Source organism: Citrobacter koseri ATCC BAA-895 (assembly GCF_000018045.1).
Taxonomy (GTDB): Bacteria; Pseudomonadota; Gammaproteobacteria; order Enterobacterales; family Enterobacteriaceae; genus Citrobacter_B; species Citrobacter_B koseri.
In genome coordinates this window covers 1841872-1954987 of record NC_009792.1, presented here as the reverse complement: position 1 = coordinate 1954987, position 113116 = coordinate 1841872, and the positions used below count along the sequence as shown (strand labels likewise).

General features: G+C 53.9%; 116 protein-coding genes, 2 tRNA genes and 1 other RNA gene (1 of these 119 cut by a window edge). 72 read left to right on the top strand and 47 right to left on the bottom strand.

Annotated features, from left to right (window positions below; translation table 11 throughout):
* The 3 genes from pqiB to rmf all read left to right on the top strand — a co-directional run.
* Positions 1–633, top strand: the final stretch of a protein-coding gene (gene pqiB / locus CKO_RS08975; protein WP_024130470.1) for an intermembrane transport protein PqiB. It extends 1008 nt beyond the left edge of the window; 633 of the gene's 1641 nt are visible here — the last part of the coding sequence; its start codon lies beyond the left edge, outside the window; the stop codon is at positions 631–633.
* Complete coding sequence (pqiC, locus tag CKO_RS08970; protein WP_012132972.1) at positions 630–1193, top strand: membrane integrity-associated transporter subunit PqiC; 564 nt, start codon at positions 630–632, stop codon at positions 1191–1193. Before pqiB ends, pqiC begins: the two co-directional genes overlap by 4 nt.
* Positions 1194–1449: 256 nt before the next feature.
* Entirely contained in the window at positions 1450–1617 is a 168-nt protein-coding gene (gene rmf, locus CKO_RS08965; RefSeq protein WP_012905338.1) for a ribosome modulation factor, read from the top strand.
* A 142-nt stretch (positions 1618–1759) separates the two neighbouring features.
* Here rmf and fabA read toward each other — a convergent pair whose 3' ends face one another.
* Positions 1760–2278, bottom strand: a complete 519-nt coding sequence (gene fabA / locus CKO_RS08960) for a bifunctional 3-hydroxydecanoyl-ACP dehydratase/trans-2-decenoyl-ACP isomerase (protein WP_012132970.1) — start codon at positions 2276–2278, stop codon at positions 1760–1762.
* Positions 2279–2346: 68 nt separating this feature from the next.
* Positions 2347–4107 (bottom strand): AAA family ATPase, encoded by a 1761-nt coding sequence (locus tag CKO_RS08955; protein WP_012132969.1) that lies wholly within the window; start codon positions 4105–4107, stop codon positions 2347–2349.
* A 185-nt stretch (positions 4108–4292) separates the two neighbouring features.
* Here CKO_RS08955 and matP point away from each other — a divergent pair, with 185 nt between their 5' ends.
* Positions 4293–4745 (top strand): macrodomain Ter protein MatP, encoded by a 453-nt coding sequence (gene matP, locus CKO_RS08950; protein WP_012132968.1) that lies wholly within the window; start codon positions 4293–4295, stop codon positions 4743–4745.
* A 74-nt stretch (positions 4746–4819) separates the two neighbouring features.
* On the opposite strand, the gene ompA is transcribed toward matP, so the two are convergent.
* Positions 4820–5866 carry a porin OmpA gene (ompA, locus tag CKO_RS08945; protein WP_048902434.1) on the bottom strand — a complete coding sequence of 349 codons (1047 nt, stop codon included), beginning with the start codon at positions 5864–5866 and terminating at the stop codon, positions 4820–4822.
* A 355-nt stretch (positions 5867–6221) separates the two neighbouring features.
* A complete protein-coding gene (gene sulA, locus CKO_RS08940) occupies positions 6222–6731 on the bottom strand; it encodes an SOS-induced cell division inhibitor SulA (protein WP_012132966.1) in 510 nt (169 codons plus the stop codon).
* Between the two features lie 216 nt (positions 6732–6947).
* On the opposite strand from sulA, the gene CKO_RS08935 reads away from it, so the two are divergent.
* On the top strand, positions 6948–7571 hold the full coding sequence (locus tag CKO_RS08935; RefSeq protein WP_012132965.1) for a TfoX/Sxy family DNA transformation protein: 624 nt from the start codon (positions 6948–6950) through the stop codon (positions 7569–7571).
* On the opposite strand, the gene yccS is transcribed toward CKO_RS08935, so the two are convergent.
* Together yccS and CKO_RS08925 are read right to left on the bottom strand one after the other, a co-directional pair.
* Positions 7540–9687, bottom strand: a complete 2148-nt coding sequence (yccS, locus tag CKO_RS08930; protein WP_024130467.1) for a YccS family putative transporter — start codon at positions 9685–9687, stop codon at positions 7540–7542. The two genes, CKO_RS08935 and yccS, sit on opposite strands and share 32 nt — an antisense overlap.
* An 18-nt stretch (positions 9688–9705) precedes the next feature.
* Positions 9706–10152 (bottom strand): YccF domain-containing protein, encoded by a 447-nt coding sequence (locus CKO_RS08925; RefSeq protein ID WP_012132963.1) that lies wholly within the window; start codon positions 10150–10152, stop codon positions 9706–9708.
* A 123-nt stretch (positions 10153–10275) separates the two neighbouring features.
* Between CKO_RS08925 and helD the strand changes: the two genes are divergently transcribed.
* Positions 10276–12330 (top strand): DNA helicase IV, encoded by a 2055-nt coding sequence (gene helD, locus CKO_RS08920; RefSeq protein ID WP_012132961.1) that lies wholly within the window; start codon positions 10276–10278, stop codon positions 12328–12330.
* 31 nt (positions 12331–12361) lie between these two features.
* On the opposite strand, the gene mgsA is transcribed toward helD, so the two are convergent.
* Both mgsA and CKO_RS08910 read right to left on the bottom strand, forming a co-directional pair.
* Positions 12362–12820, bottom strand: a complete 459-nt coding sequence (gene mgsA, locus CKO_RS08915) for a methylglyoxal synthase (protein ID WP_012132960.1) — start codon at positions 12818–12820, stop codon at positions 12362–12364.
* Between the two features lie 115 nt (positions 12821–12935).
* Complete coding sequence (locus CKO_RS08910; RefSeq protein ID WP_012132958.1) at positions 12936–13598, bottom strand: DUF2057 family protein; 663 nt, start codon at positions 13596–13598, stop codon at positions 12936–12938.
* A gap of 173 nt (positions 13599–13771) precedes the next feature.
* Here CKO_RS08910 and CKO_RS08905 point away from each other — a divergent pair, with 173 nt between their 5' ends.
* Positions 13772–14185, top strand: a complete 414-nt coding sequence (locus tag CKO_RS08905; protein WP_024130466.1) for a CoA-binding protein — start codon at positions 13772–13774, stop codon at positions 14183–14185.
* Between the two features lie 60 nt (positions 14186–14245).
* Here CKO_RS08905 and hspQ read toward each other — a convergent pair whose 3' ends face one another.
* Positions 14246–14563 carry a heat shock protein HspQ gene (gene hspQ / locus CKO_RS08900; RefSeq protein WP_012132956.1) on the bottom strand — a complete coding sequence of 106 codons (318 nt, stop codon included), beginning with the start codon at positions 14561–14563 and terminating at the stop codon, positions 14246–14248.
* A gap of 57 nt (positions 14564–14620) precedes the next feature.
* On the bottom strand, positions 14621–15811 hold the full coding sequence (rlmI, locus tag CKO_RS08895) for a 23S rRNA (cytosine(1962)-C(5))-methyltransferase RlmI (protein ID WP_048902395.1): 1191 nt from the start codon (positions 15809–15811) through the stop codon (positions 14621–14623).
* 94 nt (positions 15812–15905) lie between these two features.
* On the opposite strand from rlmI, the gene yccX reads away from it, so the two are divergent.
* On the top strand, positions 15906–16187 hold the full coding sequence (gene yccX, locus CKO_RS08890) for an acylphosphatase (RefSeq protein WP_012132954.1): 282 nt from the start codon (positions 15906–15908) through the stop codon (positions 16185–16187).
* Here yccX and tusE read toward each other — a convergent pair.
* Positions 16184–16513: a sulfurtransferase TusE gene (tusE, locus tag CKO_RS08885; RefSeq protein WP_012132953.1), complete on the bottom strand. Its 330-nt coding sequence runs from the start codon at positions 16511–16513 to the stop codon at positions 16184–16186. The genes yccX and tusE overlap by 4 nt on opposite strands.
* Before the next feature lie 90 nt (positions 16514–16603).
* On the bottom strand, positions 16604–17263 hold the full coding sequence (gene yccA / locus CKO_RS08880) for an FtsH protease modulator YccA (RefSeq protein ID WP_012132952.1): 660 nt from the start codon (positions 17261–17263) through the stop codon (positions 16604–16606).
* A gap of 370 nt (positions 17264–17633) precedes the next feature.
* Here yccA and CKO_RS08875 point away from each other — a divergent pair.
* A tRNA-Ser gene (locus CKO_RS08875) sits at positions 17634–17721 on the top strand.
* Positions 17722–17857: 136 nt separating this feature from the next.
* Here the strand turns inward: CKO_RS08875 and pgtP are convergent.
* Positions 17858–19249, bottom strand: a complete 1392-nt coding sequence (gene pgtP / locus CKO_RS08870; protein ID WP_024130464.1) for a phosphoglycerate transporter PgtP — start codon at positions 19247–19249, stop codon at positions 17858–17860.
* A gap of 394 nt (positions 19250–19643) precedes the next feature.
* Here pgtP and pgtC point away from each other — a divergent pair, with 394 nt between their 5' ends.
* The 7 genes from pgtC (at position 19644) to CKO_RS08830 (ending at position 28768) form a co-directional block, all read left to right on the top strand.
* Positions 19644–20876, top strand: coding sequence for a phosphoglycerate transport regulator PgtC (gene pgtC, locus CKO_RS08865; RefSeq protein WP_172773953.1), 1233 nt, complete (start codon positions 19644–19646; stop codon positions 20874–20876).
* Positions 20877–20887: 11 nt separating this feature from the next.
* Positions 20888–22882, top strand: a complete 1995-nt coding sequence (pgtB, locus tag CKO_RS08860) for a two-component system sensor histidine kinase PgtB (RefSeq protein ID WP_373886590.1) — start codon at positions 20888–20890, stop codon at positions 22880–22882.
* Positions 22872–24119: a two-component system response regulator PgtA gene (gene pgtA, locus CKO_RS08855; RefSeq protein ID WP_012132946.1), complete on the top strand. Its 1248-nt coding sequence runs from the start codon at positions 22872–22874 to the stop codon at positions 24117–24119. Before pgtB ends, pgtA begins: the two co-directional genes overlap by 11 nt.
* A gap of 125 nt (positions 24120–24244) precedes the next feature.
* Positions 24245–24685: a DUF2946 domain-containing protein gene (locus CKO_RS22420; RefSeq protein WP_071818863.1), complete on the top strand. Its 441-nt coding sequence runs from the start codon at positions 24245–24247 to the stop codon at positions 24683–24685.
* An 85-nt stretch (positions 24686–24770) separates the two neighbouring features.
* On the top strand, positions 24771–26825 hold the full coding sequence (locus tag CKO_RS08840; protein WP_012132943.1) for a TonB-dependent copper receptor: 2055 nt from the start codon (positions 24771–24773) through the stop codon (positions 26823–26825).
* Positions 26826–26989: 164 nt separating this feature from the next.
* Positions 26990–27568: a PhoP regulatory network YrbL family protein gene (locus tag CKO_RS08835; protein ID WP_012132942.1), complete on the top strand. Its 579-nt coding sequence runs from the start codon at positions 26990–26992 to the stop codon at positions 27566–27568.
* Between the two features lie 93 nt (positions 27569–27661).
* Complete coding sequence (locus tag CKO_RS08830) at positions 27662–28768, top strand: acyltransferase family protein (protein WP_012132941.1); 1107 nt, start codon at positions 27662–27664, stop codon at positions 28766–28768.
* A gap of 55 nt (positions 28769–28823) precedes the next feature.
* Here the strand turns inward: CKO_RS08830 and CKO_RS08825 are convergent, their stop codons facing one another.
* Genes CKO_RS08825 through CKO_RS08815 form a run of 3 tightly spaced genes read right to left on the bottom strand, consistent with a single transcriptional unit; the run spans position 28824 to position 31533 of the window.
* The gene (locus tag CKO_RS08825) at positions 28824–29690 is read right to left on the bottom strand and encodes an ABC transporter permease (protein ID WP_012132940.1); all 867 of its coding nucleotides are present in this window, start codon (positions 29688–29690) and stop codon (positions 28824–28826) included.
* A complete protein-coding gene (locus tag CKO_RS08820; RefSeq protein WP_012132939.1) occupies positions 29662–30504 on the bottom strand; it encodes an ABC transporter ATP-binding protein in 843 nt (280 codons plus the stop codon). Before CKO_RS08820 ends, CKO_RS08825 begins: the two co-directional genes overlap by 29 nt.
* Positions 30505–30525: 21 nt before the next feature.
* A complete protein-coding gene (locus CKO_RS08815) occupies positions 30526–31533 on the bottom strand; it encodes an ABC transporter substrate-binding protein (protein WP_012132938.1) in 1008 nt (335 codons plus the stop codon).
* Positions 31534–31775: 242 nt separating this feature from the next.
* Between CKO_RS08815 and CKO_RS08810 the strand changes: the two genes are divergently transcribed.
* From CKO_RS08810 to CKO_RS08785, 6 genes are all read left to right on the top strand, one after another.
* Positions 31776–32798, top strand: a complete 1023-nt coding sequence (locus tag CKO_RS08810) for a malate/lactate/ureidoglycolate dehydrogenase (protein WP_024130460.1) — start codon at positions 31776–31778, stop codon at positions 32796–32798.
* Positions 32799–33051: 253 nt separating this feature from the next.
* Positions 33052–34065, top strand: a complete 1014-nt coding sequence (gene cuyA / locus CKO_RS08805; protein ID WP_012132934.1) for a D-cysteate sulfo-lyase — start codon at positions 33052–33054, stop codon at positions 34063–34065.
* Entirely contained in the window at positions 34062–34781 is a 720-nt protein-coding gene (gene cuyB, locus CKO_RS08800) for a cysteate racemase (protein ID WP_012132933.1), read from the top strand. Before cuyA ends, cuyB begins: the two co-directional genes overlap by 4 nt.
* Before the next feature lie 28 nt (positions 34782–34809).
* Positions 34810–35817 carry a taurine ABC transporter substrate-binding protein gene (locus tag CKO_RS08795; protein WP_012132932.1) on the top strand — a complete coding sequence of 336 codons (1008 nt, stop codon included), beginning with the start codon at positions 34810–34812 and terminating at the stop codon, positions 35815–35817.
* Positions 35814–36584, top strand: coding sequence for an ABC transporter permease (locus tag CKO_RS08790; protein ID WP_012132931.1), 771 nt, complete (start codon positions 35814–35816; stop codon positions 36582–36584). The genes CKO_RS08795 and CKO_RS08790 overlap by 4 nt, the downstream gene beginning before the upstream one ends.
* Positions 36584–37360 (top strand): ABC transporter ATP-binding protein, encoded by a 777-nt coding sequence (locus tag CKO_RS08785; protein ID WP_012132930.1) that lies wholly within the window; start codon positions 36584–36586, stop codon positions 37358–37360. The genes CKO_RS08790 and CKO_RS08785 overlap by 1 nt, the downstream gene beginning before the upstream one ends.
* Before the next feature lie 33 nt (positions 37361–37393).
* Here the strand turns inward: CKO_RS08785 and CKO_RS08780 are convergent, their stop codons facing one another.
* Positions 37394–38500: a 4Fe-4S binding protein gene (locus CKO_RS08780; RefSeq protein WP_012132929.1), complete on the bottom strand. Its 1107-nt coding sequence runs from the start codon at positions 38498–38500 to the stop codon at positions 37394–37396.
* Positions 38501–38728: 228 nt separating this feature from the next.
* Here CKO_RS08780 and CKO_RS08775 point away from each other — a divergent pair, with 228 nt between their 5' ends.
* On the top strand, positions 38729–39034 hold the full coding sequence (locus tag CKO_RS08775) for a type II toxin-antitoxin system RelE/ParE family toxin (RefSeq protein WP_012132927.1): 306 nt from the start codon (positions 38729–38731) through the stop codon (positions 39032–39034).
* 87 nt (positions 39035–39121) lie between these two features.
* A complete protein-coding gene (locus CKO_RS08770; RefSeq protein WP_012132926.1) occupies positions 39122–39463 on the top strand; it encodes a HigA family addiction module antitoxin in 342 nt (113 codons plus the stop codon).
* A 139-nt stretch (positions 39464–39602) separates the two neighbouring features.
* Here the strand turns inward: CKO_RS08770 and cbpM are convergent, their stop codons facing one another.
* Together cbpM and cbpA are read right to left on the bottom strand one after the other, a co-directional pair.
* Positions 39603–39908, bottom strand: coding sequence for a chaperone modulator CbpM (cbpM, locus tag CKO_RS08765; protein WP_012132924.1), 306 nt, complete (start codon positions 39906–39908; stop codon positions 39603–39605).
* Complete coding sequence (cbpA, locus tag CKO_RS08760) at positions 39908–40828, bottom strand: curved DNA-binding protein (protein ID WP_012132923.1); 921 nt, start codon at positions 40826–40828, stop codon at positions 39908–39910. Before cbpA ends, cbpM begins: the two co-directional genes overlap by 1 nt.
* Before the next feature lie 229 nt (positions 40829–41057).
* Here cbpA and CKO_RS08755 point away from each other — a divergent pair, with 229 nt between their 5' ends.
* The 14 genes from CKO_RS08755 (at position 41058) to agp (ending at position 55210) form a co-directional block, all read left to right on the top strand.
* Entirely contained in the window at positions 41058–41423 is a 366-nt protein-coding gene (locus CKO_RS08755) for a hypothetical protein (RefSeq protein ID WP_012132921.1), read from the top strand.
* Positions 41424–41471: 48 nt separating this feature from the next.
* Positions 41472–43358, top strand: coding sequence for a cytochrome c biogenesis protein CcdA (locus tag CKO_RS08750; protein ID WP_012132919.1), 1887 nt, complete (start codon positions 41472–41474; stop codon positions 43356–43358).
* Positions 43355–43978 carry a DsbA family protein gene (locus CKO_RS08745; protein WP_012132918.1) on the top strand — a complete coding sequence of 208 codons (624 nt, stop codon included), beginning with the start codon at positions 43355–43357 and terminating at the stop codon, positions 43976–43978. The genes CKO_RS08750 and CKO_RS08745 overlap by 4 nt, the downstream gene beginning before the upstream one ends.
* A complete protein-coding gene (locus tag CKO_RS08740; protein WP_012132917.1) occupies positions 43968–44474 on the top strand; it encodes a protein disulfide oxidoreductase in 507 nt (168 codons plus the stop codon). Before CKO_RS08745 ends, CKO_RS08740 begins: the two co-directional genes overlap by 11 nt.
* 236 nt (positions 44475–44710) lie before the next feature.
* A complete protein-coding gene (locus CKO_RS08735; RefSeq protein WP_012132916.1) occupies positions 44711–45472 on the top strand; it encodes a Na(+)-translocating NADH-quinone reductase subunit C in 762 nt (253 codons plus the stop codon).
* Positions 45473–45821: 349 nt separating this feature from the next.
* Positions 45822–47708: an FTR1 family iron permease gene (locus CKO_RS08730; RefSeq protein WP_012132915.1), complete on the top strand. Its 1887-nt coding sequence runs from the start codon at positions 45822–45824 to the stop codon at positions 47706–47708.
* 40 nt (positions 47709–47748) lie between these two features.
* Positions 47749–48276, top strand: a complete 528-nt coding sequence (locus CKO_RS08725) for an iron transporter (RefSeq protein WP_012132914.1) — start codon at positions 47749–47751, stop codon at positions 48274–48276.
* 103 nt (positions 48277–48379) lie between these two features.
* The gene (locus CKO_RS08720; protein ID WP_000119836.1) at positions 48380–49759 is read left to right on the top strand and encodes a Fe-S-containing protein; all 1380 of its coding nucleotides are present in this window, start codon (positions 48380–48382) and stop codon (positions 49757–49759) included.
* Between the two features lie 2 nt (positions 49760–49761).
* Positions 49762–51045 (top strand): ABC transporter permease, encoded by a 1284-nt coding sequence (locus tag CKO_RS08715; protein WP_012132913.1) that lies wholly within the window; start codon positions 49762–49764, stop codon positions 51043–51045.
* The gene (locus CKO_RS08710) at positions 51035–52165 is read left to right on the top strand and encodes an ABC transporter permease (protein WP_012132912.1); all 1131 of its coding nucleotides are present in this window, start codon (positions 51035–51037) and stop codon (positions 52163–52165) included. The genes CKO_RS08715 and CKO_RS08710 overlap by 11 nt, the downstream gene beginning before the upstream one ends.
* Positions 52166–52169: 4 nt before the next feature.
* Positions 52170–52865 carry an ABC transporter ATP-binding protein gene (locus CKO_RS08705; RefSeq protein WP_000117262.1) on the top strand — a complete coding sequence of 232 codons (696 nt, stop codon included), beginning with the start codon at positions 52170–52172 and terminating at the stop codon, positions 52863–52865.
* Positions 52852–53337 carry a TlpA family protein disulfide reductase gene (locus tag CKO_RS08700; protein WP_012132911.1) on the top strand — a complete coding sequence of 162 codons (486 nt, stop codon included), beginning with the start codon at positions 52852–52854 and terminating at the stop codon, positions 53335–53337. Before CKO_RS08705 ends, CKO_RS08700 begins: the two co-directional genes overlap by 14 nt.
* Positions 53338–53361: 24 nt before the next feature.
* The gene (locus CKO_RS08695) at positions 53362–53847 is read left to right on the top strand and encodes a hypothetical protein (protein WP_000874189.1); all 486 of its coding nucleotides are present in this window, start codon (positions 53362–53364) and stop codon (positions 53845–53847) included.
* Positions 53848–53968: 121 nt separating this feature from the next.
* Positions 53969–55210, top strand: a complete 1242-nt coding sequence (gene agp / locus CKO_RS08690) for a bifunctional glucose-1-phosphatase/inositol phosphatase (RefSeq protein WP_012132910.1) — start codon at positions 53969–53971, stop codon at positions 55208–55210.
* 36 nt (positions 55211–55246) lie between these two features.
* Here the strand turns inward: agp and CKO_RS08685 are convergent, their stop codons facing one another.
* Positions 55247–55474 carry a YccJ family protein gene (locus tag CKO_RS08685; protein WP_012132909.1) on the bottom strand — a complete coding sequence of 76 codons (228 nt, stop codon included), beginning with the start codon at positions 55472–55474 and terminating at the stop codon, positions 55247–55249.
* 20 nt (positions 55475–55494) lie between these two features.
* Positions 55495–56091 carry an NAD(P)H:quinone oxidoreductase gene (gene wrbA / locus CKO_RS08680; protein WP_012132908.1) on the bottom strand — a complete coding sequence of 199 codons (597 nt, stop codon included), beginning with the start codon at positions 56089–56091 and terminating at the stop codon, positions 55495–55497.
* Positions 56092–56476: 385 nt separating this feature from the next.
* Between wrbA and CKO_RS08675 the strand changes: the two genes are divergently transcribed.
* Complete coding sequence (locus CKO_RS08675) at positions 56477–56650, top strand: con-10 family general stress protein (RefSeq protein WP_012132907.1); 174 nt, start codon at positions 56477–56479, stop codon at positions 56648–56650.
* Positions 56651–56851: 201 nt separating this feature from the next.
* Positions 56852–57490 carry an HTH-type transcriptional regulator RutR gene (gene rutR / locus CKO_RS08670; protein WP_012132906.1) on the top strand — a complete coding sequence of 213 codons (639 nt, stop codon included), beginning with the start codon at positions 56852–56854 and terminating at the stop codon, positions 57488–57490.
* Here the strand turns inward: rutR and CKO_RS08665 are convergent.
* Positions 57487–57882 carry a lysozyme inhibitor LprI family protein gene (locus CKO_RS08665; RefSeq protein ID WP_012132905.1) on the bottom strand — a complete coding sequence of 132 codons (396 nt, stop codon included), beginning with the start codon at positions 57880–57882 and terminating at the stop codon, positions 57487–57489. The two genes, rutR and CKO_RS08665, sit on opposite strands and share 4 nt — an antisense overlap.
* A gap of 127 nt (positions 57883–58009) precedes the next feature.
* Positions 58010–61972 (bottom strand): trifunctional transcriptional regulator/proline dehydrogenase/L-glutamate gamma-semialdehyde dehydrogenase, encoded by a 3963-nt coding sequence (putA, locus tag CKO_RS08660; protein WP_012132904.1) that lies wholly within the window; start codon positions 61970–61972, stop codon positions 58010–58012.
* Here putA and CKO_RS08655 point away from each other — a divergent pair.
* The 3 genes from CKO_RS08655 (at position 61971) to phoH (ending at position 65254) form a co-directional block, all read left to right on the top strand.
* Positions 61971–62237 carry a hypothetical protein gene (locus tag CKO_RS08655; protein WP_134863686.1) on the top strand — a complete coding sequence of 89 codons (267 nt, stop codon included), beginning with the start codon at positions 61971–61973 and terminating at the stop codon, positions 62235–62237. The genes putA and CKO_RS08655 overlap by 2 nt on opposite strands.
* A gap of 157 nt (positions 62238–62394) precedes the next feature.
* Positions 62395–63903 (top strand): sodium/proline symporter PutP, encoded by a 1509-nt coding sequence (gene putP / locus CKO_RS08650; protein WP_024130454.1) that lies wholly within the window; start codon positions 62395–62397, stop codon positions 63901–63903.
* 562 nt (positions 63904–64465) lie between these two features.
* A complete protein-coding gene (phoH, locus tag CKO_RS08640) occupies positions 64466–65254 on the top strand; it encodes a phosphate starvation-inducible protein PhoH (RefSeq protein WP_012132901.1) in 789 nt (262 codons plus the stop codon).
* A gap of 286 nt (positions 65255–65540) precedes the next feature.
* Here the strand turns inward: phoH and CKO_RS22410 are convergent.
* Both CKO_RS22410 and CKO_RS08635 read right to left on the bottom strand, forming a co-directional pair.
* A non-coding RNA gene (locus CKO_RS22410) (RtT sRNA) lies at positions 65541–65679 on the bottom strand.
* Positions 65680–65724: 45 nt separating this feature from the next.
* Positions 65725–65812 (bottom strand) — tRNA-Ser (locus tag CKO_RS08635).
* A 235-nt stretch (positions 65813–66047) separates the two neighbouring features.
* Here CKO_RS08635 and ghrA point away from each other — a divergent pair.
* The 4 genes from ghrA (at position 66048) to CKO_RS08615 (ending at position 68972) form a co-directional block, all read left to right on the top strand.
* Positions 66048–66986 (top strand): glyoxylate/hydroxypyruvate reductase GhrA, encoded by a 939-nt coding sequence (gene ghrA, locus CKO_RS08630; protein ID WP_012132898.1) that lies wholly within the window; start codon positions 66048–66050, stop codon positions 66984–66986.
* 86 nt (positions 66987–67072) lie between these two features.
* Positions 67073–67810, top strand: a complete 738-nt coding sequence (locus CKO_RS08625; RefSeq protein ID WP_012132897.1) for a phosphatase — start codon at positions 67073–67075, stop codon at positions 67808–67810.
* Positions 67811–67833: 23 nt separating this feature from the next.
* Complete coding sequence (locus tag CKO_RS08620; protein WP_012132896.1) at positions 67834–68388, top strand: TorD/DmsD family molecular chaperone; 555 nt, start codon at positions 67834–67836, stop codon at positions 68386–68388.
* Between the two features lie 101 nt (positions 68389–68489).
* A complete protein-coding gene (locus CKO_RS08615; protein ID WP_024130453.1) occupies positions 68490–68972 on the top strand; it encodes a DUF1097 domain-containing protein in 483 nt (160 codons plus the stop codon).
* 117 nt (positions 68973–69089) lie between these two features.
* On the opposite strand, the gene csgG is transcribed toward CKO_RS08615, so the two are convergent.
* Genes csgG through csgD form a run of 4 tightly spaced genes read right to left on the bottom strand, consistent with a single transcriptional unit; the run spans position 69090 to position 71442 of the window.
* Positions 69090–69923, bottom strand: coding sequence for a curli production assembly/transport protein CsgG (csgG, locus tag CKO_RS08610; protein WP_024130452.1), 834 nt, complete (start codon positions 69921–69923; stop codon positions 69090–69092).
* A 26-nt stretch (positions 69924–69949) separates the two neighbouring features.
* Positions 69950–70366: a curli production assembly/transport protein CsgF gene (csgF, locus tag CKO_RS08605; protein WP_012132893.1), complete on the bottom strand. Its 417-nt coding sequence runs from the start codon at positions 70364–70366 to the stop codon at positions 69950–69952.
* 25 nt (positions 70367–70391) lie between these two features.
* Positions 70392–70787: a curli production assembly/transport protein CsgE gene (gene csgE / locus CKO_RS08600; RefSeq protein ID WP_012132892.1), complete on the bottom strand. Its 396-nt coding sequence runs from the start codon at positions 70785–70787 to the stop codon at positions 70392–70394.
* 4 nt (positions 70788–70791) lie between these two features.
* Positions 70792–71442 (bottom strand): biofilm master transcriptional regulator CsgD, encoded by a 651-nt coding sequence (gene csgD, locus CKO_RS08595; protein WP_012132891.1) that lies wholly within the window; start codon positions 71440–71442, stop codon positions 70792–70794.
* Positions 71443–72211: 769 nt separating this feature from the next.
* On the opposite strand from csgD, the gene csgB reads away from it, so the two are divergent.
* The 6 genes from csgB to CKO_RS08565 all read left to right on the top strand — a co-directional run bounded on the left by csgB (position 72212) and on the right by CKO_RS08565 (position 76090).
* Complete coding sequence (gene csgB / locus CKO_RS08590) at positions 72212–72667, top strand: curli minor subunit CsgB (RefSeq protein WP_024130451.1); 456 nt, start codon at positions 72212–72214, stop codon at positions 72665–72667.
* Positions 72668–72707: 40 nt separating this feature from the next.
* Positions 72708–73163 (top strand): curli major subunit CsgA, encoded by a 456-nt coding sequence (gene csgA, locus CKO_RS08585; RefSeq protein WP_024130450.1) that lies wholly within the window; start codon positions 72708–72710, stop codon positions 73161–73163.
* Between the two features lie 60 nt (positions 73164–73223).
* Entirely contained in the window at positions 73224–73556 is a 333-nt protein-coding gene (csgC, locus tag CKO_RS08580; RefSeq protein ID WP_024130449.1) for a curli assembly chaperone CsgC, read from the top strand.
* Positions 73557–73712: 156 nt separating this feature from the next.
* Complete coding sequence (locus CKO_RS08575; RefSeq protein WP_012132885.1) at positions 73713–74036, top strand: type 1 fimbrial protein; 324 nt, start codon at positions 73713–73715, stop codon at positions 74034–74036.
* 97 nt (positions 74037–74133) lie between these two features.
* On the top strand, positions 74134–74667 hold the full coding sequence (gene ymdB, locus CKO_RS08570) for an O-acetyl-ADP-ribose deacetylase (RefSeq protein WP_012132884.1): 534 nt from the start codon (positions 74134–74136) through the stop codon (positions 74665–74667).
* Positions 74660–76090: a phospholipase D family protein gene (locus CKO_RS08565; RefSeq protein WP_012132883.1), complete on the top strand. Its 1431-nt coding sequence runs from the start codon at positions 74660–74662 to the stop codon at positions 76088–76090. Before ymdB ends, CKO_RS08565 begins: the two co-directional genes overlap by 8 nt.
* 18 nt (positions 76091–76108) lie before the next feature.
* Here the strand turns inward: CKO_RS08565 and mdoC are convergent, their stop codons facing one another.
* A complete protein-coding gene (gene mdoC, locus CKO_RS08560) occupies positions 76109–77269 on the bottom strand; it encodes a glucans biosynthesis protein MdoC (RefSeq protein WP_012132882.1) in 1161 nt (386 codons plus the stop codon).
* A gap of 271 nt (positions 77270–77540) precedes the next feature.
* On the opposite strand from mdoC, the gene mdoG reads away from it, so the two are divergent.
* From mdoG to CKO_RS08545, 3 genes are all read left to right on the top strand, one after another.
* On the top strand, positions 77541–79076 hold the full coding sequence (gene mdoG, locus CKO_RS08555) for a glucans biosynthesis protein MdoG (RefSeq protein ID WP_077956924.1): 1536 nt from the start codon (positions 77541–77543) through the stop codon (positions 79074–79076).
* Complete coding sequence (mdoH, locus tag CKO_RS08550; RefSeq protein WP_012132880.1) at positions 79069–81597, top strand: glucans biosynthesis glucosyltransferase MdoH; 2529 nt, start codon at positions 79069–79071, stop codon at positions 81595–81597. The genes mdoG and mdoH overlap by 8 nt, the downstream gene beginning before the upstream one ends.
* Positions 81598–81721: 124 nt before the next feature.
* Positions 81722–81949 carry a YceK/YidQ family lipoprotein gene (locus CKO_RS08545; protein ID WP_024130446.1) on the top strand — a complete coding sequence of 76 codons (228 nt, stop codon included), beginning with the start codon at positions 81722–81724 and terminating at the stop codon, positions 81947–81949.
* On the opposite strand, the gene CKO_RS08540 is transcribed toward CKO_RS08545, so the two are convergent.
* The 3 genes from CKO_RS08540 to CKO_RS08530 form a co-directional block, all read right to left on the bottom strand.
* On the bottom strand, positions 81950–82324 hold the full coding sequence (locus CKO_RS08540) for a MysB family protein (protein ID WP_012132878.1): 375 nt from the start codon (positions 82322–82324) through the stop codon (positions 81950–81952).
* Between the two features lie 81 nt (positions 82325–82405).
* On the bottom strand, positions 82406–83626 hold the full coding sequence (gene mdtG / locus CKO_RS08535; RefSeq protein WP_012132877.1) for a multidrug efflux MFS transporter MdtG: 1221 nt from the start codon (positions 83624–83626) through the stop codon (positions 82406–82408).
* Between the two features lie 163 nt (positions 83627–83789).
* Positions 83790–84710: a Kdo(2)-lipid IV(A) acyltransferase gene (locus tag CKO_RS08530; protein WP_012132874.1), complete on the bottom strand. Its 921-nt coding sequence runs from the start codon at positions 84708–84710 to the stop codon at positions 83790–83792.
* A gap of 218 nt (positions 84711–84928) precedes the next feature.
* Here CKO_RS08530 and trhO point away from each other — a divergent pair, with 218 nt between their 5' ends.
* Positions 84929–85981 carry an oxygen-dependent tRNA uridine(34) hydroxylase TrhO gene (gene trhO, locus CKO_RS08525; protein ID WP_012132873.1) on the top strand — a complete coding sequence of 351 codons (1053 nt, stop codon included), beginning with the start codon at positions 84929–84931 and terminating at the stop codon, positions 85979–85981.
* Positions 85982–86216: 235 nt separating this feature from the next.
* Here the strand turns inward: trhO and CKO_RS08520 are convergent, their stop codons facing one another.
* The 10 genes from CKO_RS08520 to mdtH form a co-directional block, all read right to left on the bottom strand.
* On the bottom strand, positions 86217–86792 hold the full coding sequence (locus CKO_RS08520) for a YceI family protein (protein WP_012132872.1): 576 nt from the start codon (positions 86790–86792) through the stop codon (positions 86217–86219).
* Positions 86789–87361 carry a cytochrome b gene (locus tag CKO_RS08515; protein ID WP_012132871.1) on the bottom strand — a complete coding sequence of 191 codons (573 nt, stop codon included), beginning with the start codon at positions 87359–87361 and terminating at the stop codon, positions 86789–86791. Before CKO_RS08515 ends, CKO_RS08520 begins: the two co-directional genes overlap by 4 nt.
* Before the next feature lie 262 nt (positions 87362–87623).
* The gene (locus tag CKO_RS08510; protein WP_047457560.1) at positions 87624–87737 is read right to left on the bottom strand and encodes a YceO family protein; all 114 of its coding nucleotides are present in this window, start codon (positions 87735–87737) and stop codon (positions 87624–87626) included.
* A 50-nt stretch (positions 87738–87787) separates the two neighbouring features.
* Positions 87788–88906: an N-methyl-L-tryptophan oxidase gene (gene solA / locus CKO_RS08505; RefSeq protein ID WP_012132868.1), complete on the bottom strand. Its 1119-nt coding sequence runs from the start codon at positions 88904–88906 to the stop codon at positions 87788–87790.
* A gap of 194 nt (positions 88907–89100) precedes the next feature.
* Positions 89101–89355 carry a biofilm formation regulator BssS gene (gene bssS, locus CKO_RS08500; protein WP_012132867.1) on the bottom strand — a complete coding sequence of 85 codons (255 nt, stop codon included), beginning with the start codon at positions 89353–89355 and terminating at the stop codon, positions 89101–89103.
* A gap of 290 nt (positions 89356–89645) precedes the next feature.
* Entirely contained in the window at positions 89646–89891 is a 246-nt protein-coding gene (gene dinI / locus CKO_RS08495) for a DNA damage-inducible protein I (protein ID WP_012132864.1), read from the bottom strand.
* Between the two features lie 78 nt (positions 89892–89969).
* Complete coding sequence (pyrC, locus tag CKO_RS08490) at positions 89970–91013, bottom strand: dihydroorotase (protein ID WP_012132863.1); 1044 nt, start codon at positions 91011–91013, stop codon at positions 89970–89972.
* Positions 91014–91117: 104 nt separating this feature from the next.
* Positions 91118–91678, bottom strand: coding sequence for a lipoprotein (locus CKO_RS08485; protein WP_024130445.1), 561 nt, complete (start codon positions 91676–91678; stop codon positions 91118–91120).
* Positions 91679–91800: 122 nt separating this feature from the next.
* Positions 91801–92448, bottom strand: a complete 648-nt coding sequence (grxB, locus tag CKO_RS08480) for a glutaredoxin 2 (protein ID WP_024130444.1) — start codon at positions 92446–92448, stop codon at positions 91801–91803.
* A gap of 63 nt (positions 92449–92511) precedes the next feature.
* On the bottom strand, positions 92512–93720 hold the full coding sequence (gene mdtH, locus CKO_RS08475; protein ID WP_012132860.1) for a multidrug efflux MFS transporter MdtH: 1209 nt from the start codon (positions 93718–93720) through the stop codon (positions 92512–92514).
* Between the two features lie 360 nt (positions 93721–94080).
* Here mdtH and rimJ point away from each other — a divergent pair, with 360 nt between their 5' ends.
* The 4 genes from rimJ (at position 94081) to murJ (ending at position 98024) form a co-directional block, all read left to right on the top strand.
* Positions 94081–94665, top strand: a complete 585-nt coding sequence (gene rimJ, locus CKO_RS08470) for a ribosomal protein S5-alanine N-acetyltransferase (protein WP_024130443.1) — start codon at positions 94081–94083, stop codon at positions 94663–94665.
* A gap of 10 nt (positions 94666–94675) precedes the next feature.
* Positions 94676–95323 (top strand): YceH family protein, encoded by a 648-nt coding sequence (locus CKO_RS08465; protein ID WP_012132857.1) that lies wholly within the window; start codon positions 94676–94678, stop codon positions 95321–95323.
* A 1-nt stretch (position 95324) separates the two neighbouring features.
* The gene (locus CKO_RS08460) at positions 95325–96248 is read left to right on the top strand and encodes a Gfo/Idh/MocA family protein (RefSeq protein WP_012132856.1); all 924 of its coding nucleotides are present in this window, start codon (positions 95325–95327) and stop codon (positions 96246–96248) included.
* A 240-nt stretch (positions 96249–96488) separates the two neighbouring features.
* Complete coding sequence (murJ, locus tag CKO_RS08455; RefSeq protein WP_024130442.1) at positions 96489–98024, top strand: murein biosynthesis integral membrane protein MurJ; 1536 nt, start codon at positions 96489–96491, stop codon at positions 98022–98024.
* Between the two features lie 102 nt (positions 98025–98126).
* Here murJ and flgN read toward each other — a convergent pair whose 3' ends face one another.
* The 3 genes from flgN to flgA form a co-directional block, all read right to left on the bottom strand.
* The gene (flgN, locus tag CKO_RS08450; protein WP_012132851.1) at positions 98127–98549 is read right to left on the bottom strand and encodes a flagella biosynthesis chaperone FlgN; all 423 of its coding nucleotides are present in this window, start codon (positions 98547–98549) and stop codon (positions 98127–98129) included.
* Positions 98550–98553: 4 nt separating this feature from the next.
* A complete protein-coding gene (flgM, locus tag CKO_RS08445; RefSeq protein WP_012132850.1) occupies positions 98554–98847 on the bottom strand; it encodes a flagellar biosynthesis anti-sigma factor FlgM in 294 nt (97 codons plus the stop codon).
* A gap of 92 nt (positions 98848–98939) precedes the next feature.
* Positions 98940–99599: a flagellar basal body P-ring formation chaperone FlgA gene (gene flgA, locus CKO_RS08440; protein ID WP_012132849.1), complete on the bottom strand. Its 660-nt coding sequence runs from the start codon at positions 99597–99599 to the stop codon at positions 98940–98942.
* 157 nt (positions 99600–99756) lie between these two features.
* Between flgA and flgB the strand changes: the two genes are divergently transcribed.
* The 11 genes from flgB (at position 99757) to flgL (ending at position 109576) form a co-directional block, all read left to right on the top strand.
* Positions 99757–100173, top strand: coding sequence for a flagellar basal body rod protein FlgB (gene flgB / locus CKO_RS08435; RefSeq protein WP_012132848.1), 417 nt, complete (start codon positions 99757–99759; stop codon positions 100171–100173).
* A 3-nt stretch (positions 100174–100176) separates the two neighbouring features.
* A complete protein-coding gene (gene flgC, locus CKO_RS08430) occupies positions 100177–100581 on the top strand; it encodes a flagellar basal body rod protein FlgC (RefSeq protein WP_012132847.1) in 405 nt (134 codons plus the stop codon).
* 11 nt (positions 100582–100592) lie between these two features.
* Positions 100593–101291 carry a flagellar hook assembly protein FlgD gene (flgD, locus tag CKO_RS08425; protein WP_012132846.1) on the top strand — a complete coding sequence of 233 codons (699 nt, stop codon included), beginning with the start codon at positions 100593–100595 and terminating at the stop codon, positions 101289–101291.
* Between the two features lie 26 nt (positions 101292–101317).
* Positions 101318–102523 (top strand): flagellar hook protein FlgE, encoded by a 1206-nt coding sequence (gene flgE, locus CKO_RS08420; protein ID WP_012132845.1) that lies wholly within the window; start codon positions 101318–101320, stop codon positions 102521–102523.
* A 20-nt stretch (positions 102524–102543) separates the two neighbouring features.
* Complete coding sequence (flgF, locus tag CKO_RS08415) at positions 102544–103299, top strand: flagellar basal-body rod protein FlgF (RefSeq protein WP_012132844.1); 756 nt, start codon at positions 102544–102546, stop codon at positions 103297–103299.
* Positions 103300–103312: 13 nt separating this feature from the next.
* Positions 103313–104095, top strand: a complete 783-nt coding sequence (gene flgG, locus CKO_RS08410; RefSeq protein ID WP_012132843.1) for a flagellar basal-body rod protein FlgG — start codon at positions 103313–103315, stop codon at positions 104093–104095.
* Positions 104096–104149: 54 nt separating this feature from the next.
* Complete coding sequence (gene flgH / locus CKO_RS08405) at positions 104150–104848, top strand: flagellar basal body L-ring protein FlgH (protein ID WP_024130441.1); 699 nt, start codon at positions 104150–104152, stop codon at positions 104846–104848.
* Positions 104849–104860: 12 nt separating this feature from the next.
* Positions 104861–105958, top strand: coding sequence for a flagellar basal body P-ring protein FlgI (locus CKO_RS08400; protein WP_012132841.1), 1098 nt, complete (start codon positions 104861–104863; stop codon positions 105956–105958).
* Entirely contained in the window at positions 105958–106908 is a 951-nt protein-coding gene (gene flgJ, locus CKO_RS08395; RefSeq protein ID WP_012132840.1) for a flagellar assembly peptidoglycan hydrolase FlgJ, read from the top strand. The genes CKO_RS08400 and flgJ overlap by 1 nt, the downstream gene beginning before the upstream one ends.
* A 64-nt stretch (positions 106909–106972) precedes the next feature.
* On the top strand, positions 106973–108607 hold the full coding sequence (flgK, locus tag CKO_RS08390; protein ID WP_012132839.1) for a flagellar hook-associated protein FlgK: 1635 nt from the start codon (positions 106973–106975) through the stop codon (positions 108605–108607).
* A 15-nt stretch (positions 108608–108622) separates the two neighbouring features.
* Positions 108623–109576: a flagellar hook-associated protein FlgL gene (gene flgL / locus CKO_RS08385; RefSeq protein ID WP_012132838.1), complete on the top strand. Its 954-nt coding sequence runs from the start codon at positions 108623–108625 to the stop codon at positions 109574–109576.
* Between the two features lie 163 nt (positions 109577–109739).
* Here the strand turns inward: flgL and rne are convergent, their stop codons facing one another.
* Positions 109740–112937 (bottom strand): ribonuclease E, encoded by a 3198-nt coding sequence (gene rne / locus CKO_RS08380; protein ID WP_012132837.1) that lies wholly within the window; start codon positions 112935–112937, stop codon positions 109740–109742.
* Between the last annotated feature and the right edge of the window lie 179 nt (positions 112938–113116).

The window sequence follows — 113116 nt, the reverse complement described above, 5'->3', positions numbered from 1 at the left end:
GTGCTGGTACGCATTGAACCGGAACGCCTGAAAGCACAATTGGGCGAAGAGACGGATGTCGGCGCGCATTTGGCCGAACTGCTCAAACGCGGCCTGCGCGGTTCACTGAAAACGGGCAATCTGGTGACCGGCGCGCTGTATGTTGATCTGGACTTCTATCCGAAAGAGCCGCCAATTACGGGCATTCATGAGTTTAATGGTTATCAGATCATCCCGACGGTAAGCGGTGGTCTGGCGCAAATCCAGCAGCGTCTGATGGAAGCGCTGGATAAAATTAATAACCTGCCGCTGAATCCGATGATTCAACAGGCGACCAATACGCTGTCGGAAAGCCAGCGGACGATGAAGCATCTGCAAACCACGCTGGATAATATGAACAAGATTACCTCCAGCCAGTCGATGCAGCAGCTTCCGGCGGATATGCAGAACACCTTGCGCGAACTGAACCGCAGCATGCAGGGCTTCCAGCCAGGCTCCGCGGCGTATAACAAGATGGTGGTGGATATGCAGCGTCTTGATCAGGTTCTCCGTGAACTGCAACCGGTATTGAAAACGCTGAACGAAAAGAGCAACGCGCTGGTATTTGAAGCGAAGGACAAGAAAGATCCAGAGCCGAAGAGGGCGAAACAATGAAAAAGTGGCTAGTGGTGATGATGGCGTTCTGGTTAACGTCATGTAGCAGTAGCGGAGAAAACAAGAGCTACTACCAGCTACCCGTCGCGCAAGGGGGCGTACAGAGTACGGCAAGCCAGGGAAACCGCTTATTGTGGGTGGAACAGGTTTCGGTGCCGGACTACCTGGCGGGCAACGGCGTGGTGTATCAAACCAGTGATGTGCAGTACGTGATTGCGAGTAACAATCTTTGGGCCAGCCCGCTGGACCAGCAGTTGCGCAATACGCTGGTGGCGAATCTGAGCGCCCAGCTTCCGGGCTGGGTGGTTGCCTCACAGCCGCTGGGCAGCGTGCAGGATACGCTTAACGTGACGGTGACGGGATTTCATGGCCGTTACGATGGCAAAGTTATCGTAAGCGGGGAGTGGCTACTGAACCATCAGGGGCAGTTGATTAAGCGCCCATTCCACATCGAAACCGCGCAGCAGCAGGACGGGTATGACGAAATGGTCAAGGTGCTGGCAGCCGCCTGGAATCAGGAAGCCGCCGCTATCGCTCAGGCGCTGAAGCAAATACCATAAGTTAAAAATATTGTAAATTTAACCGCTTTCGGCACGTCGCCGGGGGCGGTTTTTTTGTTTTTCTGCCCGGTGAAAATAGCTGTTCTGGCTCACAATTTTTGTACAAATGATTTATTGAGTAGCTCACAAATATGACAATGGCGTGAATTTTGCGCATTGACGGGACAACTTTTTCGCGGTATTCGTTTACTGTGATTGCACATTTCGTAATCACTGTTTTCTTTTCCACCAGACATGAAGATGAGGGAAACGAGGCATGAAGAGACAAAAACGAGATCGCCTGGAACGGGCACATCAACGTGGATATCAGGCCGGCATTGCCGGACGCTCAAAAGAAATGTGTCCCTATCAGACGCTGAATCAGAGGTCGCACTGGCTGGGAGGTTGGCGAGAAGCCATGGCGGACAGGGTAGTAATGGCCTGATTCTGTCTCTTTAGAAAAAAGAAACCTCCGCAGTGCGGAGGTTTCGCCTTTTTACAGGCAGGTCAGATAACGTGGTTATGCTGCCATCCGGCAATGACGCCGCGCTTGTGGCAACGCTTATCAGACCTGGAGATGTCCGCGATCAGAACGCTGACGTGTCCTGGAACAGACCTACTTTCAGGTCGTTGGCGGTGTAGATCAGACGGCCATCAACCAGAACTTCGCCATCCGCCAGACCCATGATCAGACGACGGTTAACGATACGTTTGAAGTGAATACGGTAGGTCACTTTCTTCGCGCTTGGCAGAACCTGACCGGTAAATTTCACTTCACCTACGCCCAGCGCACGGCCTTTACCTTCGCCGCCCAGCCAGCCGAGATAGAATCCAACCAACTGCCACATTGCGTCCAGACCCAGGCAGCCCGGCATAACCGGATCGCCGATAAAGTGGCATCCGAAGAACCAGAGATCTGGATTGATATCCAGCTCAGCTTCAACATAACCTTTGTCGAAGTTACCGCCAGTCTCTGTCATTTTGATGACACGGTCCATCATCAGCATGTTTGGTGCCGGCAGTTGTGGGCCTTTAGCGCCAAACAGTTCACCGCGACCAGAGGCAAGAAGGTCTTCTTTTGTATAGGATTCGCGTTTATCTACCATGTTCTCTGTAAGCCTTATTTTATTGAAGCACGCAGGATAGCTAACACGTGTACGCTGAACAAGTCCGATCAGTTCGGTATAAACCAGTTTAGCCAACGTAGCGGCCAGGGAAAACGATGACGTCCTTCCTGTTGTGTAGCCTGGGCAATACGTTCCTGGATGGTCTGCATCAATGTTGTCTGACCTTCGCCATCCCACACCAGATTAAGCAGAAGCGGCAGTGCGTCTGTTACGTCGTCTACCGCCCAGATGCTGAATTTCTCTTCTTCCACGGCCTGCAACAGCGCAGGCTGGAGGCTGAGGTGTCTCACGTTAGCCGCCGGAATAATAACGCCTTGTTTACCCGTCAGTTCACGCTGCTGACAAATTGTGAAAAAGCCTTCAATTTTTTCATTCAGGCCGCCAACAGGCTGGGCGCGTCCAAACTGATCGACGGAACCGGTAATCGCGATATTTTGATTAACCGGCACGTTGGACAGAGCGCTGATCAATGCGCACAGTTCTGCCATTGAGGCGCTGTCGCCATCCACTTCACTATAGGACTGTTCAAAGGTCAGCGAAGCGGAGAACGGGATTTGCTGTTCAAGCTGTAGTTCCGACATCAGGAAAGCCTGCATGATCATCATCCCCTTGGCATGAATGTTACCGCCAAGCTCGGCTTTTCGCTCGATGTCCGTGAATTCACCGTCGCCAATATGAACGACGCAGCTGATGCGTGAAGGCTCGCCAAACGCGCGCGGATGGCCGGGAAATTCAATGACGGAAAGGGCGTTAATCTGACCAATGCGCTCGCCTTCCGTTTCAATCAGGATCTGCTCTTGCAGGATTTCGTCCTGCATGCGCTCCGCAAGATAGCCTTCACGCCATTCGCGTTGGGCAAGCATCAGGGCGAGCTGTTCGGCGCTGCATGTCCCGTCCTGGCACAGCGGCGCGGCTTCTCTGAACTGGCGGGAAATCCATAGCGGACACAGTGGAAGCGTGTCCTGTTCTCCCGTGTAGCGAACGGCTTCGCGTACCAGCACTTGCCAGGCATCAGGCGTTGGCGTTGGCAGATTATTGCGTTTAAGCGTGTGCTGAACCCACTGACACCACTGGGTCATGGTTTCGGCATCCACTATTTGCAGATTATCTTCAAATTCGCTGTAAATCGCCTGTTCAGCCAGTTCCGGCTCCATTTCCTGGAAGTCGGCTAACGATTCACGTTCGCCGACCAACACGACTTTCAGCTTGAGCGGCATAGACGGCACAGAGACCGGCAACGGACGCGACTCGTCAAACGCGACCCAGTCGAATCGGTTATGGCTGACAATCGCCTTCAGACGCATCCACAGCAACGGCTGCGCCAGAAGGGTGCGTAAGGAGATCACCAGAACGCCGCCGTTAGCCTGATGCACCAGACCCGGTTGCAGCGTAATTTCGCCGTTAAACTGGCGCAGACAGCCAAACAGCTGTTCGGCTTCAACCCAGTCAGCGCTGACAACCTGCGCCGACGTGGCAAAATTGTCTTCTGCTTTTTCTGCTGCGCGATAACGGATGGTGTGGCCCGAAATTTCGTAATGGCCCCCGGTCAGCTGACCGGCATCGGCTTGCAACGTTCTGGCCGCATCAGAAAGGAGAGTGAGATACTCGGGCTCTTCCGGCGCTTTCGCCAGCATAAAAGAGGACGACGCCCAGGGCTGGAGAAGTTGTTCCAGCGCAAATTGCAGTCGCGGTTGAGTATCGCTGAGTAGGGTGGCGCTTTCGTCAGTAAAGTGTGGCTGTGCAAATATTTCCTGATAACTGTCGGTATCAGGAACCAGATCACGCCATGCAAGTTTCGTAATGGTCAAAGTTGAGGTTTTTTAGTCTGTTGTAAAAAACGCGATTATACCGTAACAGGCAACGCTGCACACGCGGAAAGCGAATGTAAACGTGCAGGATGACGCGTGAGAGTTCACAGGCTGGATATTCTTTTCTTCAGATGCCCAAAAAACTGATATTCTGATAGGAGTTACACGGTAACGTTGAGAGCGCAATGAAATATCAACAACTTGAAAACCTTGAAAGCGGCTGGAAATGGAAGTATCTGGTGAAGAAGCACCGCGAAGGGGAGTTGATTACCCGGTACGTGGAAGCCAGTGCTGCCAAAGAAGCCGTTGATTTGTTGCTAACCCTCGAAAATGAACCGGTTCGGGTAAATGCCTGGATTGAAGAGCATATGAATCCTGCGCTGTTAAACCGTATGAAGCAGACCATACGAGCACGGCGTAAACGACACTTTAATGCCGAGCATCAACATACGCGCAAGAAGTCTATCGATCTGGAGTTTATTGTCTGGCAGCGTCTGGCGGGACTCGCGCAGCGACGTGGCAAAACGCTTTCAGAAACGATTGTGCAGTTGATTGAAGATGCGGAACATAAAGAGAAATACGCCAGCAAGATGTCGACCCTGAAGCAGGATTTGCAGGCATTACTGGGGAAAGAGTAGAGGTTCGTTTCTTCTTTCTTCTGGTTTCAGACGAAAAAAACCCCGCAGCGCGGGGTTTTTTATTAGACGGGAACTTAAGCCTGCGGCTGAGTTACAACGTCTTTAACGCCTTTAACTTCGATCTCAACGCGACGATCCGGGGCCAGGCAGTCGATCAGTGCAGCGCGAGCTTTCACGTTGTCACAGGTGTTGCCAGTAACCGGGTTGGATTCGCCCATACCGCGTGCGGAGATTTTGTCAGCCGGGATACCTTTGGAGATCAGGTAATCAACAACAGACTGAGCACGTTTTTCGGACAGACCCTGGTTGTAAGCGTCGGAACCGATACGGTCAGTGAAGCCCAGAACCACGACGGAACCGTCTTTCGGGTCCAGGTTGCTCAGCTGGCTGTACATCTGATCCAGAGCCTGCTGGCCTTCTGGTTTCAGCGTTGCTTTGTTGAAGTTGAACAGAACATCAGACTTCAGAGTGAAGTGCTTGGTCTGTACTTCTGGAGCCGGTGCCGGAGCTGGAGCAATCGGAGCTGCTTCTTCCTGCTGGCCGAAACGGTAGGAAACACCAACGCTCAGCAGGCCGTTATCTGGACGACCGCCAACGGTGTTTGCGTCGCCGATGTTGTTAGTCCACTGGTATTCCAGACGGGTAGCGATGTCACGCGTTACAGCGTACTCTACGCCACCAGCGAATACTGGGGAAACACCGGTATCGTGATCTTTGAAGCCAGTGTTGTTCTGAGCGTCTGCGCGCCAAACCATACCACCCAGACGGGTGTAGACATCCAGATCGTCAGTGATCGGATAACCCAGTTTAGCAGTCAGCTGAACGCCCTGAGCTTTGAATGCACCGTTTTGAGTGTTGCCTTTGTATGGCATACGACCTAACCAGTCGTAACCCATTTCAAAACCAACGTACGGGTTTACCTGATAACCACCGAACGCACCGGCACCCAGTTGGCTTTCATGGGTCGGGCCGTTGTTGTCGATCTGGTTGTTGCCAACATCATGGAACTGAGACCAGCCCAGTTTGGCACCAGTGTACCAGGTGTTATCTTTCGGAGCGGCCTGCGCTACGGTAGCGAAACCAGCCAGTGCCACTGCAATCGCGATAGCTGTCTTTTTCATTTTTTGCGCCTCGTTATCATCCAAAATACGCCATGAATATCTCCAACGAGATAACACGGTTAAATCCTTCACCGGGGGATCAGCTCAATAGTTACTCTACCGATATCTGCGGCTTATGCCGAGCACCCCTGGCGATGTAAAGTCTACAACGTAGTTGAAAACTTACAAGTGTGAACTCCGTCAGGCATATGAAAAAAAAAGGCTTGTATACATAATATTTAACATTTCCTGCTGAGAAATCGCTCAGCGAAAATCGCGGAAACCGCTTCTGACAAGCATTCACACACAAAAAGTATTAAGCTTCAGAGCAGATGAAAGAGCAGAAAAAAAATTCCAGGATAAATCCTAATTTCACTCAATGATATAAATTTGAGTGAATTTTTAGCCCGGAATGGTGTCTCGTGGCATGAGCGTGTGCGCTCACAGGACGCATGATAAATCCCATCGCATTTCCCTCATCTGCCGCTTGCGCAAGCCGGGTGTGTTCTTCTTCGCTAAGCTCATCCGCCAGCCAGCCGATAACGACGCTGTAGTTGCCCGTCCGCAATGCGCGAATCATCGACTCCAGCGTATGGCATGGAGAAAGTTGGCTGATCTGCATCACTTTTGTTAAAGGCAGCCCCGCAGATTGAACCCATTCCCGGCTCAGCTTTTGTTGCGGCGTCAGCCAGAGCTGCCAGCGTGATTGCTGACCTAATTGTTGCAGCAGCGGTAAAAGCAGTAATTGCGTCATCATGGGCTGGTCCTCGCGATAGACCACTTCGCTAATAAGCCCGGCGGTGGTGTTCTCTGAAGAGACGCGCGCAATGCTGCCCGCAGTGGAAGAGAACAACGAAGAACGATTTGCATAGCCTGAAGTGTACATAATCAATCCAGCCCTGTGAGTTACTGTATGGATATACAGTAACCCTGCCGCCAATAAAGATCAACCCTATTTTCGGAAACAAACTCGCAATTTTTATCTGTTGTCACCGTAAAAATGAAATTCATCTTGCTCACTGAGAATAAGTTGCCTATTTTCGTCATTAACGGATCTGTTACTGCAAATCATTCTTTTACTTTATGATTTAAAAGGGATTTTATGAAATTACGTTCCTATGACAAGATCTATAAATCACAAGAATATTTAGCCTCTCTGGGCACGGTTCACTATCGTTCGCTGTTTGGTAGCTACAGCCTGACAATCGAGGATACGGTGTTTGCGATGGTGGCTGAGGGAGAGCTATACCTGCGTGCCTGTGAGCAAAGCGTCGCGTACTGCGTGAAGCATTCCCCCGTCTGGTTAACATTTATGAAACGTGGCCGTCCCGTTATGTTGAATTATTACCGGGTGGATGAAAGCTTATGGCGCGATCAACAACAGCTGGTGCTTTTATCACAGTATTCGCTGGATGCTGCCATAAAAGAAAAACGTACCCGTTTTTCACAACGTCGATTGAAGAATCTGCCAAACGTAACGTTTCATCTGGAGAACCTTCTGCATGAGGCCGGAATTAATGATGAAAACACATTGCGGATACTCGGCGCAAAAATGTGTTGGCTGCGGCTAAGAGAGAGCAATAAGCTGCTGACGGTGAAAATTCTCTATGCGTTAGAAGGGGCGATTGCTGGCGTACATGAAGCGGCGCTCCCGGCGGTACGCCGCCAGGAGCTTGCTGAGTGGGCGCAGTCGCTTACGCCGGAGCACCAGAAGGCGACGGCGTGATTTGCCGCTGTAAACGACCAATCTCAGGCAGTAATGCAATGAGCAGGCCAACTTGTTGCACCACCAGGGGTTCTTTACTGTCTGGTTTTGGCTCCAGGTGCTGAATCCGCTCTTTCAGGCTTGCCAGCTCCTGGTGAACGCGCTGTTCATCGGCGGGTTGATGGTGAAGCGCATCATCGACATAACACACTGCATCATCCAGCAGCGCCAGGACATCCGGGTTGGTGAGCTGTTCGCGATGCGCGCCCAGAGCAGAGATATAGCTGGTAAAGGTATGATTGAGGCAGAGTAACCGGAACGCCGCCTCACGAGTTTCGGCAGTGACGTCGGGTTCGCTGGACATATTCGACACCACCGAGGCCAGCTCGGCATCACGGTTGTGGGCGTCACGGCGGGCAATGCGGTAGGCCAGCCGGTTATCCCGCCCCTGATGATACTGCTCAAGGATCGCGTCCAGGTAGCGGCAGTTCGCATCCGTGGCCCGTTGCAGGACACACGGCAGGTTACGAAAGCGCCAGTCGGGCCAGATAAAGCTGACGGCGGCCCACGCGATCGCACAGCCGATCAGCGTATCGATCACGCGCGGCAAGGCAACTTCGAAGCCTTCACCCAGCAGGTTAAAACAGAGTAGCACCAGCAGGGTGATGAACATCGTCGCATGGGCATACTGTACGTTTCGAAAAGCAAAAAACAGGACGCCGGTGATAACCAGCAGTATCAACTGGCCTTCAAGCGAGGGGACAAACCACAAGATTGGTATACCAATGGCGACGCCGACCAGCGTCCCGATGACCCTCAGCGCCAGCCGGTGCCGCGTGGCGTTATAGTTCGGCTGGCAGACGAACAGGCTGGTGAGCAGGATCCAGTAACCGTGAGTCATGCCGGTAATCTGGATCAGCGCGTAACCGACGCAGAGCACCAGCGACATACGCACCGCGTGGCGAAATAGCGCTGAATCGGGAGTGAAGTTACGGCTCAGACGTAGCCAGATATCACTGAACCCATGAGGACTGTCGTCGGCAAGCAGGTTTTCTGATTCGCTGCGCGGCATTGCCTGCGCCTGCTCGGATTCAATCGTCGCCAGTTGCGCATCAATCGCCCGCAGATTGGACAACAAAAAGCCCAGTGTTTTGAGTAAGTCAGCGGATGCTCCAGCGGCGCGCATACGTTCGAGCGCCGCATCAATATGGGTAAACGCGCGCTCGAAGTGTGGATCATGCTGATAAGGCGTACGCAGTAATATACAGCGTGAGAGCTGCATACAGGCTTGCCCCTGCATCGACATCAGGCGCTGGAAACGGAACATCACGTCGCTGTGGCGGAAATGATCGCGCAACGTCTGATACTGAATATGCGATGAGCTTGCACGCTCGTGAATATCCTGCGCGACAAAATAGTAGTGCAGCGTGCGGCGGGTTCCTCGTTGCCCCCGGTCGCCGCGTAAGCGGGTAAGAAGAGAGACTTTCGTCTGATTCAGCGTCGCCATCAGTTGTCCGTTGGCCAGCGCTAAATCATACAGCGGCGCCTGGCTTTCATCCTCGATATCCGGGTCAAACAAGCGCGACTTTAACTCCAGGTAGCGTGCCAGCTGTTCGTAGCTGCGCGCCAGATTATCCTGCAAGGGGCGAATCGGGAAGAGCAGATGCCCGGTCAGCGTCAGCAGGTTGTACCATACGGCGCCAGCAAGGAGCAGAATGGGCTGTTGATACCACTGGTCGTAAAGCGAGGTGCCCAGCATCGTGTAAATAGCGATAAGCAGCGCCCCGAAAGCAATGGTGGCGTAACGCTGCCCTAAACCGCCGAGCAGAATGAATCCGCTGGTAGAGAGCGTTAATCCAATCGCGAACAGCCACGGCCAGGGAAAGAGCAGTTCCACGGAAGCGGAGGCGATAAAAAAACAGATTAATGTGATGATTAAATTGCGCAGACGCCCGGTGAGACGATCATCCAGATCGGTCAGGGCGGCGGCGACCATACCGAGCGTTAACGGTATGGTGAGTTTGACATCGCCCAGCCACCAGGGCAGGGCCGTTGTGCCGCACAGCGCGATAAAAATGCGAACGTAATACAGCCAGGTGCTGTTCCAGGTATAGCGTTTGAGCAAGGGACTTAACATAAAGGCCATCAGTCCTGATTACTCAAAGCGGCGACGCGCACTGGCTTCACGCGCCGCGCGAGCTGTCTCTACGGAAACCACACGGCGTCCTACCGGCCAGAGCGCAATGGCGGCGATTTTAAAATTCGCGATGCCGACGGGAATGCCGATGATCGTAATGCATTGCGCAATGCCGGAGGCGATGTGCATCAGGCAGAGCCACCAGCCAAAGACGATCAGCCAGAAAACATTGAGTACCGTACCGCCGGTATTCAACAGCGTGCTTTTCCCTGCCGGGTTCAGCTCGTCAACATGAACGGCCTCATTACCGTAGGGAAGCAGCGAAAGTTTTGTAATCTCCCAGCATGAGCGGGTTAACGGTAATGTGAAAATGAGCACGATGCTGACGAGTGTGGCCAGCAGCCAGGCCAGAGTGGTGGCAAAACCACCCAATACAAAATTTAAAATATTCAGAACAGTACGCATAAACCCTCGGCTAACTCTGGTTTTCTGTGATTGCAGGCAATTGTAACGTTTTTTTGGGCTGGAGCACGTTTTCTCTGGCGGTTACACTGACAAGAAATACTCTTCGTCTGGATTCGCTGAGTCATGGAACTGAAAGCAACTTCTCTTGGAAAACGTCTGGCGCAACACCCGTACGATCGGGCCGTTATTCTCAATGCCGGTATTAAAGTCTCGGGCGATCGCCACGAGTATCTTATTCCATTCAATCAGTTACTGGCTATTCATTGTAAACGGGGACTGGTGTGGGGGGAGCTTGAGTTTGTCCTCCCGGATGACAAAGTGGTGCGTCTGCACGGTACTGAATGGGCAGAGACGCAGCGTTTTCATCACTACCTGGATGCGCACTGGCAGCGCTGGAGCCAGGAGATGAGCGAGGTAGCGGCCCGGGTTTTACAGGAACAACGGGATCTTATTGCCGAGCGAACCGGAGAAAAACGGTGGTTAACGCGCGAACAAACGTCAGGATTACAGCAACACATTCGCCGCGCTTTTGCTGCGTTACCGCTGCCGGTTAATCGCCTGGAGGAGTTCGAGAACTGCCGCGATGCCTGGCGTAGCTGTCTGGCATGGTTGAACGATATCGAGGGATGCCGCCAGCAGCATAACCAGACCTATACCGAGGTGATGCTGACGGAATATGCCGACTTCTTTCAGAACATTGAGTCCTCGCCGCTGAATCCGGCGCAGGCCAGAGCAGTGGTCAATGGTGAACATTCTTTGCTGGTGCTTGCGGGAGCCGGGAGCGGTAAGACGTCTGTGCTGGTCGCGCGCGCAGGCTGGCTGTTAGCCAGGGGAGAAGCGGCGGCTGAGCAAATTCTGCTGCTGGCCTTTGGCCGCAAGGCCGCAGAAGAGATGGACGAACGCATTCGTGAAAGATTGCATACGGACGCGATCGCCGCCCGTACGTTCCACGCCCTGGCGCTGCATATCATTCAGCAGGGGAGTAAGAAAGTCCCGACCATCAGCAAACTGGAAAACGACGCTGCCGCGCGACATAAACTGTTTATCAAAACCTGGCGTCAACAGTGCAGCGAGAAAAAAGCGCAGGCGAAAGGGTGGCGGCAGTGGCTGGAAGAGGAAATGCAATGGCCGCTGCCTGAGGGCAATTTCTGGGATGATGAAAAGCTACAGCGCCGTCTGGCCTCCCGGCTGGACCGTTGGGTGAGCCTGATGCGAATGCATGGCGGCGCTCAGGCTGAGATGATCGCCAGTGCGCCTGAAGAGATTCGCGATCTGTTCGGTAAGCGCATCAAATTGATGGCGCCGTTGCTGAAAGCGTGGAAAGGCGCGCTGAAAGAGGAGAACGCCGTCGATTTCTCAGGGCTTATCCACCAGGCGATCGTTATCCTGGAAAAGGGGCGTTTTATCAGCCCCTGGAAACATATTCTGGTGGACGAATTTCAGGATATCTCCCCGCAGCGTGCGGCGTTGCTGGCGGCGCTGCGCAAACAAAATTCGCATACCACGCTGTTTGCCGTTGGCGATGACTGGCAGGCGATTTACCGTTTCAGCGGGGCGCAGCTCTCTTTAACGACCGCGTTTCATCACACTTTTGGCGAGGGCGATCGCTGTGACCTCGACACAACCTACCGTTTTAACGGGCGCATTGGCGAAATCGCCAATCGTTTTATCCAACAAAATCCGCATCAGCTCAAAAAGCCGCTTAACAGTCTGACGGCGGGCGATAAGAAAGCGGTAACGTTACTGGATGAAAACCAGCTGGATGCCTTGCTGGATAAGCTTTCAGGATATGCGAAAGAGGATGAGCGCATTCTGGTGCTGGCGCGCTACCACCATCTGAAGCCAGCCAGTCTTGAAAAAGCGGCGACCCGCTGGCCTAAGCTGCAACTGAATTTTATGACCATCCATGCCAGTAAGGGCCAGCAGGCTGACTATGTGATTATTGTCGGGTTACAGGAAGGCAGTGATGGTTTCCCGGCGCCTGCGCGCGAGTCGATTATGGAAGAAGCATTACTGCCGCAGGTGGAGGATTTCCCGGATGCGGAAGAGCGGCGACTGCTGTATGTGGCGCTGACGCGCGCCCGGCATCGGGTCTGGTTGTTATTTAACAAAGAGAATCCGTCGCGCTTTGTGGACGATCTTAAGCATCTGGACGTGCCGGTGGCGAGGAAGCCTTAAGAGCAGGCGGCTTGTGCCGCCTGTGGGAGCGTTATTTCAGGCGTTCAGCCAGGTAACGTTGATAATCCGGGATCAGGATATCCACGGCATCGTTAAAATGGGGAGACTGGACAATAAAGTCAGCCGTAGACGCGTTGGTGGCGACCGGAATGTTCCACACCGTAGCCAGACGCAGGAGCGCCTTCACATCTGGATCGTGCGGAACGGCATTGAGCGGGTCCCAGAAGAAAATCAGCACATCAATCTTCCCTTCAGAGATCAGGGCGCCGACCTGCTGATCGCCGCCCATCGGGCCGCTCAGCATCGCGTTAACGTTCATACCCGTGGCGCGTTGAATTAAGTTTCCGGTTGTGCCTGTGGCATAAAGCTCGTGCTTTTCCAGCAGCGGCTGGTGGCGTTCCACCCAGCTCATTAACATCTGTTTGCAGTGGTCGTGCGCCACCAGAGCAATGTGTTTGCGCGCAGGCAAGGTGCGAGTCGTCAGTTCCATAGTTCAATTCCGTAGTTAACCTTGCTACAGAGTACTGGAAGCGCTTGACGCTGCAAGAGAAAGACGAAAAAAATGCGCGCCGACTCGTCATACTCGCCAGCGTCGACATAAAATGTCAGGAGGGCGGTTGTTTTTCCGCCCATTGCAGGAAGTTATTACGCGTTTGCGGATCGGCTTGTTTGAACCAGTATTTGAGTCGCTGCTCCGTGAGTGCCTGAGACTGCGGCGGAACGGCGTCCAGCTCAGAGATCCCGGAAAGCAGCGTGCTGTCATCGGCCATCATCGTGGCGAACTGCGGCAAGGAGGCGCGTTTATCGGCTTTGTTGTAGCGCTCGGTTTCGGTTTCGTAATCAATGATTTTGGCGGTCGAGGTGATTGCCAGAATATCCAGTTTGACCGGAATCGGCATTGCGTCGCCGTCCAGCAGTTCCAGACGCGGCGTGGTGGAAAAATGCGCGGCTTCTCGTTCGGTTTCCAGATGTGGAAGGTGAAAATTGACCTGGCTGATGAGTTGCGTGTTAAAGCTGATCACCAGCGGGGGAGAAATGTAGAGTCGTTCCTCGTGGCTGGACAGGCGAATGGTCTTCTCAACGCGAAACACAAGCTGATGCGGGCCGTTGTCCAGTTCGATGCTGTCCGCGCCGCGCAGCAATGAACTGGAGACTTTTTTGCCGTCTAACACTAAAAGGTCAATGTCATTTGAAAGACGAAGGGTCGTGGCAAAGGCGGTTACCGGCAAATACAGAACGAATAACATGGTTATAATGCCGGTTTTCATAGGGTTCTCCTGTCCAAAAACCGCCCGGTTAATAATGTATCAAAATTTTTCGCTAATCATGTTTACTAACATATAGACATATTTTTAGCTTTTGCTCTCATACGTCCGTATGGGATGAATGGTTGCAATGTCAGGTTTGTCGTACACTTTGCAAAACAGCCTGGAGAAAGATGATGAAAGAGACCGATATCGCTGGCATTTTGACGTCCACGCGTACCATCGCGCTGGTGGGGGCAAGTGATAAGCCCGAGCGCCCAAGTTACCGTGTGATGAAATATTTACTCGACCAGGGCTACCACGTTATTCCTGTCTCGCCGAAGGTGGCCGGAACCACGTTGTTGGGGCAGAAAGGCTATGCGAAGCTGACGGACATACCGGAAAGGGTCGATATGGTTGATGTCTTCCGTAATTCAGAAGCCGCATGGGGCGTCGCGCAGGAAGCTATCGCCATTGGCGCGAAGACCTTATGGATGCAACTGGGCGTAATTAATGAGCAGGCCGCCGTGCTGGCGCGAAATGCGGGATTGAAAGTCGTGATGGATCGCTGTCCGGCAATAGAGATTCCGCGTTTAGGGCTGGCGAAATAAGGGCTCAGACATAGCGTGTAAGCCCGATAAGCGTCGCGCTATCGGGCATTTTACGTTGAATCAGTTGCGCAGACGCGGCGCTTGCAGCTGTTTGCGAATAGTGCGCGCCAGTTCATCCATCGAGGGTTGCTCGGGATGCTCATCTTGCGTTTCACTGCTTAACTGGGCTTCAGCCAGATAGGTATGTACAGGCTGGCCTTCATCATCTTCCATCACCACGTGATACCAGGGAGCGGCGCGAAGTTCGTCGTTAACCGCCAGCTCATCAGGTGACGGTTCATCAAGCGAATATTCCGGGTCGATATCCACGACCACTCCGAGGTAACCTAACAGGGAATGGCGGACCTGCTGGCCGATACCGAATTTGCTGGCAATCATAGTCACCTCCCGGGAAATAGATACTCTCAATATGAGGGTAACATTCCACTTTTCAAGTTACATGACGCGACAGGCAAACCCTTTCAGATACAGCCCTTCCGGGTAGGTAGCGATCACCGGATGATCGGCAGCCTGACGGAACTGCTCTATAAATTGTACATCACGACCGGCATCTATTGCGGCATCTGCAATGATTTTCTGAAATAAATCTGTGGTCATCAGGCCGGAACAGGAGAACGTCAACAGCACGCCGCCCGGATTCAACAACTGGATAGCCAGCATGTTGATATCTTTATAGCCGCGACAGGCCCCCATCAGCTGGCTTTTATTTTCGACGAACTTCGGTGGGTCCATCACGATGACGTCGAATTTCTCTCTACGATCGCGGTAGGCGCGCAGCAGTTTGAACACATCGTCACGCACAAACTCGGCTTTGCTCAGATCCAGTTTGTTCAGCTCAACGTTTTGCTTCGCGATATCCAGCGCTTCCTGCGATGTATCAACGCTCACCACCTGACGGCAACCGCCCATCAGTGCCGACACGGCAAAACCGCCGGTATAGGAGAAGCAGTTCAGCACGCGCTGGTTTTCCACATAGCGACGCGTCGCCAGGCGGCTGTCACGCTGATCGAGGTAATAGCCTGTCTTATGACCCCCCTGAATATCTACCAGCAGCTTCATGCCATGCTCTTCGATGGGCAGCAGGGCAGGCGGCAGTTCGCCGGTGACGGGCCCCTGGGTGAGTTCCATCCCCTCTTTTTTACGCACGGCGACGTCGCTGCGGTCGTAGATCGCACATTCGGGATACTGCGTTTGCAATGCGCTGATCAGCGCGGCGCGTTGATATTCCGCACCTGCGCTCAATAGTTGCAGAACCAGGAAGTTACCGAAGCGGTCGATAGTGATGCCCGGCAAACCATCGGATTCACCGGCTATCAGACGGTAGCTGTCCAGCCCGTCTTTTTTCGCCAGCCAGTCGCGCCACTGTTGCGCCTGGTGCAGACGACGAGTGAAGAACGCAATGTCGATGGATTCCGCCTGATCGAATGTCCAGACGCGTGCACGAATTTGCGAGGCGGGAGAATAGGCGCCGCGCGCTAACCATTTACCCTGATGGTCAACAATATCGATGGTTTCACCGAGGCTGGCTTTACCTTCCATTCGGGCTACGGCACCGGAAAAGACCCACGGATGGCGACGAAGTAAAGATTTTTCGCGCCCTTTGGCTAACACTAAACGTACACTCATAATTTGCTATTCTGTCGAATCAAAGAAATGGGCGCCATTGTCCTGAGTTTTGCGAGGATTTGCAACGCGCCCCGCGATGATAAGGAGCACAACAATGTCGAAAGTTTGCATAATCGCCTGGGTACACGGTCGGGTTCAGGGCGTTGGTTTTCGCTATACCACGCAGCATGAAGCGCAGCGCCTGGGGCTGACGGGCTATGCGCGCAATCTGGATGATGGAAGCGTGGAGGTGGTGGCCTGTGGCGAAAGTGAACAGGTGGACAAACTGATGAAGTGGCTGAAGGATGGTGGGCCACGTAGCGCCAGGGTAGACAGGGTTCTGAGTGAGCCACATCGTCCTGGCGAGGAGTTAACAGGTTTCCGTATCCGCTATTAAATACATTTCACCGGTTTAGGCAGGCCAGCAATCTTCGTTGCCTGCTTTGCCGGGCCTTTCGGAAACAGGCGATACAGGTAGCGGCTGTTGCCTTTTTCTTCGCCAAACTTATTCGCCATTGCTTTCACCAGCATACGGATGGCCGGAGACGTATTAAACTCCAGGTAGAAATCACGCACAAAACGCACCACTTCCCAGTGTTCAGGAGAGAGGGTAATACCTTCCTTTTCAGCAATCGCGACTGCCAGAGGTTCGCTCCATTCCGCCGTCTCTTTTAAATAGCCTTCGCTATCCGTACTGATTTCTTTGCCTTCAAAGATCAACATAAATTCTTCACAGCGTTAGTCAAACTGGCGTCAGTTTACCAAAAAACAAAGCCCCGCATAAGCGGGGCCTGGTTAATGCGTTCTTATATCTTAATCGCGGCTGGCGAAGCCCAGAATGCTCAGCAGGCTGACGAAGATATTGTACAGCGAGACATACAGGCTGACCGTTGCGCGAATGTAGTTCGTCTCACCGCCACGGATGATGTTGCTGGTCTCGAACAGGATTGCCCCGGAAGAGATCAGGATAAACACCGCGCTGATGGCCAGATGCAGCGCAGGCAGTTGCAGGAAGATATTCGCAACCATGCCAATCAGCACCACAACGATACCCGCCATCAGCATACCGCCCAGGAAGGACATATCTTTACGCGTTGTCAGTACATAAGCGGAGCAGCAGAAGAAGACCAGTGCCGTACCGCCCAGCGCCATGCCGATAACATCGCCCATACCCGCTGAGAGGTAGGCGTTGAGAATTGGGCCAAGAATGTAGCCCAGGAAGCCGGTAAAGGCGAACGCCGACAGGATACCGGTGGGTTTATTCGCCGTTTTATAGGTCAGGAACATCAGACCGTACATGCCTACCAGCGTCAGAATGAGACCCGGAGACGGCAGCATCAGCACCGTACTGGCGGTGGCGGTGATCGCAGAGAACGCCAGCGTCAGGCTCAGCAGGAAATAGGTATTGCGCAGCACTTTATGGGTGCTGAGTAGCGATGTGCGGTCGCGTGAAGAAGTAATAATACGATCCATGAGTCACTCTCTTATGACAGATGTAGTTAGCGAAAGAGGATAATAAAACCGCTGATAATCACACAGCGGTTTTACCCATCTTTACGCATTTGATCTCTAACAGGTTAAGCATGTTATTTCAGGCGTTGTCGCGAAACCCACCCGACATAAAACGTGACGGGGGAGAAGAGGCGGCAGTAAAGGTTGATGATGAGCGCATAATAAAAGAGGCGCAACGGAACATTTGCCGCCGGGCCTCTTTTTTATGCTGAATAAATGGTCAATTTGTTGTTATTTCAGGCTATTAACAGCTTTTTGCCTGTTTTTCAGGCAAACGAACACATTCGGGCTTTACACGGCGCATCGGGATGTTTATAGTGCGCCTCATTCAGGAAGTGTGGCCGAGCGGTTGAAGGCACCGGTCTTGAAAACCGGCGACCCGAAAGGGTTCCAGAGTTCGAATCTCTGCGCTTCCGCCAGATTAAACAAAGGGGTTACCGAAAGGTAGCCCCTTTGTTTTTGTGTCAAAAAATATCGTATCCCGCTTCTTTCAGATCATGCCGAACCCCGGATAACAAAAGCTATCCGGGGTTTTCTTTTCCCTGGTGTGGGCGATTATTGTGCGTCGGCCAGTGTTAAAGAGGCGTCTTCCTGCTGAGTGTTCTTACGCTGTTGCTCAAGTTCCAGCGCACCGCGATGAGAGAGATAGCAGAACAGAATGCAGCAGACTATCCCGCCCATCAGCAGATAGAAACCGCCATGCCAGCCCATTTTATCCACCATCACGCCAAACAGGCTGGTGCCTAACGAGGCGCCAAAGATGTAGCTCATAAATCCGCGTAAGCCAACGGCTGAACCTACGGCAAAGCTGGGAACAATTTCCATCGTCTGGACGGAGGCCAGAAACTGCGGGACGTAAATCAGGCAGCCAACAATCGCCGCGAAAACCGTCACCATCAGCAGAGATTCACTTTTCCAGTAACCGATCAGGCAGACGAAGATCAGCGCCATACAGATCATGGCTAACGGCATCCGACGTCCTTTGAACAGTTTGTCGGAGAGCCAGCCGGCCAGCAGGGTAGAAGGAATGGCCGCCCATTCAAAAAACAGGAAGGCGACGCTCATCTGTTCCTTGGAAAAATGTTTCACCGTCAGCAGGTAGATAGGCAACCAGCTGATCATGCCGAAGCGCACCATATAGACGAACACGTCCACAAGGGAGACATACCAGGCGTTTTTGTTACGCAGCACGTACGTGCAGAAGATCTGGAATGCGCTCATGTTCTCCGGCGCTTTTACGGCGTGTCTGGTCTTCAGCACCACTTTCTCTTCCGGCATCATCTCTTCCAGCGCAGGCAGGCCCTCCTCACGCGGCGAGCCTTTACCAAGCAGCAGTACAATCAGGGCGAAAACCACCGCCACGCAGGCCGGAACAATGTAGCTGGCGCTCTGCCAGTGTTCACTGCCGAGGATTGCAAACGCGGCACCTACGATCGGGGCGACAATCCCGCCGCCAACGTTATGCGAAATGTTCCAGAACGCCCCCACACGTCCACGCTCCCGACGCGGGAACCAGTTAGCGATAGTGATAAAAGAGGGGCCGACGCCCATCCCCTGAAACAGGCCGTTCAGGACAACCAGCGCAGCGAAGATCCAGAATGCGGTACTGAACCCCAATCCGACGTTTACGATAGCGCACAGCACCAGGCCGCAGGCCATAAAGACTTTCGGGCTGGCTTTATCTGCGAGGCTGCTCATGACGCCTTTGCTGATTCCGTACGCAATGAGCATACAGCTGCTGAGCAAACCGATCTGCGTGGCGCTCAGGTCTAACTGTTCTTTCAGGTAAGGCGTGGATAATGTGAAGTTATTGCGCACAATATAGTACGCCAGATAGCCCAGAAATACGCTAAGCAGCGCCTGCATACGGTATCGACCATAAGTTGCCTGAATTTTCTCAGCAGGAACTTTATTCGCCGATGGCCCTGTTTTAAATATTGATAACATGTCGTCACCTGTATTTTATATTGGTATGAACATCAGGAGTATTCGGCATGAAGAGTGAAATAAGCGGCCATGAAACTCAAGTCGATGAAATGTGTCAAAATTGACTCAAAATGATGAATTGAAAGGTTATTTTTGACACGTTTTGAATGATTGAAATGCGGCGTAATTAATCAGACGCTGAATTTATGTCTGGCTTGTGCGGATATTAACAAATTCCACATTCATTATCTGGTAATCTTTGCTGGTATTTTCGGATGCCAGCACGAATATTTTTACGATAGTGGTTATTCATCCGCTAATCGTCACAAACGGGTAAGTTTTGTCTCAACGCTATTTTTTCGATATCTCAATATTTATGAACGGGATCACAAACATGTTTCTTCGTCGGGGCGGGATGGTTAGCAAAACGTTCGCGTTGCTGCTGCTGACCGCGTTGTTCAGACCCTGTGCGGCGCAAAGCAATGAACTGGTGATGGCGACAACATTTTCCCCCAGCGCCACCGCGTGGATTATCCAGCGCTGGCAGACGGAGCCGGGGTCGGTGATGATTCGCACGCTCAATCGCACCAGCGCCTCGCTGGAACAGTTGCTTGATACGGCAAATGCGGAAAACGTTGATCTGATTCTGACCTCGTCGCCGATGTTGCTTCAGCATCTTCAGGAACATCAAAAACTGGCGCCGTTCAACGGTGCGCCGTCAGTCAGTCAACATCTGGTGCCGGAATCGATCCGTTCAACCTCCGTTGCCGTGGCTATCTCGGGATTCGGTTTGCTGATTAATCGCTCGGCGCTGACTGCACGGCATCTGCCTTCGCCAACGGGCTGGGACGACCTGACCGACCCCAGATATCAGGGGGCGCTGTTGATGAGCAGCCCATCGCGCTCGGATACCAACCACCTGATGGTGGAGGCGCTGTTGCAACAAAAAGGCTGGGCGCAGGGATGGGAAACGTTGTTGGCGAGTGCGGGAAACCTCGTGACGATTTCATCACGCAGCTTTGGCGTGGCGGATAAAATAAAAAGCGGGCTGGGCGTGGCCGGCCCGGTGATTGATAACTATGCCAATCTGTTGCTGAACGATCCTCATCTGGCCTTTACCTACTTTCCGCAGTCGGCCGTTTCGCCTACCTATGTTGCGGTACTCAAAAACAGCCAGCATGCCAGCGAAGCGCGGCGTTTTATTCGCTATCTGTTAAGCCCGGAAGGGCAGCGGATCCTCGCTGACGCCAATACGGGGAAATATCCGGTTACGCCGCTGGCGGCAGGAAACCCACGGGCAGCGCAACAGGCGGTGCTGATGAATCAACCGCCGTTAAATTATCGGCTGATCCTGAAACGTCAGCGTCTGGTTCAGCGTATGTTTGATACGGCAATCAGCTTTCGTCTCGCCCAGTTGAAAGATGCCTGGCGAGCGCTGCACAGCGCGGAAGCCCGTCTTAAGCGTCCGTTGCCTGAAATACGCGCGCTGTTAACCCGTGTGCCGGTCGATCCGGCAAGCAGTGAAGATGAAGCCTGGCTGGCGCAGTTCGACAATAAGAGCTTTGCGGAGCAGCAAATGATGGAGTGGCAGATCTGGTTTCTCAACAACCAGCGTCAGGCGATCAATAAACTGGAAGAACTGAAATGAAGGGCGGGTCAATGCTGCAACGTCTGCGGCAAATCAGCATCAGCAGCAGTTTACGGGGCGCTTTCCTGATGGGGGCGCTGCTGACGCTGATAGTCAGCAGCGTCAGCCTCTATTCATGGCATGAGCAAAGCTCGCAAATACGCTATTCGCTGGATGAATATTTTCCCCGCATCCATTCTGCTTTTCTGATTGAAGGGAATCTCAATCTGGTGGTGGATCAATTGAATGAGTTTTTGCTGGCGCCCAACACTACGGTGCGCCTGCAACTGCGCAACCAGATTATTCAGCATCTGGATAAAATCGAGCGGCTGAGCCAGGGGCTGTCACCCGCAGAACGCCAGCAGCTGGCGGTGATTTTGCAGGACAGCCGCGCGCTGCTGGCGGAACTGGATCGCGTGCTCTACAACATGTTTCTGGTACGTGAAAAGGTGGGGGAACTGTCTGCGCGTATTGACTGGCTGCACGATGATTTCACCACCGAACTGAATTCTCTGGTGCAGGATTTCACCTGGCAACAGGGAACGCTGCTGGATCAGATTGAAGCCCGGCAAGGCGATGCGGCGCAGTATCTGAAACGCTCCCGTGAAGTACAGAACGAGCAGCAGCAGGTCTATACGCTGGCGCGCATCGAGAATCAAATTGTTGACGACCTGCGCGACAGGCTCAATGAACTGAAGTCTGGAAATGATGATGGCATGCTGGTTGAGACGCATATCCGCTATCTCGAAAACCTGAAAAAAACGGCGGATGAAAATATTCGTGCGCTGAATGACTGGCCGAGCACGATCACCCTGCGACAAACCATTGATGAGCTGCTGGAAATCGGCATGGTGAAAAATAAAATGCCGGACACCATGCGCGACTATGTCGCCGCGCAAAAAGCGTTAGTGGATGCCAGCCGCGCCAGAGAAGCGACGCTGGGGCGCTTCAGGACGCTGCTTGAGGCCCAGCTTGGCAGCAGTCACCAGCAAATGCAGATGTTTAATCAGCGTATGGAGCAGATTGTCCGCGTTAGCGGCGGGTTGATTCTGGTGGCGACGCTGCTGGCGCTGTTGCTGGCGTGGGTGTTGAACCATTATTTTATCCGTTCGCGGCTGGTGAAACGCTTTACCGCGCTGAATCAGGCGGTGGTGCAGATTGGTTTAGGGCGGACGGATGCCACGATTCCGGTGTATGGGCGGGATGAGCTGGGGCGGATTGCGGGTTTGCTTCGCCACACGCTGGGTCAGCTTAACGCGCAAAAACAGCAACTTGAGCAGGAGATCGCCGAGCGAAAAGCGATTGAGGCCGATCTGCGCGCCACCCAGGACGAGCTGATCCAGACGGCAAAACTGGCGGTGGTCGGGCAGACGATGACCACGCTGGCGCATGAGATCAACCAGCCGCTGAATGCGCTGTCGATGTATCTGTTTACGGCGGGGCGGGCGATTGAACAGGGGCAGACAGAACAGGCGCGAACGACGTTAAGCAAAGCGGAAGGGCTGATTAACCGCATTGACGCGATTATCCGCTCGCTGCGTCAGTTTACCCGTCGCGCTGAACTGGAAACGCCGCTGCATCCGGTTGATTTGCGTCAGACGTTTACGGCGGCGTGGGAACTGCTGGCGATGCGCCACAAGCCTCAGCAGGGGGCGCTCGCGATACCGGATGAAACCGTTTGGGTCAGCGGTGATGAAGTACGCATCCAGCAGGTGCTGGTGAACGTGCTGGCGAATGCGCTCGACGCCTGCCCGAACGCGGCGGCAATTACGGTGAGCTGGCAAATTCAGGGCGACACGCTGTGCGTGTTGATTGCCGACAATGGCCCCGGCTGGCCTGCGGCCTTGCTACCCTCATTACTGAAGCCGTTTACGACCAGTAAAGATGTGGGGCTGGGCATTGGGCTTTCGATTTGTGTTTCGCTGATGACGCAAATGGAAGGCGCGTTGCGCCTGGCGTCCACGTTGACGCGAAATGCCTGCGTGGTGCTGCAATTCAATGTGACGGATGTAAAAGATGTTGAGTAATGAATGTTCGATTCTGCTGATTGATGATGATGCCGATGTGCTTGATGCCTATACACAGCTGCTTGAGCAGGCGGGCTATCGCGTCTGTGTCTGCAATAATCCCTTTGATGCGCGGGAGTGGGTGCAGAAGGACTGGCCCGGTATCGTATTGAGTGATGTCTGCATGCCTGGCTGCTCCGGTATCGATTTGATGACGCTGTTTCATCAGGATGACGAGCAACTGCCGATTCTGCTTATCACCGGACATGGCGACGTGCCTATGGCGGTGGATGCGGTGAAAAAAGGGGCCTGGGATTTCCTGCAAAAGCCGGTAGACCCGGGCAAGTTACTCTCGCTGGTTGAGGCGGCGTTACGCCATAGGCAATCGGTGATAGCGCGTCGCCAGTACTGCCAGCAGAAATTGCAGGTTGAGCTAATTGGGCGCAGCCAATGGACGCATCAGTATCGTCAGCGCTTACAGCAACTGGCAGAAACGGATATTGCGGTCTGGCTTTACGGCGAACCGGGAACCGGCCGCATGACCGGCGCGCGCTATTTGCACCAACTGGGGCGTAACGCCGGGGGCCCTTTTATTTACTGCGAACTGACCCCTGACAGTGCCCAAAAACTTAATGAGCTTATCGCGCAGGTTCAGGGCGGGACGCTGGTATTAAGTCACCCGGAGAATCTGACCCGCGAACAGCAGCATCAACTGGTGCAGTTGCAGAGTCTGGAGCGGCGGCCTTTTCGCCTGATCGGTATCGGCAACGCTTCGCTGGTGGAACTGGCGGCCAGCAACCAGATTGTAGCGGAGCTTTATTACTGTTTCGCTATGACGCAAATCGCCTGTCAGCCCCTGTCACAGCGACCTGATGATATCGGGCCGTTGTTCCATCACTATTTGCAGAAAGCCTGTCAGCGGCTGAATCATCCGGTGCCGGAGGTGGATAACGACCTGCTGAAGGGGATGATGCGCCGGGTGTGGCCGAACAACGTCCGTGAACTGGCGAACGCCGCCGAACTGTTTGCCGTGGGGGTATTGCCGCTCGCGGAAACGGCGAATCCACAGATGCACGTCGGTGAGCCGACGCCGCTTGACCAGCGGGTTGAAGACGTTGAACGGCAGATCATCACCGAAGCGCTGAATATCCATCAGGGGCGCATTAACGAAGTGGCAGAGTACCTGCAAATTCCCCGTAAAAAGCTCTATCTCAGAATGAAGAAATATGGCCTGAGTAAAGAGCACTATAAGTTTTAGCGCAAGTCAGGGAAGCGAGATGTGATGTGTGGGGCTATGAATCACCTGTTCCCCTGTAATTAGTTGTGATATTGCGAATGTAAATCAGTTACAATCTGACAAACACCTCAACTCCGGGTAACGTTTTGCACGGGCGAACGCGAATCAACCGAATAACAGCATGGCTGGCATTATTTGCCGTCGCCATGTTGTTTATTGCGCCCGTTATTTCAAAATCAATTGCCCGCCAGGACGACTGTGAGCACTCGTCGCACTCAATGGTGATGATGTCGTCAGGCTTGCACCATGACATGGCGGCTTCTGCGCCGTGTCAGACTTCTCTTTCGGTCGCTCACCAGATGATGTCCAGCAAAGCGATGTCGCCCGTGGAAGAGATCGTCTGCGGGTACTGCCAGTTGCTGGTACATCTGCCGTTTGTCCAGTTTGCGCTGGTGTTCTTGCTCTGGCTGTTGCTGCTGTTTGTTATCTGTTGTTCGGTACGGCCATTACACCTTTCCGTTATCTTCCGCCCGTGGGCGCCTCAGCGCGCTCGCGCGCCGCCTGCTGTATTTCCGTTTTCGTTTTAAACAATAAAAAAAACAGACATTGCGTAGCGTTTTGCCCTTTTGACGGGCAATGCGTCGTTGCGCCTGAAAAACAGTAAGGAATGTTATGAAACGGCAATACTTCGGGCTTACTCCTCTGGCCTCTCTGGTTCTGATCGCGCTGACCGCAAAGGCGGCGTGGGCAAGCGAACAGCACGATCATGCAAAAATGGCGGATGATTCGGTAATGATTGTGACCGCGCCGGTCGCTTCTCCGCTGGAAATCGTCACGTCGCCAAAAACGCCTCGTCAGCCCGTTCCCGCCAGCGATGGCTCTGATTATCTGAAAACGATCCCTGGGTTCTCGCAAATTCGCAATGGCGGGACAAACGGCGATCCGGTCTTTCGCGGGATGTTTGGCTCTCGTCTGCGAATTTTGACCGATAACGGCGAAATGCCGGGAGCCTGCCCGGCACGTATGGATGCGCCGAGTTCTTATATCTCCCCGGAAAGTTTTGATGTGCTGACCCTGATAAAGGGGCCGGAAACCGTGCTCTGGGGGCCGGGTAACTCTGCGGGAACCCTCCGCTTTGACCGGGAACAGCCGCGTTTTGATAAACCCGGTATTCAGGGAACGGCCAGCGTCCTTGCCGCCTCGAATAACCGCTGGGATGAAAATGCGGACATCAGTCTGGGAAGTGAGGACGGCTATTTGCGGCTTATCGGCAACAAATCCCGGGCGGGTGACTACAAAGATGGCAATGGCGACCGCGTGCCGTCGAAATGGGATAAATGGAACGGCGATATGGCGCTGGGCTGGACGCCAGACAAAGACACGCTGCTGGAAATGACGGCGGGTAAAGGCGACGGTGAAGCCCGCTATGCCGGGCGCAGTATGGACGGCTCCCGCTTCAGGCGTGAAAGCCTGGGGATGCGGTTTGAGAAATCCGGCATCGGCGAGGTATTTGATAAGTTAGAAGCGAATATCTACTACAACTATGCGAATCACGTTATGGATAACTATTCGCTGCGCGCTCCCGGCATGAATATGTCAGGAAGCATGGGTTCGGCGATGGGTTCGGCAATGGAACACGGTTCTGCCATGCATTCGATGAGTATGCCAATGGCAATGCAGCTGGATCGCCGTACCGTTGGCGGACGGATGATGGGAACGTGGTTGTGGTCAGACTATGAGTTACGCAGCGGCGTTGATACGCAACTGAGCACGCATCGCAGTAAAGACGATGACCGCTGGGACAAAGACGCCCGTTTTCACGACTATGGTTTATTCAGTGAATTGACCTGGCTTGCGACGGAGCAAAGCAAAGTGACAGGCGGCGCGCGTCTTGATCGCGTGCTGGTGGACAATTTCACTGACACCGGCTCCTCGCAGCGCACGGATCTACTACCGGCCGGGTTTGTGCGCGTTGAGCATAATCTGGCGGAGATGCCCGTGATGTTTTACGCGGGGATCGGCTATACCGAGCGTTTCCCCGACTACTGGGAGCTTTTTTCTCCCACTTATGGCCCTGGCGGGTCGGCAGATGTTTTCGATAACGTCAAAACGGAAAAGACGACTCAGCTTGATATTGGCGCGCAGTATACCGGTAAGCGTCTTAACGGCTGGGTTTCTGCCTATATTGGCCGGGTTAATGATTTTATTCTGTTCCGTTACGACCCTCATCATCCCCGTATAAGTCAGGTTGATAACGTCAATGCGACCATCATGGGGGGAGAAGCGGGCATCGGCTATCAATTGACCGAAACATGGAAAACCGATGCCAGCCTTGCTTATTCCTGGGGGCGAAATACCGACGACCATCAGCCATTGCCGCAGATACCGCCGCTTGAAGCGCGCCTGGGTCTGACATGGGAACGCGGCGACTGGAGCAGCACCGGTCTGCTGCGTCTGGTCAGCAGCCAGCATCGCGTCGCGATTAACGAAGGGAACGTCGTGGGTAAAGATTTTGATAGCAGCGCGGGGTTCGCCATCTTCTCCGCGAATGCGGCCTACCGGCTGAACAAGTCTGTGAAACTCAGCGCGGGCGTTGATAACCTGTTTGATAAAGCCTACAGCGAACATCTGAACCTTGCCGGTAACAGCAGCTTTGGTTACTCCGCGAATACGTCAGTGAATGAACCGGGAAGAACATTCTGGGGAAAAGTGAACGTGACGTTTTGATAGCCTTCCGGCGGACGTGAACCGTCCGCCGACTTCATGACTCATTGACCTGCCGTTTAGGTTATTAACATTAAACTGTCTCGGCTGTAACCAGGATATGACGTAACGCCATCTCTTCGTTTGCATGGGCCAGTCTGTTTTTTTCTTTTATGAGTCAACACTGTATGAAAAAGCTTACCTTGACCGAAAATGATTTACTGGCCAGAGGGAACGATCGTTACGTCTTTCAGCATCCGCACAATCATCAACTACTGATCAAAGTCGTCATCCCGAGCATTCCCAAATATAAAAGTAAGCTTCGTGAAGTCTATCGGGACGTCAAAGAGTGCAAGCCGCGCGACGAAACTGACTCGCTCTTCATCCAGAAAATTGAAGGGCTAGTGGAGACAGATAAAGGGATTGGGCAGGTTATCGTCAAAGAGCATGACCAACAGGGCAACATTGCCAGAACATTGTATGACCTTGCAAAGCACAACGAACTGGACGCGGAGAAATTCAGTAAGCTCAACGCTTTTTTAGCGTGGTTTATTCATACAGACGTCATTATCAACTCGCTGCATTGCAAAAATATTGTTTATGCCTGGGACGATGCTCGTCAGGAGTACCGCTTCAAAGTTATTGACGGCTTTGGAGATAAGACACTCTTTCAACTGAGCAAGTTCTGGAGCGTTATACGGGATAAAAACAAACTTAAGTGCCTCAGAAGGATGCTGAGGGATCTGCAAAGTATCACGCAAGCGTAATCTACACGTTATCCTTGAACAGGCCTGGTCATTTTCCCAGTATGCAACCGGACCTTTGTCATGTTGTCTGCTGGCTTGTTAACAAGAAAGAGTATGCAAACAACACGTAATTATTTTTTTGATATTCTCCGCATTCTGGCTGTACTGCTGGTTGTCACCTCGCATTACAGCTACATGTTCGATACCAGTACCGTGTTGACGTTCCCGCGCGAATACCTGACCGGAGGAATAGGGCGGCTGGGCGTCTCTTTCTTCTTCATGATATCCGGCGCGCTGGCTTACCTGTCGCTGCGTAAATACTCTGTGCAGGAGTATTACCTGAAACGCGTCTATTCGATCCTGCTTCCCTACAACATCGCTTATTTCTCAATGGCGATCCTGTTCCTCATCCTGAGCGTGTTTTTCCTCTATCCCGGCAATCCGCTGGCTGACGTGCTCGCCGGGAAGCGTGCATTTCACTCGCTGCTGCCTTCCGTTCTCGGGTTTGACCATTATCTGCACGGTGTCTACGACATCAATACCGCGTACTTCACCGGAGAGTGGTTTATTGGCTGTATTATCCTGCTGTACGCCGTTTCTCCGGTGATTTACTGGGCCATTGTCCGTTTTCCTGTCTGTACGATGCTGGCGGCGGTCGTCGTTACGCTACTGGCATATGATAAAAGCATCGTGAACCCTTACTGGTCAGCACAGGTTCGGGTAAGTGATTTTACCTTCGGGATGCTGTTCATACACTTTCAGCCGTGGTTCACGCGCTACCGTCTTCAGGCGGCGTCAGTCAGCCTGCTGCTGGTGGTGACCGGGGTGATTGTGGCGCATATTGATCAGCTACCGGTTCGGGAAGTGCTGTTTCCTCTGAAACCCTCAAGCCTGTTGTTTGCTGCGGCATTCCTCTTCATTCTGCTGGCGGGATACCCGCTGATTCATCCCCTGTTTAATCTGGATCGCTTCCGGCAGGGGTTATCCAGCCTGGCGTCGCGGGCCTACATTATTATGCTGTTGCAGCATGTGGTGGTGATATTTGTCAGCGCCAATATCGATATGTCGGTACTGAATGCGACCCAGGCGGTGATGCTGTATTTTGGGATTCTGATTTGCATCGAAAGGCTGTCGTCTTTCATGAAACCGCTATCGGTAAAGTGTGAGCAGGTCTTGATCGCCAGAACGCCGTGGCTACGTGAAAAGCAAAAAGGGAACTAAGACCATTTCGCGCTAAGCCGGACAACGTCCGGCTGCAAAGAACGCGGGGGAGGGGTTAACGCTGCATCCCCCAGCGTTTCACCGTGATCTTTTCCAGACTGGCGAATACTACGCCTTCCACCAGCAGGCCAATCGCGATTACCGTTAACAGTCCTGCAAATACCCGGTCGGTGAACAGCTCATTGCGATTCTGGAAGATATACCAGCCCAGGCCTCCTTCGCCGCTGGACGCGCCAAATACCAGTTCGGCGGCAATCAACGTGCGCCAGGCGAACGCCCAGCCGATCTTGAGCCCGGACAGGATAGCGGGCAACGATGCCGGAATAAGAATCGTGATCACATAGCGTGGCCCGCTGAGGCCGTAGTTGCGCCCCGCCATGCGTAGCGTTTCCGGTACGCTGCTAAAGCCGGACCAGGTATTCAGCGCGATTGGCCACATCACTGAATGTATCAGCACAAATATCAGGCTGGCATTCCCCAGACCAAACCACAGCAAAGCCAGCGGCAGCAGTGCAATTGCCGGCAGCGGATTTAGCATCGCGGTTAATGTGCTGAGCAGATCGCGGCCAAACTGGGTGGTCACGGCCAGCGCGCTGGCAATCAGCGCCAGCGCACTGCCTGCCAGATACCCTTTCAACAGGGTACTGAGTGAGTTGACGATTTTTTCCGGCAGTTCGCCATTGCGCATGTCTTCGCTAAACGCCTGCAACGTCTGAAGTACTCCGGGCAACATCAGATCGTTTTGCTGGATGCGCGCGGCGATCTCCCATAGCGCCAGCACCAGGGCGACAATCAGACACTTGCGCAACCACGTCTGATTCCACAGGCGCTGGTTTAAAGGCAGCGGCGTTTCTACCGGCAGATTGCGCAGCGGCGGTAATTCGCGTTCGAATTCAGGACGAATGTACGGTGGCTGGGACATACTCTGGCTCCTCGCCGGATGAGTGAGACGGACTGTTCCCGATTGTCGGGAATAACAGATGGTGAATATGACGCGCAGCGTGCTGAAACGCCTCGCTGCCGAAATCATTAAGCGTGAACTGATGACAGTTAAGCTCCGCCCTGACGCGCCCTGGATGCGGCGAAAGCACCAGGATACGGCTGCCCACCACCAGAGCTTCTTCAATCGAATGGGTGACGAACAGCAGGGTAAAGCGCTCTTCTTCCCAGAGCGCAAGCAGTTCTTCCTGCATTGTGCGTCGGGTCAGCGCATCCAGCGCGGCAAAGGGCTCGTCCATCAGCAGGATGCGTGGTTTCATCGCCAGCGCCCGCGCAATGGCGACGCGCTGCTTCATCCCGCCGGAGAGCATATGGGGCATGGCGTCGGCAAATTCTGCCAGCCCGACTTTGTGGAGGAAATGCAGCGCCGTCTCTTTTGCTTGTGAACGACTGGCTTTCCGGCTGGCCAGCAGAGGAAACATGACGTTTTCCAGCACGGTTTTCCACGGCGGCAGTTGGTCAAACTCCTGGAATACCATCATGCGTTCCGGGCCGGGAGCGCTAACCGGCGTTCCCGAAAGTGAAATGTGGCCGCTGCGCGGGGCGAGAAAACCGCCTGTGGCTTTCAACAGGCTTGATTTCCCGCAGCCTGACGGCCCAAGCAAAATAAAGCGGTCGCCAGGCCAGACATCAAAACTGACATCATGCGTCGCGCGCACTTGCCGTTCACGGGTACGGTATTCAATATCAACATTGCTGACCTGTAGCAGCGGGCCGTCGATTTGCTGAGTGACCATCAGAGCCTCCGGTGTCGCGGTTTAACTGCCTGGGTTTTCCCATGCTTCGTTAAAGAAATAGTCTTTCCAGGAGTCGGCCTTATTTTTCAGTACGCCAAGCTCATGGAGTTTTTCGGCATATACGCCAGTACGCTCAGGGAAAACCGTAAAGCTGATTTCTGGATCGTTAACAATTTTTTGTACCAGCGGTAAGGGCAGCCGTGATTTCTCGACGCGAATATACGTTTCGGCAGCCGCATTTTTGTCACGGTTAATGATATTTGCGGCTTCACTGAGGGCGCGATAAAACGCTTTATAGGTTTTTGGATTTTCATCATGGAATTTCTGGGTGGTATAGAGAACATTAAATGTCGCCTGCCCACCCAGCACATCATAGGAACTGAGCACTTTATGCACGTTGCTGTGCTCCAGCGCCTGATACTGAAACGGCGGGCTGGAAAAATGCGTGGTAATTTCCGAGCCACCAGCAATTAAGGCCGCGCTGGCGTCCGGGTGCGGTAAACTGACGCTAATCTTATCGAAGCGTTTGAAGTCCTGGTCGCCATATAATTTCGCCGTCTCGATTTGTAATGTACGAGACTGAAAACCGACCCCAGCCGCCGGAACGGCAATACGGTCTTTTTCGGTCAGATCTTTAATGCTTTTTACCGCCGGGTTATTACTCAATAAATAATTGGGCATCGATCCCAGCGAGGCTATCGCTTTCACATTTTGCTTACCTTTGGTGCGATCCCATAGGGTGAGTACCGGGGGAACTCCTGCTGACGCAACGTCCAGAGCGCCAGAGAGCAACGCTTCATTCATCCCGGTTGCGCCTGAAATCGTGCGCCACTCTACCTTGATATCCAGCCCCTCTTTTTGCCCCTCTTTTTCGATAAGCTGCTGGTCTCGCACCACATCAAGAATTAAATAACCGATGCCAAATTGCTGCGCGATACTAATGTTCCCTTCCGCAAATGCCGACTGGCTGACTCCGCCAAGGGCGGAAAACGCCAGCGTCCAGGCAAATACCCTGTTTCTTTTATTCATATCTGTTCCCCAGAAAGGTGTTTCTCAGCAAAAAATCATGGGCAGAGGCGAGAGGGAAAGGAAATGATTTAAATGGCAATGAATATCAGGAAAATGAATAACGATATTCATGGCGTGTTAGTTAATAAGCGGAAAAGCTTAGTCATTATTCATGGTTATGTAACAAATACATCCTCGCTATAGTCGGACTCACCTCTTTAATAGCCCTTACCATTGCAGGGGCAATGTCCGTGAGTAGAATCATGCCATTATTTTCACATCATCACTTACGTTCGCTTTTACAACGCTATCTGGTACGGGTGGGTACGGGATCTGGTATCGCGCAAAAAGTAGCGGATAACCTGGTCGAATCCTCATTAAAAGGCCACGACTCGCATGGCGTGACCCTGTTGCCTCGCTATATTCGGGCCATTCTGGCGGGAGATTTGAACCCTGGCGCCACGCTGACCACCTTGTCTGATGCCGGGCCGATTGTCTCTTTTGATGGGGGACATGGCTTCGGCCAGGCGTTGGGCGAACAGGCCATGAGCGTGGGTATTGAGCGTGTGCGCCAGTTTGGGGTGGCAATAATTGGCTTGTCTAATACCCACCATCTCGGGCGGATCGGCGCATGGGCTGAGCAGGTGGCGAGCGCCGGGCTGGTCTCGATCCATTTTGCTAACGTGGCGGCGCCGTCGGCCGTGTTGCCGTTCGATGGGCTGCGCGCCAGGCTTGGTACAAACCCCTTTTGCGTGGGCGTACCGCTACAGAACCGTCCTCCGGTTATCCTTGATTTCGCGACCAGCGCCATTGCGGGCAATAAAGCGCGCATCGCCTGGAATGAAGGGCGCGCCATCCCGGCAGGATGCGCGGTCGATGTGAACGGGCAACCCACGACCGACCCTGCCGTATTAATGACTGAGCCGCTCGGCGCTTTGCTGCCTTTTGGCGGCCATAAAGGCGCGGGATTGTCGCTAATATGTAGCTTACTCGGCGCTGCGCTGACCGGCGGCGAGACCGAAAGCCAGCAGATTCCGCCGCGTGCCGGAATCATCAACAATATGCTGTCGATTCTATTTGACCCCGCGCGGTTGGGTGCGGAGGAACGTTACTCACAGGCGCTGTTAGCGCAGGTTGACTGGGTTTGTAACGGGCAGGAAGGGCACGATGTGCAGCTCCCCGGAGAACCGGAATTGCGCGCGTATGCCCGGCGCCAGGAAGAGGGCATCTGGATTGATGACGTCAACTGGCAGGCGTTTGTCGCCCTGGAAGCATTAAATACCTGAGCGTGCCTGCGCACCAAAAGACATATTTGGTTATTTGTTTAAACGGATCGGCAGGATGGTCAGTTAATGAATGCTGGCGAATAAATAACGCGATCGTTTTTTGTTTTATCTTTTTTCCTCATATCCATAGCTGAAAAACTTGGTAAGCCGCGAGTGAGAAAATCAATATAGTCATTCTTATATTCCATGAACCTTTCTTACTCTCGCTGCCGAATTTTAATGTGCGGCGTCGTTATTCTTTACAGGAGTTATTATGCATCTGGCGCGTTTTCCCCGGCTTCATTTTGGCCATTTCCCGACTCCACTGGAGCCCCTCACTCAACTTTCACGCTTGCTGGGGGGGCCAAATATCTGGATAAAACGAGACGATTGCACCGGCCTTGCCACTGGCGGCAATAAAACCCGCAAACTTGAGTTTTTGCTTGGCGACGCCCAGGCGAAACAGGCGGATATTATCATTACCCAGGGCGCCACGCAGTCTAACCATGTGCGTCAGACCGTCGCGGCGGCGGCCAGACTGGGTCTGGAAGCGCATATTTTTCTCGAACAACGCGTCACGACGCTGGGTGATGAGTATCAGCAATCCGGCAATGTGCTGCTGGACGGTTTGCTCGGCGGCAAAATTATTGCCCATTTGCCCGGCGGTACGGATATGCAGCAGGCAATGGAGCACCATGCGGAAAGCCTGCGTGCGCAGGGCCATACCCCTTATGTCATCCCCGGTGGCGGTTCGAACGCAATCGGGGCGCTGGGTTACGTATCCTGCGCGGAAGAGTTGCTTTGGCAGTCCAGCCAGTTACGGCTGCGTATCGATCATATCGTCCATGCCACCGGCAGCGCAGGCACGCAGGCTGGCCTGATTGCGGGTTTAACCGCCACGCACAGCGGCATTCCTCTCCTCGGGATTAGCGTACGCGCCCCGCGCGATAAACAGGAACACAACGTCTGGCGTCTGGCGCAGCAGACCCGGGAACTGCTCGGCGTGCCGGGTGAATTGCCGCGTGAGGCGGTGGTCGCCAACAGTGATTATGTGGGCGAAGGCTATGGTCTGCCCACCGAGGGGATGCTTGAAGCGCTGCAACTGCTGGCGCAGCACGAGGGGATTCTGCTCGACCCTGTCTATTCCGGTAAAGGCATGGCCGGATTGATTGATCTGATCCGTCAAGGCCATTTCCGCAAGGATGAGAATGTGGTGTTTATCCATACGGGAGGAAGCGCAGGTCTGTTTGGCTATCGTCAGGTCATCGCAGATTCTTTGTCATCATGAGCACGCCTTTTCTGCTGGGGATTCTTGGCGGCATGGGGCCGCTGGCGACGCTTGATTTGATGCATAAATTGCTGCGCGCAACGCCCGCCAGCAGCGATCAACAGCAAATCCCCCATGTGGTGTGGAATGTGCCGCAAATTGCGGATCGCCAACAGGCGCTGGCGGGAACGGGGCCTTCGCCGTTGCCGCAGCTCTTGCTCGGTGTGGAACAGCTGAACCGTGCGGGCGCCAGCCACATTGTGATCGCCTGTAATACGGCGCACCACTGGTATGAGGCGCTGGCGCAGCACAGCGACGCGCCGTTGCTGCATATTGTGGATGCCACGCTGGCGGTATTTGAAGGGAAAGAGAAGCCCCGCCGGGTCGGGCTTATCGCTACGCAGGGCACGCTGGATGCCGGTTGGTTCCAGCACGGTTTCGCCTCTATGGGGATTGAAAGCGTGCAGCCGACGCCAGAGGAGCTGCGGCAGTGGTTTGTGCCGGGGTGCTATGCGGTAAAACGCGGCGAACTGCGTACCGGTGGTGAGCTGCTGAGTTTACAGGCTCAGGCATTGCGCGATCGCGGCGCAGAGAGGCTGGTGCTGGCCTGCACGGAAGTGCCAGTTGCGCTGGCGGAGGTGACATCCCCGCATTTAGCCGTGTCGATTGATCCCGCAGAAGCGCTGGCGCAACAGTGTGCCCGGTTATGGCTAACGCAGCGCGAAGCATGGCATTAATAACGTTATTATTTAAAGGATAAATTAAATGAAAAAAAGTCTCTGCGTATTACTTGCAGCGGGTGGCCTGTGGGTCAATACCAGCGTTGCCGAAACACCCGCAGAAGTCCGCGTGGCATACAGCGGCGGTTCTCAGGTGCTGATGCTGGCAAAAGCCGATGGTTCTCTGGATAACGCTTTACACAGCAAGGTCAAATGGGTGCAATTTGCGTCCGGTGCGGATGCGTTAAATTATTTTGCCAGTAACGCGATTGATATTGCCAATTTCGGCTCCAGCCCGGCAACGGCAGGCATTGTCAGAAAACTGCCGGTGGAGATTGTCGGCGTCTCCGGGGTGATTGCCAGCTACGAGCGTTTAATTGGTAAAGACGGCATTACCCGTATTAACGATATTGAAGGCAAACGCGTAGCCTATCCGCCAAACTCGACGGCGCAATATGCGCTTGAAGCCGCCATCAGCGTTAACCATCTCGATCGCAGCAAAATAACCTTATTGCCGCTGCGTCCGGCGGAAATGGTCGCGGCCTGGAAACGCGGCGATATCGACGCGGGCTATGTCTGGGCGCCGTTTGCTCAGGAACTTGAAGCCTCCGGCGGGCATCAGGTATTCGCGACCAAAGATCTGCAAAAGGACGGCTACCTGATTTACAACAACTACGTCGTGCGTAAAGCCTTTGCCGAACAGTATCCGCAAACCGTCAGCGCGTTCCTGCGCGTTCATCAGGAAAAAGTTGATGAGTTTAAGAAAGACCCGGAACGCGCGGCGGCGATTGTGGCGAAAGAGGTGGGCGCGCCGGTGACGACTGCCGTGAATACGTTGGGTGGGCTGGAATACCCAACCCTGACGCAGCAGGGTACGGCGGACTGGCTTGGCAATGGAACCCAGACGACTGACAGCGGTATTGGTAAAGCGCTGACCAAAACCTCTGACTTCCTGGCGGGGATTGGCGAGATCCGCAAACGTGATATCCCGGCGAACTGGGACAGCGCCATTAACTCCCGCTACATCCGTGACGCGGCGGTAGCAGCGCAATGAGATTGAGTTATCACATCGCCATCAGCGTCGTTTCGGTGGCTATTTTCTTTATCGTCTGGCAAGTGGCGACGATGCGGCAATGGGTGGACCCGCTGCTGCTGCCGTCGCTACAGGATATCGGTCTGACAACCGAAGAGCTGTTGGCTGATGGTTATCGTCAGGTGCCGTTGTGGGAGCATGTCGCAGTCAGCCTGGCCCGGGCCCTAAGCGCTTTTTCTGTGGCAATTCTCATCGGCATCCCCCTGGGGTTGCTGATGGGGTTGTCGGAAGGTCTGGCGGCGGTACTGAATCCGTTCGTGCAGTTTTTGCGCCCGCTACCCAAGATTGCGCTTATTCCGCTGGCGGTCGTCTGGCTGGGGATCGGTGAGGCGTCGAAGTTCTTTCTGATCTTCATCGCCACCTTCCTGAGCGTGGTCGTGGGGGCATCTGCTGCGGTCGATCGTATTGGTCGCTCGCGTATTCGTGTGGCGCAAACGCTCGGCGCGTCGCGCAAACAGATTTTTCTGCGCGTGGTGTTGCCGGATGCGCTGCCGGAACTGTTTACCACCGTCAGGCTGTCGATAGGGATCGGCTGGACATCGCTCATCGCGGCGGAAATGGTGGCGGCCAGTTCGGGTCTCGGCTGGATGGTGGTTAACGCCAGCTCGTATCTGCGAACCGATATCGTGATGCTGGGGATTCTGCTGCTCGGCGGTATCGGCTATTTACTGGATTTATTGCTGCTGGGGCTGCAACGCTTTTTTGTGCCCTGGGCGGGGAAAGAGTAATGAGTGCCATCACACTGGAAAACGTATCGCTCTCTTTTGCGGCAAAACCGCAGCCGTTCACGGTGCTGGACGATATCAGCCTGTCTCTGGAGAAAGGGGAGTTTGTTGTTCTGTTGGGGCCGTCCGGCTGCGGGAAGTCCACGATCCTGAATCTGGTCGCCGGATTCAACAAGCCGGATCGCGGGCGCGTAGCGGCAGGCGGAAAGACAGTGAAGCTGCCAGGGCCAGACCGGGGAATGATCTTCCAGCAGCCAAATTTGTTTCCCTGGCTGTCGGTTCTGGAAAACGTCACCTTTGGCCCACGGCTGGGGAAATACCACAAAGATGAGGTCAACGCCCAGGCGCTGGACTGGCTGACGCGGGTAGGGCTGAAAGGCTTTGAACATCATGCGCCCTGGCAACTCTCCGGCGGGATGAAACAGCGCGTGGCGCTGGCCCGCGCCTGGCTGCCGGAGCCGGAAGTGTTGCTACTCGATGAACCGTTCGGCGCGCTGGATGCGCAAACGCGTCTGATGATGCAGGAACTCCTGCGCGATGCCTGGCTTGCCACCGGCACCACGCTGCTGTTTGTGACTCACGACGTAGAAGAGGCGCTGTTTCTGGCCGATCGTATTCTGATTATGTCGGCGAAGCCTGGAAAAATTGTTGAGGAGGTCATCCTGCCTTTTGGCCGCGAACGCGATATCGAAACCCTGGCTGAACACCCGGCTTACAGTGGGATCAAACATCACGTACTGCACCGGGTGCGCCAGGAGGCGAAGCGCCATTTAGGATGAAAACACCGCCAGCGTAGGCGCGTTATTTCTTAACTAATGCCCAATCATCCTCGCCTGGGGAATTAAGCGGAAGTAAAGATGCTCCGGCACCGGGCTATCCCAGGCGCCGGCATACATCGCAATCGCGATAGCGGCAAAAAGTATCCCGAGTATCAATATTGTCATGGCGACGCCCGAGAGCGCGGCCTGTCGCCATAACGGTTTTATCGCCTCGCGTTTTCCTTCCGGCGCGCCAGAAGGCGTGCGTAGTGAAAAGTTGAGCGTTGAGGCAACCGGGCAGGACTCCACGCAGGTCATGCAGCCTGTGCATTCAACGGTTCTGACCTGAATCAGCGTGTCTACCGGGATACGGGAGGGACAATTTTGAGCGCACTTTCCACAATCAATACAGCTGTCGGCATTGCGGCGGATTTTAAAGGGAGAAAAAAACGAAAACAGACCAAGCAGAGCGCCGTAAGGGCACAGATAACGACACCAGAAATGACGAATAAATAAGCTGGCGACGGCGAAAAATATGACGCAGATAAGCGTGGTTGTTCCAATATTGCGGAAAAAATCGAGCATTTTAACGTCGATAATAATGCCATAAGCTGACATCAGGAACATCTGAATACCCTGTGCAGGCATGGATAACGCGATATAAAGAAAAAAGCTCAATAACAGATATTTCAGACCGCGCAGGGGAATATCCAGCCAGCGGGGCAGGGCAATCGCCGGGCCAAAGAGCGTTCCTCCGAGTTTACCGATCAGCTCTGACAACGCGCCAACAGGGCACAGCCATGAGCAAAAAGATTTTTTTAGCAGCAGGCTGATGACGATAAATGCAACCAGAAGCAGCATGGAGGCGGCGTGAACAGGAGGGAGCAGACCGGTTTCCCAGGTGTATCGGATGTTCATCAAACCGGCGACAGGAAGCCAGCCTTCAATACCACCGGGTCTGGGGACATAAACGCTGGCGGCGGCAGTTTCGTAATACCGGACCCAAAAATAGAATGTGATGCCAATATAAATATTGATCAGCAGGAGCAGAAATTGTGTCGCCCTGCGCCAGGTCGATGCATTTCGCCAGTCATTCCACGGCAATTTACCGCCGATGGTGCCTGGTCGACGCTGCCAGCGCGTTCTTTTCATCCCACCCATGATCTTTATTTCCCTGTGAACATGTATTCAGAATGCCACTATGCTACGGCGGTTCCCGGGGGCAGGATTTGATTTATATCGGATTAACGGCTTTTGCCACGGAATAATGACGATGGAGCAGTTTTGCGAGCGTCTGCTTTTGGAGTTGAGTTAAAATGGATGCACTTGTGCACAGTGCATATGTGCGTTACAATGTTCCTGTCCTGAGGAAACGGAAGGCAACCTGGAATGCCAAAGAAACTTGTCAGTATTGAAGACTTCCGTGACCAGTGGCTGGATGATTTTTTTATGTACTCTGCACCACATAAGAAAATTCCCCCGGATATACATTCAGCATTGGCCCGTAAGCTCGATATCATAAACGCGGCAGTTAGCTACAAGGATTTGAAGTCACCGCCGGGTAACAGATACGAAGAACTGGAAGGTAAATTGCAGGAATATTCTTCGATAAGAGTTAACAAGCAATATCGTTTGATATTCAAATGGGTGAACGGCAAGGCACAAGACCTCTACCTTGATCCACATGAGTATTAAACAAGCGTGAAACTATCGGCTTAGCCATTTGTACAAGGTTAAGCCGAGTCAGCGGCTTAATTGCCCTCAAAATGGATGGACTAACTCATGAACCAGGCAACCAGAAAACCCACGACAGTTGGTGATATCCTTCTGTATGAATACCTGGAACCGCTTGACCTCAAAATTAATGATCTCGCGGAAATGTTGCAGGTGCATCGTAATACCGCCAGCGCATTGGTTAACAACAATCGTAAACTCACGACTGACATGGCTTTTCGCCTGTCTAAAGTTTTCGATACCTCTGTAGAGTTCTGGATGAACCTGCAAACTGCTGTAGATGTATGGGAAACTGAAAACAATGCCCGCCTTCAGGTAGAGATGAGCAGGGTGATTACGGCGAGCGATTTTCTTGCGGAACGTCAGAAACAAGAAAAGAAAGTCGCGTGACCAGCCGAAAGAATGGAAAAGGCTGCAAGGTTTAACCGTTGCGGCCAGCAGCTTCCCTGTGACGTTAATGTGAGTTTTTTACCGTATCGCGGTGATAAAAATAAGGGGGTGGGCAGTGTGCCAACCCCCGTTTATTATTTTATGGGTGTTTGATAAAGCGGGAAAGACGCTGTATCAGCAAGCGGTTTTCCTGGCGTAGCCGGTCATTTTCTTCCAGCAAGGTCAGCGTCATTGCGATGCCCGGCCAGTCCAGCGCCAGCTCCTGGCGCAAGCGTAAAGCACGCTGCACGACGATCGCCGCATGATCGTCAAATAACCAGGATGCGGTTTCGTTCTCGCAGGGCTCGATCACCCCAAGCCCGACAATTTCGTTAAGCTCTTCCTCCGAAACCCCGGTATGCAGGCAAAATTCGGTAATTGTAAAGGTGACGGTTACGTTAACCATTATGCTTTCCCCCACTCTTTGCGTGGATCAAAGGAGGACTGCGCGTCCGCCAGTTGCTGCCACAGGGCTGTGGCACTGTCGTCGGGTTTCGGCGGCATCACGATTTTGATCACAGCGTACAGATCGCCCGTGTGTTTTTTGCTGACCAGGCCTTTGCCTCTGATGCGCAGGCGCTGTCCGGCCTGACTGCCTGGCGGGATGGTCAGCAGAATCTTCTCTTTTAGCGTTGGTACGGCGACCTTCGCGCCCAGCGCGGCCTCCCATGGGGCGAGAGGAACCACAATCTCCAGATCCTGATTGACGATATCAAACAGAGGATGTGGCGCGATATGAATCACTAACCACAGATCGCCATTCGGCCCGCCGTTTTCCCCCGGCGTTCCCTGGCCTTTCAGACGAATGCGCTGGCCGTTGCCAACGCCTGCGGGAATCTTCACATTCAGCGTTTTAGGGATCTCACGCTCCACAAGACCGAACGCGTTATACACCGGCAAGTTATAGCTGATCGTCCGGCTGTGTTCGGCAAGGGTTTCCTCCAGGAATACCGCCACTTCAATCTCAATATCGTGGCCGCGCGTCGCCTGACGCTGGCGGGATTGTTGGCCGTGTTGCCCAAAGATGGACGAGAAAATGTCGTCAAAATCTTCGGCGTTATAACTCTGGCCTTCGCCCTGCTGGAACTGTCGGTTGAACTGCGGATCGTTGCGATGTTGCCACAACTGGTCGTATTCGGCGCGGCGCTGTTCATCACTCAGCACTTCCCATGCTTCCGCCACTTCTTTAAAGCGGGCTTCGGCATCAGGCTCTTTGCTGACATCAGGATGGTATTTGCGGGCCAGTCGGCGGTAGGCGGTCTTGATAGTCTTGAGATCGTCCGTCGGTTTCACGCCCATAATGGCGTAATAATCCTTTAATTCCATAGCGTTATCTCGCGTAAATCAATACATACGGCAGGGAATCCCCGGAAAAGTCATCGTTGTTAAGTGTAGGGTAAACCCGAAAGATGCGTATGAAAACAGCAAAATCATTATTAAAACTAATGCGTTTCGCCTGTAATGAGCGGGGCGACGCCGACATAACTTTACAGCGCAAAGGTTGCTAAAACCTTGTCAGTGGCTAAGATAGCTCGCGTCAATCAGTGAGGATGTCATGGCGAAACGTCAACAACTGGGATGGTGGTTCCTCTGCCTGGCATGTGTTGTGGTGATAGTGTGCACCGCGCAGCGCATGGCGGGTCTGCACGCCTTGCAGATGGCGCCAGCCGCGACGGTGGTCGTCACTCAGGCGGATAGCTCGTCTGCTGATGATGCCTCGCCCGTGACGCCATGCGAACTCAGCGCGAAATCATTGCTTGCCGCGCCGCCCGTGCTGTTTGAAGGGGCGATTCTCGCGCTGTGTCTGTTGTTGTCCCTGCTGGCGCCCGTACGCGCCGTACGCCTGCCATTCTTTCCACCGCGAGCAATCTCGCCTCCCACACTCAGAGTCCATCTACGCTTCTGCGTATTCCGTGAATGACAGTCTGGCCGTTGCTGACTGTTAATTACCTGTTCACGGAGAAAAAATATGATCACTGTTTTCAGGCAGACTTTGTGCTGTCTGTTATTGCTATGGCTGCCCGTCTCGTGGGCGGCAGAAAGCGGCTGGCTGCGCTCGCCGGATAACGACCATGCCAGCGTCCGCCTGCGCGCGGACACGTCCCCGGAAGGCGAAACCCGGTTACTGTTGGATGTAAAACTGGAAAACGGCTGGAAAACCTACTGGCGTTCGCCGGGGGAGGGGGGCGTGGCGCCCGCCGTTGCCTGGAAAGAAAATATGCCTGCGGTTGACTGGTTCTGGCCGACGCCGTCGCGCTTTGACGTCGCCGGTATGACCACTCAGGGTTATCACCACCGCGTGACCTTCCCGATGACGGTTCGCGGTCCGTCACCCGCGATGCTCAGCGGTGTGCTGACCTTGTCTACTTGCAGCAATGTCTGCCTGTTGACCGATTACCCCTTTACCCTCAAACCTTCGGCGCATGACCCGGCGTTCGCGCATGACTATGCCCAGGCGATGGGGCAGATCCCGCTCTCCCGGGGGCTGACGCAGACGCTCAGCGTGGGCGCTCGTCCTGGTGCGCTGGTGGTTGAAGCTACGCGTGCCGGAGGCTGGTCATCGCCAGCATTGTTTCTCGACGCCGTTGATAACGCTGATTTTGGCAAGCCGCAACTGCGTGTTGAGGGCGAAAAACTGCTGGCGACGGTTCCTGTCAGCGATGGCTGGGGAGAAGGGGCGCCCGATTTGCGTGGTCAAACGGTCACGCTGGTACTGGCGAATGACGGCGTGGCTCAGGAAAGCACCCTGGCGATCGGCAGTACGACGGCAAAAATGGCCGATAGCGCCGAACTGCCGCTCTGGCAGGTGATGTTGATGGCGCTGGCGGGTGGGTTAATTCTCAACCTGATGCCCTGCGTGCTGCCCGTGCTGGGGATGAAGCTCGGCTCGATTCTGCTCGTCGAAGAGAAAAGTCGTCAGCGGATACGGCGGCAGTTTCTGGCGTCGGTTGCCGGGATTATTGCCTCTTTTATGGCGCTGGCGATGCTAATGACCGTTCTGCGGCTGACCCATCAGGCGCTCGGGTGGGGCATTCAGTTCCAGAGTCCGTGGTTTATCGGGTTTATGGTGCTGGTGATGTTGATCTTCAGCGCCAGCCTGTTCGGGCTGTTTGAATTCCGTCTGCCTTCCGCGATGACGACCCGACTTGCCACCCACGGCGGCAACGGGATGGCCGGTCATTTCTGGCAGGGCGCGTTTGCCACGCTGCTGGCGACGCCGTGCAGCGCGCCGTTTCTCGGGACGGCCGTTGCGGTGGCGTTGACGGCCTCCTTCCCGGTGTTATGGGGGCTGTTTCTGGCGCTCGGGGTGGGGATGAGCCTGCCGTGGCTGTTTGTCGCGCTACGCCCTGGTCTGGCGCTGCGCCTGCCGCGCCCCGGACGCTGGATGAACGGATTGCGGCGCGTACTGGGCGTTATGATGCTCGGTTCGGCAATCTGGCTGGCGACGCTCCTGCTGCCGCATCTGGGATACGCGACAAGCAGCCCGGCGAAAGAGCGCGTCGTCTGGCAGCCGTTGAGCGAACAGGCGATCCAGGACGCGCTTGCGCAGCACAAACGCGTATTCATTGACGTTACCGCTGAGTGGTGCATTACCTGCAAGGTCAATAAGTACAACGTGTTACAGCGAGAAGAGATACAGGATGCGCTGCAACAGCCGGATGTTGTCGCATTGCGCGGCGACTGGACGCTGCCTGCGGATGACATCACCGACTTTTTGAAAAAACGCGGCCAGGTGGCTGTGCCGTTTAACCAGATTTATGGCCCCGGTTTACCGCAGGGTCAGTCATTGCCCACGCTGCTGACGCGCGATGCGGTGCTGCAAACGTTGCGCGATGCGAAAGGAGTTACGCCATGAAATATCTGATGATTATGCTGTTAGCGTTGTTTACCGGTCTGAGCGTGGCGAAAGAACCCGCGCCGTTTACGCCGGAGCAGGAAAAGCAAATTGAAGCGCTGATCCAGGAAGCGCTGTTTAACGATCCTGCCAGCCCACGGATAGGCGCGGAGAAGGCGACGCTGACGCTCGTCAACTTTACGGACTACAACTGCCCGTACTGCAAGCAGCTTGATCCGTTGCTGGAGAAGATCGTGCAAAAGTATCCGCAGGTCGCGGTAGTGATTAAGCCGCTGCCGTTTAAGGGCGAAAGCTCGGTACTGTCGGCGCGTACCGCGTTAACCACCTGGCGTGAGCACCCGCAGCAGTTTTTAGCGCTGCATGAGAAACTGATGCAGAAAAAGGGCTACCACACCACAGCCAGTATTAAACAGGCGCAGGAAAAGTCCGCCGCCACGCCGGTTACGCTGGATGAGAAAAGCATGGAGACGTTGAGCACCAATCTGCAACTCGCCCGGCTGGTTGGCGTTCAGGGGACGCCGGCAACCATCATTGGCGACGAGATGATCCCCGGCGCGGTATCGTGGGAGACCCTTGAGGCGGTGGTGAAAGAAAAACTGGCGGTGGCTCATGCTCAGTAAACTGCGCCGCTGGCTGCGTGAAGGCGCGATCTTACTGGTTCTGCTGGCAGGCGTGATAATCCTGCTGGATGTCTGGCGTTCTCCGCAGATGCCGGCCATGTTTGACAGCACGCCGCTGCATACGCTGGACGGGGAAACTGTAACGCTGGCGTCGATCAGTGAAGAACGCCCGGTGCTGCTCTACTTCTGGGCGAGCTGGTGCGGTATCTGCCGTTTCACTACGCCGGATGTCGCCCGTTTGCAGTCGGAAGGGGAGAACGTCATGACCATCGCGCTGCGTTCCGGTAATGACGGGGAGGTTTCCCGCTGGTTATCGCGTAAAGGGGTGACGTTCCCCGTCGTGAATGATAGCGGCGGTGAGATATCACGAAACTGGGAAATCAGCGTCACGCCAACGCTGGTGGTGGTGTCGAAGGGGCAGGTGGTAACCACGACCAGCGGCTGGACCAGCTACTGGGGCATGAAGTTACGTCTGTGGCGGGCAGCCATGTTTTGATAGCGTGCCGGGGAAACCCGGCATTTTTTAACCCATTGTAAGGATGTGTAAAACGAGCGGAGAGCGTGTTTTCTGTTATTTTTGCTGCTTTTTTACCGACGCCAGTTATTATTTTTTACCGCTGCCTGACGTTGCAAACCTGAATTGATAATGGCATATCTGTTTTAATTGAATGAAAGTCTGTGATACGTTCAGGCGATTTTTTTGATTTCCATTTTGACAGGGATAACAATTCAATGCGCAAGGGTAAAATTATTGTTGCATCAATGATGGTGCTTTGTGTCCTTATTTTTGTTGCGGCGGCAGCATGGTTTATGCTGTTCCAGGGAGAAATGACGGAGCCGACAGGGGAGGAAAAACAGGCGGCGATTTTACACGCTGCGGGCCTGATGAAATCAGAGGCCCAGGATAAAAAATCAGTCGAAACGCTCTATCATCGTTATATTATTCAACGCCATGTTAATTTAGATTCCGGCGAGCTGGTGGCTGAAAGCAGCACGGACGCCGCGCGCCAGAAGTGTGAAAAACTTGCCCCTGAACGCGACCCAGCGCAGGTTCGTCAGCGCTGTACGGTGGCGGATGTGTTCTTTGTGAAAGATAAAAATAATGAAATTCAGCAGGTTATCATTCCGGTTACCGGTAAGGGCGCGAAATCCATGATGCATGCGTTTCTTGCTCTGGGGCTGGACGGTCGTACGGTGAGAAATCTGTATTATTATCAGCAACGGGAAACGCCGTTTCTGGGGGCCCGGGTGGAAGACGCCAGCTGGCGCAAACAGTGGCCAGGGAAACGATTATTAGATAACAGCGGACATCCTGCATTGAAAATAGTACAGGATAAACCTGAACATGCCGATGAATATACCGTTGACGGTATTTCCGGCGCGACGTTGACATCAACCGGCGTTGAGAAAAGTATTAACTACTGGATGGGGCCGCAGGGATATGGTCAATTCTTACAGCGTCTTGCCAGCGATCGAAATAACCTTAATCTTTGAATATTGCTGTACGCAATAACGCGTTTTATTTCTGCCTGCCGACAATGAATAACATCACTGTCGGCAGGGGGATTTATTCCTCTGTTACCGCGCCTGCTTTGCCGTTAATTCCATGAGAAAAACAGGGAGATAACGTCCCTTTTATCAACGCATAATGTGTGTGTTCATCACGATTTGATGAAATAAGTTTACATAACTTGTCGTCTGCTGACATTTTTATGATCCAGGTCATGTACAACGCGACAAAAAGATATAATGATAATAATTATCATTTGTATTCTTTGGCGGTGTGCACGTGCGTAACTTCCGTAACTCTTTGTTGGTTACTCTCTTTGGCTTGTTTATAAGCATGAGTGTCTGGGCGTCGACGAATTATGCGCCTTTGATTGAAGATATCGAGCAACGTCTTGATAAAACAGCGGAACTTTATCAGCAACAGCATACCGACGAGGCGCGCCGCACGGTACAAATGGCCTATTTTGAGGTGTTCGAGAACCTGGAAGGGCCGATCCGCATCAACATTTCTGCGCGCAAAAGTTACGAGATGGAGAGCGCATTCGGCGAGATCCGTCGAATGATTGGCGAGAAAAAACCGCTCGCTGACGTTCAGGCGCGCATTGACTGGCTGAAAGCCGCACTGCGCGAAGTGGAACCGGTGCTGGATGGCGGACATCGTCTGGTGGCCGAAGAGCAGCACAACGCGCTGTCCAGAGACGACATTGCCGTTCACTGGCAGGAGAGTTTCAGGACGATCGACGATCTGCTGGCGCAGGCGGTCACTGAATATCAGGCCGGGAACTACAGCGTTGCCAGTCAGCACGTTCAACAGGCGCACTATCAGGGCTTTAAAAACTCTGAGATGGAGATGTCCCTCAGACAAAACCGTTCTGCAAAAGATGCCGCCGCCATTAACCAACAATTCTCATCCCTGATTGCGCTGACCGCGCAACCTGACCATCTCAACGATGTCTCTTATCAGGTCACTACGCTGCTACAGGATATCGAGGATATCTTACCCGGCTTGCCAACCACCCGTGACGATCAGCAGGTTGCCGCAGCGCAAAGCGCAGACAACATTCCGGCGGCGGACGAGGGAAATAACCGTACCGACTGGGCTGAGGTGACGACGGGAATTAACCAGAGCATTCAGGACGCGATAGCGCGCTATCAGGGCGGCGATGCGAAGAATGCGATTCTGGATATCCAGGATACCTACTTCGACCGCTTCGAAGCCAGCGGCATGGAAAACAAAATCGGCTCTCGCGATTCGGCATTTAAAACCACGCTGGAGGCGTATTTTACCCGCCTGGTCAGTCTGATGAAGGCCGGTCAGCCGGTTGAGCGCCTGAATGCGGAGGCCAGCGCGCTGGCGCAGGATCTGCAAAAAGCCGTGACGATGCTGGGCGAAGGCGAAGAAACCCAGTGGAGTCTGCTGCTCTATAGTCTGATGATCATCGTGCGCGAGGGGCTGGAAGCGCTGCTGATTGTGGCGGCAATCGTGGCCTACATGGTGAAAAACAACCATCAGGATAAGCTGCCGCTTATTCGTCAGTCGGTAATTGTGGCGCTGATCGCCAGCGTCATCACCGCCGCTATCTTCCAGATGCTGTTTACTAACTCCGGCGCCAGCCGTGAACTGCTGGAAGGCATAACGATGCTGATTGCCGTTGTGATGCTGTTCTTTATGAGTTACTGGCTGCTGTCCAAAGTGGAAGCGCGCCACTGGAAAGCCTGGCTGGAAGGCAAACTGTCTCATTCCCTGTCGCGAGGCTCCCTGGTCGGACTATGGCTGACCAGCTTCCTGGCGGTGTACCGCGAAGGGGCGGAAACGGTGCTGTTCTATTACGCTCTGATTGGCGATGCAAACACGGTATCCGGCCATATGGCGATTGGCGCCGGTTTTGTGATTGGCTGCGTGGTGCTGCTGCTCGCCTGGCTGGTGATGCGTTACTCAGTGGTGCGCCTGCCGCTGAAACCCTTCTTTATGTTTACCGGCAGTTTCATGTATCTGATGGCCTTCGTCTTTGCGGGCAAAGGCGTTCTGGAACTGGTGGAAGGCAAACTGTTCCAGCCTACGTTGATTAACGGCTTCCCTGAAATCAGCTGGCTGGGGATTTATCCCTACGTGGAAACGTTGTTACCGCAGGTCGTATTGCTGCTCGCGGCGCTGGTGGCGCTGTGGGTGATGCGGCGCAAAAGCGCGGTTCCCGGGGAGACGATAAAAAATAACCCATAATCGTTGTATAGCCGTTGTTTTAGACGAGAGGATACGTTTGATGACCATGAAGAAAACCCTGATTGCCAGCGCAGTGATGGCCAGCATTTTCACTGCGCCAGCCGCGTTTGCTTTTAAAGAGTACCCGGCAGGCGAGCCTGTCACCATGAATGAAATGGAGCTGGCGGCCGTTTACCTGCAACCGATTGATATGGAACCGCGCGGCATGGGCTTACCGGCAGCAAAAGCCGATGTTCACCTTGAAGCGGATATCCACGCTGTAGAAGGCAATAAAAACGGCTTTGGCGCAGGGGAATGGATCCCGTACCTGACCATCAGCTACACCCTGGTCAACAACGACACGGGCGAAAAACAGGAAGGCACCTTCATGCCGATGGTTGCCAGCGATGGCCCGCACTATGGCGCGAACATCAAAATGATGGGCGTGGGCAACTATAAAGTGACCTACCACATTGAACCGCCGTCAAAAGCCGGGATGCATCGCCATACTGACAGCGAAACAGGCGTAGGCCGCTGGTGGAAACCGTTTGATGTGAGCTACGAGTTTAAATATGTCGGTCTGAACTAAAACCGACTAACCAACGCGCCAGGAGGATTCCCCCTTCTGGCGCGTTGGTCAGACCGATCATATGCCCGTCGCTTAATTCAACCCGCCGTACAGAGTCGAAGTTATGAGTTACTTTTTCGTCACGACGCTACAGGTCTTTTTCTGCATTGCGCTTCTTTCCGGTGTTCTCTGGAGTCGAAACGATCCTCCCTCTTTACGTCCACTGACCTGGACGCTGCTGACCGGGCTGATTGCCGGCGTGCTGGCGGGACTGTTTATTCACGGCAGCCAACCGGTACAACTGCTGCTGGTTGGGGCGGAGGTCATGGTATCGCTGCTGTTTGTCCTCAGTTTCTGGTGGGCTTCAACGCGTATCCGCTATCTGTGGCAGGGGATTCTGATTTTCGGCGCTGCCCGCCATTGGGCGCTGGACCCTAATCTGGGCGGGCTGACCAGTACGCATGTGCTGAATACTGACCTGCTGTTAAATCTGACGGCCGTCGTTCTCGCTTTTGCGATCCTCTGTCTGGCGGGCGTACTCTGCGCGATGCTGCTGCGGCGTATTCGCGGCCTGTACTGGCCGTTAACGCTGATTTTACTGGTGATGATCTGGCTGCCGTTGAGCGGCAACCTGCTGTTGTTGCTGATGAAATTACAGGTTGTCCCGCTGGGTAAATCACTGCTGAGCTTCGTGGCGAAAGTCACAAATAACACGGCGCTGTATAACTGGGCGGGAGCCGCGCTGCTGCTGGCCCTGGCGCTGTGCTGGCTTCCGGCGCTGTTGCGGGCTTTTCGACAGACGCGGGAAACAGAAGAACCGATCGCTCATCGTCTGGCGCTGGCGCAGCGTCGCAACGCTTTGCGGCTGTGGCTGGTCACAATCGGCTGCGCAGTGGTCGTTATCGCAGGCCAGCTGTGGTGGGATAAAGTGGCCTCGCAGCCGCCGCAACTCTCTGAAGCCGTGCCCGTAACGCTGGGGAGCGATGGCATGGTGCGCCTGCCGGTTGAACAGCTTCGTGACGGTAAACTGCATCGTTTCGTCTGGGTGGCGGACGATGGCAAAGCGGTGCGCTTCTTCGTGATTAACCGCTATCCCGACAAGCTGCGTTTTGGCGTGGTGTTCGACGCCTGCCTGCTGTGCGGCGATCAGGGTTATGTCATGGAGGGCAATCAGGTTATCTGCGTCGCCTGCGGAGTGCATATTTTTATTCCGTCTATCGGCAAGGCCGGTGGCTGTAACCCGGTGCCGATTGAAAACTGGCACAATGATGAAAAAGAGCTGGTGATCCCCGGTAAAGAACTGGCGACAGGGGTGAACTACTTCTCGACGGTCATGACTATTAAAGTGACCGATCCGGTCGATGGTTCAACGTTGACCAATACCTCAGCCGATTACAAATACAGCTATGGCGGCAAGACCTGGTTCTTCTCGTCAGAGGCTAACTATGAACGCTTCCGTGAAACGCCGGAGCAGTTTGTTCCTGCCGACATGAGGGAGGAATAATCATGCTGTGGCGGATGTTACGACAATCCTGGGGGCGCAATTTACGCCGCAAAGTGCTGGCGATAATCACCGTTTTTCTGGCCTCCAGCCTGATTTCGGCGCTGCTGGCGGTGTCCATTGATATCGGCGACAAAATGTCCAGAGAGCTGAAGTCTTATGGTGCGAACATTTTGATTGAACCCGCCGGACAGGCTGCGCTGCCCGCGCTGTTTAGTGAGAGCAGTAATCCGCTTTCCGGTCAGGATTTTCTTGATGAAGCCGAGCTGCCGAACATCAAAGATATCTTCTGGCGAAACAACATTGTCGGGTTTGCGCCGATGCTCGGCGGCGAAGCCAGCGTGGAGGGAGAACCGGTGCGGATTCTGGGCACCTTCTTCAGTCAGCCAGTGGATATTCCTGATGAAGAGGGATATGAGACGGGGCAGAAAACGGTCAGCCCTTACTGGCAGGTGACTGGCGACTGGCCGCAGGAACCCGCAGGTGCAGAGCCGCAGACCTTAGTCGGGCACGCGCTGGCGCGGCAAATGGGCTGGAAACCCGGTGATAAGCTGACATTACGTACCGAAGGTGAAGCGGTGCAGGTCACTGTCAGCGGTATCCTCTCCAGCGGCGGTGATGAAGATAACCAACTGGTGATGCCGCTAAGTACGGTACAGCACCTGCTGGGGCTCCCCGGAAAAGTGCAGGCGATTCGCGTCTCGGCGCTGACGGTGCCGGAAAACGAACTGTCCCGCCGCGCGCGGGAAAACCTGGACGCGCTCAATGCCGAAGAGTACGACCTCTGGTATTGCACGGCCTATGTGTCGTCGATCGCGCATCAGCTGGAAGAGGCGATTTCCGGTGCGGAAGTGCGCCCGGTATGGCAGGTCGCGGCGTCCGAAGGGGTGGTGATCGATAAAATTCAGTTGCTGATGGCGGTCGTTACCGTCGCGGCGCTGGCGGCTTCCGCAATGGGGATCGCCTCGCTGATGACCAGCACCATTATGGAACGCGCCAAAGAGATCGGTTTGATGAAGGCGTTGGGTGCGCGACAGTGGCAAATCATGCTGCTGTTCTACCTGGAAGCGGCGTCCAGCGGGCTGGCGGGCGGCGCGCTGGGATGTATTGCCGGGTGGGGGCTGGCGAAAGCGATTGGCGTCATGCTCTTCGACGCGCCGCTTAATTTTGCCTGGATTGTGGTGCCGTGCGTACTGGTGATTGCGGTATTGATTGCGTTGATCGGCACCTGGTTCCCGGCCCGGCGGATCGCCCGACTGTATCCTGTGGAGGTGCTGTATGGCCGCTAAACGTACCATGCTCTGGCTGCTGGTGTGGCGGGCGCTGCGTCTGCGTTTTCAGCGGGTCAGCGTGGTGTTTGCCGCGCTGATGGTGGGGGCGACCATCGTGACGGCGCTTTCTGCCGTCTGGTTCGACATTAACACCAAAATGAGCGAAGAACTGCGCACCTTCGGCGCGAATTTTTACATTGGGCCGGGGCACGGTTCCAGTATGCCGCAGCAGGAGTTGCAGAGCATTCTCGATCAGGCGCCGCAGGGGCTGGTGCATGGCGCCAGTCCGTGGTTGTACGGCATGGCGCGCACCGAGCTGGAAAAAGTGGTGATGGTTGGCGTGTGGTTCGAGTCGCTGCAAAAACTGGTGCCGTACTGGCAGGTCACCGGTAGCTGGATTGGCGTCAGTTTTGACGACCGTAACGCGATGATCGGCGTCAAACTGGCGGAACGCCTCAACGTGCAGCCGGGCGACAGCATCACGCTGGTGGATCACAATCAGCGTAAGAATTTGCAGATTAAAGGCATTGTGGAGTCTGGCGATGCGACGGACAACATGCTGATCGTCAGCCTCGACGTGGCGCAGGCCTGGCTGCATCAGCCGGGCAAAATCAGCCACGGCTTGCTTAGCGTCAGTAACGATGTCGGCCAGGTGGAGAGCTACGCCAGCCGGTTGCAGGCGCAGTATCCTGACCTGGAGATTCGTCCGGTGCGTAAGGTCTCTGCTTCCGAAGGGCAGGTGCTGGATAAAATTAAAGGTCTGATGGGGCTGGTCTCGATCGTGATTCTGGCGCTCTCTTCGCTGTGCGTGAATACCACGCTGATGGCGATTGTCGGCGAGCGGGCGCGCGAGTTTGCGCTGCAAAAAGCGCTTGGTTCCAGCAACGGCGATATTGTGCGGCAAATTCTGCTGGAAACCAGCATCATCGCGCTGGCGGCGGTGGCGTGCGGCTGGGTACTGGGATATTTGCTGGCGCAACTGTTGGGATTAACGGTGTTTAATGCCGCCATTTCGCTGCGTCTGCCGGTGTTGCCCATTACTCTGGTGTTGTCTTTACTGGTCGCCATTCTGGCGGCGATTGTTCCGGTGCGACGCGCGGTAAGCGTCGAGCCTGCTAAAGTGCTGAAAGGAGAGTAGCGCCATGTCCGTTACGCATATCCCTCAGGTGGCGATCGAAACCCGCCACTTATACAAACGGTTCGGTGACGTTACCGCCCTGGATGACATTAATCTGCGCATTGCGCAGGGTGAATTTGTCGCCATTATGGGCGCTTCTGGTTCTGGTAAAACCACGCTGATGAATATTCTGACGTGCCTTGATACGGCGACGGAAGGGCAGGTGTTTCTTGACGGCACCGATGCCGCCGCGCTGGATGAAGAGGGGCGTCGTCGCTTTCGCGCCGAGAAAATCGGCCTGGTATTTCAGCAGTTCCATTTGATCCCGTTCTTAACTGCGCTGGAAAACATCATGCTCGCCCAGCATTACCACAGCGTGGTGGATGAAGCGGCGGCGAGGAAGGTGCTGGAGCAGGTAGGGCTTGGGCATCGTGTGACGCACCTGCCGAGCCAGCTTTCCGGTGGTGAGCAGCAGCGTGTGTGTATCGCCCGGGCGCTGGTCAACGAACCGCCGGTTATTTTCGCGGATGAACCGACGGGCAACCTGGATGAAGAGAATGAGCAGCGGGTGCTGGATCTGCTCACCGATCTGCATCGTCAGGGGCGCACGATTGTGATGGTGACGCACAACCCTGCGCTTGGGCAGTTTGCCGACCGTATTCTGCGGCTGCAACACGGTAAATATCTGGGTGAGGAGGCCAATCAACATGCGCTGGCATAATGTGCTGCTACTCGCGGCGGCGATCCTGATAAGCGGGTGTAAAGAAGAAAAGCTGGCGGTCGGGGCACCGGCCCCGGCGCTGGCGGCGTTTGATCTGCAAGGCCAGGAGTCAGGCCTTGAACGCTGGCAAGGAAAGGCGGTGTACCTGAATTTTTGGTCTGCGGGATGCGGGGGGTGTCTGGCGGAAATGGACACGCTGGAAGCGCTGAGCAAAAAATGGGGCGATAAAGTGGTGGTTGTGGCGGTCAATACCGACCCTGAAACGGTCAGGATCAACGATCTGCTGGCAAAGCATCAGATAACCTATCCGGTGGTGCGCGATCAGCTCAACATTACCCAGGAACGTTATCAGGTGATCGGCACGCCGACCTCCGTACTGATTGACCCCGAAGGACGCGTTCTGGAGCTACACCAGGGTATGCGTAAGCCGCCAGAGTTAGAGGCCACGTTTGCGCGCCTGGCGGCGCGATGAACGACGCGTACGGAGAGATACCCAATGGCATTTATCTGGAACGACGAAAGCCTTGCGATTCTGCGGGAAAACGCGGGCATCCTCACAACCGAGCAGATAGCGCAACTGCTTCACACCAATATTACCGCCGTGCGGAATATGGCCTATCGGCTGAAACTGAGCCTTCGGGTGACGGCGTATAATCACCGACGCATAGCGCAGGTTCAGGCGCTTTATGCCTCTGAGACGTTGAGTCTCAAAGAGATCGCGGCGAAAACGGGGCTGACGGCCAGTACCGTGCAATATATCGTGTACGTGAAATCAAAAAATAAGCCCTACGCCACCACGGAATATGTCTCTTTTGAAACGGAGAACGCCGTTCATTACCGCGTGCAAAAAGAATTTGTCGATACGGAGCGTTCCCTGCTGGACAACATCTCTGATAACACGCGATTTCGTGAACTGTATCTGACGGACGGCACTTTTTATTGCGCCCGCAATATTAAGTATGAGGTTTTTATCTCGGAATAACCGGAACACGCTGACCTGCCGGTTATCTTCTGGAATCTCCCGTTTTGCGAAACCGTTCCCGGAAAAATGTCATATTTCTGTCACACTCTATGAGGATTGATAACAACAAGAGGTTGTAGGGATGAAAAAATTGATACTCGCCGCCGCTGTGGCAGGGGCTGTTTTATTGTCGTCCGCCGCGCAAGCGCAGACAACGCCGGAAGGTTATCAACTGCAACAAGTGTTGATGATGAGCCGACACAACTTGCGCGCGCCGTTGGCCAATAATGGCAGCGTGCTGGAGCAGTCCACGCCGAATCAGTGGCCGGAGTGGGATGTGCCCGGCGGGCAGCTCACCACGAAAGGCGGTGTGCTGGAAATTTATATGGGCCACTACATGCGAGAATGGCTGGCGGAGCAGGGGATGGTCACGTCAGGTGAATGCCCGACGACGGACACGGTATATACCTATGCCAACAGTCTGCAACGCACCGTTGCGACGGCACAATTCTTTATCACCGGCGCTTTCCCTGGGTGCGACATTCCGGTACATCATCAGGAAAAAATGGGCACGATGGACCCAACGTTTAATCCGGTGATCACCGATGACTCTGCGGCGTTTAGCCAGAAAGCGGTGCAGGCGATGGAAAAAGAGCGCAGCCAGATGCAGCTTGACGACAGCTATCAACTGCTGGCGCAGATGACGGACTACAAAGATTCACCGTCCTGCAAAGAAAAACAGCAGTGTTCGCTGACCGAAGCCAAAGACGCCTTTAGCGCGAAGTATCAGGAGGAGCCTGGCGTTTCGGGGCCGCTGAAAGTTGGCAATTCGCTGGTGGATGCGTTTACGCTGCAATACTACGAAGGCTTCCCGATGGATCAGGTCGCCTGGGGCGAGATTAAATCCGATCAGCAGTGGAAAGTCCTGTCAAAGCTGAAGAACGGGTATCAGGACAGCCTGTTTACCTCGGGTGAAGTGGCGCGCAACGTCGCCAAACCGCTGGTCAAATATATTGATAAAGCGCTGGTGACTGACCGTAGCAGCGCGCCGAAAATTACCGTTCTGGTGGGGCATGACTCGAATATTGCTTCGCTGCTGACGGCGCTGGATTTCAAACCCTACCAGCTGCACGATCAGTACGAACGCACCCCGATTGGCGGCAAGATTGTGTTCCAGCGCTGGCATGACAGCAAAGGCAATCGCGACCTGATGAAAATCGAATATGTGTATCAGAGCTCGCAGCAGTTGCGTAACGCGGACGTCCTGACGCTGAAATCACCGGCGCAGCGCGTCACGCTGGAACTGGCGGGATGCCCGATAGACGCAAACGGCTTCTGTCCTCTTGATAAGTTCGATAACGTGTTGAACAGCGCGGCAAAATAGCAGAGGTTCTCCCCCGCGCAGGCGGGGGAGAAAAGGTCAGGCATTTTTACGTTCGATGGTTTGTTCGCCCCAAAATAGCGAATCTTTATCCGTCTTCTCAAAGGCTTTAAGCAACACTTCGTCGCTGCCTTCCTCCCAAATTTTTTCAGCCAGTTTCTCGTCATACTTCGCGACTTCAAAAATGGCTTCGGCTATTTCTGGTGATGTATTACGCAGACTTGCCCATTCGCCGACGTGATGAGCCTTCGCTTCTTGAGTTGGCATTCGAATCCTCCTGTTGAAGATTAGCCGTTGAGTTTTACTGCCAGACCTGCAACATATTCACCCTGATAGCGAGCGATAGAAAGTTCTTCCTGGCTTGGCTGGCGTGAACCATCGCCCCCGGCAATCGTGGTGGCGCCGTATGGCGTACCGCCGCGAACCTGCGAGACGTCAAACAGTTCCTGCGCGGCGTAACCGATAGGGACAATCACCATGCCGTGGTGAGCCAGCGTGGTCCAGGTTGAGGTAATGGTTTGTTCCTGACCGCCGCCGGTGCCTGTCGAGCTGAATACGCTGGCGAGTTTTCCATACAGCGCGCCGGATGCCCACAAACCGCCCGTCTGGTCCAGGAAGGTGCGCATCTGGCCTGACATATTGCCAAAGCGCGTCGGCGTACCAAAAATGATGGCGTCGTAATCAGGCAGTTCCTGCGGGGTTGCGACTGGTGCGTTTTGTGTTTTACCTCCGGCCTTTGCGAAGATTTCAGGCTGCATCGTTTCCGGTACGCGTTTGATAACGACTTCTGCGCCGTCCACTTTGTTTGCCCCTTCCGCCACCGCATGCGCCATGGTTTCGATGTGTCCGTACATGGAATAATAAAGCACCAGAATTTTTGCCATTTTGCACTACTCCTCGAGTTAACCGTGTCCGTAGCGATTCGCTACCTCTATTTAAAGATATGACGTCCTGGAGAGAGTGCAAATATCACAACCATTTCTTTGATTTATAACAAGATTTATCAGCGTCGTTTTTGTTGCAAAATGATACATTTTTCGCCGTTCGGATTTCTTTAACCATAAGAGAGGCTTATTGATTTCCTGGGGGGATTATTCCTGTCCCCCTGACGAACCTGTTGCAGAATATTACGATTTACTGGTCAGCCGGGGTAACTTCGCTAAGCTTAGTTCCGCGTGGCAATAATTGTGGCGTCTGCCATATGCCGCGTGAGGAGATCTTCCTCAACACCGATGCAATATGATGTCTAATCTATGACGGAGGTCAGTAATGGCAAACCATCGGGGCGGTTCCGGTAATTTTGCGGAAGACCGCGAAAGAGCATCAGAAGCAGGTCGTAAAGGTGGCCAGCACAGCGGGGGCAACTTTAAGAATGACCCGCAGCGTGCATCAGAAGCAGGCAAAAAAGGGGGCAAAAGCAGTCACGGTAACCGTAACAGCTAGCCTGTAAGTTAACGCCATAATGTTTAGCGCATGCCGCTGGTAAACGTTATGATGCCACCGCCGCCGGTTCCTCCGGCGGTTTTTTTGTCCGTAAGATTGAAGTGTCGCCGCAGGCGACGCAAACTAAGCGTCCTGACGTTCAAAAAGAAAAAAGCGCCGTTGCCACGGTATCCTGGCGGCAATAAAACAAGGAGAGGGCGCATGGTTCAACGCGCAGAGAAAAAAACAGGTAAACGTTCACAGGCCGTCAGCGCCAAGCGCCAGGCGATTTTAACCGCTGCATTAAACACGTTTTCCCAGTACGGTATTCATGGTTCACGTCTGGAGCAGGTGGCTGAGCAGGCGGGAGTGTCCAAAACCAATTTGCTCTATTATTACCCGTCGAAAGAGGCGCTTTATGTCGCCGTACTGCGGCAAATCCTTGATATCTGGCTGGCGCCGTTAAAGGCCTTTCGTGAAGACTTCGCGCCACTGGTGGCGATCAAAGAGTACATCCGTCTTAAACTGGAGGTCTCCCGTGATTATCCGCAGGCTTCCCGGCTTTTTTGCATGGAGATGCTGGCGGGCGCGCCGTTGCTGATGGAAGAACTGACCGGGGATTTGAAGGCGCTGATTGACGAAAAATCAGCATTGATTGCCGGATGGGTAAACAGTGGAAAACTGGCGCCCGTCGATCCGCATCACCTGATCTTTATGATTTGGGCTTCAACGCAGCATTACGCCGATTTTGCGCCTCAGGTCGAAGCGGTAACGGGCGCAACGCTGCGTGATGAAGCCTTTTTCAATCAAACGGTCGAAAGCGTACAGCGGATGATTATTGAAGGCATTCGCGTACGTTAACCGGCAGGCGGCAACGGACAGCTCAAATCGCCTTCCTCACATTGCAGCAGCGAAGCTAAAAACGCTTCGCGTTCGTCCGTTTTGTCCGTCATGCACTGGCTGGCGATCATCGGCTGTATACTGCCGCCTTCCGTGCCGGAACTGACCAGCGCGCAGTCGGCGTCCCGCAGGGCAATCCAGGCGATTTGCGCTTTTTTCAGCAAGTCACGCTGCGGCGGTTCGGCGCGTTTTAGCGCATTCTGGTACGTCTCATTGAGTTTTTTATCGGCGGTTTGAAATTGCGCGGCGGCGCAGGTGTTCATCTCCATTTGCGTGCTGGCGTTGGCGCAGTCATCGGCCAGTGCCTGAGCGCTGAGTAGCAGCGCAGCGCATGTGAATATAATTCGCTTCATACTTCCCTCTGGCTCTAAAACATTGCCGGATGGCGGCTTTGCCTGATCCGGCCTACAAATGTGTTTTGTAGGCCCGGTGAGCCGTAGCGCCACCGGGCATTTTCCAAAGCCTTAATTAACCACAGCCTTAACCAATTGTCATCAGGCTGGCGTTACCACCTGCCGCAGCGGTGTTAACGCTGAGCGAGCGCTCAATATACAGACGCTCCAGCAGGATATTGGTTTCACCACGGGCAAAGCCCTGTACCGACACGATCGCGCCGTCACGGGCGGCTACCGCCTCGCACAGCGCCCGTAGCTGATCGGAATCGCCGTGGAAGATCACCGCATCGAACGGCTGCGAAGTCAGCGTGTCCGCTTTCGCAAACTGAATACGTTCACAAACCGCAGCGGGCAGGCGCTTCGCCAGTTCGCGGTGGAAGGCATCGTCCGGCCACAAAATCAGACTCCCGACCGCTGTCACGGCGGCGACCTGCACCAGAGCGTCCTGCTCGTCATCAGCCAGACACAATACGCGTTCACGCGGCAGTAACGTCCAGGTATTGCGCTCACCGGTAGGGCCAGGCAGCAGACGCTGGGTTCCGGTCTGCGCCAGCTCGCTAAACTGCTGACAGAGCGTATGCAAGGCCGGGCGATCCGCCGCCCACCCGATCAGCGCGTCAAGCGGCTGAGTCAGCGCGGCTTTAAGCTGGGCATCCACCGGGTAGTCCGCATCCTGACGGGCAAGCGTAATGCCCAGCGCGTTTTCCGGGCGATTTGCCAACAGACGGTAGAGATAGAGCGGACCGCCCGCTTTCGGCCCGGTGCCGGACAAGCCTTCGCCGCCGAATGGCTGGACGCCCACGACCGCGCCGACCATATTACGGTTGACGTACAGGTTGCCTGCGTGCGCTGAACCGGTGACCTGCGCAATGGTCTCGTCAATTCGGGTATGTACGCCCAGCGTCAGACCGTAGCCGGAGGCGTTGATCTGCGCAATCAGTTCGGGAAGGTGGTTTCGCGTGTAACGCACCACATGCAGCACCGGCCCGAAGATCTCTTTTTGCAGCTCATCAAAACTTTCCAGTTCAATCAGCGTTGGCGGAACGAAGGTGCCGGTTTGCCATTCGCGCGCATCATCGCTGTTTTCACGTACGGCCTGGAATACCGGACGACCTTTCGTACGCATCGCCTGAATATGGCGCTCAATATTGGTTTTGGCTTCGTTATCGATAACCGGGCCAATGTCGGTGGTCAGACGGCCCGGATTGCCCATGCGGCATTCCGCCATTGCCCCGCGCAGCATTTTCAGGGTGTGGTCGGCGATATCATCCTGCAAGCACAGTATGCGCAGCGCCGAGCAGCGCTGCCCGGCACTGTCAAACGCAGATGCCAGCACATCCACAACCACTTGTTCGGTAAGGGCGGAGGAGTCCACGATCATGGCGTTCATCCCGCCGGTTTCCGCAATCAGCGGAATCGGGCGACCCTGCGCATCCAGACGGGTGGCGATATTACGCTGCAATAAGCTGGCGACTTCGGTCGAGCCGGTAAACATCACGCCGCGTACGCGCTCGTCGGAGGTTAACTGCGCCCCAACGGTTTCACCCTGGCCGGGCAGCAACTGCACTACGCCCGGCGGAACACCGGCTTCCAGTAAGATGGCGATGCCCTGGGCGGCAATCAGCGGCGTTTGTTCCGCCGGTTTCGCCAGGACGCTGTTGCCCGCCGCCAGCGCAGCGGCAATTTGTCCGGTGAAGATGGCCAGCGGGAAGTTCCACGGGCTGATACAGACGACCGGGCCTAAAGGACGATGCGTTTCGTTATCAAAGTCATCGCGTACCTGCCCGGCGTAGTAGTGGAGGAAATCCACCGCTTCGCGTACTTCTGCAATAGCATTACTGAAGGTTTTCCCGGCTTCACGAACCAGAATGCCAATCAGCTGCTGCATTTGGCCTTCCATTAATACCGCTGCGCGTTGCAGGATGGCGGCGCGTTCCTGCGGTGGCGTGGCAAACCAGATAGGGGCGTTGTTAACCGCGTTTTGCAGCGCTTGTTCAACGTCCGCAGCGCTGGCTTCGCGCACGTAGCCGACGATGTCTTTCGGCTCTGCCGGGTTGATCACCGGCGTCATCTCTCCGTCAGCGACCGGCTGTTCCAGCATCGGTTTGGCCTGCCATTTTTGCAGCGCATTGTTCAACAGGGCGGAGGAGAGGGAAGCCAGACGGTGTTCGTTAGCCAGATCCAACCCGCCGGAGTTTTCCCGGCCTTGTCCGTAGAGGTCGCGAGGCAGCGGGATTTTCGGATGCGGCAAGCCGGTTTGCCCTTCTTGCTGCGCCAGTTTTTCCACGGCCTCCACCGGGTCGGCGACCAGTTCATCCAGCGGCAGCGTGGCGTCGGCAATACGGTTAACGAAGGAGGTGTTGGCGCCGTTTTCCAGCAGGCGGCGCACCAGATACGCCAGCAGCGTTTCATGCGTGCCGACCGGGGCATAAATACGACACGGACGGTTGAGTTTGCCATCCGCCACTTTACCGGTGACCTGCTCGTACAGCGGTTCGCCCATGCCGTGCAGACACTGGAATTCATACTGGCCCGGATAGTAGTTCTGCCCCGCCAGTTGATAAATCGCCGCCAGAGTATGGGCGTTATGGGTCGCAAACTGCGGGTAAATCAGATTCGGTACGGCGAGCAGTTTTTTCGCGCAGGCCAGATAAGAAACGTCGGTATAGACCTTGCGGGTGTAAACCGGGTATCCCTCCAGTCCGTCCATTTGGGCGCGTTTGATTTCACTGTCCCAGTACGCGCCTTTCACCAGGCGGATCATCAGGCGGCGACGGCTGCGCGTGGCGAGATCGATCAGATAATCAATCACAAACGGGCAGCGTTTCTGATAAGCCTGAATCACGAAACCGATGCCGTTCCAGCCAGCCAGTTCCGGCTCAAAACAAAGTTTTTCCAGCAGGTCGAGGGAGATTTCCAGACGGTCGGCTTCTTCGGCGTCGATGTTGATGCCGATATCATACTGACGCGCCAGCAGCGTCAGGGATTTCAGGCGCGGATACAGCTCCTCCATCACACGGTCATACTGCGCGCGGCTGTAGCGCGGGTGCAGGGCGGAAAGCTTGATGGAGATCCCCGGCCCTTCATAAATTCCGCGTCCGTTAGACGCTTTGCCAATGGCGTGAATAGCCTGCTGATACGAAACCATATAAGCCTGCGCATCGGCGGCGGTCAGCGCCGCTTCGCCTAACATATCGTAGGAGTAGCGAAAGCCCTTGTCTTCCAGCTTACGTGCATTCGCCAGCGCTTCGGCGATGGTTTCGCCAGTGACGAACTGCTCGCCCATCAGGCGCATTGCCATGTCCACACCTTTGCGGATCAGCGGCTCGCCGCTCTTACCGATAATCCGGTTCAGCGAGCGAGAGAGACTGGCTTCGTTGTGAGTAGAAACCAGCTTGCCGGTAAACAACAGACCCCAGGTGGCGGCATTAACAAACAGCGACGGGCTGCGGCCAATATGCGACTGCCAGTTGCCGTTGCTGATTTTGTCGCGGATGAGCGCGTCACGCGTCGCTTTATCCGGGATACGCAGCAGCGCTTCTGCAAGGCACATCAGCGCGACGCCTTCCTGTGAGGAGAGGGAGAACTCCTGCAACAGCCCCTGCACCATCCCGGCGCGGCCGCTGGCCGTTTTCTGGTTACGCAGTTTCTCCGCCAGTTGATAGGCCAGCTTGTGGGCTTGTTCGGCCACCGGCTGCGGCAGACGCGCCTGCTCCATTAACATCGGCACCGCATCGGTTTCGGCGCGACGGTAAGCTGCGGTAATCGCGGCGCGGGAGACCGACTGAGGCAGGATCTGCTCGGCAAACTCAAGGAAAGGCTGGTGGTTTTCTTCCTGCTGTGCGGTTGACTCATCGCCTTCATTGGCGGCGCCAGCCAGCAGGGCGGGCAACTCCGGTAACGCCTCGTCGCTTTCCAGTTTTTCCAGATAATTAAATATTGCCTGTTTGATCAGCCAGTGTGGGGTGCGATCAATTCGTGTTGCTGCTGTTTTAATACGTTCGCGCGTCGCGTCGTCCAGCTTAACCCCCATCGTGGTGGTTCCCATGCCGTCTACTCCTGTTGTTCTGATATGTGCTGCTGATAGTTATCGAGAAATATCCACCATGTTGCAACTTTGTGCAACCTCGTTAAATGTGACCAGCCTTGCAAGCTTAAAAATGAATGAAATGTTAAAAGAAGAGACGCTTCTGGATGGGATAAAAACAATAACCAAATCTTTTTCTCTGCGGCAGTTAACACTTTTGAAAGGTGCAACCTTAAAAAATGTGAGAGAGTGCAACCTGGAGAAAAATAGTATCCCACCCGAATAAAATTTGATGTAAATGATGTGTTAAATCGATTGTGAATGACCACCGCTTCCGGCAGGATACGGTCGCCCTGGTAAACATAAACACCATTGCCACGTTCCGGCAGGGTATAAAACGGCAGCTCTTATTATTGCCGGCACATAAAATCTGGAGACTTTTGATGGCTATTAGCACACCGATGTTGGTGACGTTTTGTGTCTATATCTTTGGCATGATATTGATAGGGTTTATTGCATGGCGTTCGACCAAAAACTTTGATGACTATATTCTCGGCGGCCGCAGCCTTGGGCCGTTTGTGACGGCATTATCCGCTGGCGCATCTGATATGAGCGGCTGGCTGCTGATGGGTCTGCCGGGGGCGATTTTCCTGTCGGGGATTTCTGAAAGCTGGATCGCGATTGGTCTGACGTTAGGGGCATGGATTAACTGGAAACTGGTGGCGGGACGTTTACGCGTCCACACTGAATTTAATGATAACGCCCTGACTCTGCCGGATTATTTTACCGGGCGTTTTGAAGATAAAAGTCGCGTTCTGCGCATTATCTCTGCCCTGGTTATCCTGCTGTTTTTCACCATTTATTGCGCATCGGGGATTGTGGCAGGGGCGCGTCTGTTTGAAAGCACCTTTGGCATGAGCTATGAAACTGCGCTGTGGGCGGGGGCGGCAGCCACCATTATCTATACCTTTATTGGCGGCTTCCTGGCCGTGAGCTGGACAGACACCGTCCAGGCCAGCCTGATGATTTTCGCCCTGATTCTGACGCCTGTTATGGTGATCATCAGCGTCGGCGGTTTTGGTGACTCCCTGGAAGTGATTAAACAAAAGAGCATTGAGAATGTGGATATGCTCAAGGGACTGAACTTTGTCGCCATTATCTCCCTGATGGGCTGGGGGCTGGGTTACTTTGGTCAACCGCATATTCTGGCGCGCTTTATGGCGGCGGATTCTCACCACAGCATCGTGCACGCGCGTCGCATCAGTATGAGCTGGATGATCCTGTGTCTGGCGGGGGCGGTGGCTGTCGGCTTCTTCGGCATTGCTTACTTTAACAATAACCCGGCACTGGCCGGAGCGGTGAACCAGAACTCGGAGCGCGTGTTCATTGAACTGGCGCAAATCCTGTTCAACCCGTGGATTGCCGGTATTCTGCTGTCCGCTATTCTCGCGGCGGTGATGTCGACGTTAAGCTGCCAGCTGCTGGTGTGCTCCAGCGCGATTACCGAAGATTTGTACAAAGCCTTCTTGCGTAAAGGCGCGAGCCAGAAAGAGCTGGTATGGGTAGGGCGCATTATGGTGCTGGTGGTTGCGCTGGTGTCTATCGCGCTGGCTGCTAACCCTGAAAACCGCGTGCTCGGTCTGGTGAGCTATGCGTGGGCGGGCTTCGGCGCGGCGTTTGGCCCGGTCGTGCTGTTCTCGGTGATGTGGTCGCGTATGACCCGTAACGGCGCGCTGGCCGGAATGGTTATCGGGGCGCTGACGGTTATTGTCTGGAAACAGTTTGGCTGGCTGGATCTGTACGAAATCATCCCTGGCTTCATCTTCGGCAGCATCGGGATTGTGGTCTTTAGCCTGCTGGGTAAAGCGCCGTCGTCGGCTATGCAAGAACGTTTTGCAAAAGCGGATGCGTATTACCACTCCGCACCGCCGTCGCGTTTACAGGCAGAGTAATCTGACCGCTGCCCGTTTACTTTCATCGCCCGCCATGCGCGGGCTTTTTATTCAGAATTGTGGCGTGTTTCTCTGTATGTCGATGAATGAAAGTATTAATTTTTACTATGAGCGTTCAGGTGAAATAATTTTGTAATATCTCTGTAAGAGACTATTGCCAGTGCAAAGGGGAACTTTAGTTAATGCATGGTAAATATGTTGTTGCATTAATGATAAATTATGTTGTACTAATACGTAATAGCGGTAGTTCCCGGCAGTGATGACACTTTTCACTATGGAGATCGCGAATGGTAAGGTCCTGTACTGGACACGTTTTTCGCAGTAACAGCAATAACTTATGCGGATGCCTCTCCTCCGGTAGCCCTGTCGTCACCGCTAAATTCCTCTCACTTCCTCTTTTTATCCCTGTTACTGACGCCGTATTCGGTGCGCGTAGCCGTGTAGGGCGTCTTTTCAAAAAGCAAGCTATGGCTTACAAGGAAGCCAACCCTCAGATGTTTGTGCGCATAATCGTGCCGCCAACGGCGCGTGTGATGTATACCAACAACTCAAGGTGCTATCCATGGGAAGACAAAAAGCAGTGATCAAAGCTCGTCGTGAAGCAAAACGTGTGCTGAGACGGGATTCGCGTAGCCACAAACAACGTGAAGAAGAATCGGTCACCTCGCTTGTGCAGATGAGCGGCGTAGAAGCGATAGGCATGGCGCGTGATAGCCGTGACGCCACACCAATCGTAGCGCGAAATGAGGCTCAGGAGCACTACCTGAATGCTATCGAGAGTAAACAACTGATCTTCGCCACTGGCGAAGCCGGGTGTGGAAAAACCTGGATCAGTGCGGCAAAAGCAGCAGAGGCCCTGATACATAAAGATGTAGACAGGATTATTGTTACCCGTCCGGTTTTGCAGGCCGATGAAGATCTCGGCTTCTTACCAGGCGATATATCCGAGAAGTTCGCGCCTTATTTCCGGCCCGTCTATGACGTACTGGTGAAACGCCTGGGCGCGTCTTTTATGCAATACTGCCTGCGGCCTGAGATTGGTAAGGTGGAAATCGCGCCGTTCGCCTATATGCGCGGACGTACATTTGAAAATGCAGTCGTCATTCTTGACGAGGCTCAGAATGTGACTGCTGCGCAAATGAAGATGTTCTTAACGCGCCTCGGGGAGAACGTGACGGTTATCGTAAATGGCGACATTACCCAGTGCGATTTACCGGCTCATGTTCAATCAGGGTTAAGTGATGCGTTAGCTCGCTTTGAAGAAGATGAGATGATAGGTATTGTCCGTTTCCATAAAGACGACTGCGTGCGTTCGGCATTGTGCCAACGAACCCTTCATGCCTACAACTGAAGCGTCGTCAGATCTCATAGCCCGGGAAACCGGGCTTTGTTTTTTGTAGGCCGGATAAGGCGCTTGCGCTGCCATCCGGCGATGTGCGAGCGCCCGGTGGCGCTAACGCTTACCGGTCCTGGGATGTTCTTGTAGGCCGGATAAGGCGTTTGCGCTGCTATCCGGGGATGTGTGAGCGCCCGGTGGTGCTAACGCTTACCGGTCCTGGGGTGTTCTTGTAGGCCGGATAGCGCGTGCAATAGGCGAAAAAAAAGCCCGTACTTTCGTACGAGCTCTTTCTTGAATATGGCGGTGAGGGGGGGATTGACTCGCTTCGCTCGCCCTGCGGGCAGCCCGCTCTCTGCGTTCGCGGTCTGTCCAACTGGCTGCCGCCAGTTGTCGAACCCCGGTCGTGGGTTCTCATCCCCCCACAGTACGTGCAATATGCGAAAAAAAAGCCCGTACTTTCGTACGAGCTCTTTTTCTGAATATGGCGGTGAGGGGGGGATTCGAACCCCCGATACGTTGCCGTATACACACTTTCCAGGCGTGCTCCTTCAGCCACTCGGACACCTCACCATATTGTCGTTCCAGTGTTGCTGGAACGGGCGCTAATTTAGGGAAATACGCCCCCGGCGTCAATCACCTTTTCTAAAAAATCGTGCAATTACACAAACTTCAATCAACATGCAGTTTAAATAAGCGGAAACTGCTTTTTTTGCCAGCATCTCTAAATTTGTTATGCTGATGATCCCTATGAAAATGATGATAATAAGTGCGAGTAAATTCCGCACAACAACACTCAGGAGTCAACATGGAGATAATGTTCTATCACCCGACCTTCGATACGGCCTGGTGGCTTAACGCTTTGGCAAAGGCGATTCCCGGCGCGAATATTCGTGAATGGAAACCCGGTGATAACGAACCTGCGGATTATGCGCTCGTGTGGCATCCGCCGGTGGAGATGCTTGAAGGACGGAAGCTAAAAGCCGTATTTGCGCTTGGCGCAGGTGTGGATTCCATTCTGAGTAAGCTCAAAGCGCACCCGGAAATGCTGGATGCCTCTATCCCGCTGTTCCGCCTGGAAGATACCGGCATGGGCCTGCAAATGCAGGAGTATGCCGTGAGCCAGGTGCTGCATTGGTTCCGCCGTTTCGATGATTATCAGGCGCTGAAAAACCAGTCAACATGGCAGCCGCTGCCGGAATATGATCGCGATGAGTTCACCGTCGGTATTATGGGGGCAGGGGTGCTGGGCGCCAAAGTCGCTGAAGCGCTCCAGGCATGGGGATTCCCGCTTCGCTGCTGGAGCCGTAGCCGTAAATCCTGGCCTGGCGTAGAGAGTTTTGCGGGAGCTGAGGAGTTAGGCGCATTCCTGAATCAAACAAGGGTGCTGATCAACCTGCTGCCAAATACGGCGGAGACGGTGGGCATTATTAATTCCGGCTTGCTCAATCAGTTACGGGATGGCGCTTACCTGCTTAACCTGGCGCGTGGCGTGCATGTTAATGAGGACGATCTGCTTGCCGCGTTGAATAGCGAAAAACTCAAAGGGGCGATGCTGGATGTTTTCAGCCGCGAGCCGCTGCCAAAAGAGAGTCCGCTCTGGCAACACCCTCGCGTGGCGATGACGCCGCACATTGCCGCCGTCACCCGCCCGGCGGAAGCCGTGGACTATATTTCGCGCACCATTACGCATCTGGAACGCGGCGAATCCGTGACGGGTCAGGTCGATCGCGTTCGCGGCTACTGATGACAACCCGGTTAGCGCCGGGTTTCGACTAATAAATGGCGACGATACCTGCTATCCTTGTCGGAAAACGACTACAGGAGTGAGTTATGTATCCCGTTGACTTGCATATGCATACCGTCGCCAGCACCCACGCATACAGTACCTTGCACGATTATATTGCCGAAGCGAAACGCAAAGGTATTAAGCTCTTTGCCATTACCGATCACGGCCCGGATATGGCCGATGCTCCGCATCACTGGCACTTTATCAACATGCGTATCTGGCCGCGTCTGGTTGACGGGGTGGGCATTCTTCGCGGTATTGAAGCCAACATCAAGAATATCGATGGCGAGATTGACTGCACGGGCCCGATGCTGAACTCGCTGGATGTGATTATCGCCGGTTTCCATGAACCGGTTTTCGCGCCGCACGATAAAGAGACCAATACCCAGGCGATGATTGCCGCGATGGCCAGTGGAAATGTGCATATTATCAGCCATCCGGGTAACCCAAAGTATCCTGTCGATATCACCGCGATTGCACAGGCGGCGGCTAAATACCAGGTGGCGCTGGAAATCAATAACTCGTCATTCCTGCATTCGCGCAAAGGCAGTGAAGATAATTGCCGCGCGGTGGCCGCAGCCGTGCGTGACGCTGGCGGATGGGTAGCGTTAGGGTCAGATTCCCATACTGCGTTTACACTCGGTGAATTTGCCGAATGCCGGAAGATCCTGGATGAAGTGGATTTCCCGGAAGAACGCGTTTTAAACGTTTCGCCAGGACGCTTACTGAGATTTCTGGAATCGCGCGGTATGGCGCCGATCCCGGAGTTTGCTGAACTTTAATTGCTGATAACTGGAATATATCAATGAATGAGTTTTCTATCCTGTGTCGTGTGCTGGGATCGCTGTATTACCGCCAACCGCAGGACCCTCTGCTGGTTCCTCTGTTTACGCTGATCCGCGAGGGTAAATTGTCGGCAAGCTGGCCGCTGGAGCAGGATGAGCTTCTGGCGCGGTTGCAGAAAAGTTGCGACATGACCCAACTGGCGGCGGACTACAATGCGCTGTTTGTCGGCGACGAGTGCGCCGTGTCGCCTTATCGCAGCGCCTGGGTGGAAGGGGCGAAGGAGTCCGATGTTCGCGCGTTTCTTTCCGCTCGCGGTATGCCGTTGGCGGATACCCCTGCCGACCATATCGGTACGCTGCTGCTGGCCGCCTCCTGGCTGGAGGATCAGTCTGCTGAAGATGAGAGCGAAGCGCTGGAAACGCTGTTTATTGAATACCTGCTTCCCTGGTGCGGTACTTTCCTTGGCAAAGTGGAAGCCCATGCCGCGACGCCATTCTGGCGTACGATGGCGCCGTTGACGCGCGATGCGATCGGCGCAATGTGGGATGAGTTACAGGAAGGCGCTGAAGAGTAAATGTGACCGTTGTCACTTTGTTGTGCAACGTGATTAATTGTCTTGCATAAAATGTGTGCGTGATCTCATTCGTATGCCGCTTTTCTGCTATGATGCGCGGCATGAACATACTTATCTCCATTGCAATCACAACGGGCATTCTCTCCGGTATCTGGGGATGGGTGGCCGTTTCCCTTGGCCTGCTCAGTTGGGCGGGTTTTCTGGGCTGTACGGCCTATTTCGCCTGTCCGCAGGGCGGCCTGAAAGGGTTATTGATTTCTGCATGTACGCTCCTGAGCGGCGTGGTGTGGGCGCTGGTGATTATTCACGGCAGCGCGCTGGCTCCGCATCTGGAGATCGTCAGTTACGTCATGACGGGAATCGTCGCGTTTTTGATGTGCGTTCAGGCGAAGCAACTGTTGCTTTCTTTTGTGCCTGGCACCTTTATCGGCGCATGCGCGACGTTTGCAGGGCAGGGGGACTGGCGACTGGTTCTGCCTTCGCTGGCGCTGGGACTCGTGTTTGGCTATGCGATGAAAAATAGCGGGCTGTGGCTGGCGTCTCGTCGGGTAAGAGATTCTTCGCCGACGGCGGTCAGCAAATAAAAAAGCGTGAGGTTTCCCCCACGCTCATATGATGTCAATCCTGATGGCGCAAACTTATCCTGCCTGTTGTAGGCCCGATAAGTCTGCGCCATCGGGCATTCTACGGTTGGCGAAATATCAGGATTCCGGCGGTACGGACATGTGGCGGTATTTCACCAGAATGTCGTTCTGACGCTCCGCTTTGTTCTGCAAATCCCACAGGCCGCGATCGATCCCGTCGTTAATCAGGAAGATAACGCCCGTTTCAATCGCTGACATCAGACACAGCATCACCGGTTCATTAGAGGTGTAGCCGATTTCACCTTCCAGCAGTCGCTGGTAATCAATAAAGCGGAACACCCCGGCCTGCACTTCATAGGAAAGGATAGTCTTGCTGGTATTGACCGAAGAGAGGATCTCGCCGGTGCTGACGTTAACCACGCGCAGGTTTACCGCAATCTGGTCAAGCTGATACTGCGTATCCGCACCGATACCGAAGTACCGCGCACCGACCCCGCCTGACTTCACGTTGCTTTCGTAACCGATAATCGACCCTTCCACCATGATATTCGCGGCGGTGAGGGACTGAAGCGGGATTCGGTTATTGATAGCCACCGTGCCGTTTTCCTGCGCTGCACGAATAATTTTGCGTTCGTTCAGCAGGTTTTGCAGTCCCTGACGCTCCAGTGGGATAAACCAGCGGGAGTCTTTCAGCGCGGTTACCAGCATCGCGGTGGCGCTCTGCGGAACGGCAGTCGAGAAGTTACTCGCCGGATAAGGTTTAAACTGGCCCGTTTCATCCTGAATATTATAAACCGAGACAAAAATCTTACCCGTTGGCATCGGCAGGTGCGTCAAATCTTTATAGCTTTGCGCACGAGGCATTAATGTCGGTTTCGCGGCTTCTTTAGGCGGGGCGGTTAAGCATCCGCTCAGTAAACATACTGCAACCAAAATAAGTAAGCGCTGCATGATTATTGTCCTTTGGTAGCTGGGGCTTAGAAATCGGTTGACTGTGTTTGCAAACCTGACACTTCAATCGTCGAGGTTTTCCCGGTTTTCCTGTCCGTGACATTAAGTCGCAGTTGCCCATCCCGGTTGGCGATATCAATGATAAAATCATTGGTCACCATTCTGCCTGGTTTGCCGGTGTTAATATTCGTCAGCAATCCGCCAAGGATTTGCGATTGAATAGCCTGCGTAAAGTTATCCAGGGCAGACGGGGTTTCAATCCCGAAGTCGTCGTAATAACTTGGGTCCTTATAAGAGTTTTGTGCCTGAGCGCTATTTAATAAAAATGCGCCGTTATTTGGGTTTCCACCAAAATTAGGATTTCGGAACTGGAATGTCATATTTCCGGCCCAACTTAATGGTGAAATAAGCATGAGCATAACTACTGCATGTTTGACACGCATGGCAGCCTCCAGACTAAATCATATTTTAGAATTCATCGCGCGCTAAATCACTCGTGCTTAATAGCGTTTGATCTATTTGCCGACGATTTAATGCTTCTTCAGTTTGCGCCAGCGCGAAGTCAACGGTTCGCTCGAAGTCTCTTTTCGTTGGGAATAAAAAAGTCTGGAATATAACGTCCTGATTTACCGTTATCGTGATCCAACTTCCCCAACGCGCACTGGGTCTTTCATTGATGGTCAAATTGCCTGTGTACTCACTTTCCCATTTGTCGCTGAAGGCGCGATAAAAATTGTGGCCGACTGATGAGACGGTATGGTCAGTTAAGAGTCCGGGAACTTCCACTTCAACTTCCGCAGCGTGAAGATTCCCTGCGGCAAGCAGTAATTCTGCTGCCACAATCCAGGTCAGATAGCGTTTCATGGCTTTATCGCCTGAGGTTATCGTTTGCCCACGAGACCGCCTGAGTACGGTTTTTAACAGCTATCTTTTTGAAAAGATTATAAAGATGTGTTTTTACCGTATTCTCGCTGATAAAAAGCGAGCGGGCGATTTCAATGTTTGAGGCGCCGATTCGCAGTTTATTGAGGATCTCTTTTTCACGATGAGTGAGAAGCGCTGATTCCGTGCTGTTGTAACGGTAGTTCCCTGAATGAGTGATCAGGTAACTGGCCAGCTTTTGCGAAAAATAGCATTCGCCTCGCAGGATCCCCTGCAAGCCGTTAACGACACGTTCTTCATCCTCCGTTGCGTAAAACACGCCATTGATATGTGGCCAGTTTTCAATATCACGGAAGGGATAGTCGTCGGGAGTATTCAACAATAACGTCTTGATATTGTTGTTTTTCCGACTCAAATTGTCTTGCCAGTAATGGATAATTTTTTTATCCGCTTCCATCATATCCAGTAAAACAATGCAGCTGGCGGATATATCATCCAGAGAACGTTGAATATTATGTAGTTTTCCGGTAACAGCCAGTGATTGCTTTAAATGCTGCAATAATGCAGTGGCCTGTAAAGATGGTTTTGTGATCAACAATAATGTATGACCATGAATACTATGGACTTCATTAAACATGATGAAACCCCACTTTTTTTAGTCGCACATCTGACAGCTGCCTCAGCTAAAATACGAGGCACCAGAAGTACTGACAGATGTTGCACTGCTGTGTGTAGAAATAAAACATCAACCCAAAAAGGGTAAAAATATTAAAACAGATGGACTACAACTGATTTCAATCTAGTCATTACAAACCTTAAAGCAAGTGTTAAACTTGTAACAAAATGTAAAATTATATATTCATATGTTAATGTGTGGATTTTTTAGAGATTAGATTTGATAGAAAAGTTGTACATGTTGCTGTTATTGCATAGATTTAAAAAATCATACAAATTATAATAACTGATTGATTTTAAATCATAATTTAAAATTATTTTTGAGTTTGTCTGACAAGTTAATTTTAAAACGTTCGACTCAGGGCCGCCTGGACATTTTTAGTGAGAAAAAAATGATGTTTGTCACGAGTTGTGACGGCGATGCAGTGTGATGCCCGGAGAAACGCATAATGATATGCAGAAAACGGTTTTTCCCTCTCACTGGCAGAAATGTTTAGCCCGCTACAGATAAGAAAATAAATTTTTCGTAAATAACAGTGGAGTCAACAGTGAATTAGCACTTTGGTGTGACGCTGAATATCAAAATACCACTCGCGGGTGAGTTATTTAAAATGTTTCCACGGACATACTCTTCATCGTAACGCGGCGTTAACAAAAAACGAATCGCGTTAACAGTCAAATTGAAATGCTTTTAAATTAACGTAATGTACGACCAGGTCCAGGGTGACAACATGAAAAACAAATTGTTATTTATGATGTTAACAATACTGGGTGCGCCTGGGATTGCAGCCGCGACAAGTTATGATCTGGCAAATGCGGAATATAATTTTGCGGTAAATGAATTAAGCAAGTCTTCATTTAATCAGGCAGCCATTATTGGTCAAAAGGGCACTCATAATAGTGCAAAAACACGCCAGGACGGCTCAAAACTTTTATCTGTTATTTCACAAGAAGGCGGAAATAACCGGGCGAAGATTGACCAGTCAGGAGCTTATAACCTTGCATATATTGATCAGGCGGGTTACGCCAATGATGCAAGTATATCGCAAGGCTCTTATGGTAATACTGCAATGATTATTCAGAAAGGTTCTGGTAATAAAGCAGATATTACGCAGTACGGTACGCAAAAAACAGCAGTTGTAGTGCAGAGACAGTCGCGCATGGCTATTCGCGTTACGCAACGTTAATACCATGACGACTTTTAAATCAATCCGATGGGGGTTTACCATGAAACTTTTAAAAGTGGCAGCATTCGCAGCAATCGTAGTTTCTGGCAGTGCTCTGGCAGGTGTTGTTCCGCAGTGGGGCGGTGGCGGCGGTCATAATAATGGCGGTAATAATTCCGGCCCTGAATCTACCCTGAGTATTTTCCAGTACGGTAGCGCAAACTCTGCTCTTGCTCTGCAAAGCGATGCTCGTAAATCAGATCTGTCCATCAAACAATATGGTCATGGTAACGGCGCAGACGTAGGCCAGGGCGCTGACAACAGCGGCATTGACCTGACCCAGAATGGGTACAGAAACAGCGCGACTATCGATCAGTGGAATGCCAAAAACTCTGATATCGTTGTGAGCCAGTTTGGTGGCCGCAACGGCGCGCTGGTTAACCAGACTGCGTCCGACTCCCAGGTATCGGTTACTCAGGTCGGCTTCGGCAACAACGCCACGGCTAACCAGTACTGATTCAGGTCGGGTACTCATAATAAACAGGGCGAAAGCCCTGTTTTTTTTCGTGAGGATATGATGAATACGCTATTACTCCTTGCCGCGCTCTCCAGCCAGATTACATTTAATACCACGCAACAAGGTGAAATTTACACCATTGTCCCCCAGGTTACGCTCAGCAAACCCTGCGTGTGCGAAGTCCAAATTTTTGCCGTTCGTGATGGGAAAGGAGGGCAAAGCCGTACACAGCAGAAAACAACCCTTTCTTTGCCCGCTAATCAACCCATTGATTTAACGAAACTCAGTTTAAATATTTCCCCGGAGGACTCGGTAAAAATTATCGTTACCGTTTCCGACGGGCAGTCGTTGCATTTGTCGCAGCAATGGCCATCTCCTGAGAAATCATCTTAATCATTTGATTTATTTGGTGATTGTTTGTGGCAGGGGATGGATTACTGTTCTATGAATTATAGAGAGGCAACAACGTCGTTTCCGTTCACCGCGAGCGTCGCAGTGGAAGGAAAACTCCGATCCTTCAAGTATGATTGATCATTGAGGAGCTATTGTATGTTTGCGTTGTGTTCGAAAAATATCCTCGGAGCAGGCCTTGGCGTCTGCATTCTCTTTTCTTCCTCTGTTACAGCTCAACAAATCACTACCGGCGGCGTTATTCATTTTCGTGGTCAGATTGTCGAACCTCCTTGTGAGGTCAGTGCCCGGCAGCAAAATATTGACATGACATGCGTGAATAATGGCCAGATGAAAACTAACCGTTTTACCCTGCAACAGGTTACAACTGCCCCGCAAAGACTTCGACAAATTGCATCCGTGAGAGTCAACTATCTCGATCCGCAACAACGTCTGGCAATTATGAGTATTGAATACCAATAAACGCATCTGTCAGAGATAAAATCGTTCGATTAAAAAACGCGATTTCATTGAAAGCCCTGCTGTACACTTAGGCTATAGGTTAAGGTAAGGGGGATCTATGAAATCGCGTATTCATGTACAACATGGCGACATAACCCAACTCACGGTAGATGTGATTGTTAATGCCGCCAACGCTTCATTACTGGGGGGCGGTGGCGTTGACGGCGCGATTCATCGTGCAGCGGGTCCGACGCTACTGGAAGCCTGCAAAAAAGTCAGGCAGCAGCAGGGCGAGTGCCCGGCAGGACATGCGGTCATTACTCTGGCAGGCAATCTGCCGGCGAAAGCGGTGATCCATACGGTGGGGCCCGTCTGGCGTGGCGGCGATCACAACGAATCCCAGCTCCTGGAAGATGCCTATTTCAACAGTTTGCAACTGGTGCTGGCCAATGGCTACCGGTCTGTCGCGTTTCCGGCGATCAGCACCGGTGCTTACGGCTACCCACGCCCCGCCGCAGCAGAGATCGCGGTCAATACGGTTGCGGATTTTCTTGCCCGCCACGCGCTACCTGAGCAGGTATACTTTGTCTGTTATGATGAAGAAACTGCCCGACTTTACGAGCGATTACTGACCCAACAAGGTGATGAGTGAGTTGACCCGACTTGAGCGCGCTGTTACCCCGCTGTGTGAACGTCATCCCGGCGAATGCGGCATTCTCGCCCTGGATGACAGCCAGGATGCCTTTGCCGCACGCTATCGATTAACAGAAATGGCTGAACGCACCCTGGATGTGCAGTATTACATCTGGGAGGACGACATGTCCGGGCGCCTGCTGTTTTCGATATTATTGGCGGCGGCAAAGCGCGGCGTTCATGTTCGCCTGCTGCTGGATGATAACAACACGCCGGGGCTTGATGATACGCTGCAACTGCTGGATAGCCACCCCAATATCGAAGTGCGCCTGTTTAATCCTTTCTCTTTTCGTATGCTGCGCGCGCTGGGGTATTTAACCGACTTTGCCCGGCTTAATCGGCGTATGCATAATAAAAGCTATACGGCAGATGGCGCAGTCACCATTGTCGGCGGGCGGAATATTGGCGATGCCTATTTTGGCGCAGGTGAAGAGCCGCTGTTTTCCGATCTCGACGTGATGGCGATTGGCCCTGTCGTAAAAGACGTGGCGGATGATTTTGAACGTTACTGGCATTGCAAATCGGTTTCAACGCTGCAAAAAGTGTTGTCGCTGTCTGAGCAGGAAATCACCCGACGCATTGACTTACCGGATTCCTGGTACAACGACGACATTACGCGCCGCTATTTGCATAAGCTGAAAACCAGCCACTTTATGTCCCATCTTGATCGCGGCGCTTTACCGCTGATATGGGCGAAAACCCGTTTGCTCAGCGACGATCCTTTAAAAGGCGAGGGGAAAGCGCAGCGTCATTCGCTTCTGCCGCAACGCCTGTTCGATGTGATGGGGTCGCCAACGGAACGTATCGACATTATTTCCGCCTATTTTGTTCCCACCCGGGCGGGCGTCGCGCAACTGCTGCAACTGGTGAGAAAAGGGGTCAGGATCGCGATTCTTACCAATTCACTGGCGGCGAACGATGTGGCGGTCGTCCATGCGGGCTATGCGCGGTGGCGTAAAAAACTTCTGCGCTACGGCATTGAGCTCTATGAGCTTAAACCCACTAACGGGCATGCGGCTGAACTTCACGATCGTGGTTTAACCGGTAACTCAGGCTCCAGCCTGCATGCGAAGACCTTCAGCATTGACGGGAATAAGGTTTTTATCGGTTCGCTCAATTTCGATCCCCGATCGACGTTACTCAATACCGAAATGGGGTTTGTGATTGAAAGCGAAACGCTGGCAACGCTGATTCATAACCGTTTTATGCAGAGCCAGCGTGATGACGCCTGGCAACTGCGGCTGGATCGTTGGGGAAGAATTAACTGGGTTGATCGCCACCTGCGTGACGAGGTGGTACTGAAAAAAGAACCCGCCACAGGATTCTGGAAGCGGGTTCTGGTGCGACTGGCGTCTGTCTTGCCCGTCGAATGGCTGCTTTAACGCCCTTCAGCGGGCAGCTTAACTGGCGACAGCCTTGCTGTTATCACGTTTAACCGCGGGTTTGCCCGAAAATAAAAATTTCAGTACGGGAACCCGTAAATGCAGTTCATACAGAACCAGCGCAATACCGATAACAAAGACCAGCCCGCATAAAAAGCCCAGCAGATTCGACGTAATATGCGGCGTAATATACGCGCCGAAAAACAGCGTTAGTGGATGATGCACCAGATAGATGAAAAGCGATGCATTCACAAAATAGGTGACGCGAGCGGACTGGAAATTAAGTAAACGGTGGCCCAGCGAAAAGACCACGTTAACCATCCACAATCCCATCAGCATGGTAATGACGTATTCTGTCTCATACATCCAGGCATCGCCGCTGCCATAACGCTGGTTCAGCAGGTAGGCAACGAAGGCGAGCGCCGCAGCCAGCGTGCATCCGCGTGACGGTACGGTAAACAGCGCTTTCAGCGCCGGGTTGATGAATGCCAGCGCGCCCAGGATAAAGAAAGGGAGATAAAACAGCGTTTGCATGACGACGAAATTGAACATGCCATCGCTAAGAATAGAGGGATAAATGATAAAAATGGCGCGTCTCAGCGCGGCGTAACCGACGCCAAGGATAAAGAAGATAAGCGTCAATTTGGTCATCGAAACGGCGGCGAATAATGGCTTCGTTGTGCGTTCCGCGCTTTTTTTGATTTGGCTGAATGCCCACATGCTCAGGGTTGTTAATACAACAAGCACTAATAAAAACCACAGATGAGAAATTAATTCCCAGGCCAGCGTATTGTATTTCTCATACAAAGAAAGCGTGTGCCAGTTCTCGGTTTTTCCTTTGACAAATTGCAGCATGATAAATTGCGGCAAGGTGAGTAAAGGAATGGCCGTCAGCATAGGAATACCTACGCGTTCAACACGCACTTTCCACCAGCGTTTTAATGGATAACGCAGGAATAACATGTACGAAAAATAACCGGAAATAACAAAAAAGACCTGCATGCGAAATGCGTGGACAAAATCGTTAAACAGGGTCAGCCACCATGAGGGCTCTGCGCTGTTGATATGCCAGGTATGGCTTGAATAGATCAACGAGATATGAAAGGGGATCCCCAACAACATCAGCCAGGCGCGGATGGAGTCAAGAAAATATTCACGCTGTGGAGGTACTGGATTCATAGATAGATACATATTCTCAGACTTTTCGTCTTATCCCTGGGACGAATAATGTTTACATTCGGGGGCAACCCTACACGAAGTCCAACAACCTGTCTCCAGGATAAGCACGCAAAGTGAAAACAGGAGCAAAACCTGCTTAATCCATGAGCCAGCGCGCTGAACAAAGCCGGGATTCAGTTGTCGGATTGCCTGATTATCCATTAAAATGGATCGGATCGATATAAGCACACAAAGGGGGAAGTGCTTACTTATTATGAAACATAAACGACAAATGATGAAAATGCGTTGGTTGGGCGCGGCGGTAATGTTAACGCTGTACACATCGTCGAGTTGGGCGTTCACCATCGATGATGTTGCAAAACAAGCTCAATCCTTAGCCGGTAAAGGCTATGAGGCGCCGAAAAGTAACTTGCCCTCCGTTTTCCGCGACATGAAATATGCGGACTATCAGCAGATCCAGTTTAACCGTGATAAAGCGTACTGGAGCAATATCAAGACCCCATTCAAGCTCGAGTTCTACCACCAGGGTATGTACTTCGACACACCGGTCAGGATCAACGAAGTTACCGCGACGACGGTAAAAAGAATCAAATACAACCCGGACTATTTCAATTTTGGCGATGTTCAGCATGATAAAGACACCGTCAAAGACCTCGGCTTCGCCGGGTTCAAAGTGCTGTACCCGATCAACAGCAAAGACAAAAATGATGAAATCGTCAGCATGCTCGGTGCCAGCTATTTCCGCGTCATTGGCGCAGGCCAGGTCTATGGTCTTTCCGCGCGTGGTCTGGCGATTGATACCGCGCTGCCTTCCGGTGAGGAATTTCCCCGCTTTCGCGAGTTCTGGATTGAGCGTCCAAAACCGACTGACAAACGTTTGACCATCTATGCGTTGCTCGATTCCCCGCGTGCGACCGGGGCATACCGCTTCGTCATCATCCCTGGGCGTGACACTGTGGTGGACGTTCAGTCGAAAGTCTACCTGCGTGATAAAGTCGGTAAACTGGGCGTTGCGCCGTTAACCAGCATGTTCCTGTTTGGGCCGAACCAGCCGTCTCCGGCAACCAACTATCGCCCGGAATTGCACGACTCTAACGGGTTGTCTATCCATGCGGGCAACGGTGAATGGATCTGGCGCCCGCTGAATAACCCGAAACATCTTGCGGTGAGCAGCTATGCGATGGAAAACCCGCAAGGGTTCGGCTTGCTGCAACGCGGCCGCCAGTTCTCGCGCTTTGAAGATTTAGACGATCGCTATGACCTGCGCCCAAGCGCCTGGATCACGCCGAAAGGCGAGTGGGGCAAAGGGAAAATCGAACTGGTGGAAATTCCGACCAACGATGAAACTAACGATAACATCGTGGCCTACTGGACGCCGGATCAACTGCCTGAAGCAGGCAAAGAGATGAACTTCAAGTACACCATGACGTTTACCCGCGATGAAGAGAAACTTCATGCGCCGGAGAATGCCTGGGTTCAGCAGACGCGTCGCTCTACGGGCGATGTCAAACAGTCTAACCTGATTCGCCAGCCTGACGGCACCATCGCCTTCGTCGTGGATTTTGTCGGCACAGATATGAAAAAGCTGCCGCAGGATACCCCTGTCACGGCGCAAACCAGTATTGGCGATAACGGCGAAATCGTTGAGAACTCAGTGCGTTATAACCCGGTGACGAAAGGCTGGCGTTTGACGCTGCGCGTAAAAGTGAAAGACGCGAAGAAAACCACTGAAATGCGTGCTGCGTTGGTGAATGCCGATCAGCCGTTGAGTGAAACCTGGAGCTACCAGTTACCTGCCAATGAATAAGACAACTGAGTATATTGACGCAATGCCGCTTTCAGACATTGAGAAAGCGGCGCTGCCGAAAACGGACATCCGCGCCGTCCATGAGGCGCTGGATGTTGAGCATCGAGCTTACTCGCGAGAAGACGATTCACCGCAGGGATCTGTTAAAGCGCGCCTTGAGCAGGCCTGGCCGGATTCGCTGGCCGAAGGGCAACTGATTAAGGATAATGAGGGACGCGATCAGTTGCAGGCAATGCCGAAAGCGACGCGTTCTTCTATGTTCCCCGATCCCTGGCGCACCAACCCGCTGGGTCGTTTCTGGGATCGCTTGCGCGGCCGGGACGTGACGCCGCGTTATCTCTCCCGCCTGACGAAAGAAGAGCAGGAGAACGAGCAAAAATGGCGTACCGTCGGGACAATCCGCCGCTACATCCTGTTGCTGCTGACGCTGGCGCAGACGGTGGTTGCGACCTGGTATATGAAGACCATTCTTCCTTACCAGGGCTGGGCGCTCATTAATCCCGCCGACATGATCGGGCAGGATCTGTGGGTCTCCTTTATGCAACTGCTGCCGTATGTGCTGCAAACCGGCATCCTGATCCTGTTCGCCGTGCTGTTCTGCTGGGTGTCTGCGGGGTTCTGGACCGCGCTTATGGGCTTCCTGCAACTGCTGATTGGCCGCGATAAATACAGTATTTCAGCGTCAACGGTGGGAAATGAGCCGCTGAATCCAGAGCACCGTACCGCGTTGATTATGCCTATCTGCAACGAGGACGTTGACCGCGTGTTCGCAGGGCTACGCGCTACGTGGGAATCGGTTAAAGCCACCGGCAACGCAGCGCATTTCGACGTCTATATCCTGAGCGATAGCTACAACCCCGATATCTGCGTGGCGGAACAAAAAGCGTGGATGGAGCTGATTGCTGAAGTGCAGGGCGAAGGACAGATTTTCTATCGCCGTCGCCGCCGTCGTGTGAAGCGCAAAAGCGGCAATATCGATGACTTCTGCCGTCGCTGGGGCAACCAGTACAGCTACATGGTGGTGCTGGACGCTGACTCGGTGATGACCGGCGAGTGTCTGAGCGGCCTGGTGCGTCTGATGGAAGCGAACCCGAATGCCGGGATCATCCAGTCGTCGCCGAAAGCGTCCGGTATGGATACGCTGTATGCGCGTTGCCAGCAGTTTGCTACCCGCGTGTACGGCCCGCTGTTTACCGCCGGGCTGCACTTCTGGCAGTTAGGCGAGTCGCATTACTGGGGCCACAACGCGATTATTCGCGTGAAGCCATTCATCGAACACTGTGCGCTTGCGCCGCTGCCGGGCGAAGGATCGTTCGCGGGTTCCATCCTCTCGCACGACTTCGTGGAAGCGGCGTTAATGCGTCGTGCAGGGTGGGGCGTCTGGATTGCCTACGATCTGCCGGGTTCGTATGAAGAACTGCCGCCGAACCTGCTGGATGAACTTAAGCGTGACCGCCGCTGGTGTCATGGCAACCTGATGAACTTCCGCCTGTTCCTGGTGAAAGGGATGCACCCGGTTCACCGTGCGGTGTTCCTGACGGGGGTTATGTCTTACCTGTCGGCGCCGCTGTGGTTTATGTTCCTGGCGCTTTCCACCGCTTTGCAGGTGGTTCATGCGTTGACCGAACCGCAATACTTCCTGCAACCGCGCCAGCTGTTCCCGGTCTGGCCGCAGTGGCGCCCCGAACTGGCGATTGCGCTGTTTGCATCCACGATGGTGCTGCTGTTCCTGCCGAAGCTGCTGAGTATTATGCTCATCTGGTGTAAGGGCACAAAAGAGTATGGAGGATTTGTGCGCGTAACGCTGTCGCTGCTGCTGGAAGTGCTGTTCTCTGTGCTGCTGGCGCCGGTACGCATGTTGTTCCACACGGTGTTTGTGGTGAGCGCATTCCTCGGCTGGGAAGTGGTCTGGAATTCACCGCAGCGTGACGATGACTCTACCCCGTGGGGTGAAGCCTTCATGCGTCACGGTTCCCAGCTGCTGCTCGGCCTGGTATGGGCGGTTGGCATGGCCTGGCTGGATTTACGTTTCCTGTTCTGGCTGGCGCCGATTGTCTTCTCGCTGATCCTGTCGCCGTTTGTGTCCGTGGTTTCCAGCCGTTCAACGGTAGGCTTGCGCACCAAACGCTGGAAGCTGTTCCTCATCCCGGAAGAGTATTCCCCGCCGCAGGTGCTGGTGGATACTGACAAATACCTGGCGATGAACCGCAATCGCACGCTGGATGACGGCTTTATGCACGCGGTGTTTAATCCGTCGTTTAACGCGCTGGCTACGGCGATGGCTACGGCCCGTCACCGCGCCAGTAAGGTGCTGGAGATTGCGCGCGACCGCCATGTGGAGCAGGCGCTGAATGAAACGCCGGAAAAACTGAATCGCGATCGCCGTCTGGTGTTGTTGAGCGATCCGGTGACGATGGCGCGTTTACACTATCGCGTCTGGAATTCACCGGAAAGATACTCATCGTGGGTTAACTACTATCAGGGTATCAACCTGAACCCACTGGCGTTGCAGAAGAAGTAAGCCGTAGCGGTCTGATAAACGTGGCGTTTATCAGGCCGACAAATATGCGCTGACAATTATCTGAAAATACCGGCCTGCTGCCGGTATTTTTTTATACTGAACAAAACGACGAATGAGGTATCCGGTGCGAATAATCGTGGTTGGCGTAATGGCGCTACTTCTGAGCGGGTGCGGCAGCATCATTAGCAGGACGATCCCCGGACAAGGGCACGGCAATCAATACTATCCCGGCGTGCAGTGGGATGTCCGGGATTCCGCGTGGCGCTATGTCACGGTTCTCGATCTGCCGTTTTCACTGGTTTTTGATACGCTGCTGCTGCCGCTGGATATACACCACGGCCCTTATGAGTAGTTAACGCTCATCCCACTCATCCGCCGCAGTCTGGCCTTCTTCGGTATCCAGAGGCGGCTCGAGCTGAAATTCACCGTCATCCCACTCATGCAGAGTGTTCTCTTCCAGCCACTCTTGACGAATCTCTATCTCATCATAATCGCCGTCAAAGACGCTTTGCGCCGCTTCGCCACTCAGCATTGGCAGACATTCGCCTTCTTCGCCCTCATCGGCAAAAAACTCGGCTTGCCACATGATGTCGCCATCCTGTAGCACGTATTTCTGGATATTGAGTTGTTGAACATTGGCTTCATCTTGTTCGAGTTCCGGGTTGTCAGCCAGAAACTCTTCACGGGCTGCATCAATGGCTTCTTCCAGCGTAGCGTACATAGTCATCACTGTCTCCCTTTGATTTGATGAGGTATTCAGGGAAAGAATAGCTGATTCTCCGGTTTTGCAAGTATGAAAGCGCAAAAATCATTTTGCCGCGAGGGTCTCTCTGCGCCGCCGCAGGCTGTTCCACGAATAAATTGCGTTGAACAACACGACGCCTGCGGTGACGCAAAACACGGCGCGAAAACCGTAGCTGGCAGAAATAGCCGCCCCCATTAACGGGCCTGTGACGTTGCCAATATCGCGAAATGACTGGTTGTAACTGAAGATGCGCCCGGCGATCTGATTGCTGGCGTTATAGACCAGCAGAGTCTGTACGGCAGGGAGCAGGGCGCCGTCCGCCGCGCCAAGTAAAAAGCGCAGCACGCCAAGCTGCCAGGGCGTTTGTACGAATGACATCGGGATCAGCAACAGGACAGAGATAATCAGGGCGGTAATCAGGATCTTTTCGGGGCCAATGCGATCGCCCAGTTTGCCGAGCCGGGGCGCGCTGAGCAACGCCGCCACGCCGGGCACCGAGGCGATCATTCCGCTGATAAATGCGATATTGCTGACGTTACCGGCTAGCTCTCTCACATATAACGTCAGAATAGGCGCGATCGATCCGGTTGCAACCTGAATGATCAGCGTGGTGACGAACAGACTCAAAACCAGCTTTGGGTTTTTTAGTGAGCCAACGACTTCCCGGACGTGCAACATCTCCTTTTTGCTGACAGGCTGAAAACGCTCGCGAGTAAAAAAGAGCGTCAGTAAGAAACAGACCAACAGCACGCTGGCGGTGATGAAGAAGACAGGGCGTAATCCGTACTGGTCGGCAAGTAATCCGCCCGCCAGAGGGCCGAGCAACGCGCCGCTGACGCCGCCAGTAGAAAGCGTTCCTAACGCCCAGCCGCTCTTATTACGCGGCACCTGAGTGGCGATAAGCGCATTTGCGTTTGGCACAAATCCGCCGAGCAGACCTAACAATGCGCGCAGGAGCAGAAACTGCCAGATGTTCTGCGCCAGCCCCATCAGCAGCATAACTATCGCCATGCCGAGGGCTGAGCGCAGCAGCATGATCTTTCGTCCTTTGCGATCGGCCAGCCCGCCCCAAAAAGGCGAGGCAATAGCGGAAAACAGGAAGGTGATACTGAAAACCAGCCCCGACCACATATTCAGCGCGCTGTGGCCCGTTACGCCGAGCTGCTCAACGTAGAGAGGTAAAAATGGCATCACCAGGCTAAACGCCGCGCCGGTCAAAAAACAGCCCAGCCAGGCTACGGTGAGATTGCGTTTCCAGTTTATGGGGACATCAGAGGGTGACATAGCGATCCGCAGTGTGATGCGCTGTTTGCGCTATCATCAGAATAAAAATAAGGCAATACTCTCTTATTATGCGCCTGCCTGCTGAGGGCGGCAATGTGAGTAGCTTTTAAAGCTAAAAGAGGCGATGAGAAGGTGCAACCGTCGCCCGGCTGCACCTGATGAATCAGTAACGGGAAGGCATACCTTCAGGACGCGTTTTGAAACGGCGGTGCAACCACATGTATTGCTCGGGCGCCATCATGATGCATTTCTCTACGATCGTGTTCATCCAGGCCGCGGTGGTTTCGGCGTCATCCAGCGGTGGTGAGCATTCCGGCGGCAGGAGAATCAGCTCATAGCCTTTGCCATCGGGTTTACGACGCGGAACAAACGGCACCAGACAGGCGTTGGACATCCGGGAGAGCATCCAGGTTCCTGACGTGGTGGCGGCCTGTTCCACGGCAAACAGCGGGACAAACACGCTGGCGCGCGGGCCATAGTCATGGTCCGGCGCATACCAGACCACTTCACCTTTTTTTAGCGCTTTGATCATGCCTTTCAGGTCTTTGCGATCGAGCATCGACTTGTTGGAGCGCATACGTCCCCAGGTCTGTAGCCAGTCGAGCAACGGATTGTCATTCGGACGATAAACGCCAATGCCAGGCTGTTGCAAACCAAACTGGCGCGCGCCCAGCTCCAGCGTCAGAAAGTGCAGGCCAACCAGCAGAATCCCTCGCTCCCGGGCCTGAACGTCGCGGATATGCTCAACGCCGCTGACATCTGTCCAGCGTGAAATACGGCGGTCGGACCAGAACCAGGCCATGCCGGTTTCCATCACGCCCATCCCGACAGACTCGAAGTTCTTCACCACCATCTGGTGGCGTTCTTGCTCGCTCATCTGCGGAAAGCACAATTCAAGATTACGATGGGCGATGCGGGCGCGGCGCTTCATAAAACGCAACGCCAGACGTCCCATTGCACAACCCAGTTTGTAAATCACCGGGTAGGGCAATTGCACGACCAACCAAAGAGCACCAATACCCAGCCAGGTTAACCAATAACGTGGATGCAGTAGCGCAACGGAGAACTTAGGTAAATTCGTCATCTCTATCCTGTCTGTAAACGAGCAATTCCCTGTATTGTCGCATTTTTTCGTGTACAGCAAAAATTTGTGGTTGGAGAACGACGATAAAAGCGGCAATTGTTGTTAATTTCTTAGTATGAAGAATGAAATGTAGCGCAAAATGTGTGGATGTAAATTGGCGATGTTTGCTTTATGATGCCGCCCGATTTCATTTTTACTGATTGCAGGATACGTACACCATGCCAGTGTTACACAACCGCATTTCGAACGATGCGCTTAAAGCCCGGATGTTAGCTGAAACGGAGCCGCGCACGACCATCTCTTTTTATAAATATTTCACGATCGTCGATCCGCAGAGCACGCGCGACGCGTTGTACCAGATGTTTACCTCGCTGAATGTTTTTGGTCGCGTTTATCTGGCGCGTGAAGGTATTAACGCGCAGATCAGCGTGCCGCAAAGTCAGGTCGCGGCGTTTCGTGAGCAGCTGTATGCGTTTGATCCCGCATTAAACGGCTTGCGTCTGAATATTGCGCTGGACGATGACGGTAAGTCCTTCTGGGTGCTGCGTATGAAAGTACGCGAGCGGATTGTGGCCGATGGTATCGACGATCCGAATTTTGATGCCAGCGACGTTGGCGAGTACCTGAAAGCGGCGGAAGTGAACGCCATGCTGGACGATCCTGATGCCGTGTTTATCGACATGCGTAACCACTACGAATATGAAGTGGGGCATTTCGAAAATGCGCTGGAAATTCCGGCTGACACGTTCCGCGAGCAGTTGCCGAAAGCTGTTGAAATGATGCAGGAGCATAGAGACAAGAAAATCGTCATGTACTGTACGGGCGGTATTCGTTGTGAAAAAGCCAGCGCCTGGATGAAGCATAACGGTTTTAACAAAGTGTGGCACATTGAGGGCGGCATCATTGAGTACGCGCGTAAGGCGCGCGAGCAGGGACTGCCGGTGCGTTTCATTGGTAAGAACTTTGTGTTTGATGAGCGCATGGGAGAGCGGATCTCTGATGAGGTTATCGCGCATTGTCACCAGTGCGGCGCACCGTGCGACAGCCATACCAACTGTAAAAATGATGGCTGCCATCTGCTGTTTATTCAGTGCCCGGCTTGCGCCGAGAAGTTTAAAGGCTGCTGTAGCGAACTGTGCTGTGAAGAGAGCAGTTTGCCGGAAGAGGAACAGCGCCGTCGCCGCGCTGGCCGTGAGAATGGCAATAAAATCTTCAATAAATCGCGTGGCCGCCTGAATACCCAACTGGGCATTCCCGACCCGGCGGAATAACGTAGCGCCATCCGGCATTACGCCCGGTGGCGCTTCGCTTACCGGGCCTACAATATGTGCTGAAGGCGACGCTGTCATCCGGCATTGCGCCCGGCGGCGCTCTGCTTACCGGGCCTACAATATGTGCTGAAGGCAATGCCGTCATCCGGCATTGCGCCCGGTGGCGCTCCGCTTACCGGGCCTACAATATGTGCTGCTGTAGGCCGGATAAGGCGAAGCCGCCATCCGGCATTCGTTACTTCTGCTGTACGCCTTCCACCGAGATAATCAGATCGACTTCCTGCGATGCAGGGCCGAGGTCGGTGGTGATGTTGAAGTCTTTCAGCTTAATTTTACCTTCCGCTTCAAAGCCCGCGCGCTTCCCGCCCCACGGATCGTCACCCTGGCCGATCAGCTTCGCTTCCAGCGTGACCGGTTTGGTGACGCCATTGAGCGTCAGGTCGCCGGTGATATCCAGCTCGTCGCCATCTTTTTTCACGCTGGTCGAGGTAAACGTCGCCTGCGGGAATTTCGCCACGTTCAGGAAATCAGCGCTACGCAGGTGCTTATCACGCTCCGCATGGTTGGTATCAACGCTGTTGGTGTTAATGGTGACGTTCACTTTATCCGCAGCCGGATTTTTTTCATCGAAGGTAAATGTCCCGTCGAAATCTTTGAACGTCCCGTACAGCCAGCTGTAACCCAGGTGCTGGATACGGAAGTTAACGAAGGCGTGTTGTCCCTCTTTATCAATTTTATAGTCTGCCGCGATTGCAGAACCAGTGGTGAATAACAGGGAAGCAAAAGTCAGTCCCAGCAGGCTTTTTTTCATTTTTCAACTCCATAGTCAGGCGACGATCTCCCCAGCATACGCTTCAGGGTGTCGTCTTTATCGATGAAATGGTGCTTCAGGGCCATTAGCCCATGCAGAACGGACAAAATCACAACGCTCCAGGCCAGCCACAGGTGCAGACTACCGGCAAGATCGGCCTGAGCGCCCGCGTCGGCCAGCGTGGCGGGCACGTCAAACCACCCAAACACGCTGATCGGTTTGCCGTCGGCGGTTGAGATCAGATAGCCGCTGATCACAATGGCGAAGAGCAGAAGATACAGCGCAAGGTGGCCCACCGCCGCACCCAGACGGGTCAGGCGTGAATAGCTTTTCAGCGCCTTTGGCGGTGGTGAGACGAAACGCCAGAAAACACGTATAACCAGCCCCATCATTAGCAGGATGCCGATACTTTTATGCAATTCCGGCGCCTGGTGATACCAGCCATCGTAATAGCTGAGCGTCACCATCCATAAACCCAGGGCAAACATGCCGTATACAACAATGGCGACCAGCCAGTGAAGCAATACAGAAATGGCGCCATAGCGCTGAGGAGTATTTTTGAATTGCATAAACACACCAATGGATATTTCAGGAGAGAATGAAAATGACCTGTTAGAGACATTAATGCAACTAATAAATAACAATCATGGCGATATTTGTTTTTATTTCAATAAAATTGATTGAATTTGTCATTGTGCGTCAGAAGATTCGAGGTGATTAGCGGTTTTATCTATATAGGGCAGGAGGGCGGGAGGTTTCTTATTGGTCAAATTATTACAATGAAAGTTAGAGTAATCTCAGGTTTTGTCAATTTTTGTCAGCTGAAATAAATTAAAAGAACATGATATAAATAATGTCCATGATGGCCAGCAGCGACCATAAAATAACGTAGAGCATAAAATGCTCACGAATATTATTGATCAGATAGTGAAAAATACGACGCACAGCCTGACTCCTCAAAAAGAAACGGCCCCGTTTGCGAGGCCATTGGGTCATTATTGCGTAAAGCGGTTCAGTTTGAATGGCGTCAGGTCAAAAGCCGGCGATTTACCCTGCGCGAAATCGGCGGCAATCTCGCCCAATACCGAGGCGAACTTAAAGCCGTGGCCGCTCAGACCGGTGACGATCAGCGTATTATCATGTCCCGGTAATGTATCGATAATAAAATCTTCATCCGGGGAATTATCATAGGTACAGGCGGCGCCGTTCAGGCAGCAGCCAATGCCGGGCAGGATAGTGCGCAGGAAGGGGAACGCTTCGGAACCATCGCTGGCGACGGCGGCAAACGGCTTGCGCTCTTCCGGTGAGTGAATCAACTGACCACCGTTGTGTTTTCCTATTTTTAATGCGTCGTTTTCGGCGGGAAAACCGTAATACTGATCGCCGTTCGGGAGTTCTCCAGTGAACGCCGGGAAGTTATTTTTCATGCTGTAGCGCCCGTCAGCCTGATACCAGGCAAAAACTTTACGAACGGGTTGGATGGGGAGTTCCGGCACCAGCGCCTGTACCCATGTACCGGCACTGATCAGCACTTTCTTCGCGCGGTATTCGCCGTCAGCGGTTTCAACGGTAACGCCGTCGTTATCGTGGTGAAGGGCGGTGACGGGGCAGTTAAAGAGTTGCGCGCAGCCAGCCTCTTCGGCAAGGCGAACCCAGGTTTTGATCGCCAGTTCACTGCGCAGAAAACCGGAGTCCATTTCGAACAGGCCAATGTAGTTGTCAGGGACGCGAATTTCAGGCCAGCGCGCCATGATGGCGGCGGCATCCAGTTGCTCAACGTTTAACTGCCATTGCTGTGCGCTATGCGCCACGTTCGCCAGAAATGGCGAGTCCGCCGGGCCGAGGTTTATGACGCCGGAGCGGACGAAGATGGGATCTTCATTATGCGTTGAAAGCTCTTCCCATAACGTTTGCGCACGCAGCACCAGAGGAACGTATTTCTCACCCTCGCCATAAGCGTGGCGGATTAACCGGGTATCGCCGTGATGGCTGCCCTGTTGATGTGGTGGCATATGGGCATCTGTCATCAGAACCTTCAGTCCGGCGCGAGTGGCATAATATCCGGCTGCGGCGCCGACGGAACCGCTGCCAATAATGATTAAGTCGTATTTCATCAGCTTCTCTCTGCTATCGCGATTATTGCAGGGTAAATAAGTGAATTGAGATATACAAGTTATACTCGTCATGCTTTCGGATTGCCGTCGCGGCGGCGCGTTTGTCGGCCGACTTTCTGTCAGTGGAATTATTGAGAGTATGAAACGATAAAGGCACCTTTTAAGGTGCCTTTGGGTGGAGGGGTCGCGTCACGTTAATGACGGCGATACTCATTTTCCTGGTAATCGCCAGATTCAATTTTGGCGATGCCTGCTTCTAATATCGAAATAAATTGTCTGGCAACATCGGTGGTTAACCAGAGCGTCTGACCAACTTCAGTCCCATCAGGGTCAGGGCGATTCGGGGTCTGGTAGTGCAAACGCAACATCAGCGCATCATAGCTGTCAACGGTGCTGATGTCCCATCCTACAAGCGGATGAGTCTGAATGACTTCATTATTCTTTTCCATTATGCCCCCTAATACGTGTTACAAGACAACGGTTTTCGAGGTTCAATGCGTGTTTTTTTTCTGAAGCAACTTCAGTATATCAATAAATAAGGCTATTCACTGGAAATTTAAAGGGTGACAGAATAAATTTCTTCTTTTTAAGAATTATGTGCACAATAAAACAGCATGTTATTCATATTTTTTTGGCATGTTGTGCAGTTATTTTGAGTAATGGATTAAAAAGCGACCAGTTGCGCAAATAAAAAAGCCGGGGCGACCCGGCAAAAACGAACATTACTGCATATCATTTTTTATTCATTGACGAACCAGTCATCCGCGCTTTCCCAGGTTTCCTGTAGGATTTCGCTGATGCGTTCTTTATCCTCTTTTGTCGCGCCAATGACCGACAAATTGTTGGCTGCGGCATAACGGACGACAACATTGCCCGCGTTATCTGGAAAAGAGTGATGGATACGGCGGGAGAGTTCACCGGCCAGCGCGTCAATCGCGCCAGCAGGCAAAGGTGACGTTTTCGCTATAGTGACTTCAATACGCATAATGGCCCCCTGTTGAATATACTGTGTATTTATACAGTTAACCTTTCCGGCTTACAACAGTTGGCCACATTTTTTTTATTATTTTACTGACCAGCGTACGCGCTCGCCGCCCAGGAAGGGCACCAGTGAGTCATCGGCAAGCGTGATGCTTTCCGGGACGAGCTGCTCTTCGCGTACCAGTTCAACGTAGGTTTCATTGACCGACAGGCCGTAGAACCGTGGCCCATTGAGTGAGCAGAACGCTTCAAAATGCGCGAGGGCGTTCATCTCTTCAAAGACCGTAGCGTAGCTGCCAAGCGCCGTCGGGGCATTAAAGCAGCCTGCGCAGCCGCAGCTGGTTTCTTTCCGATGACGGGCGTGCGGCGCGGAGTCGGTACCGAGGAAGGCACGGCTAAATCCGCTGGCGACCAGTTCACGCAAGGCCTGCTGGTGGACGTTACGTTTGAGGATCGGCAGGCAATACAGATGCGGGCGAATGCCGCCGACCAGCATATGGTTGCGATTAAACATCAGATGCTGTGGCGTGATGGTGGCGGCTAACAGCTCGTTGCCGTCGCGAACGTACTCTGCGGCATCTTTGGTGGTAATGTGCTCAAATACAACCTTCAACGCCGTCAGACGCTGGCGCAGCGGCTCCATCACCGTTTCAATAAACCGTGCTTCGCGGTCAAAAATATCGATATCAGCATGGGTAACTTCGCCGTGTACCAGCAACGGCATGCCGAGTTTTTCCATGCGCTCCAGTACCGGCATGATCGTATCGACAGAGGTGACGCCGTGGCTGGAGTTGGTGGTCGCGTTGGCCGGATAGAGTTTTGCTGCGGTAAAGACACCTTCGCGGAATCCGCGCTCAAGCTCATCAGGATCAAGCGTATCCGTTAAGTAGCAGGTCATCAGTGGGGTAAAGTCATGCCCGGCAGGAACGGCATCAAGAATGCGCTGGCGGTATGCGATGGCCGCATCGACCGTCGTAACAGGCGGCGCCAGGTTCGGCATCACTATCGCGCGGCCATAAATTTCACTGGTGTAAGGCACGACAGTTTTTAACATGTCGCCATCGCGAAGGTGAACGTGCCAGTCGTCTGGGCGGCGGATCTTTAAAACCTGGGATGGTGCAGTCATTAATATGCTCCGGCTGGGGGATAGTCATTTTTGCCGGAAACCAAGGATAAGCGGAAACGTTTTCGTTTGCACGAAAAAAAAGGGCGCAAATGCGCCCTGGTGCGTTAGTCGGTGAACGGGATGATGATTTCGCCCGGTTTAACCTCTATGCCTTTGGCATATTTTTTCGCCAGCGCTTCGCCTTTGCTGCTGTCTTCACGCAAAACGTAGGCCGGTTGCTGATTAAAATAATTACGCAACGACTGATTCAGGTAAGGCATCAGCGTTTGCAGCACCGATTGCATTTTTTCCGGCGTTACGGTTGCATCCACCACTTCCATTTCTTGCAGATAAATCGCGCCTTTTTCTTTGTTAAAGACCGGTAGCGCTTTCAGCTTCAGTTTCATGGTGGCTTTCTGGCTGCCAAACAGGGAGCTCATATCCAGGTTCGCATCACCGGTTAGCGTGACTTTGTTGGGCTCTTCCCGGCCAATCTGGCTGCTGAGATTCGTCAGTACAATATGCGCATCCGCGATGCCCGGTAAGCCAATGTCTTTGGAAAAATTATTCCGTTTTTCAAGCGCCTGATTAATTTCTTGCTCGCTTACCGTGTACTGCGTGAGTTGGTTGCAGCCAACCAACAGGCCGCTAACCAACAATGCAGCGGCAAAGACAATCTTTTTCATGGGGTTCCTCAACATGATGCCCGTGTCGTAATCCTGACACAAAGCAGCATGTGGCACCAGCACGCCGCGCACCAGCAGAAAAAACTGAAAGGGTGGCGGCATGGCGCCTCCACCCACAAGCATTAGAGGGCCATAGACGATAACAGATTGATTTGCGTCTGTTTTGCCATGTTATCACGGTAATCAGCGACCCGGGTTGGCCAGTTTATGCCAGCGACCAGCGTCAGGTTACGTAATAACGGGAACAGATGAATATCGTCTTCAGACAGTTCACCGTTCACGGCATTAGGCTGCACAATCAATTTATCCAGCGCGCGCAGATCGTCGCTGATGTTTTTGATGAGCCCACTGGAATGCGCCAGATTTTCGCCAAAGTCGCCAATCATGGCCTCTTTTTTCTCGGTGAAGTATTTCCGCGCCGACGGCGTGGAAAACTCATCAAATGCCGATTTTGCGAAACGCGGAAGGAGCAGGCGATTGGCGTAACCGTTAACTTTGCGTAACCACTCATCAATCGCGGGGTTCTGTTTTCCGATCAGCAAGGGTTTGCCGTCAAGGTTGTCCACATAATGGACGATATCCATACTTTCGGGCAGATAACGGCTGTCGTCCTTTTGCAGAATGGGCGCCATTTTTTTGCCGATCATGCGGGTGGGCGTTGCGTCGTCGTCGTTTGCCAGGACGTTTAGCTCAACGGGAATATTTTTCAGGCCGAAAATCATGCGGGCTTTGATGCAGAAAGGGCAGTGATCGTAAATATAAAGCTTCACGTTTCTCCTCCATTTAACTGTCGGTTCTCTTTCAGTATGGAGGAGATGAAAGCAGGTATCAAATCAGGCGCCTGGCTCCAGCATGCCGCGTGGCGTCCGTTTGTGGCTGAATTGCCAACCGAGCGCAAGAAAGGTCATGATTCCGATTACCCCAAGCATCATCCAGGGCAGTTCAGGCTGTTGCAGCGCTTTCCCCATATCGAACAACCATCCTCCGCCGATATACCCTATCGCGCCGCCAATGGCTAAACCCAGTCGACTGAAGCCCATATAGCTGCCGCGCGCCCGCGCATCGGCCAGTGAGGCGCTGAGCGTTTCACGCGCCGGTTCCGCAATGACCGAGCCGATATAGAACGTGCAAATGAGCGTGAAGAGCTGCTGTAAATTACCGACCAGCCCGACAGGCAACATACTGAGCGACATCAGCAGCAGTCCGGCCATCAGGCGGTGCTCCAGGCGAAAACGTTTCTCGCTCCAGCGGGCGATTGGGTAGAGCAGCGTCAGCGAGAGGCAGGCTTCGATCGCATACATCCACTTGACGGCGGACGGTGATCCCGCGATGTCATTGACCATGATGGGCAGCATCAGCATTACCTGTACGGCCAGCATGTAGTATCCCGCCAGGGTCAGTACGTAAGTCACGAACCGTTTGTCCGCCATGACGCGCCCCATGCCCTCGCGTACCGGGATTTTCACCGTTGACAGCTTCCATGCCGGAAGCAACCAGGCGTTAAACGCGGCGCACAAAACGAACAGTACCGCCCCCGTCGCGCATACCAGACGAAAATCGTACTGTAACAACCAGCTACCCAATAGCGCGCCAGTCACGGCGCCCGCGCTGTCCTGCATCATCAACAGCGAAAAGAAACGACCGCGTTGTTCAGGGCGAATCAGCTTGACGACCAGCGCAGAGCGCGGCGGATCGAAAAGGGTGCCGCCAAGCCCGGAAAGAAAGCAGGAAAACCAGAGCAGCCAGGGCTCATGGGCGATCCCCATCGTCGCGAATCCGGCTGCGCGCATAAGCATCCCGGTAACAATCATTGGCTTCGCGCCAAAACGGTCGGCAATCGCGCCGCCAAAAATGCCCAGCCCTTGCTGGATGAACTGGCGCAGTCCGAGCGCAATGCCGACCATCAATGCCGCCCAGCCCATCTGGTCGACAAAGCGAATGGAGATCAGTGGAAACACCACGAAAAAGCCTAATACGACCAGCATATTATCGATGAGCAGGAAATATTTACCCAGGTTCCTGGCCTGCGAGACACGCGACATTTCCCCTCCCGGGAAAGACACTCGTCATCCTTCACGTCGCAGGCGCGTCGGCGGCGTTCGCGCTCCCCGGCCACGTATTTCTGTGCGCTTTCAGGGAGTGACTCGCTTGCCGCCGTCCTGCAACTCGAATTCTGTTGAGTTTAAAAGGTGAGCACCTTCTATTCTGCGGTGTCGGCGCGTTTTTTCCCACCTTTGCCGGGACAATATTTTTTTATCAAAAGTCCATCTTGATAGAGAGTTTTCATCAAAATGTGTGAATAAGCCAAAAAATGACGATTTGCACTTTTCACAGAGCGTACAGGCGCAGGTATAGTAACGTTATCAGGGTGTGAAGACGTTACGGGAAGGAGTAGGTATAGAATGTTTGGCTATCGCAGTAACGTGCCAAAAGTACGCTTAACAACCGACCGTCTGGTTGTGCGTTTAGTACATGAGCGTGATGCCTGGCGTCTGGCCGATTATTACGCGGAAAATCGTCATTTTTTAAAACCCTGGGAACCCGTTCGTGATGAAAGCCACTGCTATCCTTCGGGCTGGCAGGCGCGTCTGAGCATGATCGCCGAGTTTCATAAACAGGGTTCAGCGTTCTATTTCGCGCTGCTCGACCCGGAAGAGAAAGAGATCATCGGCGTGGCCAATTTTTCTAACGTAGTGCGTGGCTCATTCCACGCCTGTTATCTGGGATACTCCATCGCACAAAAGTGGCAGGGGCAGGGGCTGATGTATGAGGCCTTAACCTCGGCGATTCGTTATATGCAGCGTACGCAACATATTCACCGTATTATGGCGAACTATATGCCGCATAATAAGCGCAGCGGCGACTTGCTGGCGCGACTCGGCTTTGAAAAAGAAGGGTATGCGAAAGATTACCTGTTGATTGACGGACAGTGGCGCGATCATGTGCTGACGGCGTTGACGACGACTGAATGGACCCCCGGTCGCTAAGGAGAGGACGATGAAATACGAACTAACCGCCACTGAAGCGCGAGTGATTGGCTGCCTGCTGGAAAAACAGGTGACAACGCCGGAGCAGTACCCGCTCTCGGTTAACGGCGTGGTTACCGCCAGTAATCAAAAAACCAACCGTGAACCGGTAATGAACTTATCGGAACATGAGGTGCAGGAACAGCTTGATAACTTAGTGAAACGCCATTTTCTGCGAACGGTGAGCGGCTTCGGCAATCGCGTCACCAAATATGAACAGCGCTTCTGCAACTCCGAGTTTGGCAATCTTAAACTGAGTCCGGCGGAGGTGGCGCTGATTGCCACGCTGCTGCTGCGCGGCGCCCAGACGCCAGGTGAACTGCGCAGCCGTGCATCCCGCATGTATGAATTCAGCGATATGGCAGAAGTGGAATCGACGCTGGAACAGCTTGCCGCCCGTGACGATGGCCCTTACGTAGTGCGCCTGGCGCGCGAACCGGGTAAGCGTGAAAGCCGGTATATGCACCTGTTTTGCGGCGAAGTCGATGAACCGGTGAGTTCAGATGACGCGCCGCAGGCGGCGTCGGGCGATCTGCATGCGCGCGTTGAGGCGCTGGAAGGCGAAGTCGCGGAACTGAAACAGCGCCTTGATTCGCTCCTGGCGCACCTGGGAGACTAACGTGAAAAAATTACGTATCGGTGTTGTTGGGTTAGGGGGGATCGCCCAAAAAGCCTGGTTGCCCGTACTGGGCGCATCCGGCGACTGGACGCTACAGGGGGCCTGGTCTCCTTCGCGGGATAAGGCGCTGCGCATTTGTGAAAGCTGGCGGATGCCGTACGTTGAGTCGTTGCCAGCGCTGGCGTCAACCTGCGACGCCATTTTCGTCCACTCCAGCACGGCGACGCATTATGAGGTGGTGAGCGAACTGCTCAATGCCGGGGTTCATGTCTGCGTCGATAAACCACTGGCGGAAAACCTGCGCGATGCGGAACGGCTGGTGGCGTTGGCCGCGCGCAAAAATTTGACGCTAATGGTCGGGTTTAACCGACGCTTCGCTCCGCTCTACCGCGATCTGAAAGCGCAACTGGGCGCCGCCGCTTCTGTCCGTATGGATAAACACCGGACGGACAGCGTCGGGCCGCATGATTTGCGTTTCACGCTGCTGGATGACTACCTGCACGTTGTGGACACCGCGCTGTGGCTGACGGACGGCAAGGCGCAACTGAACAGCGGCACGTTGCAGACCAACGATCTTGGCGAGATGCTGTATGCCGAACACCATTTTTCGACGGATCAGTTGCAAATCACCACCAGTATGCACCGTCGCGCCGGGAGTCAGCGTGAATGTGTGCAGGCGGTGACGGACGGCGGCCTGTTTGATGTAACGGATATGCGCGAATGGCGCGAGGAACGCGGCCAGGGCGTGGTGCATAAACCCATTCCGGGCTGGCAGACAACCCAGGAACAACGTGGATTTGCCGGATGCGCCCGTCATTTTATTGAATGCGTGCAAAATCAGACGGTTCCTGAAACGGCGGGCGAACAGGCGATTCTGGCGCAGCGCGTCGTAGAGAAACTCTGGCGCGAGGCAATGAGCGAATAACGCCCTGTAACATCTGGCTGTAGTAATTCATCATAATCCAGGTACTATATGCCAACTCAAAATAACACCTCTTTCTGACAGAGAATGATGGCAAACCGTGGATCGTTCTGTCGGCCTGATAAGACGTTTTTACGTGGTTATCAGGCACAACGATATTGCCGGATGGCGGCGTAAACGCCTTTATCCGGCCTGCGGTCGGCCATGCAAGGGTTTTGCTCCAGGGTCTGGAATACAACACTGATGAATTTATTAAAATCGCTGGCTGCCGTCAGCTCGATGACCATGTTTTCGCGCGTGCTTGGTTTTGCGCGTGACGCGATTGTCGCCAGAATTTTTGGCGCAGGGATGGCGACCGACGCCTTTTTCGTGGCATTCAAGTTACCGAATCTGTTGCGGCGCATTTTTGCCGAAGGGGCATTTTCCCAGGCGTTTGTGCCGATCCTTGCAGAATACAAGAGCAAGCAGGGCGAAGAGGCGACCCGGGTTTTTGTCGCCTATGTCTCCGGCCTGCTGACCCTGGCGTTAGCCGTGGTGACGGTGGCCGGTATGCTCGCCGCGCCGTGGGTGATCATGGTAACCGCGCCGGGTTTTGCCGATACCGCCGATAAATTCGCCCTGACCACCAAACTGCTGCAAATTACCTTTCCGTATATTCTGCTGATTTCGCTGGCCTCGCTGGCGGGCGCGATCCTCAACACCTGGAACCGTTTCTCGATTCCTGCGTTTGCGCCCACATTTCTGAACATCAGTATGATCGGCTTTGCGCTGTTTGCCGCGCCGTATTTTAATCCTCCCGTACTGGCGCTGGCCTGGGCGGTGACGGTGGGCGGCGTGCTGCAACTGGTTTACCAGCTTCCTCATCTGAAGAAAATTGGGATGCTGGTATTGCCGCGCATCAATTTTCGTGACGCAGGCGCGATGCGCGTTGTGAAGCAAATGGGCCCGGCGATCCTCGGCGTTTCGGTAAGCCAGATATCTCTGATCATCAACACCATTTTCGCCTCGTTTCTGGCTTCCGGTTCGGTCTCCTGGATGTATTATGCTGACCGACTGATGGAGTTTCCGTCAGGGGTTCTGGGCGTGGCGCTGGGCACCATTTTGCTGCCTTCACTGTCTAAAAGTTTTGCCAGCGGCAATCATGATGAATATTGCCGTCTGATGGACTGGGGGCTGCGTCTGTGTTTTCTGCTGGCGTTGCCGAGCGCCGTCGCGTTGGGCATTCTGGCCAAACCGCTGACGGTATCGCTGTTCCAGTACGGCAAGTTCACCGCCTTTGATGCGTCGATGACCCAGCGCGCGCTGGTGGCCTATTCCGTTGGTCTGATCGGCTTAATTGTGGTGAAAGTTTTGGCTCCGGGGTTTTACTCGCGCCAGGATATCAAAACGCCAGTCAGAATCGCCATTGTGACGCTGATCATGACTCAGTTGATGAACCTGGCGTTTATCGGGCCGTTGAAACATGCCGGTCTGTCGCTGTCTATTGGTCTGGCGGCGTGTCTGAATGCGTCGCTGCTGTACTGGCAACTGCGCAAACAGAAAATCTTTACTCCACAGCCGGGCTGGACGTGGTTCCTGACCCGCCTGGTGATTTCCGTGCTGGTGATGTCCGCCGCGCTGGTTGGCATGTTGCATATTATGCCTGAGTGGTCAGAAGGGACGATGCTGTGGCGTCTGGCCCGACTGATGGCGGTTGTGGTTGTGGGGATTGCCGCCTATTTCGCCGCGCTGGCAGTGTTGGGCTTTAAAGTGAAGGAATTTACTCGCCGGACGGCATAGAGCCTCTATCCGGTCAATCGCCCGGTGGCGCTGCCGCTTACCGGGCATACGAGTTGTTCTGTGATCGTGTAGGCCGGATAAGGCGTAGCCGCCATCCGGCAATCAGATAGAGATTTTTTTCCCGCCACGGTGGGGAGAGGCGGTTTGACCGTTCGCGCCATACAGCGTCGGTTCCTGATGCGGTTTCAGCATGTCGAGCGCCTGATGATTCCGTTCAATCTGCCCTTCCAGCAGCCAACCATTATGTTGGTTGAGATCGCGTAAATGCTGCGTTTTTTCCGTAATCGCCTGCCAGCGTCTGGCGACATCATCATTAACGTTACGCTGCGCATCTTGTTCAAGACGGCGCTGCTGCTCCAGATAATCCAGCGTCGCCAGTAAAGAGCTTTTTTCTTCTGTAATACGCTGTAACTGGCTACCGTTAATGTGACCTACGGAGAGCTGCTGCTGCTCGGCATCCATCACCTTTTTCAGGTCATTGAGGACAGCCGTCATATGATCCAGAATTTCTGACAGACGAGTCATACGCTTATTTACTCTGTAAGTAGCTCTGCGCCTCGCGGATCAGCGAGTCTGCAATTTTACCGGTGTCCATCTTCAACTCACCGTTACGAATCGCCGTTTTCAGGGTTTCCACGCGCTCCATATTGATGTCGCTGGTGCCGGGTTGCATCAGTTTCGCCTGAGCATCGCTTAACTTCACACTGGTACTGGTCGTGGTTGACGCTTTTTCCTGACGCGCTTTTTGTACCGGCGCATCGCTGGTTTCGCGCGATTGGACAGTGCTAACGGGCTTCAAAGGTGAGGTACGGTCAATGCTCATTTATTTATCCTCATCGAGGGGTTACGCTGTAGCAGCCAGCTATCATCATTGGTTGATTATTTATCGGCAGCCACTACAAAATCTTTAACTCATTATAGATTAATAAGAATATTCCCATCAGGATCGACGGTTCCACTCACGACCTGGCCTGACAACATGCGTACGCGCGCGTTTTGCGCGACGGCGGCATTGTTCAGTGCCTGGCCTTCCGCATTGACGCTAAATCCGTCGCCGTTCGCCACCACCAGAACGCGCTGACCAGCTTTTATCCGCCATGCCTGGCGCAACATACTGAGCTGTATTGGCTGCCCGGGAACGAGGTCGCGCAAGCTGACGGCGTCCTGAATCTGGTTAATGTCCAGGACGGTTCGCGGGGGAAGCTGATCCAGCCGTCCGCGTTTTAGCGTGATGTTAGCCGGGCCAAGCGCACCGCCACGGGCGACGGGGGCCGCGGCAACAACGTAATTCCCCGTTGCCTGTACATTTACCTGTAGGTAGCGCTTTTCGTTCGCGCAGCGCGCCAGTACGTTCACATGCCCCCATAACTTCGCGCTTCCGGTTACGCTCAGCGCGGGCTGTTCGCAATTCGGCAACAGATTGGGCGACGTGCGGATCGTGACGACGACGTCATCGCTGAACCCTGCCAGACGCTGAGAAAACCAGTCCGTTAACTGGGCATTCAGATCCTGAGCCATCGTCAGGGGGCTGAACAGCAGCGCCAGCAGCGCTATTCCACGTTTTAACGTTTGCATCGTCACTTCCCGCCAGTTTAAGCAATGACAGGATTCTACCTGCGTACCACAAGCATCAACGCAACAAATAGCGACGCATTTTGCGTTTATTCCGGCGATAACGCGCGCGTGATGGGATTTAAGCTGTCGGCTGAATTTTGTCATTTGCGGAGGAGATATGCTCGATAAGCTCGATGCCGCCTTACGTTTTCAACAGGAAGCGCTGAATCTGCGCGCTCAACGCCAGGAGGTGTTGGCCGCCAATATCGCTAACGCCGACACCCCTGGGTATCAGGCGCGTGATATGGATTTCGCCAGCGAACTCAAAAAAGTCATGGTGCGTGGCCGGGAAGAAACCGGCGGAATCGCGTTGAAGCTCACCTCTGCACAACACATTCCGGCCCAGACCGTCGCGTCTCCTTCGGTGGATCTGCTCTACCGTATTCCTGACCAGCCGTCCCTTGATGGCAATACCGTCGATATGGACCGCGAGCGTACGCAGTTTGCGGATAACAGTCTGAAATACCAGACGGGCCTCACCGTGTTGGGTGGACAAATCAAAGGCATGATGAATGTGCTACAGGGAGGAAACTAATTCGTGGCGCTGTTAAACATTTTTGATATTGCCGGGTCGGCGCTCACCGCGCAGTCCAAACGTCTTAACGTGGCGGCCAGTAACCTGGCGAACGCCGATAGCGTCACCGGGCCGGACGGTCAACCGTATCGCGCTAAACAGGTGGTCTTTCAGGTAGACGCGGCGCCAGGGGCGGCAACCGGTGGGGTAAAAGTGGCGGACGTCATTGAAAGTCAGGCGCCGGATAAACTGGTGTATGAGCCTGGCAACCCGCTGGCGGACGCCAATGGGTACGTAAAAATGCCTAATGTGGACGTGGTCGGTGAAATGGTCAACACCATGTCAGCCTCGCGCAGCTATCAGGCAAACGTCGAAGTTCTTAATACCGTGAAAAGCATGATGCTTAAAACGCTGACATTAGGCCAGTAAAGGAGGCGCGTATGTCTATTGCCGTAAATATGAATGACTCGACCAACTCGGGAGTCGCATCCACCAGCAGTGGCAGTTCGCTGACGGGAAGCAGCGCGAGTGATTTACAAAGCAGCTTCCTGACATTGCTGGTCGCGCAGTTGAAGAATCAGGACCCGACCAACCCACTGCAAAACAACGAGCTGACCACGCAACTGGCGCAGATCAGCACCGTTAGCGGAATTGAAAAACTGAACACCACGCTGGGCGCGATTTCCGGGCAGATCGACAACAGCCAGTCGCTACAGGCCAGCACCCTGATTGGTCATGGCGTCATGATCCCCGGCACCACCATTCTGGCCGGTACGGGCACCGAAGAGGGCGCGACCATCACCACGACGCCGTTTGGCGTGGAGTTGCAGCAGGCAGCGGATAAAGTCACCGCCACCATTACCGACAAAGACGGCAAGGTGGTGCGCACGATCAATATCGGCGAGCTGAAGGCTGGCGTTCATACCTTTACCTGGGACGGTACGTTGGAGGATGGCACAAGCGCGCCAAACGGTTCCTATAACGTCGCGATCGCCGCCAGCAACGGCAGTACGCAGCTTGTGGCGCAACCGCTTCAGTTTGCGCTGGTTCAGGGGGTTATCCGCAACAGTAGCGGTAATACCCTGGATTTAGGGACCTACGGAACCACCACACTCGACGAAGTACGGCAGATCATTTAAGCCTTTACACTTATCAGGAGTAAGTCATGGCCTTTTCTCAAGCGGTCAGCGGTCTGAACGCAGCAGCGACCAACCTCGATGTTATTGGTAATAACATCGCCAACTCCGCCACCTACGGGTTTAAATCCGGTACGGCGTCTTTTGCTGATATGTTCGCGGGCTCCAAAGTGGGCCTGGGCGTTAAAGTCGCCGGGATTACCCAGGACTTTACCGACGGCACTACCACCAACACCGGGCGTGGTCTGGATGTTGCGATTAGCCAGAACGGTTTCTTCCGTCTGGTTGACAGCAACGGCTCCGTTTTCTACAGCCGTAACGGCCAGTTCAAACTGGATGAGAACCGCAATCTGGTTAACATGCAGGGGCTGCAACTGACCGGCTATCCGGCAACCGGAACGCCGCCGACGATCCAGCAGGGGGCGAACCCAGGCCCGATCACCATCCCGAACACCCTGATGGCCGCGAAGGCAACCACCACGGCGTCTATGCAGATCAACCTTAACTCCAGCGATGAACTGCCGTCGAAAACGCCGTTTGATCCGAGCGATGCGGATTCCTACAACAAAAAGGGTACCGTTACCGTTTTTGACAGTCAGGGTAACGCCCATGATGTGAATGTGTTCTTTGTTAAGACGCAGGACAACACCTGGGAAGTTCACACCATGGACAGCAGCGATCCAACCGCGACGCCGACGTTGTCTACCACGATGGAATTCAATGAAAACGGGATGCTGGTTTCTGGCGGTTCCGCCAATATCGTCACTGGCGCAATTAATGGTGCGGACCCAGCCTCTTTCTCCCTGAGCTTCCTGAATTCCATGCAGCAGAACACCGGTGCGAACAACATCGTCGCGACCAACCAGAACGGCTATAAGCCGGGCGATCTGGTGAGCTATCAGATCAACGATGACGGCACCGTAGTGGGTAACTATTCCAACGAACAAACGCAGGTTCTGGGGCAGATCGTGCTGGCTAACTTCGCCAACAATGAAGGTCTGGCTTCTCAGGGCGATAACGTCTGGGCGGCGACGCAGGCTTCAGGCGTTGCGCTGCTTGGTACGGCGGGTACGGGTAACTTCGGTAAGTTGACCAACGGCGCGCTGGAATCCTCAAACGTGGATTTGAGTAAAGAGCTGGTGAATATGATCGTCGCGCAGCGTAACTATCAGTCAAACGCGCAGACCATCAAAACCCAGGATCAGATCCTCAACACCCTGGTTAACCTGCGCTAAGCGCCTGACGGGATGGCTTAATGGATCACGCAATATATACCGCCATGGGCGCGGCCAGTCAGACGCTTAATCAACAAGCGGTGACGGCCAGCAACCTGGCGAACGCCTCCACGCCGGGTTTTCGTGCGCAACTCAATGCGTTGCGCGCAGTGCCGGTGGAAGGTCTCTCTTTACCGACGCGTACGCTGGTGGCTGCGTCCACGCCGGGAGCCGATATGACGCCCGGGCAGATGGATTACACCTCGCGCCCGCTGGATGTGGCGCTGCAACAGGATGGCTGGCTGGTTGTTCAGACCGCTGATGGTAACGAGGGATACACCCGTAACGGCAGCATTCAGGTGGACCCGACCGGGCAACTGACTATTCAGGGGCATCCGGTTATCGGTGAAGCCGGGCCGATTGCCGTTCCTGAAGGTTCAGAAATCACCATCGCGGCAGACGGGACTATCTCTGCGCTTAACCCTGGCGATCCGGCCAATACCGTCGCACCGGTAGGACGTCTGAAGCTGGTGAAGGCGCTTGGCAGCGAAGTGCAACGCGGCGATGACGGTATGTTCCGTTTAAGCGCGGCGACACAGGCTGCGCGTGGCCCGGTGTTACAGGCTGACCCGTCCATTCGCGTGATGTCTGGCGTACTGGAGGGCAGTAACGTGAATGCGGTGTCCGCCATGAGCGATATGATCGCTAACGCCCGCCGTTTTGAAATGCAGATGAAGGTTATCAGCAGCGTGGATGACAATGCCGGGCGCGCTAACCAACTGCTGTCGATGAGTTAATACAGGACATTTTATGATCAGTTCATTATGGATCGCCAAAACCGGCCTGGACGCGCAGCAAACCAACATGGATGTGATTGCCAACAACCTGGCAAACGTCAGCACCAATGGTTTTAAGCGTCAACGCGCGGTGTTTGAAGACCTGCTGTACCAGACGATTCGTCAGCCTGGCGCGCAGTCGTCAGAACAGACGACCTTACCTTCTGGTCTGCAAATCGGTACGGGCGTTCGCCCGGTCGCCACCGAGCGTCTGCATAGTCAGGGCAACCTGTCTCAGACCAACAACAGTAAAGATGTCGCCATCAAAGGGCAGGGCTTCTTCCAGGTGATGTTGCCGGATGGCACTTCTGCTTATACCCGTGACGGTTCTTTCCAGGTGGATCAGAACGGTCAACTGGTCACGGCGGGCGGCTTCCAGGTACAGCCAGCGATCACCATTCCGGCGAACTCGCTGAGCATCACCGTGGGTCGCGATGGCGTGGTAAGCGTAACTCAACAGGGGCAGGCCGCGCCGGTACAGGTGGGGCAGCTTAACCTGACCACGTTCATGAACGATACGGGTCTGGAAAGCATTGGTGAAAACCTGTACACCGAAACGCAATCCTCGGGTGCGCCGAATGAGAGTACGCCAGGGCTTAACGGTGCGGGTCTGCTGTATCAGGGCTATGTCGAAACCTCTAACGTAAACGTGGCGGAAGAACTGGTGAATATGATCCAGGTTCAGCGCGCTTACGAAATTAACAGCAAAGCGGTATCGACTACCGATCAGATGCTGCAAAAACTGACGCAACTCTAAGTGTCGTCCGGTGAGGGAAACCTCACCGGCACACTGATTTTGAAGATGAAGGCAATGCAAAAATACGCTGCGCACCATTACCCGATTATGGCCCTGCTGGTGGTTTCACTGACAGGATGTGCCTGGATACCTTCCACACCGCTCGTGCAGGGCGCGACCACTGCACAGCCCATACCGGGCCCGACTCCGGTGGCGAATGGTTCCATTTTTCAGTCTGCGCAGCCGATCAACTATGGCTATCAGCCGCTGTTTGAAGACCGACGTCCACGCAATATCGGCGATACGCTGACGATTGTATTGCAGGAAAACGTCAGCGCCAGTAAGAGCTCCTCCGCCAATGCCAGCCGTGACGGTAAAACCAACTTCGGCTTTGATACGGTTCCTCGTTATTTGCAGGGATTGTTCGGCAACGCGCGTGCAGATATGGAAGCCTCTGGCGGGAACTCCTTCAATGGTAAAGGCGGCGCGAACGCCAGCAATACCTTTAGCGGCACGCTGACCGTGACCGTCGATCAGGTACTGGCAAATGGCAATTTACACGTCGTGGGTGAAAAACAGATCGCCATTAATCAGGGCACTGAGTTCATCCGCTTCTCCGGGGTCGTGAACCCACGCACCATCAGCGGCAGCAACTCCGTTCCGTCAACACAGGTTGCGGATGCGCGCATTGAATATGTCGGCAACGGCTATATCAACGAGGCGCAAAATATGGGTTGGCTGCAACGTTTCTTCCTTAACTTGTCGCCGATGTAAGCGAGGTCTCCAGTGTTTAAATCTCTTGTTGGAATTGTACTGATACTGGCAACCACCCTGGCGCATGCCGATCGTATTCGGGATCTGACCAGCGTGCAGGGGGTGCGGGAAAACTCGCTGATTGGTTATGGGCTGGTGGTCGGCCTGGACGGGACGGGCGACCAGACGACCCAGACGCCCTTTACCACCCAGACGCTGAATAACATGCTGTCTCAGTTGGGGATCACCGTCCCGACGGGCACCAATATGCAGTTGAAAAACGTTGCGGCGGTAATGGTCACGGCGCAATTTCCGGCATTCGGTCGCCAGGGGCAAACGATCGACGTGGTGGTGTCCTCAATGGGGAACGCGAAAAGTCTGCGCGGCGGTACATTGCTGATGACGCCGCTGAAAGGGGTCGATAGCCAGGTGTATGCCCTGGCGCAGGGAAATATTTTAGTCGGCGGCGCAGGGGCGTCTGCGGGCGGCAGCAGCGTGCAGGTTAACCAGCTCAATGGCGGGCGTATCACCAATGGCGCAATTATTGAACGCGAGCTGCCCAGCCAGTTTGGCGGCGGAAATACCCTCAATCTGCAACTGAACAACGAAGACTTCGCAATGGCGCAGCAGATCACTGACACCATCAACCGTGCCCGTGGATATGGCAGTGCGACCGCGCTGGATGCGCGCACGATTCAGGTTCGCGTACCCAGCGGCAACAGCTCGCAGGTCCGTTTCCTGGCGGATATCCAGAATCTGGAGGTGAACGTCACACCACAGGACGCGAAGGTGGTGATTAACTCCCGTACTGGTTCCGTGGTGATGAACCGTGAGGTGACGCTGGACAGCTGCGCCGTCGCGCAAGGCAATTTGTCCGTAACGGTGAATCGCCAGGCGAACGTCAGCCAGCCGGACACGCCGTTTGGCGGGGGGCAGACGGTCGTCACGCCACAAACGCAGATTGATTTACGTCAGAGCGGCGGTTCGCTGCAAAGCGTCCGTTCCAGCGCCAACCTGAACAACGTCGTCCGCGCGCTGAATGCGCTGGGCGCCACGCCGATGGATCTGATGTCCATCCTGCAATCCATGCAGAGCGCGGGTTGTCTGCGCGCCAAACTGGAAATTATCTGATGATTGGTGACAGCAAACTGTTGGCCAGCGCGGCCTGGGATGCGCAATCGCTCAATGAGCTGAAAGCCAAAGCGGGGCAAGATCCGGCGGCGAATATCCGCCCGGTCGCTCGTCAGGTTGAAGGGATGTTTGTGCAGATGATGCTGAAAAGCATGCGTGAAGCGCTGCCGAAAGACGGCATATTCAGCAGCGATCAAACGCGACTGTACACCAGCATGTATGACCAGCAGATTGCGCAGCAGATGACCGCCGGTAAAGGGTTGGGACTGGCGGAGATGATGGTCAGGCAGATGACCGAGGGGCAGACGCAGCCTGCGGAAGAAGCGCCGCAGGTACCAATGAAGTTCCCTCTGGAAACGGTGACCAGCTATCAAAATCAGGCGCTGACGCAGCTGGTGCGTAAGGCGATGCCAAAAGCGCCGGAAAATAATGATGAGCCGCTGTCCGGCGACAGCAAAGACTTCCTGGCCCAGCTTTCGCTTCCGGCACGCCTGGCGAGTGAACAAAGCGGCGTGCCGCATCATCTGATTCTGGCGCAGGCGGCGCTGGAGTCGGGATGGGGTCAGCGACAGATCCGCCGTGAAAATGGTGAGCCGAGCTTTAACCTGTTTGGCATTAAGGCCTCGTCCAACTGGAAGGGGCCGGTAACAGAGATCACCACCACCGAATATGAGAACGGCGAAGCGAAGAAGGTAAAAGCGAGATTCCGTGTTTACAGCTCCTATCTGGAGGCGCTATCGGATTATGTGGGGCTGCTGACCCGTAACCCGCGCTATGCCGCGGTGACCGCCGCGTCTACCGCTGAACAGGGCGCACAGGCGTTACAAAATGCCGGTTATGCGACCGATCCTGACTATGCGCGTAAATTAACCAGCATGATTCAACAGCTGAAATCCATGAGCGACAAGGTGAGCAAAACGTACAGCGCGAATCTCGACAATCTCTTTTAAATAGCTCAAGTCCAGGAACCCGCTGCCGATAATAACCAGTATTGAAGGATTACAAGGAACCTCCATGTCCAGCTTAATTAACAACGCCATGAGCGGACTTAGCGCAGCCCAGGCTGCGTTAAATACTGCCAGTAATAACATCTCCAGCTATAACGTTGCCGGGTATACCCGACAGACGACGATTATGGCGCAGGCCAACAGTACGCTGGGAGCGGGCGGTTGGGTCGGTAATGGCGTCTACGTTTCTGGCGTACAGCGTGAGTATGATTCTTTTATTACCAATCAGTTACGCGCGGCGCAGAATCAGAGCAGTGGTTTGACCGTGCGGTATGAGCAAATGTCGAAAATTGATAACCTGCTCTCCAGTACCACCAGCTCGATTTCGACCTCTCTGCAAGGTTTCTTCACCAGCCTGCAAACGCTGGTCAGCAACGCGGAAGACCCGGCAGCGCGTCAGGCGCTTATCGGTAAAGCCGACGGCCTGGTAAACCAGTTTAAAACGACCGATCAGTACCTGCGCGATCAGGATAAGCAGGTCAATATTGCCATTGGCTCCAGCGTTGAGCAGATCAACAATTACGCGAAGCAAATCGCCAGCCTGAACGATCAGATTTCCCGTCTGACCGGGGTGGGCGCGGGCGCTTCACCGAACGATCTTCTCGACCAACGCGACCAACTGGTGAGTGAGCTGAACCAGATTGTCGGTGTGGAAGTTAGCGTCCAGGACGGCGGCACCTATAACCTGACGATGGCGAATGGCTATACCCTCGTGCAGGGCAGCAGCGCCCGTCAACTGGCCGCGGTGCCGTCCAGCGCCGATCCGTCACGCACCACGGTCGCCTATGTTGATGCGACTGCCGGAAACATTGAAATCCCGGAAAAATTGCTCAATAGCGGCTCGCTTGGCGGGTTGCTGACGTTCCGCTCTCAGGATCTGGATCAGACTCGCAATACCCTCAACCAGCTGGCGCTGGCCTTTGCCGAAGCGTTTAATGCCCAGCATAAACAGGGATATGATGCCAATGGCGATCAGGGCGAGGACTTCTTTTCCATCGGTAAACCGTCCGTATTGAGTAATGCGAAAAATACGGGTAGCGGAACCTTGTCTGCGGAAGTCACCGACAGTTCCGCGGTACAGGCTACCAATTATAAGCTGGTATTTGATGGTCAGGACTGGCAGGTCACCCGCTTGTCAGACAACACCAGCTTTAAGGCGGTTGAAACCAACGGGAAACTGACGTTTGACGGACTGGAAGTGACGGTCGGGGCAGGGGCAAATGCGAATGACAGCTTTACCCTGAAACCGGTCAGCGATGCCATTGTGAACATGAACGTGCTGGTGACCGATGAATCCAAAATTGCGATGGCTTCCGATCCCGATGCGGGTGGGAGCGATAACCGTAACGGTCAGGCGCTGCTGGATTTGCAAACCCAGAAAACGGTAGGCAATAAGTCCTTTAATGATGCTTATGCGACGATGGTCAGCGATGTGGGGAACAAAACCGCCACGTTGAAAACCAGCAGCACGGCGCAGGGCAATGTCGTGACGCAGTTGTACAACCAGCAGCAATCGATTTCCGGCGTTAACCTTGATGAAGAATACGGCAACCTGCAACGCTATCAGCAGTACTACCTGGCGAACGCCCAGGTGCTGCAAACCGCGAATACGCTGTTTGATGCGCTGTTGGGCATTCGCTAAGGGAGAGGAGGATAAATGCGTATCAGTACCCAGATGATGTACCAGCAGAATATGCGTGGTATCACCAATTCCCAGGCTGAATGGATGAAGTACGGTGAGCAGATGTCCACCGGTAAGCGCGTGATTAATCCGTCTGACGATCCTATTGCCGCTTCTCAGGCTATCGTACTCGCTCAGGCCCAGGCTCAGAACAGTCAGTATGCGCTGGCACGTACCTTTGCCACTCAGAAAGTGTCGCTGGAAGAAAACGTGCTAAGTCAGGTGACAGCTGCAATTCAAACTGCGCAGGAAAAAATCGTTTACGCCGCTAACGGCACCTTAAGCGATGATGACCGCGCCTCGCTGGCGAGCGATCTACAGGGGATTCGCGATCAGTTAATGAACCTGGCCAACAGTACCGACGGCAACGGTCGTTACATTTTCGCAGGCTATAAAACTGAAAAAGCGCCGTTTGATCAGGCAAATGGCGACTATAGCGGCGGCACTGAAAACATCACCCAGCAGGTTGATGCTTCGCGTACGATGGTGATTGGTCATACGGGCGATCAGATTTTTAATCGTATTACCAGTAATGCCGTACCGGAGCCTGATAACAGCGCTTCAGAAACCAGCCTGTTTGCGATGCTGGATACAGCCATTGCAGCGCTGAAAACGCCGGTTGCTGACGATGATGTGAAGAAGGCGGAAGCTGCTGCGGCGATTGATAAAACAAACCGTGGCCTGAAAAACTCCCTTAATAACGTCCTGACCGTTCGTGCGGAACTGGGAACGCAATTGAGTGAGCTGGATTCCCTGGATTCATTGGGAAGTGAGCGCGCGCTGGGTCAGGCACAGCAGATGAGCGATCTGGTCGATGTGGACTGGAACGCGGCCATCTCGTCGTATGTAATGCAACAGGCTGCGTTACAGGCGTCCTATAAAGCGTTTAGCGATATGCAAGGAATGTCTCTGTTTCAGTTGAACAGATAGCACATGTTTTGAAACATATCATGAAACTGGGTATGTTTTGTCTGCCCGCTCCCTTCACCCCGGAGCGGGCATTTTTTTGCCCGGAAAACAGATAACGGGCACCGATTGCAGGTACAAAAAAGCCGACCCGCAGGTCGGCTTTATCTTTAACATCGCGTTCAGCTTATTCTACAGGCTGCGGGCGCGTGGCTGGTGCGGCGGCCTGATGCGTTGCGCTATGACCACCTGCCGCACCTTTACCTTCAAAGATGAAGGCAGGGCGCTGCCAGTCGCTTTGATGTGGCGCTTCCGGGACATATTCCGGCGCAGGCGCGCGGGTCATCGGCGCACTGGCGTGGCTGACGGATTTCTCCCCGGTTGTTACCGCGCTTTCTGACACGGTTTCAGCAACGGCGACGGCGACAGGCGCAGCGACAATCTCTTCCGGTTCAGCGGCAACAACGACAGGTTCAACCGTTTCTGTAACGATCTCTTCCGGTTCGGCGATGACAACGTCAGCGGATTCTTCAGCCGTCGTGGTTTCCTGAACGTCAGCGACAGGTTCCGCTTGCGCAGCGACTTCCTGCGCAACAGGGACGTCAGCCTCTGCAATCACCTGAGGTTGTTCTTCAACCGGGGTGGCAATCACTTCAGGATGCGTTGTTTCCACAGTAGCGGGCTGAGGTTCAGCGACAACGGTTTCAGTTTGAGCCGGTGCGTCTACAACCTGTTCGGCTGCGGCAGCGACGACCTGCGGCTCTACTGCAACCGGCTGAGCTTGTACGGTCTCTTCTTCGCGCTGTGCTTCAACCTGCGTATCCTGAGGACGGGCGACAGGGTAGCGAATCCACACTTTGCCAGACGCCATTTCCGGTGAAGCGCAAGCGACGGTTAACGGCATTGGCGATTGAAGCGGGTAACGCTCATCGCGGTAGCGACGACGACGCTGGCCGCTGACGCGCAGGTGGCGAGGAGAACGACGGGAGCGACGCGGCATTCCTGCGTTATCACGCGCTTCGCCGTTTTCTTCCTGCTCTGCTGGCGCAACGTCTGCGATCGCTGGCAGGTCGACTTTCGCCAGTTCAGTACGCTGAGCAGGCGCGCTTTGCGTAGCAGGCTGGGCGGCGACAGCGTCTTCGACGACTGGCGTTGCGACAGCTTCTGCTTCAGAGGTTGCAGAGTCTGTGTAACGAACTTTCTGGCTCAGCTGACGCTGTTTGCGGCGAGGCTGCGCCTGACGAACGCGTTCTTCCTGTTCCGTCTCCTGAGCCGGTTGCTCATCCAGATTCAGCGCCTTGACTTCTTGCTGTGCCTGACGTTTTTCATCGTTGCGACGACGGTTGCGTTCACGACGCGGCGTCTGCTGCTCGTCACCGGACTTCGCCTTATCGGCAACGTCGTTAGACTGCTGGCGGTTGTCACGCGCTTCTGCGTTCTGCTGCTGCGCCTGACGACGGTTACGACGGTTGTCATCACGGTTTTCACCGCCTTCAGCGCGGTTGTCGCGATTATCACGGTTGTCACGGCGATCGTTACGGTCGCGGCGATTATTCTGGCGAGACTTACGACGATCCTGCTGACGCTCCGGTTTTTCCTCTGCTTTCGGTGCAGGTTGTTCAACCGGCTTAGCGACTTCGCTGCCGCTGAACATGTTTTTCAGCGCGCCGAAGAAGCGAGTAAGCAGACCTGGTTGTGCAGGCGCAGTGGCAACGGCTTTCGGTGCTGCCGTCGCTGCTTTCACCGCAGGTTCTGCTGGCGTCGGCGCAGGCGGCACTTCCGGCATCGCGAAGGTCGCCAGTGCTGGCTGTTCAGGGCGTTTACGCTCGGCGTACTCTTCTTCAGAAGGCAACGCCATCGCTTCTTCATGCAGTTTCGGCAGCATGTAGCTCAGGGTTGGCGTTTCTTCCCCTTTACGTACGCGCAAAACGGAGTAGTGCGGCGTTTCCATCTGATCGTTTGGTACGATCACGCAGCGCACGCCATCCTGGCGAGTCTCAATAGCATTAACCGCGGTGCGCTTTTCGTTAAGCAGGTAAGAGGCGATCGGAACCGGAACAATGGCGTGAACTTCCTGGGTATTCTCTTTCAGCGCTTCTTCTTCAATCAGACGCAGAATAGACAGGGAGAGCGATTCGTTGTCGCGGACGGTGCCGGTGCCGCTACAGCGTGGGCAGACGTGATGGCTGGACTCGCCCAGAGACGGGCTGAGACGCTGGCGGGACATCTCCAGCAGGCCAAAACGAGAAATATGGCTAATCTGGATACGCGCACGATCCTGACGTACCGCTTCGCGCAGACGGTTTTCCACCGCGCGCTGGTGGCGTACTGGCGTCATGTCGATGAAGTCGATAACGATCAGGCCGCCGAGGTCGCGCAAGCGCAACTGGCGAGCAATTTCATCGGCCGCTTCCAGGTTTGTGTTAAACGCGGTTTCTTCGATATCGCCGCCGCGTGTGGCACGCGCGGAGTTAATATCAATCGCGGTTAACGCTTCGGTTGTGTCGATAACGATAGAGCCGCCGGAAGGCAGACGCACTTCACGCTGGAAGGCGGATTCAATTTGCGACTCGATCTGGTAGTGGCTGAACAGCGGAATCTCGCCGGTATAAAGCTTAATCTTGCTGCTGAAATCCGGGCGACCCAACGCCGCGATGTGCTGGCGCGCCAGCTCAAGCACTTTCGGATTATCGATAAGAATTTCGCCGATATCCTGACGTAAGTAGTCACGGAATGCGCGGACGATAACGTTGCTTTCCTGATGGATCAGGAATGGAGCAGGGCGGCTTTCAGCGGCTTTCTGAATCGCTTCCCAGTGTTTCAGACGGAAGCTCAGGTCCCACTGCAACGCTTCGGCGGATTTGCCGACGCCTGCGGTACGCACGATAAGCCCCATGCCGTCAGGCAGTTCGAGGCTTGCCAGCGCTTCTTTTAATTCGGTGCGATCGTCGCCTTCAATGCGACGGGAGATGCCGCCCGCGCGCGGGTTGTTCGGCATTAAAACCAGATAGCTCCCTGCCAGACTGATAAACGTCGTCAGCGCAGCGCCTTTGTTGCCGCGTTCTTCTTTATCAATCTGAACAATCACTTCCTGACCTTCGCGCAACACATCTTTAATGTTTGGACGGCCGTGGGCGTTGTAGTTGGCGGGGAAATATTCGCGGGCAATTTCTTTTAACGGGAGGAAACCGTGACGTTCAGCGCCGTAATCAACAAAAGCCGCTTCCAGACTCGGTTCGATACGGGTAATTTTGCCTTTATAGATGTTCGCTTTTTTCTGCTCGTGTCCTGGACTCTCAATGTCCAGGTCGTACAGGCGCTGCCCATCTACAAGGGCAACACGCAACTCTTCCTGCTGAGTTGCGTTGATTAACATTCTTTTCATCGTAACTTACTCATTATTCTTACATTGACGACTAAGCTGCGGGCATAGTAATGCCTTTCCGGGTGTGAACCGATGGCCTCGTGTCTATTCGCGTCGCCAACCTCACGGTTATCGTCTGCTCAAAGAGGCGCAGAGTGTCGGTTGCCTGTATTTCATACGGAAATACAGCGCAATTATCA

What these genes read in the sequence shown, in the direction of transcription:
- CKO_RS08625 (WP_012132897.1), top strand. Translation starts at nt 67,073, where the DNA reads ATGTATCCCGTTGACTTGCATATGCATACCGTCGCCAGCACCCACGCA.
- flgB (WP_012132848.1), top strand. Translation starts at nt 99,757, where the DNA reads ATGCTCGATAAGCTCGATGCCGCCTTACGTTTTCAACAGGAAGCGCTG.
- flgD (WP_012132846.1), top strand. Translation starts at nt 100,593, where the DNA reads ATGTCTATTGCCGTAAATATGAATGACTCGACCAACTCGGGAGTCGCA.
- CKO_RS08705 (WP_000117262.1), top strand. Translation starts at nt 52,170, where the DNA reads ATGTCCGTTACGCATATCCCTCAGGTGGCGATCGAAACCCGCCACTTA.
- CKO_RS08785 (WP_012132930.1), top strand. Translation starts at nt 36,584, where the DNA reads ATGAGTGCCATCACACTGGAAAACGTATCGCTCTCTTTTGCGGCAAAA.
- CKO_RS08775 (WP_012132927.1), top strand. Translation starts at nt 38,729, where the DNA reads ATGCCAAAGAAACTTGTCAGTATTGAAGACTTCCGTGACCAGTGGCTG.
- pgtA (WP_012132946.1), top strand. Translation starts at nt 22,872, where the DNA reads ATGTTGAGTAATGAATGTTCGATTCTGCTGATTGATGATGATGCCGAT.
- CKO_RS08695 (WP_000874189.1), top strand. Translation starts at nt 53,362, where the DNA reads ATGGCATTTATCTGGAACGACGAAAGCCTTGCGATTCTGCGGGAAAAC.
- CKO_RS08720 (WP_000119836.1), top strand. Translation starts at nt 48,380, where the DNA reads ATGAGTTACTTTTTCGTCACGACGCTACAGGTCTTTTTCTGCATTGCG.
- CKO_RS08910 (WP_012132958.1), bottom strand. Translation starts at nt 13,598, where the DNA reads ATGAAAACCGGCATTATAACCATGTTATTCGTTCTGTATTTGCCGGTA.
- ymdB (WP_012132884.1), top strand. Translation starts at nt 74,134, where the DNA reads ATGAAATCGCGTATTCATGTACAACATGGCGACATAACCCAACTCACG.
- CKO_RS08565 (WP_012132883.1), top strand. Translation starts at nt 74,660, where the DNA reads ATGAGTGAGTTGACCCGACTTGAGCGCGCTGTTACCCCGCTGTGTGAA.
- flgA (WP_012132849.1), bottom strand. Translation starts at nt 99,599, where the DNA reads ATGCAAACGTTAAAACGTGGAATAGCGCTGCTGGCGCTGCTGTTCAGC.
- flgM (WP_012132850.1), bottom strand. Translation starts at nt 98,847, where the DNA reads ATGAGCATTGACCGTACCTCACCTTTGAAGCCCGTTAGCACTGTCCAA.
- flgH (WP_024130441.1), top strand. Translation starts at nt 104,150, where the DNA reads ATGCAAAAATACGCTGCGCACCATTACCCGATTATGGCCCTGCTGGTG.
- cbpA (WP_012132923.1), bottom strand. Translation starts at nt 40,828, where the DNA reads ATGGAATTAAAGGATTATTACGCCATTATGGGCGTGAAACCGACGGAC.
- csgE (WP_012132892.1), bottom strand. Translation starts at nt 70,787, where the DNA reads ATGAAACGCTATCTGACCTGGATTGTGGCAGCAGAATTACTGCTTGCC.
- CKO_RS08655 (WP_134863686.1), top strand. Translation starts at nt 61,971, where the DNA reads ATGCCGTCTACTCCTGTTGTTCTGATATGTGCTGCTGATAGTTATCGA.
- hspQ (WP_012132956.1), bottom strand. Translation starts at nt 14,563, where the DNA reads ATGATTGCCAGCAAATTCGGTATCGGCCAGCAGGTCCGCCATTCCCTG.
- flgJ (WP_012132840.1), top strand. Translation starts at nt 105,958, where the DNA reads ATGATTGGTGACAGCAAACTGTTGGCCAGCGCGGCCTGGGATGCGCAA.
- CKO_RS08735 (WP_012132916.1), top strand. Translation starts at nt 44,711, where the DNA reads ATGCGCAAGGGTAAAATTATTGTTGCATCAATGATGGTGCTTTGTGTC.
- putP (WP_024130454.1), top strand. Translation starts at nt 62,395, where the DNA reads ATGGCTATTAGCACACCGATGTTGGTGACGTTTTGTGTCTATATCTTT.
- fabA (WP_012132970.1), bottom strand. Translation starts at nt 2,278, where the DNA reads ATGGTAGATAAACGCGAATCCTATACAAAAGAAGACCTTCTTGCCTCT.
- yccA (WP_012132952.1), bottom strand. Translation starts at nt 17,263, where the DNA reads ATGGATCGTATTATTACTTCTTCACGCGACCGCACATCGCTACTCAGC.
- pgtC (WP_172773953.1), top strand. Translation starts at nt 19,644, where the DNA reads ATGGTTAGCAAAACGTTCGCGTTGCTGCTGCTGACCGCGTTGTTCAGA.
- CKO_RS08840 (WP_012132943.1), top strand. Translation starts at nt 24,771, where the DNA reads ATGAAACGGCAATACTTCGGGCTTACTCCTCTGGCCTCTCTGGTTCTG.
- CKO_RS08820 (WP_012132939.1), bottom strand. Translation starts at nt 30,504, where the DNA reads ATGGTCACTCAGCAAATCGACGGCCCGCTGCTACAGGTCAGCAATGTT.
- csgF (WP_012132893.1), bottom strand. Translation starts at nt 70,366, where the DNA reads ATGCGTGTCAAACATGCAGTAGTTATGCTCATGCTTATTTCACCATTA.
- CKO_RS08725 (WP_012132914.1), top strand. Translation starts at nt 47,749, where the DNA reads ATGACCATGAAGAAAACCCTGATTGCCAGCGCAGTGATGGCCAGCATT.
- flgF (WP_012132844.1), top strand. Translation starts at nt 102,544, where the DNA reads ATGGATCACGCAATATATACCGCCATGGGCGCGGCCAGTCAGACGCTT.
- CKO_RS08675 (WP_012132907.1), top strand. Translation starts at nt 56,477, where the DNA reads ATGGCAAACCATCGGGGCGGTTCCGGTAATTTTGCGGAAGACCGCGAA.
- CKO_RS08715 (WP_012132913.1), top strand. Translation starts at nt 49,762, where the DNA reads ATGCTGTGGCGGATGTTACGACAATCCTGGGGGCGCAATTTACGCCGC.
- agp (WP_012132910.1), top strand. Translation starts at nt 53,969, where the DNA reads ATGAAAAAATTGATACTCGCCGCCGCTGTGGCAGGGGCTGTTTTATTG.
- mdtG (WP_012132877.1), bottom strand. Translation starts at nt 83,626, where the DNA reads ATGTCACCCTCTGATGTCCCCATAAACTGGAAACGCAATCTCACCGTA.
- matP (WP_012132968.1), top strand. Translation starts at nt 4,293, where the DNA reads ATGAAATATCAACAACTTGAAAACCTTGAAAGCGGCTGGAAATGGAAG.
- CKO_RS08485 (WP_024130445.1), bottom strand. Translation starts at nt 91,678, where the DNA reads ATGAAAAAGATTGTCTTTGCCGCTGCATTGTTGGTTAGCGGCCTGTTG.
- yccS (WP_024130467.1), bottom strand. Translation starts at nt 9,687, where the DNA reads ATGTTAAGTCCCTTGCTCAAACGCTATACCTGGAACAGCACCTGGCTG.
- flgK (WP_012132839.1), top strand. Translation starts at nt 106,973, where the DNA reads ATGTCCAGCTTAATTAACAACGCCATGAGCGGACTTAGCGCAGCCCAG.
- pgtP (WP_024130464.1), bottom strand. Translation starts at nt 19,249, where the DNA reads ATGTTATCAATATTTAAAACAGGGCCATCGGCGAATAAAGTTCCTGCT.
- csgG (WP_024130452.1), bottom strand. Translation starts at nt 69,923, where the DNA reads ATGCAGCGCTTACTTATTTTGGTTGCAGTATGTTTACTGAGCGGATGC.
- CKO_RS08770 (WP_012132926.1), top strand. Translation starts at nt 39,122, where the DNA reads ATGAACCAGGCAACCAGAAAACCCACGACAGTTGGTGATATCCTTCTG.
- pqiC (WP_012132972.1), top strand. Translation starts at nt 630, where the DNA reads ATGAAAAAGTGGCTAGTGGTGATGATGGCGTTCTGGTTAACGTCATGT.
- CKO_RS08795 (WP_012132932.1), top strand. Translation starts at nt 34,810, where the DNA reads ATGAAAAAAAGTCTCTGCGTATTACTTGCAGCGGGTGGCCTGTGGGTC.
- pyrC (WP_012132863.1), bottom strand. Translation starts at nt 91,013, where the DNA reads ATGACTGCACCATCCCAGGTTTTAAAGATCCGCCGCCCAGACGACTGG.
- mdoC (WP_012132882.1), bottom strand. Translation starts at nt 77,269, where the DNA reads ATGAATCCAGTACCTCCACAGCGTGAATATTTTCTTGACTCCATCCGC.
- murJ (WP_024130442.1), top strand. Translation starts at nt 96,489, where the DNA reads ATGAATTTATTAAAATCGCTGGCTGCCGTCAGCTCGATGACCATGTTT.
- phoH (WP_012132901.1), top strand. Translation starts at nt 64,466, where the DNA reads ATGGGAAGACAAAAAGCAGTGATCAAAGCTCGTCGTGAAGCAAAACGT.
- CKO_RS08810 (WP_024130460.1), top strand. Translation starts at nt 31,776, where the DNA reads ATGCCATTATTTTCACATCATCACTTACGTTCGCTTTTACAACGCTAT.
- rmf (WP_012905338.1), top strand. Translation starts at nt 1,450, where the DNA reads ATGAAGAGACAAAAACGAGATCGCCTGGAACGGGCACATCAACGTGGA.
- solA (WP_012132868.1), bottom strand. Translation starts at nt 88,906, where the DNA reads ATGAAATACGACTTAATCATTATTGGCAGCGGTTCCGTCGGCGCCGCA.
- CKO_RS08665 (WP_012132905.1), bottom strand. Translation starts at nt 57,882, where the DNA reads ATGAAGCGAATTATATTCACATGCGCTGCGCTGCTACTCAGCGCTCAG.
- trhO (WP_012132873.1), top strand. Translation starts at nt 84,929, where the DNA reads ATGCCAGTGTTACACAACCGCATTTCGAACGATGCGCTTAAAGCCCGG.
- CKO_RS08815 (WP_012132938.1), bottom strand. Translation starts at nt 31,533, where the DNA reads ATGAATAAAAGAAACAGGGTATTTGCCTGGACGCTGGCGTTTTCCGCC.
- CKO_RS08575 (WP_012132885.1), top strand. Translation starts at nt 73,713, where the DNA reads ATGTTTGCGTTGTGTTCGAAAAATATCCTCGGAGCAGGCCTTGGCGTC.
- dinI (WP_012132864.1), bottom strand. Translation starts at nt 89,891, where the DNA reads ATGCGTATTGAAGTCACTATAGCGAAAACGTCACCTTTGCCTGCTGGC.
- CKO_RS08700 (WP_012132911.1), top strand. Translation starts at nt 52,852, where the DNA reads ATGCGCTGGCATAATGTGCTGCTACTCGCGGCGGCGATCCTGATAAGC.
- helD (WP_012132961.1), top strand. Translation starts at nt 10,276, where the DNA reads ATGGAACTGAAAGCAACTTCTCTTGGAAAACGTCTGGCGCAACACCCG.
- yccX (WP_012132954.1), top strand. Translation starts at nt 15,906, where the DNA reads ATGTCGAAAGTTTGCATAATCGCCTGGGTACACGGTCGGGTTCAGGGC.
- CKO_RS08515 (WP_012132871.1), bottom strand. Translation starts at nt 87,361, where the DNA reads ATGCAATTCAAAAATACTCCTCAGCGCTATGGCGCCATTTCTGTATTG.
- wrbA (WP_012132908.1), bottom strand. Translation starts at nt 56,091, where the DNA reads ATGGCAAAAATTCTGGTGCTTTATTATTCCATGTACGGACACATCGAA.
- CKO_RS08730 (WP_012132915.1), top strand. Translation starts at nt 45,822, where the DNA reads ATGAGTGTCTGGGCGTCGACGAATTATGCGCCTTTGATTGAAGATATC.
- rimJ (WP_024130443.1), top strand. Translation starts at nt 94,081, where the DNA reads ATGTTTGGCTATCGCAGTAACGTGCCAAAAGTACGCTTAACAACCGAC.
- csgC (WP_024130449.1), top strand. Translation starts at nt 73,224, where the DNA reads ATGAATACGCTATTACTCCTTGCCGCGCTCTCCAGCCAGATTACATTT.
- mgsA (WP_012132960.1), bottom strand. Translation starts at nt 12,820, where the DNA reads ATGGAACTGACGACTCGCACCTTGCCTGCGCGCAAACACATTGCTCTG.
- pgtB (WP_373886590.1), top strand. Translation starts at nt 20,888, where the DNA reads ATGCTGCAACGTCTGCGGCAAATCAGCATCAGCAGCAGTTTACGGGGC.
- CKO_RS08710 (WP_012132912.1), top strand. Translation starts at nt 51,035, where the DNA reads ATGGCCGCTAAACGTACCATGCTCTGGCTGCTGGTGTGGCGGGCGCTG.
- CKO_RS08615 (WP_024130453.1), top strand. Translation starts at nt 68,490, where the DNA reads ATGAACATACTTATCTCCATTGCAATCACAACGGGCATTCTCTCCGGT.
- CKO_RS08745 (WP_012132918.1), top strand. Translation starts at nt 43,355, where the DNA reads ATGAAATATCTGATGATTATGCTGTTAGCGTTGTTTACCGGTCTGAGC.
- bssS (WP_012132867.1), bottom strand. Translation starts at nt 89,355, where the DNA reads ATGGAAAAGAATAATGAAGTCATTCAGACTCATCCGCTTGTAGGATGG.
- flgG (WP_012132843.1), top strand. Translation starts at nt 103,313, where the DNA reads ATGATCAGTTCATTATGGATCGCCAAAACCGGCCTGGACGCGCAGCAA.
- CKO_RS08520 (WP_012132872.1), bottom strand. Translation starts at nt 86,792, where the DNA reads ATGAAAAAAAGCCTGCTGGGACTGACTTTTGCTTCCCTGTTATTCACC.
- mdoG (WP_077956924.1), top strand. Translation starts at nt 77,541, where the DNA reads ATGATGAAAATGCGTTGGTTGGGCGCGGCGGTAATGTTAACGCTGTAC.
- CKO_RS08465 (WP_012132857.1), top strand. Translation starts at nt 94,676, where the DNA reads ATGAAATACGAACTAACCGCCACTGAAGCGCGAGTGATTGGCTGCCTG.
- rne (WP_012132837.1), bottom strand. Translation starts at nt 112,937, where the DNA reads ATGAAAAGAATGTTAATCAACGCAACTCAGCAGGAAGAGTTGCGTGTT.
- cuyB (WP_012132933.1), top strand. Translation starts at nt 34,062, where the DNA reads ATGAGCACGCCTTTTCTGCTGGGGATTCTTGGCGGCATGGGGCCGCTG.
- CKO_RS08620 (WP_012132896.1), top strand. Translation starts at nt 67,834, where the DNA reads ATGAATGAGTTTTCTATCCTGTGTCGTGTGCTGGGATCGCTGTATTAC.
- flgN (WP_012132851.1), bottom strand. Translation starts at nt 98,549, where the DNA reads ATGACTCGTCTGTCAGAAATTCTGGATCATATGACGGCTGTCCTCAAT.
- csgB (WP_024130451.1), top strand. Translation starts at nt 72,212, where the DNA reads ATGAAAAACAAATTGTTATTTATGATGTTAACAATACTGGGTGCGCCT.
- CKO_RS08925 (WP_012132963.1), bottom strand. Translation starts at nt 10,152, where the DNA reads ATGCGTACTGTTCTGAATATTTTAAATTTTGTATTGGGTGGTTTTGCC.
- CKO_RS08685 (WP_012132909.1), bottom strand. Translation starts at nt 55,474, where the DNA reads ATGCCAACTCAAGAAGCGAAGGCTCATCACGTCGGCGAATGGGCAAGT.
- CKO_RS08530 (WP_012132874.1), bottom strand. Translation starts at nt 84,710, where the DNA reads ATGACGAATTTACCTAAGTTCTCCGTTGCGCTACTGCATCCACGTTAT.
- CKO_RS08935 (WP_012132965.1), top strand. Translation starts at nt 6,948, where the DNA reads ATGAAATTACGTTCCTATGACAAGATCTATAAATCACAAGAATATTTA.
- flgL (WP_012132838.1), top strand. Translation starts at nt 108,623, where the DNA reads ATGCGTATCAGTACCCAGATGATGTACCAGCAGAATATGCGTGGTATC.
- rutR (WP_012132906.1), top strand. Translation starts at nt 56,852, where the DNA reads ATGGTTCAACGCGCAGAGAAAAAAACAGGTAAACGTTCACAGGCCGTC.
- CKO_RS08835 (WP_012132942.1), top strand. Translation starts at nt 26,990, where the DNA reads ATGAAAAAGCTTACCTTGACCGAAAATGATTTACTGGCCAGAGGGAAC.
- rlmI (WP_048902395.1), bottom strand. Translation starts at nt 15,811, where the DNA reads ATGAGTGTACGTTTAGTGTTAGCCAAAGGGCGCGAAAAATCTTTACTT.
- CKO_RS08825 (WP_012132940.1), bottom strand. Translation starts at nt 29,690, where the DNA reads ATGTCCCAGCCACCGTACATTCGTCCTGAATTCGAACGCGAATTACCG.
- CKO_RS08540 (WP_012132878.1), bottom strand. Translation starts at nt 82,324, where the DNA reads ATGACTATGTACGCTACGCTGGAAGAAGCCATTGATGCAGCCCGTGAA.
- ompA (WP_048902434.1), bottom strand. Translation starts at nt 5,866, where the DNA reads ATGAAAAAGACAGCTATCGCGATTGCAGTGGCACTGGCTGGTTTCGCT.
- sulA (WP_012132966.1), bottom strand. Translation starts at nt 6,731, where the DNA reads ATGTACACTTCAGGCTATGCAAATCGTTCTTCGTTGTTCTCTTCCACT.
- CKO_RS08905 (WP_024130466.1), top strand. Translation starts at nt 13,772, where the DNA reads ATGAAAGAGACCGATATCGCTGGCATTTTGACGTCCACGCGTACCATC.
- CKO_RS08780 (WP_012132929.1), bottom strand. Translation starts at nt 38,500, where the DNA reads ATGGGTGGGATGAAAAGAACGCGCTGGCAGCGTCGACCAGGCACCATC.
- csgA (WP_024130450.1), top strand. Translation starts at nt 72,708, where the DNA reads ATGAAACTTTTAAAAGTGGCAGCATTCGCAGCAATCGTAGTTTCTGGC.
- flgE (WP_012132845.1), top strand. Translation starts at nt 101,318, where the DNA reads ATGGCCTTTTCTCAAGCGGTCAGCGGTCTGAACGCAGCAGCGACCAAC.
- cbpM (WP_012132924.1), bottom strand. Translation starts at nt 39,908, where the DNA reads ATGGTTAACGTAACCGTCACCTTTACAATTACCGAATTTTGCCTGCAT.
- ghrA (WP_012132898.1), top strand. Translation starts at nt 66,048, where the DNA reads ATGGAGATAATGTTCTATCACCCGACCTTCGATACGGCCTGGTGGCTT.
- CKO_RS08750 (WP_012132919.1), top strand. Translation starts at nt 41,472, where the DNA reads ATGATCACTGTTTTCAGGCAGACTTTGTGCTGTCTGTTATTGCTATGG.
- CKO_RS08755 (WP_012132921.1), top strand. Translation starts at nt 41,058, where the DNA reads ATGGCGAAACGTCAACAACTGGGATGGTGGTTCCTCTGCCTGGCATGT.
- mdoH (WP_012132880.1), top strand. Translation starts at nt 79,069, where the DNA reads ATGAATAAGACAACTGAGTATATTGACGCAATGCCGCTTTCAGACATT.
- tusE (WP_012132953.1), bottom strand. Translation starts at nt 16,513, where the DNA reads ATGTTGATCTTTGAAGGCAAAGAAATCAGTACGGATAGCGAAGGCTAT.
- CKO_RS08790 (WP_012132931.1), top strand. Translation starts at nt 35,814, where the DNA reads ATGAGATTGAGTTATCACATCGCCATCAGCGTCGTTTCGGTGGCTATT.
- cuyA (WP_012132934.1), top strand. Translation starts at nt 33,052, where the DNA reads ATGCATCTGGCGCGTTTTCCCCGGCTTCATTTTGGCCATTTCCCGACT.
- mdtH (WP_012132860.1), bottom strand. Translation starts at nt 93,720, where the DNA reads ATGTCGCGTGTCTCGCAGGCCAGGAACCTGGGTAAATATTTCCTGCTC.
- csgD (WP_012132891.1), bottom strand. Translation starts at nt 71,442, where the DNA reads ATGTTTAATGAAGTCCATAGTATTCATGGTCATACATTATTGTTGATC.
- CKO_RS08740 (WP_012132917.1), top strand. Translation starts at nt 43,968, where the DNA reads ATGCTCAGTAAACTGCGCCGCTGGCTGCGTGAAGGCGCGATCTTACTG.
- CKO_RS08830 (WP_012132941.1), top strand. Translation starts at nt 27,662, where the DNA reads ATGCAAACAACACGTAATTATTTTTTTGATATTCTCCGCATTCTGGCT.
- putA (WP_012132904.1), bottom strand. Translation starts at nt 61,972, where the DNA reads ATGGGAACCACCACGATGGGGGTTAAGCTGGACGACGCGACGCGCGAA.